Here is a 112,152-nt window from a genome sequence, read left to right as displayed (position 1 = left end):
GGCGGCCTGCACGGCGTCGGATCGTCGGTCGTGAACGCGCTGTCGAGCCGCCTCGAGGTCGAGGTCAAGCGTCAGGGTCACGTGTGGCGGCAGTCCTACCGCGACGGCGGGGTGCCGCAGGCCCCGCTGGCCAAGGGGGAAGAGAGCAGCCAGACCGGCACCACCATCACCTTCTGGCCGGACGACACGATCTTCGACACGATCGACTTCGACTACGACACCCTGCGCACCCGCTTCCAGCAGATGGCGTTCCTCAACAAGGGGCTGCGCATCGACCTGCGCGACGAGCGGGCCGAAGAGGTCATCGACGATGTCGACGCGGTGGATGCCGAGCCGCAGGCCCGCCACGACAGCTTCCTCTACGAGCGCGGGCTGGTGGACTACGTGGAGTACCTGAACAAGGTCCGCCACGCCGACATCGTCAACGACGAGATCATCGAGGTGGAGTCCGAGGACACCGACCGCAAGATCGCCATGGAGATGGCGATGCAGTGGACCACGAGCTACACCGAGAACGTCTTCACCTTCGCCAACACCATCAACACCCACGAGGGCGGGACCCACGAAGAGGGCTTCCGTGCCGCGCTCACGGCCCTGGTGAACCGCTACGCGCGGGCGAACAACCTCCTCAAAGAGAAGGAGGACAACCTCACCGGCGAGGACATCCGCGAGGGTCTGACCGCCGTCATCTCGGTGAAGCTGTCCGAACCGCAGTTCGAGGGCCAGACCAAGACGAAGCTGGGCAACACCGAGGCCAAAGCGTTCGTGCAGAAGGTGGTCGGCGACCAGCTCGGCGACTGGTTCGACCGCAACCCCGCCCAGGCCAAGAACGTCATCCGCAAGGCGATCGACGCCGCCACGGCCCGCCTGGCCGCCCGCAAGGCGCGCGAGACGGCTCGCCGCAAGAGCGTCTTCGAGTCCGCGGCGATGCCCGACAAGCTCAAGGACTGCACCAGCAAGGACCCCTCGATCAGCGAGATCTTCCTCGTCGAGGGCGACTCGGCCGGCGGCTCGGCGGTGCAGGGTCGCGACCCGCACACGCAGGCGATCTTGGCCCTGCGCGGCAAGATCCTGAACGTCGAGCGCGCGCGGCTCGACAAGGCCCTGGGCAACAAAGAGGTCCAGGCGATGATCCAGGCCTTCGGCACGGGCATCGGCGAGGACTTCGACATCGACAAGGCGCGCTATCACAAGATCGTGCTGATGGCCGATGCCGACGTCGACGGCCAGCACATCACGACGCTGCTGCTGACCCTGCTGTTCCGCTACATGCGCGGGCTGATCGAGGCCGGTTTCGTCTATCTCGCCCAGCCGCCGCTGTACCGCCTGAAGTGGTCGAACTCCCCGCACGAGTACGCCTACAGCGACCGGGAGCGCGACGCGCTGCTGGTCGAGGGGCAGGCGCAGGGCAAGCGCATCCCGAAGGACAACGCGATCCAGCGCTACAAGGGTCTCGGCGAGATGAACGACCACGAGCTGTGGGAGACCACCATGGACCCGCAGTCGCGGACGCTCCGCCAGGTCACCATCGACGACGCGGCGGCCGCCGACGAGATCTTCACCATCCTGATGGGCGAGGACGTCGAGTCCCGCCGCGGATTCATCCAGCGAAACGCCAAGGACGTCCGCTTCCTGGACATCTGATGCTTCGTCTCGGCGGCGTCGCCGCCCCGCTCAGCAACCGGTCCCTGAGCGAGCACGCGAGATGAAGGACCGACAGAAACTGAGAAGACATGGCTGACGAAGAACGCCCCGAACCCGTCCACGAGCACGGCAAGATCGACCAGGTCGATTTGCAGCTCGAGATGCAGCGCAGCTACCTCGACTACGCGATGAGCGTCATCATCGGGCGCGCGCTGCCCGATGTGCGCGACGGCCTCAAGCCGGTGCATCGTCGGGTGCTGTACGGCATGTACGACGGCGGCTTCCGTCCCGACAAGTCCTTCTCGAAGTGCTCGCGCGTCGTCGGCGAGGTGATGGGTCAGTACCACCCGCACGGCGACACCGCCATCTACGACGCCCTCGTGCGCCTGGTCCAGCCGTGGTCCCTGCGCTACCCGCTCGCCCTCGGCCAGGGCAACTTCGGCTCGCCCGGCAACCAGGGCGCGGCCGCCCCGCGATACACCGAGACGAAGATGTCGCAGCTCGCGCTCGAGATGGTGCGCGACATCGAAGAAGAGACCGTCGACTTCCAGGACAACTATGACGGCCAGACGCAGGAGCCGACGGTCCTGCCGGCGCGCTTCCCCAACCTGCTCGTCAACGGCTCGGTCGGCATCGCCGTCGGCATGGCCACCAACATCCCGCCCCACAACCTGCGCGAGGTCGCCTCGGGCGCGCTGTGGGCGCTCGAGAACCCGGATGCCGGCCGGGAAGAGCTCCTCGAGGCGCTCATGGAGCGCATCCCGGGGCCGGACTTCCCCACCGCCGCGCAGATCCTCGGCACCCGCGGCATCAAGGACGCCTACCGCACCGGGCGCGGCTCGATCACGATGCGCGCTGTCGTGGACGTCGAAGAGATCCAGGGCCGCACGTGCCTGGTCATCACCGAGCTGCCGTACCAGGTGAACCCCGACAACGTCGCGATCAAGATCAGCGACCTCGCTCGCGAGGGCAAGATCACCGGCATCGCCGACATCCGCGACGAGACGTCGGGTCGCACGGGTCAGCGTCTGGTCATCGTCCTGAAGCGGGATGCCGTCGCCAAGGTCGTGCTGAACAACCTGTACAAGCACACGCAGCTGCAGGAGAACTTCGGCGCGAACATGCTCGCGATCGTCGACGGCGTGCCGCGGACGCTGCCCCTGGACGGCTTCATCACGCTGTGGATCGACCACCAGGTCGAGGTCATCGTCCGCCGCACCCGCTTCCGCCTGCGCAAGGCCGAAGAGCGCATGCACATCCTGCGCGGGTACCTCAAGGCGCTGGATGCCCTCGACGAGGTGATCGCCCTGATCCGCCGCTCGCCGACGGTGCAGGAGGCCAACGAGGGGCTGCAGCGCCTGCTCGAGATCGACGAGATCCAGGCGCAGGCGATCCTCGACATGCAGCTGCGCCGCCTGGCGGCGCTCGAGCGCCAGAAGATCATCGACGAGGCTACCGAGCTCGAGGCTCGCATCGCGGATTACAAAGACATCCTCGCCGACGCCGCGCGGCAGCGGACGATCATCCGCGACGAGCTCACCGGCATCGTCGACCGCTTCGGCGACGACCGTCGCACCCAGATCCTGCCCGGCTTCGACGGCGACATGTCGATGGAGGACCTCATCCCCGAAGAGGAGATGGTGGTCACCGTCACGCGGGACGGCTACATCAAGCGCACGCGCAGCGACAACTACCGCTCGCAGCACCGCGGCGGCAAGGGCGTGAAGGGCGCGCAGTTGCGCGCCGACGACGTCGTCGAGCACTTCTTCGTCACGACCACCCACCACTGGCTGCTGTACTTCACCACCAAGGGCCGGGTGTACCGGACGAAGGCGTACGAGGTCCCCGAGGCCGGCCGCGACGCCAAGGGCCAGCACGTGGCGAACCTGCTCGCGCTCCAGCCGGACGAGGAGATCGCCCAGATCCTCGACATCCGCGACTACTCCGTCGCCACCTACCTGGTCCTCGCCACACGCGGCGGACTGGTGAAGAAGACGCGACTCACCGAGTACGACACCAACCGCCAGGGCGGGGTCATCGCCATCCGGCTGCGCGAGGGCGACGAGGTCGTCAGCGCGATGCTCGTGGACGAGGGCGACGAGATCCTGCTCATCAGCCGCCTGGGCATGTCGTTGCGCTTCACCGCCACCGACGAGGCGCTGCGTCCGATGGGGCGGTCGACCGAGGGCGTGAAGGGCATGTCCTTCCGTGACCGCGACAGCCTGCTGTCGGCCTCGGTCGCCCACGACGACGGATTCGTGTTCGTGGTCACCGAGGGCGGGTACGCCAAGCGCACCGAGGTGTCGCAGTACCGCACCCAGAGCCGCGGCGGTCTGGGCATCAAGGTGGCCCGTCTGAACGAGGATCGGGGCAGCCTGGCGGGCGGTCTCATCGTCTCGGAGGACGACGAGGTCCTTGTGGTTCTTGCCAGCGGCAAGGTGGTACGCTCTGCCGTGGCCGAGGTGCCTGCCAAGGGTCGCGACACGATGGGTGTCCTGTTCGCCCGCGCCGGCGAAGACGACCGCATCATCGCGATCGCGCGCAACGGCGAACGGCGCCTCGCCGAGACAGCGGAGTCGGATGAATCCGCCCCCGACACCGCTCCCCCGACCAGCGAAGAGAGTACTGACGCATGAGCACGGTAGCCGACAAGCTCGCGAAGAAGTCCAGCAGCAAGACCAGCGCCAAGCAGGTCCGCCTGCGCCTGGTGTACGTCGACTTCTGGTCGGCCGTGAAGTTGTCGTTCCTCGCCGCGATCGCGATCGCGATCGTGACGGTCGTCTCGCTCGTGATGATCTACCTGGTCGTCCAGACCACCGGGCTCATCTCGCAGGCCGACGACTTCCTCGGCAGCTTCTCGGACGGCAGCCTGCTGCTGTCGCAGTTCATCAGCTTCCCGCAGGTGCTGGCCTTCTCGGCGATCGTCGCGATCCTGAACCTCATCGTGATCACCGTGCTCGGCGCGGTCGTCGCGGGGATCTACAACCTCGCGGTGAAGGTGACCGGGGGCCTGCTGGTCGGCTTCACCTCGAACTGATCGGATGCCGCGGCCGCGGCATCCGTCACGCCACGGTCGTCCCGAGCAGGGTGCCGATCACCCACGTCACCGCCAGCGCCAGCGCGCCGCCGATCACGAGACGGATGACCGCGCGCGCCACCGGGGCACCGCCCAGCCGCGCCGAGATGGTGCCCGTCCCGGCGAGGGCGAGGAGCACCGCGACGAACGTCACCGGCACGCGCCAGTCGGGCGGCGGCAGCAGGATGGCGAGAAGCGGCAGGAGCGCCCCGAGCGTGAACGCGATCGCCGACGACAGCGCGGCGTGCCAGGGGTTCACGAGTGCGTCGCGGTCGATGTGCAGTTCGACCTCGAGGTGCGCGGCGAGGGCGTCGTGCGCGGTGAGCTCGACGGCGACCTGGTGCGCGGTGGCGTCGCTGAGTCCGCGCTGACGGTAGAGGTCGGCGAGCTCCTCGAGCTCCTGCTCCGGCATCTCGCGCAGTTCGCGCTCTTCTTTGGCGATCAGCGCGCGCTCCGAATCGCGCTGGCTCGAGACCGACACGTATTCGCCGAGCGCCATCGAGATCGCACCGCCGACCACGCCGGCGACGCCGGCGGTCAGCAGCGGCCCGACCGCCGTGGTGGCGCCCGCCACGCCGACGACCAGGGCGGCGACCGAGACGATGCCGTCGTTGGCACCCAGCACGCCGGCGCGCAGCCAGTTCAGCCGCTGATGTGTGCCCCCCGCGTGCGGTTCGGCGTCGTGCGTGGCGTCGCTCATGCGCACAGTCAACCACCGGCATCCGCCGCTCGTCGTCGATTCGTGAAATCGCGGCGAGTCCGGTAAAGTCTTGGAGGTTGCAGGCGCCCGGCGCCTTCAGCAGACGGGGCTATAGCTCAGGCGGTTAGAGCGCTTCACTGATAATGAAGAGGTCCCAGGTTCAAGTCCTGGTAGCCCCACTCCTTCGCCCCGGGGCCTTAGCTCAGTTGGTAGAGCGCCTGCTTTGCAAGCAGGATGTCAGGAGTTCGAATCTCCTAGGCTCCACAGTCCATTAGTCCCCTGGTCAGACGGCATTTTCAGCCACCGGACCGGGGGACTTCTCCGTTGCCAGGATGGCCGCGCATGCCATCCCCGTGCCACTATGCGCTATCAGCCGCCTCGCGAGGGTCTTGGTAGGGGCGCGCAAAGAACAGCGCGAGTTTCGTCCGGAAAGCATCGCGAGCGGTGTCCTCCATCACGTACTTTCGGTTGGCTGCGAGCAGTTCGACACCGACGTCTGCTTTTGCGACCGTCACCAGGGCGCTTAGATCAACGACTGCCGCGCGTTCCTCGCCGCCGCCAGCGAGGAGAAGGGGGAAAAGGTTCACGTAGTCGATCCGCTCAGACACGTCCCCGGAAGCCATGATTTGGTTGTAGGCAGTGCTGCCGATGGATGCTGGCACCTTAATGAGCGGGGCCACAATGATTCCGGTACGCGACCGAGGGTTCTCCACGTCGCAGTCGTGAGAGCAGATTGCCACGGCAACTGAGCCTGTCAACTCATCCCATTGGAGTGCCTTGTGCGGCGGGATCACGAAGTGGGTGAGGACGCCCTGGGGGTCTGCCTGGGTGCTGCTCGCGGAGAGATTCCAAAGTGGAAGCCCCTTGATGAAGCAAATGTCACCCTGACGAAGGCTTTCGCCTTCCACCGGAGCACGAAGCGTCACTTGCCTTACTCGTCGTCGTCCATGATGAAGGAGTGTCGCTCCTGCACGGGCATCGCGAATACGGCTTCGAGCCATGCAGTCGGCACCGGCTCACTCGCGGCAGAGTCGAACAGATAGTCGGCGGGATCCAAAGCGGCAGGGTCTGTCAGATTCTCTGACAGCCAGCCCCGGACGAGGTCTTCCACTGCACGGTTGATGCTCGCAGTGGATACGCCGAGCGGGTCCGCAGGCCTGACGAAGTAGCCGTAACTGGAGCCGCTAGGGACTGTCAGCAATTCGGACAAGAACGACCCTGGAAAGGCGGCTCCGTTCGTGAGCCAGCGCGGCACCCGGACTTCTTCGACGGGACGGTCGTTCCAGTCCGCCTTCGTCTTGCTCGCGGAGTCACCTGCATAGAGGCTGGTCACAAGTTCACCATGCTGTTCTGTCGGTCCATCGCATCACCAATGGTGCGAACGTGGTTCAGCGAGTGCGGCAGTTCGGCCATCGCCGCGACAATCTGATCCGGGCTGGAGATGTCGAAGTGAAAATTGAAGTCCAGGAGGGCGTCACCATCGGCGCTGGTATTGAGAGAGGCGCGCGCCTTCGTCTCGGCGCCGAGCCGGAATCCGAAGGCAAGGTCCACGTCTGTGGGTGCCACACCGACTAGCGCTTCGATGCTGGCCAGGTTACTGAAATGGGACGCAAGCGCTTTTTTGGATTCGGCACCGCCGGGGATGGCCCACTGAGCATTGTGGCCAACGGCGGTCACGGTCCGTCGCCCCACGTACTCCAGGAATGTTCCGACCATCTCAGAGACACCCTCAGCCTGTCTCGCTAGGTCATCGGGCGTCTTGACGCGGACCTCAAATCGGTCCGGAAGCGCCTGCATGGCAACGAGATTATTCTCTGCCTGCATCGCCACCGGAAGCCTCAACGTCTCGTTGAGAGCGCGGTGACGGTACTGGAAGTCCGTGGTCTTGATGGTCTGGACTGGGAAGTTCTCTCCAACCAACACCACGGAGAAGTTGACGAGCGCCATCCGCTCCCCTCCGATTCCCCGTTGCCTACAGTGTGTCACAGTGTCACGCGAGTGATGCTCGCCGCGCTTACGAATGTGCTTCGAGTGCTCCGTGCGCGTGATGGGTGCGACGGGGGTTGAGAGAGAGCACGTCGATTCGTTCCGCGATCACCGCATTTCGCTCCTCCGCCGCGTGTTGGTAGATGAGTGACGCGCGTGCCGTGCGGTGGCCTGCACGCGCCATGAGTTCGCGCGTCGTCGCCCCCGCCTGCGCCGCCATTGTCAGGCCCGCGTGGCGCACGTCGTGCACGTGGAACTGTCCGAGCCCGACCTTTCGAGCCGCCCTCCTCCACGCCTGCCCCAGCGCATGATTCGTGATTTCGTGGAACGACAGGAGGAGGCCCGCCAGCAACTCCTCGTTGTTCGCCTTCGTCTTCGGTGGGCCTCACCCTTCTTCACCAGGCCGACCGCGACGCGTACGAACTCCTCCTAGATGGGGATGCGCTCGCCGCCCCTGGCCCCACGTCGGGTGCAATCCCTCGCCTCGTGAGCGCCCTTGCGGAGGAGCGCGTCCCGGTGTGACCACCGAACCCCCCACCACCACCGAGGGGCGGGCCTGGCCGACATGGCTGGCCCGCCTCTCCTTGCTGACGTACGTTCCGCGAGCCCACGTTGCAGCATGCAAGAGGACAGCACTCGGCTTCGGCGCGCCTCGGTAGGCTCGGCGCGTGATCCTGACTACAGCCGCGGAGCGAACAGCGGCCATCGATCCGACCCTGCTCGCATTCCTCACCATCTTCGGTGCAGTGGGGGTCACCACCATCGCTGGTGCAGTCCTCGCAATCTGGCAGTCGAAGCGTGACCACGATCGGTGGGTGAGGGAGCGCCGGTACGAGGGGCTGACGCGTATCCTCGCCCTCGCTGACCGGTACGCCCGACACCGGGAGGAGGGCACGGAGATGATGAAGCGCTCCAACGAACTCCATGCGGCACATGCGGCGGGGGATGCATCCGCAGCGGAGGCGCTCACCGACCTCGGTGAGGAGATGGGCCGGAACCTCGAACAGGTGCGGCCCATTCAGGAGGAACTGGGTGACGTGGCGGCGACCCTCGAAATCATCGGCCCGAACGACGTGCTGGAGGCGCTCAACGCCTACACCGACACGTTCCCCGAAGAGGATGCCGAGGCGACGGAGCGCGCGAAGGACGCGTTCGTGATCGCGGCTCGCAAGGCGCTTCGGATCAAGGCATAGCGGCCTCTGCGGAGAGCCCCGTGGAGGGCGGCTGGGCGGTCGCGTGCTCGCCCCTCAGCGGTGGGCGGCAGTCTGCTCGTGAGGGCTCTCGTTCGTGCCAGAGTCGTGCCACTACGGGACTGTACGTGCCAGAAATCGGCTGTACGAGGTTGCACGAACAGAGGCCCGGAACCGCGCCGTTCAGCGGGAGTCCGGGCCTCCGAGTGGAGCGGTGCGCCTGCTTTGCAAGCAGGATGTCAGGAGTTCGAATCTCCTAGGCTCCACACTTCTTTCCTAGAGCTCCTGCGAGATGTCGGCCACGGTCGCCTCGAAGGATGCGATCAGGTCGTCGGCCTCGACAAACAGGCTGTAGCCGTGCGCGCCGGCGCCCATCGCGATGCGCTTGCCGACGATGCGCTCATCGGCGTACACCGGCCAGTCGTGGGTGCTGCCGAGCGGCACGATCGTCCCGCGCTCGTAGCCGGTGGCCGCCAGCGCGAGCTCGGGCTCGGGCAGCCGCAGCTTGTTGACCCCCACGAGCGCGCGCAGCTTGGGCCACGAGATCGCGCGATCGCCGGGGATCAGCGCGAACAGATAGGTGTCGTCGCTCCGCTTGACCACGAGGGTCTTGACGATGCCGGCCGGCTCGATGCCGAGCAGAGCCGCCGCCTCGGGAAGACTTCTGGCGGCGGGACGCTCTCGCGTCTCGATCGCCAATCCCCGGGCGGCGGCTGCGTCGGTGACCCGCTGGAGCGGATCAGGCATCCGGTGCGCGAAGCGGGTCGTCCGCGACCCACAGCTCGTCGTCGGCGCGGAGCGTCTGCCAGGCGGCGTAGAGGACGCCGGCTGCGGCGGCGAGGCCGAGGATCAGCGCGATCACGCCGCCCGCCGACGGGCCCGAGCGCTCGGGCACCGTGTGCAGGCGCTGTCCGATGCGCTTGGAGGCGTCCTTGGAGTACTTGTCGGCCTTCTTGGCGTACTTGCCGGCGTCGGGCATGACGAAGCCCTTGCCCTTGGCCAGCCGGGCGCGGGTGTCGTTGGCGGCGTCCCACACCGACAGCGCGCCGCCCACGACGGCGCCGGCGGTCGGGACGACCTTGTCGGCGAGCACGTGCTTCGAGAAGGCGACGCTGCGGTCGACGTAGGGGGCGGCGTACTTCTCGTAGCCGGCCTGCACCTGCGGGCCGAGGTCTTCACGACCGTAGGTGCCCAGCTGACGCCCCGCCTCGCGTGCCACCGCCGCCGCTTCGCCGACCAGGATCTGCTGCGACTCCCACAGGTTGTTGGCCTGCTTCTGCAGCTTCCGGAGTTGCTTCTTGCGCTTGCGGCCGATGCTCACAATGCCCTCCCAGGGTGTGGGGATGTCGGAAACCCCATCTTGCCAGACGAGGTCTGTGGCGGGAGGGGTTGCGACGAAACCTGGAACAATGTATCCATGCCCACTCACACCGCTGTCGCGACGTTCCACACCAACCACGGCGACATCGTCGTCAACCTCTTCGGCGACCACGCCCCCCGCACCGTGCAGAACTTCATCGGGCTGGCCGACGGCTCCGGCTCGTGGACCCACCCCGCCACGGGCAAGCCCGGCGAGGGTCCGCTCTACAAGGACGTCATCTTCCACCGCATCATCTCGGGCTTCATGATCCAGGGCGGCGACCCCCTCGGTCAGGGCACCGGTGGTCCCGGCTACAACTTCAACGACGAGATCCACCCCGAGCTCACCTTCACCGAGCCCTACAAGCTGGCCATGGCCAACGCGGGCCTGCGCCGCAACGCCATCACCGGTCAGCCCGAGGGAACCAACGGCTCGCAGTTCTTCATCACCGTCCCCGGTCAGGGCGGTCGCGGGCCGGAGTGGCTGCAGGGCAAGCACACCATCTTCGGCGAGGTCGCCGACGACGCCTCCAAGGCGGTCGTCGACGCGATCAGCAACGTCCCCACCGCTGCGGGCGACCGCCCGCTCGAGCCGGTCGTGATCGAGTCCATCGACATCGCCGCGGTCTGATCGGACCCGTCGAGGCGTGACCACCGACGACTTCCGCTCCAACCGCGAGAACTTCTGCTACCGGCATCCGGACCGGCAGAGCTTCGTGCTCTGCCAGCGCTGCCTGCGCACCATCTGCCCGGAGTGCCAGACGCCGGCAGCCGTCGGGGTCATCTGCCCCGAGTGCCTGCAGAACCAGCAGAAGTCGCGCTCCACAGCGCAGCGGAAGGCGGAGCGCCGGTGGTCGCGCCCGCGCGTTCTCAGCGCGGACGCCGGACGGCCGATGGTCACCTACGCGATCATCGCGCTCACGGCGTTCGCGTTCCTGGTCGGACTCGTCCCCGGGGCCGGGTCGGTCGTCCGTGAGTACCTGCTGTACTGGGCGCCCTACCTCTATCCGGATCTGACCGGCTCGTTCCAGGTGTGGCGGCTCGTGACGGTCGCCCTCGTGCACGACGGGTTCTGGCACCTCGGCCTGAACATGCTGGCGCTGTGGCTGCTCGGCCGCAGCCTCGAGCCGCTCCTCGGCCGGTGGCGCTTCTTGACGCTGTACCTCGTCGGCTGTCTCGGCGGCTCGGTCGCCGTCACACTCCTGTCGTTCACGACCCCCGTCGTCGGGGCCTCGGGCGCGATCTTCGCCCTCTTCGGTGCGTTGCTGGTCATCGGCCGCCACCTCGGGGCGAACATCACCGGCATCGCCATCATCCTGGGGATCAACCTGGTGATCGGCTTCATCCCCGGCTTCAACATCTCGTGGCAGGCCCATCTCGGCGGCCTGATCGCCGGCGCGGCGGTCGGCTTCATCTACGCGCGCACGCGCTCGGTCAGACGCCAGCGGATGCAGATCCCGCTGCTGGCCGTGCTCATCGTGGTGCTCCTCGGCCTGATGCTCCTGCCCCCGGCGTACGTCTACTGACAGGAATTACACACGTGTGATTCATCCCCATATGTGGATGAACCTGTGGATAACTTCCCCGTCGGGAACCGTCACAGCACGAAGAAGCGCAGGCCCCCGAGGGGACCTGCGCTTCGCTGTCGACGAGGAGTGCGGGGCTATCGCCACCGGGTGGTCATGAGGAAGCCGATGAAGGCGATGCCGAAGCCGATCACGAGGTTCCACGCCTCGATGCCGGGGATGGGGAACTGCATCCCGCTGAGGTAGAACACCAGGACCCATACGAGCCCGACGAGCATGAGACCGATCATGATGGGCTTGAACCACACCGGGTTCGGGGCCGCTTCGCCCTCTGCGCGCTCTACGAGGTCGTCGTCGTTGCCTGCTCTCGCCATGCCGACCAGTCTAACGTCCGGCATGCAGGCGACACGCCCTGGTTAGACTCCCCCTGTGTCCGCCACCACCGCCCGCCGCAGGGGATCCCGGCCCCGCCACCGGGTGTCGGTGGTCAGCGTGTTCGGCGAGCTGCTGGTCACCGCCGGAGTGCTCGTGCTGCTGTACGCCGGATGGCAGCTGTGGGCGTTCGACCTCATCTACGGCGTGCGGAACAACGCCGTCGGCAACGAGCTCAGCCAGTCGTGGTCGGCCGCGCCGGCCCCGACTCCGCCGGCGGGCGACGAGCCCGCGCCCGAGCCCGAGCAGGTCGAGCCTGTCGTCATGGCCGAGCCCGAGGGCACCGAGGACTTCGCCGTCATGCACATCCCCCGCTTCGGGCGCGACTACGCCGTCGTGGTCGCCGGCGGCACCACCCGTGAGGGGACCCTGGATCGCGGGCGCATCGGCCACTACCCGGGCTCGAAGATGCCCGGCGAGGTCGGCAACTTCGCCGTCGCCGCCCACCGCACCACGTACGGGGCGCCGTTCAACCGGATCGCGGAGCTGCGCGTCGGCGACCCGATCGTGGTCGAGACCGAGGACGGGTGGTACACCTACCGGTTCCGCACCCTCGAGTACGTCACGCCGAGCGAGGTCGAGGTGCTCCTCCCCGTCCCGCAGCAGCCGGATGTCCCCGAGGGGATGCGCTATCTCACGATGACCAGCTGCAGCCCGATGTACTCCCTGGCCGAGCGGATCGTCGCCTACAGCGTCTTCGACGTCTTCACTCCGCGGTCCGCCGGGCCGCCGGCATCCCTCGCCGTCGAAGGGAGCGCGTGATGTACGCCGCCCTGTGGCGCGCCCTGCCCGGCCCCTGGTGGGCACGCCTGCTCATCCTGCTCGTCCTGGTCGCGGCGGTGCTGTACGCGCTGACGTTCTACGTGTTCCCGTGGGTGAGCGAGTACGTCAACCCGCAAGAGGTCACCGTCCAGTGAGTCCGGCGCCGATCCTGGTGGTCGACAATCACGACAGCTTCGTCCACACGCTCGTCGGCTACCTGCACGAGCTGGGCGCCGAGACCGACATGTTCGAGGCGGACGCCATCGTCGATCCGGATGCCGTCGTGGCGGGCCGCGCGGGCGTGCTGGTGTCGCCCGGCCCGGGTGCTCCCGCCGACGCGGGGGCGTCCGTCGAGATCGTGCGGGCGGCCGCGCGGTCCCGGACGCCGCTTCTCGGCGTGTGCCTGGGGCATCAGGCGATCGCCGAGGCCTTCGGGGCCCGCGTCGACCACGCCCCCGAGCTGATGCACGGCATCACCTCTCCCGTGCACCACGACGGGTCGGCGCTGTACGACGCCCTGCCCGATCCCTTCACCGCCACCCGCTACCACTCCCTGGCCGTCGTGCCCGAGAGCGTGCCCGACGACCTGGTCGTCACCGCCCGGACGGACGGCGGCGTCATCATGGGGCTCGCGCACCGCGACCTGCCGATCGTCGGCGTGCAGTTCCACCCCGAAAGCGTGCTCACCGAGTTCGGACACCGCCTGCTGGGCAACTGGCTGGCGACGGCGGGCTATCCGGATGCTGCGGGCCGGGGCTCGCAGCTGCATGCCCGGCGCTGAGCTCCCGGGCGGTCCTATTCGCCGGTGCAGTAGGTGAGAGTGATCGTCGAGCGCACCGGCACGTCGCCCGGGGCGAGCGACTGGGCGGTGACGACGGGCGGCTCGGCGGCGGGGCACGCGGGATCCTCCGACGTCGCGACCTCGAGCCCGCGGTCCTCGAGCTCGCGCTGGGCGGCGTCGACGGTGTAGCCCCGCACGTCGTTGATGGTCACCCGACCCGAGGCGACCACGAGGTTCACCGTCGTGCCCACCGGGACGGACACCCCGGGGTTCTGGTCGCTCGAGATGACCGTGCCCTCGGTCAGCCGGGGGTCGTTCTGGGTGGTGACGATGCCGAGCGAGAGGCCGGCATCCGAGATCGCCTTCTCGGCCGCGTCCTGCCCGAGACCCTCGAGGGCGGGAACGGTCGCCATCTCCTGACCCTCCGAGACGTACACACGCACCTGCTGCCCGGGGTTGACGGACTCCCCCGCCTCGGGATCGGTGCGGATGACGTTGCCGGCGGCGACGTCGGTGTTCGCCTCGTCGATGCGGAACGCCACGAGGTCCTCGTCGCCGAGCTCGGTCGTCGCGCGCTCGTACGTCATCCCGCTCACGTCCGGCACGATGCGTGCGATGCTCGGGACTTCGGCGCGCGGCTGGATGGAGATCACCCAGAACAGCATCGACACCAGCAGCACGGCCAGCAGGGCGACGCCCGTCCAGATCCACGCCACGGGCGGGCCGGGCTGCGTGCGCTTCATGGTCGTGTCGGCGCTCAGCTGGCGCAGCGACCGGGCGGTCTCGGCGGCCTGGCGCGGGTTCGGGCCGTAGAGCTCGCTCGTGAGCGCCCCGAGCTGGCGCTTCGTGGGCTGCTTGCCGTCGATGGCGGCATCCAGCGCCTCGCGGAAGCTGGCGGCGTTCTGGTAGCGCTGGAACGGGTCCTTCGCCATGGCGCGCAGCGCGACGGCATCCATCGCCCGTGGCACGGTCTCGTCGACCTCGGAGGGCGCGAGCGGCGCCTCGCTGACGTGCTGGTACGCGACGGCGACCGGGGACTCCCCACGGAAGGGCGGCCGGCCCGCGAGGAGCTCGTACAGCACCACGCCGGTGGAGTACAGATCGGCGCGCGCGTCGACCGGCTCGCCCTTGGCCTGCTCGGGAGAGAAGTACGCCGCGGTGCCGAGGATCGCGGTGGTCTCGGCGACGGTCGAGGAGCTGTCCGACACCGCGCGTGCGATGCCGAAGTCCATCACCTTCACCTGGCCGGCGGGAGTGACCATGACGTTGCCGGGCTTGATGTCGCGGTGGACGACGCCGGCACGGTGCGAGTACTCGAGGGCCTCGAGGATGCCGTCGACGTACCGCGCCGCATCCTCGACCGGCACCGGGCCCTCGGCGATGATGTCCTTGAGCAGCCGGCCCTGCACGAGCTCCATCACGATGAACGGCACGGCGCGGACGGCACCGCCCGGCAGCGTCTCGGAATCCTCGCCCGCGTCGTACACCCGGACGATCGTGGGGTGGGACATGCGCGATGCGGCCTGGGCCTCGAGCCGGAAGCGGGTGCGGAAGGCGTTGTCGCCGGCGAGCTCGCGGTCGAGGACCTTGATGGCGACCTCGCGGCCGAGGGTCAGGTCGTAGCCGCGGAAGACCTGGGCCATCCCGCCCCGGCCGATCGGCTCATCGATCCGGTAGCGGCCGGCGAGGACGCGTGGCTCAGCAGTCACGAACACCCCCTCCACGGCACAACAGCCAGACTATCCGAGCGACGGCGGAGTCCGACGCCGACGCGGATCAGGGGTTGATGACCCCGCCCACTCCGCCGTTGCCGTTGCCGCCTTCGTCCCCGTTGCCGCTGCCGGTGTCGGTCGGGGCGGCCTCGATGGTCGCGGTCGACTCCGGCGAGGCCGGCGACGTGCGGTTGCCCGAGGGGCCTCCGGAGCACGTGACGGTGTACGACACGCGAACCTGTCCGGTGGCGTCGGCCGGCACCGTCAGCTGCGCGGTGCGGTCGTTGGCGCCGAACGACGACGTCGTGCTGCCGTTGGGGAACGTGCCGTTGACGGCGGTGAAGTTGTAAGAGCTCGGCGATCCCTCGCCCGAGGGGCACGCGTACTGCGACCAGGTGACGGTGATCGCTCCGCCGGGAGGCGTCGTCGACGGCGTCAGCGTCGCGGCCGACGGCGCCTCGAGCGCGACCTGCGCGCCGTAGAACGTCAGCTGGATCGTCGTCCCGACGGGGACGCGGCCGGTCGGATCCACCTCGTACACGAGGTTCTGGTCGGCCTCGGTGGGCGCGGCGTTGCCTTCGACGCAGCTGGCGACCAGGTCGTTGTCCTCGACGATGACGCGGGCCTCGTCGCACGTGCGTCCGGTCAGGTCCAGGGAGCGGACGTCCACGCGCTCCTCGGCGGGCTCGGTCTGCGTCGGCGTCGGGGTCGGCGTCGCCCGGGTCGAGGTCGGCGTGGGCGTCGGCGTGCTCGCCGGGTCGTCGCCCTGGTTGGCCAGGAGCGCCCAGATCGTGCCGCCGAGGATCAGCAGCAGCAGCAGGATGAGCGCGATGAGCGGCCACGTCCAGGGGCTGCGCTTCTTCTTCTCGGGCTCGTCCTCGACCGTCTGGGTGACCGCCGTCGAGACGACGGCTGCGCCGCCGGGCAGCAGCTGAGTGGCCGCGGCGGTGCCCCCGGCTGCGGTCAGCAGCTGGGTCGCCTCGTCGTCGATGACCTGACCGCCGGCGACGGCGGGGACCGCGGCGGCCGCGGCGGTCATGTCGCCGCGGCGCAGCGCGGTGGCGGCGCGGGCGACGGCGGCGGTCGAGGCCGGCCGGTCGTCGGGCTTCTTGGCGATCATCGCCATGACCAGGTTCTGCACCGGCACGGCCACGGTCGGGGGCAGCGGCGGCGGGGCGTCGTTGATCTGTGCCATCGCGATGGCGACCTGCGACTCGCCCGTGAAGGGGCGCTTGCCGGCGAGGGACTCGTAGGCGACGATGCCGAGCGAGTAGATGTCGGTGGCGGGGGATGCCGGGTGCCCCGACGCCTGCTCCGGCGACAGGTACTGCACCGTCCCCATGACCTGACCGGTCGCGGTGAGCGGAACCTGGTCGGCGATGCGGGCGATGCCGAAATCGGTGATCTTGACCCGGCCGTCGGGCGTGATCAGCAGGTTGCCGGGCTTGATGTCGCGGTGGACGAGTCCGGCGGCGTGAGCGGCCTGCAGGGCGGACGAGGTCTGGGCGACGATGTCGAGCGTCTTGTCGGTCGACAGCGCGCCGTCTCGCTCGAGGATCGTCGAGAGGGCCTCGCCGGGGACGAGTTCCATCACCAGGAACGCGCTGCCGTTCTCTTCGCCGTAGTCGAAGACGCTCGCGATGCCCTCGTGGTTGACGAGCGCGGCGTGACGCGCCTCGGCACGGAACCGCTCCAGGAACCCCGGATCGCCCATGTACTCGTCTTTGAGGATCTTGATGGCGACGGTGCGTCCGATGACGTGATCGGTCGCCTCCCACACCTCACCCATGCCGCCGATCGCGATGCGCGATTCCAGCTCGTAGCGGCCGCCGAAGGTCACTCCCTGCGTCGGTCTCATCTGCCCAGCACCGCCTCCATGACCTTCTTCGCGATCGGCGCGGCGATGGTGTCACCGCTGCCCGACTGTCCCTGACCTCCGCCGCCTTCCACCACTACGGCGACGGCGACGTCGGGATCCTCCGCCGGGGCGAAACCGGTGAACCACAGGGTGTACGGGTCGTCCGATCCGTTCTCTGCGGTCCCGGTCTTTCCGGCCACCTCGACGCCGTCTATTCTTGCACCCGCCGCCGCACCGTCACGGACATTGGCGACCATCATCTCGACCATCTGCGCCGCGATGTCCTCTTCGAGCGCTCGCCCGAACTCGACGTCGTCGAAGGTCTGCTGCACCGAGAGGTCCGGACCGATCACCTGGTCCACCATGCGTGGCGTCATCACCATTCCGCCGTTGGCGATCCCGGCCGAGACCATCGCCATCTGCAGCGGCGTCGCAGTCACCTGGCCCTGGCCGAAGCCGCTCAGCGCGGTCTGCGCGTCGTCCAGCCCCGTGGGGTAGCTGGACGGGGTCGAAGCCTGCGGCACGTCGAACGACAGATTGAACCCGTACTTCTCGGCCTCTTCGCGGATCGCCGTGTCGCCGAGCTTCACGGCGAGCTCTGCGAACGGGATGTTGCAGCTCAGCCGCAGGGCGTCGGCGATCGTGACCTCCTCGCCCCGTCCGCACGCACCGCCGCTGGCGTTGTAGACCACCGAACTCGACTGTGGCAACGTGTACGAGGCCGGGTTCGGGAGCGTGGAGTCGGGCGTGTACTCCCCCGAGGCGAGGGCAGCCGACGCGACCACGAGCTTGAAGGTCGACCCGGGCGGGTTCAGGTCTCCGGCGATGGCGCGGTTCGACAGCGGCTTGCCCGGATCGGCCAGCAGCTCCTCGTAGCGCGAGTTCACTTCGGCGGTGTCGTGCGCGGCCAGCAGGTTCGTGTCGTAGGACGGCCTGGACACCATGGCCAGGATGCGGCCCGTCGACGGCTCGATCGCGACGACCGCGCCCTCGAGGTTGCCGAGCGCCTCGTACGCCGCGCGCTGCACGCCCGCATCCAGCGACAGCTCGACGTTCGACCCGCGCGGCGGCTGGCCGGTGAAGATCCGCTCCAGCCGGGTGAGGAACTGCGAGTCCGACCGCCCGCTCAGCTCCATGTTCATCGACTGCTCCAGGCCCGTCGCCGCGCCGAGAGCCGGGTTGATGTAGCCGGTGACGGGAGCCCACATGCCGGCATCCGTGTACTGGCGCTGCCAGCTGTAGACGTCATCCGAGGCCACCGACGACGCGATCGCGTCACCGCTGACGATGATCGAGCCGCGCTGCACCTCGTACGAGTCGTACAGCGCACGCGTGTTGGCGGGGTTGTCGGCCAGATCGTCCGCGAGGACCACCTGGATGATGCTCGTCGAGGCGAACAGGGCCAGGAACATCATCAGCATGATGATGCTCAGGCGCCGGAGCTCTTTCGTCACTAGCCGATCACCACCCGGGGGCGGCTGCGGACGGCATCCGAGATGCGCAGCAGGAGCGCCACGATGATCCAGTTGGCGATGAGCGAGGACCCGCCCGCCGCCAGGAACGGCGTCGTAAGACCGGTGAGCGGGATGACCCGCGTCACGCCGCCGACCATGATGAACACCTGTAGGGCGATCGTGAAGGACAGCCCCGTCGCCAGCAGCTTGCCGAAGTCATCCTGGCCGGCGAGGCCGATGCGGATGCCCCGGCTGGTGAACACCATGTACAGCGCGAGGATCGCGAACAGCCCCACGAGGCCGAGCTCCTCACCGAGCGCCGGGAAGATGTAGTCGCTCTCGGACACCGGGGTCAGGTACGGCCGTCCCTGCCCGAGGCCCGTGCCCAGCAGCCCGCCCTGGGCGAGTCCGAAGATGCCCTGCACGAGCTGGAAGCTGCTGTTGTCCATGAGCGCGGGGTTGAAGGCGTCGAGCCAGTTGTTGAAGCGGCCCTGCACGTACGGCAGCACGCGCGAGGCCAGCAGAGCACCGCCCGCGGCCAGCACCACGCCGAGCAGGACCCAACTCGTCTTCCCTGTGGCGACGTAGAGCATCGCGACGAACATCCCGAAGATCAGCAGTCCCGTGCCGAGGTCCCGCTGCATGACGATGATGCCGAGCGAGACGAGCCAGATGACCAGGAGCGGTCCGAGCTCGCGGGCGCGAGGCCACGTCATGAAGAGGAACCGCGTCCCCACCGACGTCAGCGACTCGCGCGTGCGGACGAGGTAGCCGGCGAAGAACACCGCCAGGGCGAGCTTCGCGAGTTCGCCGGGCTGGAACGTGAAGAAGCCGACATCCACCCATACGTCGGCGTTGCCGCCGCCGCTGAGGCCCGGGATGATCGGCAGGATCAGCAGCAGGATTCCGGCGAAGCCGAAGATGTACGTGTAGCGGAAGAGCACGCGATAGTTGCGCAGCAGGAGCACCACGACGATGGCGAGGACGAGGGCGATCGCCGCCCACGCCAGCTGCCGCACTGAGAAGGCCTCCCAGCCGTGGCGGTCGCGCGCGAGGTCGATCCGGTAGATCATCGCGATGCCGAGTCCCGTCAGCAGCGTGGCGATGGGGACGACGAACGGGTCGGCGGCCCGCGCCCGCAGCCGCAGCACGATGTGCAGTGCGAGGATCAGCGCTGTCGGCGCCGCACAGTAAGCGACGAAGGTCCAGTCGATCGCCTCGAGCTCGCCCAGCTGGACGAGCACCAGCGCTCCGGCATTGAGGGCGAAGGCGAACAGCAGCAGGCCCAGTTCGCGGTTGCGCTGGGTCTGCGGGACGCGGATGCGCTTGAGGGCGCGGATCACCGCGGTGTCCGCGGACAGCTGGTCGGTGGCGGGGGCGGCCATCAGTCACCTCCGGAGACGGCTCGTAGACGGTCGACGACGGATCGGGCGTCCGCCAGTGAAGAGGCGTTGATCGTGCGCTCGACCGTGGCGCGGGTGAAGGGCGACAGATCGTCAAGCGCGATGTCGGTGTCCTCCTGCACGGTCGACAGCGAGAACGGCCCGATGTTCTGCTGGATGCCGCGGTAGATCACCACGGAATCCTCGTCGGCGCCGACGAAGTAGCGGGTCTGGGTGAACTGGTACACCCCGAACGCTCCAGCGGCGAGGATCGCGAGCACCAGGACGAGGCCCGCGATCCAGCCCCAGCGGCGGCGGCGGGCGCGACGCCGGTCCTCTTCGATGAGCTCTTCGAGGTACTCCGCGGCGGGTTCGAAGTGCGTGGGCTCGTTGGCGGCCTGCAGGTTCGGGTGCAGCCAGCTCGGACGCCCGGGGCGCGCGGCGGGCACGTCGATGCCGTCGGGGTTGGATGCCGACCCGACGATCGTCGGAGTACCCGAGAACACCGGATGCATGCCGCCGACGTCGACGATCACGATGGTGACGTTATCGGGCGCTCCCCCGTCCAGTGCCTGCTTGAGCAGGCTGTCGGCGGTGCGGCCGGGCGCGAGCCCCTGGGCGAGCGCCTTCGCCGTGTGCGCGTCGTCGACGACGCCCGACAAGCCGTCCGAGCACAGCAGCCAGCGGTCGCCGGGCTGGGTGGGCATGATGAACGTGTCGACCTCGGGGTCGTCGTCCATGTCGCCGAGCACGCGCATGAGGACCGAGCGGCGCGGGTGGAACCGCGCCTCTTCGGGGGTGATCCGACCCGAGTCCACCAGCCGCTGCACGAAGGTGTGGTCGGTGGTGATCTGGGTCAGCGCGTCGTCGCGGTAGAGGTAGATGCGCGAGTCGCCGATGTGCGCGATGACGGCGTACTCGTCGACCATGAGCAGGGCGCTCACCGTTGTCCCCATGCCGGCGAGTTCGGGACGGCGGTGGACGGTGTCGATCAGGTCGGCGGCGGTGTCGGTGATCGCTTCGCGCAGGATGCGTTCGGCCGCCGACGTGGAGTCGTACGGGGTGTCGATGCGGGCCAGGCGCGAGATAGCGATGCTCGAGGCGACGTCACCGCCCGCGTGCCCGCCCATGCCGTCGGCGACCACGAACAGGTTCGATCCGGCATAGCCGGAGTCCTGGTTGTTGGAGCGCACCTTGCCGGTGTGCGAGATCGCCGCGCTCGAGCCCTGGAAGACCATGGAGAAGGGGTCCGCCCGTCTACTTCCGCAGCTCGAACGTCGTGGCGCCGACCTTGATGGGCGCGCCGACGCGCACCGGCACCGGCGTCGACACGCGCTGACCGTCGTGCCACGTGCCGTTGGTCGAATCCAGGTCCTGGATCATCCACTGGTCGCCCCACAGCAGCAGCCGGGCGTGGTGGCTCGAGGTGTAGTCGTCGCGCACCACCAGGCCCGACTCGCTGGAGCGCCCGATGGTGAGCGGTTCCGTGCCGAGGGGCAACTCCAGTCCGGTCTTGGGACCCGAGGTGATGACGATCCGCGACACGGCATCGACGGTGGCCTTGCCGCCGGCGCCGGCGGAGGGCGCCGCGCGCGGCGCGGGCGGGGTCTGCGGGCGGGCCGCGGTCTGGCCGGCGGGCGCCGCGGCGGCGGGCGCGGCATCCGGCATCTTGCGGACCTTCACCCCGAACAGGTCGGCGCGCAGCGAGTACACCACCGCGAAGACGAAGAACCACAGCAGCAGCAGGAAGCCGATGCGCAGCAGCAGGAAGGTCAGCTCGCTCATGCCAGCGGCCCCTGCTCGCGGACGTCGTACGCGCGGGTCGCGTCGCCGGGCAGCGGCGGCTTCGGCGGTGTCGCCTGGGCTATCACGCGGAACACGATATCGGTGCGGCCGATCGTGACGGTGGAATCCGGTGCGAGGGGCGCCTCGGTGACCGGGCGGCCGTCGAGCTTGGTGCCGTTGGTGGACTGCATGTCGCGGACCATCGCGCGCTCGCCGTCCCACAGGATCTCGACGTGCCGGCGGCTGGTGCCGGAGTCGGCGATCGTGATGTCGGCGTCGCTCCCCCGCCCGATGACGGTGCGGGACTTGACGAGCGGATGCCGCGTCCCGCCGATGTCGACCACGCCCCGCCACGCGACCCTGCCCGTCGCCGACGAGCTGTCGACGTGCAGGGTGCCGGTCGCCAGCGAGTCATCGCGCCGAAGGTCGATCGTCACGGGACCCGCGAACGTGTACCCCTGCGCCTTGGCGTGTCTGTGGACGAGGGTGTCGAGCTCCTCGCGCAGGGCGCTGCCCAAAGCGGACATCTTCTCGTCGTCGGCGGGGGCGAGGTTCACGGTGAAGGCGTGCGGCGCGAGGATGCGGTCGCGGCTCACCACGGCGGCCTTCTTGTCGAGCTCGCTGCGCAGGGCGGAGGCGATCTCGACAGGCTGGATGCCGCTGCGGAAGGTCTTCGCGAACGCGCTGTTCACTGCGCGCTCGAGACCTTTCTCGAAGCTGTCAAGTAGTCCCACGGGGCTCCTCGGAGGGCTGGGCCGGTCGCTACATGCTAGTTGCACTGGCTGGACGGGTCGTGGACTGCGCGCGGCGGAGGGTGGATCGGGGGCCCGCGACCGGCGTGATACGATCGGGAGGTTGAGTTCGCGGCACCCCGGTGAAGCGACTCGCGCGAGTGGCGGAATAGGCAGACGCGCTGGCTTCAGGTGCCAGTGCCCGAAAGGGCGTGGGGGTTCAACTCCCCCCTCGCGCACAGAGGTGAAGGGCTCCCGGAAGGGGGCCCTTCACTGGTTCCGGGCTCAGATCCCGTCGAGCGACGGCGTGAGCGTGAACACGACCTCTTCGACGTCGCGCTTTACTCCGGGCGCGTAGGAGACGTTGCGCGAGACCTCGGTGAACCCGTTGTGCCGCAGCACCGCGATGGAGCCGGCGTTGTGGGCTGCGGCGCGAGCGAACAGCGGGCGGATCGGCTCCCGTGCGACGAGCTGGCGCAGCGCCTCGGTCGCGATGCCGCGGCCGCGCGCGTGCCGCGCGATCCAGAAGGTGACCTCGCGGTCGTCGCCGACGTCGAATGCGGCGATCGTGCCGGCGAAACCGCCGTCCTCGGTCACCACCCAGTGCGAGACGCCCGCGGTGTCGCGATGCTTCTGCATCCACGCGTCGAACGACGCGCGGTCGTCGGGATCCTCGGCGGTGAAGGCCGCGACCTCGATGGCCTCACGGTCGCGCATCATCTCGAAGACGGCGTCGACGTCGTCGTCGTCCAGGGGTCGCAGCTCGATGTGTCCCACGCGACCCACCCTCTCACGACGGTACGACGACGTGGTTGATGTCTCGAAGAAGCAGTTCGACCGCGGGGCCGTCGCGGTCCGAGACCGCCTGGCGGAGCGTTCGGTAGCGCTCCGTCCGCACCTCTGTCGGCTCCACCGGCGGCGCCCACGCCTGCAGGTTGCGCTGCAGCGCGAGGCCCGCCTCGCGCATGATCGTGACGAACACCAGGTTGCCGGTCGCACGGATCAGCAGCTGGTAGAACGCCACCGTGGCGCCGAGGATCGCCAGGGCGTCATCGCGTGCGGATCCCTCGATGAGGGCATCCACGCCGGCGACCAGATCGACCAGCTGCTCGTCGGTGCAGCGAGGCAGCGCCAGGAGGGCGGCATCCCCCGCGACGAACGTGATGAACTCCATGGTGTCCTCGTTCGCCCGCGGATGCAGCTCGCTGACGCGCGTGTAGCGGTTGGCCGCGACCTCCACCAGACCCACGCGCTCCAGCCGCTGCAGCGCCTCGCGGACGGGCGTGCGGGACACCCCCAGACGGGTGGCCAGCTCCACGTCGCGGAGCCGGTCTCCGGGGCGGAGCGTTCCGCGGATGATCGCCTCGCCGAGGATCGCGTAGACGTCGTCGCCGAGCGCCTTACCCTCTCGTGGGATGAGCGGCGTGAAGTCTTCGGGAGCGACCATGGCGCGATAAGTGTAGACCCCCGGGCCAACCCTCGCCGACGGTCCGGTATATCGGTACAGTGTGAGGGTCACGTTCCACGTGACGTATCCGGGGGGATCCGTCGACGTCCGGGCTTCGAGCAGTGCGCTCAGCCCGGGCGTTCGATGGCGGCATCCGTTCGCAACGTTTTCGTCACCATCGCGCAGATCCCGTCGATCCGTATGCACCCGTTTCGTTAGCGTGGAATCGATCCCGCGCGGTCGGCGCGGGGCGCGAGCGAGAAACGGCGATTGATGAGCACGCAGGGCACGGTCAAGTGGTTCAACTCGGAGAAGGGCTTCGGCTTCATCGCTCCCGATGAAGGCGGCCAGGACGTCTTCGCCCACTACACCGCCATCCAGTCGAGCGGCTACCGCTCGCTCGAAGAGAACCAGCGCGTGGAGTTCGAGATCGCGCAGGGCCCCAAGGGCCTGCAGGCCGAGAACATCCGCCCGATCTGATCCGGCGTCAGTCCCCGGCTTGCCCGGGGCGCAGGGCGCTGAAGTCCGCGAGGGCCTTGGCGTCCTCGGCATCGCGCAGCGCGCGGCGCGCGGCGTCGAGGGCCTCGACGGGGTCCTGGGCCTGACGCGCGGCCGCCAGCTCTCCCTCGGCCGAGAGCAGTCGCGAGCGAGCTTCGGCGCCGGCACGGGCGTGAGTGATGGCCGCCTCGGCGCGTGCCACCGCCGCCCGCGCCGAGGCGAGCGTTCCCGGCAGAGCGGTGCGCGCCCCGCGAAGACGCTGCTGCGCCGTGCTGGCGTCGCCGAGCGCCATGTCCAGGCCATCCCGCACGCGGGCGATCCGATCGATGGCGTGCGTGGGCCTGCGAGCCGCCGTCGGCTCGAGCTCATCCAGCTCGGCGCTCAGGCGGCGCACCTCGTCGCCTAGACGGTCGGCCTGCGCCGGCGGCACGTGCGAGCGCACGACGGTGGCCTGTCGCAGTGCAGCGCGCGCGGCGGCGAATTCCCCGTCCAGCGCCTGCGCCGCCTGCACCACCAGCCGGTGGGACTCCTCGAGGGTCCGCGCGTCGGACTCCGCCTGGCGAAGCGCGCGCTGCGCTTCGGCGAGCTCGGCCAGCACCGACCGCGTGGGGTCGGCGGCATGAGTGCGCGCGACCTCGAGCATGCGCTCGGCGGTCGCGGCCTCGTCCACGGCCGCACGCGCCGAGCGAGCGGCATCCGCCCACTCGCGTTCGTCGAAGCGGGCCGACAGATCCGCGATGAGGGCGGCCGGGTCGCCCATTTCGGCCCGCAGGTGCGCCAGGCGCTCACCGGCGGCGGCGACCTGCTGCGCGGCCGAGACATTAGCGCTCACCCAGTCGGCGTGCTCCTGCCGCGCGGCCGCGATGCCGGCGAGGGCCTGCCGCACGCGTCGCTCGATGCGGGCCGAGCCCCGTCGGACGTCGGCGGGCAGGAGTCCGGTCTCGCCCAGCGCGGCGTACTCCGCGAAGGACTCGTCGCGGACGTGCTGCGCGGTCAGCCGGGCGCGGCGGAGGGATGCCGGTGCGGTGCCGCCGTAGAGGGCGCCGGACAGTCCGACCTCGAGGTCGAGCTCGGTGACGGCGTCGTCGAGCCGGACGAGCTCGGCTCCGGCGGTGGAGCGGATGCGGTCGGCGTGGGCTCGCGCGCGTGCCGAGCGTCGCGCGCGCCGGACCGCCCACACGAGGATGAGGACGGCGAGGGCCGTTCCCCCGAAGACGACGACGGCGGGGATGAGCCAGCCGAGCAGATCGCCGCCGGCGGTCTCAGTCACCGGCATCCTCGAACATCAACAGGGCCCGCAGCTGGTCGACCGTGTCCACGGCCGCCTGGGCGCCGTCTGCCTCGTGCGGCCAGCTGAAGCCCCAGCGGACGAAGACGACCGGGACGCCGTGGACAGCGCCGCCCTCGACGTCGTGGTGGCGGTCGCCGACGAGCACCGGCCGCGACGTGTCGACCCCCGCGGCCTCGAGCCGGCGCAGGGCCTCTTCGACGATGTCGGCCTTCGCGCTGAGCGTCCGCTCGTCCGACGTCGCCCCGACGATCGCCGTCAGCGCCGGCGACAGGTCGAAGTGGTCCATCAGGGCCGCGACCTGGATCTCGGGCTTCGAGCTCGCCGTCGCCTGGGGGATGCCGGCGGCGGCGAGATCCGTGATCAGTTCGCCGATGCCGTCGAACAGGCGCGCGCCGGTGGTGTAGCCGTCCGCCTTGCCGAGCGTCCGGTAGAACCGGACCGCCTCGGCCGATTCGTCGGGGGTCATGCCCACGTTGTCCTGGAACGATTCGAACATCGGCGGGCCGATCCAGTGCACGAGCTCCTCGCGCGTCGGACGTGGCTTGCCGAAGTGCTCGAGGGTGACCGTCAGGCGCCGAAGGATGCCGTCGGAGGCATCGACCACCGTTCCATCGACATCCCACAGGATGCAGGTCCAGGGCGAGCGCATCGGCATGCCCTTACGCTACCCGGCCACGCGCTCAGAACAGCCGCGGTGCGCCCGACTCGATCCCCTTCATGCCCTCGTAGTCGAGGGTCACGCAGCGGATGCCGCGATCGGCGGCCAGCACCTTCGCCTGCGGCTTGATCTCCTGCGCGGCGAAGACGCCGGTGACCGGCGCCAGGTGCGGGTCGCGGCCGAGCAGCTCGAGGTAGCGGGTGAGCTGCTCGACGCCGTCGATGTCGCCGCGGCGCTTGACCTCGACGGCGATCGTGCCGCCGGTCTCGTCGCGCAGCAGCAGGTCGACGGGACCGATCGCCGTCGGGAACTCCCGCCGCACGAGCGTCAGGCCGTCGCCGATGACATCGACCTGCTCGGCGAGCAGCCGCTGCAGATCGGCCTCGACCCCGTCCTTCTGCAGTCCCGGGTCCACGCCGAGTTCGTGGGAGGTGTCGTGCAGCACCTCGTAGATGCGCACGAGCAGCGCGTCGCCGGTCTTGGCATGGGTGACCCGCCAGTGCTCGAGGACTCCCGCGGCGGCGGACTCGGCATCCGGGATCTCGACGTCGAGCCGGCAGGGCGGACTCATCCAGTTCAGCGGCTTGTACGAGCCGCCGTCGGAGTGCACCAGCAGGCTGCCGTCGCCCTTGTGGACGAGCAGCCGCGTCGCGAGCGGAAGGTGCGCGGTGAGACGGCCGGTGTAGTCGACCGAGCAGCGGGCGATGACGAGACGCACCCGAAGAGCCTAGCCCGCCCGCTCCCCCGCCCTCCCCTCGTTCCATTGCCACCAGATCACGTGATCTGCACGAGATCACCCGGTATTCGCCGTCAACAGCGGGTGATCTCGTACGCATCACGTGATCTGGTGAGGATGGGAGGTCGGGGGTGGGGGCGGCGAAGTGAAAGGCGAGGGGGGATGCCGGCGGGGCGGCGGGCGGGAGGTCAGGGGCGGCCGGCGCCGACCGTCGAGCCCGCGAGGGGGCGGGCGGCCGACGACGCCAGGCCCGACGCGATCGCGAGACCGACCAGGACGTAGAGGGTGTTCAGCAGCCCGATCTGCTCGCTGATGAAGCCCAGGATGGGCGGACCGCACAGGAACGAGATGTACCCGATCGTCGCCGCCGCGCTCACGCGGGCGGCCGCCTTGGCCGGGTCGTCCGCCGCGGCCGACATCCCGAGCGGGAAGCCGAGCGAGGTCCCCGCGCCCCACAGCGCCGCGCCGACGAAGACCAGCGGAAGGCTCGGCGCGAGGATGAACAGCAGCAGCCCGGCCGCCGAGGCCGCCGACAGCACGCGCAGGGTCGCCACGCGTCCGAAACGGTCGACGAGCGGCCCGCCGAACACGCGCACGACGGTCATGCTCACCGAGAACACGGTGAGGCCCAGCGCCCCCACCGCCTGGTCGGCGCCGTGGCCCTCGACCATCCCGAGGGCGAGCCAGTCGTTCGCCCCGCCTTCGGCGAAGGCCATGCCCAGCATGATGACGCCGAGCGCGTACGTGCGCGGTTCGCGCCAGGCCGACAGGGCGATGTGCAGGCGCTCGCGCCAGTGGGGGGCGTCGCCGGTGGCGGCGGTGTCGCCGGTGAACTCCCGCTCGGGGACGTTGGCGTGCGCGACGAACGCGATGACCGCGATCGCGACGGCCATCACGGCGGTGTGCGCGAGGACGTCGACGTCCCAGCCGGCGGCGATGGCCCCGATCCCCGCGCCGATGACGGTGCCGAAGCTGAAGAAGGCGTGGAACAGCGGCAGGATCGTCTTGCCCGACTGCTTCTCGATCGCCGCGCCCTCGACGTTCATCATGACGTCGACGGCGCCGTTGCCGAGGCCGAACAGCACCAGACCCAGGACGACGACGACGAACGACTGCGCGACGTCGGTCCCGACGCCGATGAGGGCGACGCCGGCGGCGAAGACGATCATCGACGCCCGCATGCCGGCTCGCGCGCCGAAGCGGGCGAGGATGACGTTGGCCAACGACAGCCCGGCGATCGATGCGATCCCCGCGCCGAGCAGCATCAGCCCGATCTGGATGTTGTCGACGCCGAGCGAGATCTTGATCGCGGGCACGCGAGAGGCCCAGGTCGCGATGCTGAGTCCGCTCGCGAGGAAGATCGCGAACACGGCCGTGCGCCAGCGCACGAGCTGCGACCTCATCAGTTCCAGTTCCATGCCGTCAGGGTACATCGAATCGTTTCGGCCGCCGAATCGATTCGATAAACGGATGCCGGCGGGCTAGCATCCCCGCATGGGCACCAGCCGCCGAGCCACCATTGCCGACGTCGCACGTCGCGCCGGCGTCTCGCCGTCGACGGCATCCGTGGTCTTCAGCGGCAAGACCCCCGTGTCCGAGGCCACCCGCAGCCGCGTCCGCCAGGCGGCCGAGGAGCTCGGCTACACCGGCCCCGACCCGCGCGCGGCGTCACTGCGGACCGGACGCTCCGGCATCGTCGGCGTCGTGTTCGAGGAGCACCTCGGCACGGTGTTCCTGGACCCGGTGAAGACCCTCATGATGGACGGCCTGGCCGACGCGATGACCCCCGTGGGGGCGGGCCTGCTGCTGCTGCGCGACCACGACCCGGTCGGCACCGGGCCCACGCTCATGACCGCACCCATCGACGCCGCCGTGCTCGTCGGATGCAGCGGGCTGCTGCGCGAGTCCCTCGACACCGTCAAGGCTCGCGGCATCCCGGTCGTGGTCCTCGAGGGGGATGCCGGGGGAGACGTCCCGCGGATCGTGCTGGACAACCGCGAGGCCCAGCGTCAGGCGGCCAGCCACCTGCGCTCGCTCGGGCACTCGCGCGTCGCGGTCGTCGCGCTGCCGGCGCGTTCGGGCTGGCAGGCGGGATGGCTGCCCGACGACGCGGACGTGACGATCGACGTGACACGCGAGCGGCTGGCCGGCGCCCGCGACGTCTTCCCGGACGCGCGCGCCTACGCCGCCGCCGGCAGCTTCATCGACGAGGGGCTCGCCGCCGGTCGCATCGTGCTCGGCGAGCCGGATCCAGATGAGCGCCCGACCGCGGTCATCGCGCAGAGCGACCTGCTGGCGGCCGGGGTCATCCGTGCGGCCGAGGAGCTCGGACTCCGCGTCCCCGAGGACGTCAGCGTGACCGGCTTCGACGGCATCGTCGTCGACGGGCTCGCGCCGTACGAGCTCACGACCCTCGTCCAGCCCGCGACCGACAAGGGCCGCGCGGCGGGGCGGATCGTCGCGGCCATGCTCGACGGGCACGACGCGGCGTCGATCTCGTTCACCTGCATGTTCCGTGAGGGAAATACGACCGCTCCGCCCGCCGCCGGGCCGCCTCCCGCCCGCTAGACTGGGCGCCACACGACCTATCGCCCGAGCCGCGTACCCGCGCCGACGACTCCCGAGGAGGCCGCATGCTCCTCGTCCTCGGCGCGTTCGGAATCCTCCCGCTCCTGCTGCCGTGGCTCGTGAGGCGCGTCGGCTCGTGGGCCTTCGCGATCGCCGCGCTCCTGCCGGCCGCCGCGTTCGTCCACACGGTCGCGCTGTCGCCCCTGGTTCTCGCCGGAAACATTCCATTCGAGGCATTCGACTGGATCCCGCCGCTCGGCATCGAACTGTCGATGCGCATGGACGTGCTCTCGTGGGTGATGACGCTCATCGTCACGGGCGTCGGCGCCCTCGTCCTGCTCTACTGCCGGTGGTACTTCGCCGACGGCGGTGAGGGGCTCGGCCAGTTCTCGGCGGTGCTGCTCGCGTTCGCCGGTGCCATGTACGGGCTCGTCCTCACCGACGATCTGGTCGTGCTGGTGATGTTCTGGGAGATGACCAGCGTCCTGTCCTACCTGCTGATCGGGTACTACAACCGCCGCGCCGCGAGCCGCCGCGCCGCGCTGCAGGCGCTGCTGGTGACGACCCTCGGCGGCCTCGTGATGCTCATCGGCGTGGTGCTGCTCGTGGTCGAGTCCGGCACCTCGAGCATCTCGACGATCCTCGCCGAGGCGCCGACCGGCGCCGTCGTCAACGCCGCCCTCGTCCTGCTGCTCGTCGGCGCGCTCAGCAAGTCCGCGATCTTCCCGTTCCACTTCTGGCTGCCGGGCGCGATGACGGCGCCCACGCCCGTGAGCGCCTACCTGCACGCCGCGGCGATGGTGAAGGCCGGCGTCTACCTCATCGCGCGGCTCGCGCCGGTGTTCGCCCTGGCGCCGTCGTGGCGGCCGATCGTGATCGCCCTGGGCGTCTTCACGATGCTCCTCGGCGGCTTCCAGGCCCTGCGCGAGACCGACCTCAAGCGCCTGCTCGCCTTCGGCACGGTCAGCCAGCTGGGCTTCCTGACGGTCGTCCTCGGCTACGGCACGCGCGACGCCGCGCTCGCGGGACTCGCGCTCCTCATCGGCCACGCGCTGTTCAAGTCGGCCCTCTTCCTCATCGTCGGCATCATCGACCACCAGGTCTCGACCCGCGACCTGCGTGAGCTCAGCGGTCTGGGCCGGCGCACACCGGTCATGGCGACGGCGGCGGCGCTCGCGGTCGCCTCGATGGCGGGGATCATCCCCACGCTCGGCTTCGTGGCGAAAGAGGGCGCGCTCGCGGCGCTCATCGACGAGGCGGTCGGCGGATCGGCGTGGGCGTGGGTCGCCCTGGTGGGGGTGTCGGCGGGGTCCGCGCTGACCGTGGCCTACGGCATCCGCTTCGTGTGGGGCGCGTTCTGGGCGAAGCGGGATGCCGACGGTGCGGCCCGCCCCGCGACCGAGTGGCCCGCGCCGACCCTCGGGTTCGTCGCCGTCCCCGCCCTGCTCGCGCTTCTCGGGGTCGTCGCCGGCCTCGTCTCGCCGTGGATCGGGATGGGCCTGCAAGGCTATGCCGACGCCGCGCCGGACTCCTCGCCGGGCGTCCCCGCGCCGGAGTATCCCGCCTACCTCGCGCTGTGGCACGGCTGGGAGCCCGCGCTGTGGATCTCGATCGGAACCCTCGTGGTGGGCGCGCTGCTGTTCGCCGTCACCGCGCGGCGGGATCTCTCCCGCCGCCGGCTGCCCTTCACCGCGCCGGACGTCTACAACCTCGCGCTGCGCGGCGTCGCCCGGCTGTCGGTGGCCACCACGACGGTCACCCAGCGCGGATCCCTGCCGGTCTACGTCGGCACGATCTTCGTCGTCCTCGTCGCCGCCGAGGGGACCGCCCTGGTGATGGGCGGCCAGCTCACGAGCGCGCTCGACACCTTCTGGTCGCCGATGCAGCTGCTCGCCGCCCCGATCATGATCGCCGCCGGCATGATCGCCGTCCGCGCGCGCAAGCGCTACACCGGCGTCGTGCTGGTGTCGGTGACGGGTCTGGGGATGGTGCTGCTGTTCGCCACGAGCGGCGCCCCCGACCTCGCCGTCACGCAGATCATGATCGAGACAGTGACCCTGGTCGCCTTCGCGCTGGTGCTCCGCCGCATCCCCTCGCGGCTGGGAGAGCACAACTCCTCGGTGTGGCCGGTCGGCCGGGCGATCCTGGGAGCGGCGGTGGGCCTCACGATGGCCGGCGTCGCCCTTGTCGCCACCTCGGCGCGCGTTCATCCGCCGGTGTCGACGGACTTCACCGACCTGGGGTACGAGCTCGGACACGGTCGCAACACCGTCAACGTCGCGCTGGTCGACCTCCGCGGGTGGGACACCATGGGCGAGCTTTCGGTGCTGGTGCTCGCCGCGACCGGCGTCGCCTCGCTGGTGTTCATCACCCACCGTGCCGACACGCTGTCGCAGTTGACCGCACCGATCGATCTCGGCGACCGCCGTGATCGCCGGCCGCTGGTCGAGACCGAGGCCGGCCCCCGTCGGCGCGGCGAGGCGTCCGGCAGCACCCGCACCGCGTGGCTGCTGGGGGGTCAGCGGGTGCGTCCCGAGAACCGGTCCATCATCCTCGAGGTCATCGTGCGGATCCTCTTCCACATGATCATCGTCGTCTCGCTGTACCTGCTGTTCGCCGGGCACAACCTGCCCGGCGGCGGCTTCGCCGGGGGACTGGTGGCCGGTATGGCGCTCGTGATGCGGTACGTCGCCGGCGGCCGCTACGAGCTGGGGGTGGCCGCGCCGACCGACGCCGGCCGCCTGCTGGGGATCGGCATGACGATCGCCGTCGGCTGCGCCATCGTGCCGCTGTTCTTCGGCGTCGCGCCGCTGACCAGCTGGTTCTTCGAGCTCGAGGCGCCTGTCATCGGCCACATCGAGTTCGTCACCACGACGCTGTTCGACATCGGGGTGTACCTCGTGGTCATCGGCCTGGTGCTCGACGTCCTGCGCAGCCTCGGCGCCGAGGTCGACCGGCAGGCGGCAGAGCAGCGGATGCCGGGGGTGAGCGCCTGATGCCCGTCTCGCTCGTCCTCATCGCCGTGATGGCGGTGCTCTTCGCATGCGGTGTGTACGCCATGCTCGAGCGGAGCCTGACGCGCGTGCTCATCGGATTCCTGCTGCTGGGGAACGCGGCGAACCTGCTGCTGCTGATCTCGATGGGCGCGCCGGGGATCGCTCCGTTCTACGGTGCGGGCGACCCGGCCGAGATGTCCGACCCGCTGCCGCAGGCGCTGACCCTGACGGCGATCGTGATCACCTTCGCCATCTCGGCCTTCCTCCTCGCCCTCATCTACCGGTCGTGGCAGCTCGGCCAGGCCGACACCGTCACCGACGACGAGGCCGACATCGCCGTCCGCGAGCGCGGCGCCCACGCCGAGGACTCCATCGTGGACGCCATCTCGGACGAGGACGACGACGCCACCAGCGACTTCGTCGACATCTCGACCGCGCCGATCACGATCCTCGGCAGCCGGGACCTCGCGGCGATCCGCGACGACGCCCCCACCGACCAGCGCGACGACGAGGGGGAGAGATGACCGCCATCGCCCCCGCGCTCGTCCCGCTGCTGGTGACCCTGCCGCTTCTCGGCGCCGCCATCGCCCTCATCGCCGGGCGCCACCGCCGCACGCAGGTGGCCGTCTCGGTCATCACCCTGACGCTCGTGTGCATCATCGCCGCCACGCTGCTCGTCGTCGTGGACGTCGGGAACGAGGCCATCGCGGTGTCGGTGGGCGGCTGGCCGATCCCGACCGGGATCATCCTGTACGTCGACCGGCTGGCGGCGCTGCTGGTCATGGTCTCGAGTGTCGTGCTGCTCGCCGTCCTGCTCTTCTCGGTGGGCCAGGGCGCCGCCGACAACGACGACGACACCCCGGTGTCGATCTTCCACCCCTCGTACCTGATCCTGGCCGCCGGCATCTTCAACGCCTTCATCGCCGGCGACCTGTTCAACCTGTACGTCGGTTTCGAGATCCTGCTCGTGGCCTCCTACGTCCTCATCACCCTCGGATCGACCGAGTCCCGCATCCGCACGGGCGTCGTCTACGTCGTGGTCTCGCTGGTGTCCTCGATCCTCTTCCTGTCGGCGATCGCGATGATCTACAGCGCCCTGGGCACCGTGAACATCGTCCAGATCTCGGAGCGGATGGGCGATCTGCCGCAAGAGACCCAGCTGGTGCTGCACCTCATGCTGCTGCTGGCATTCGCGATCAAGGCCGCCATCTTCCCGCTGTCCTTCTGGCTGCCCGACAGCTACCCGACCGCGCCGGCGCCGGTCACCGCGGTGTTCGCGGGCCTGCTGACCAAGGTCGGCGTGTACGCGATCATCCGCACCGAGACCGAGCTCTTCCTCGACAACGACGTCAACGTCCTGCTGCTCGTCGCCGCTCTCGCCACCATGGTGGTGGGAGTCCTGGGCGCGCTCGCGCAGGCGGAGCTCAAACGCATCCTGTCGTTCACGCTCGTCAGCCACATCGGCTACATGATCTTCGGGCTCGCGGTGGCGACACCCGCAGCGATCGGCGCGACGATCTACTACACGGTCCACCACATCATCGTGCAGACCACCCTCTTCCTCGCGGTGGGCCTGGTGGAGCGCCGGGCCGGATCGACCTCGATCCTGCGGGTCAAGGGCCTCATGCGGGCGGCGCCGGTGATCGCGGTGCTGTACTTCATCCCGGCGGTGAACCTGGGGGGCCTTCCGCCCTTCTCGGGCTTCATCGGCAAGTTCGCCATGTTCGACGCGGCGGCCCAGGTGGGCACGCCGCTCATGATCGTGCTCATCGTGGCGGGCATCGTGACGAGTCTGCTGACCCTCTATGCGCTGATGCGGGCCTGGAACCTGTCGTTCTGGCGCGAAGAGGACGATTCCGCCGAGACCGAGGCGCGCATCTCGTACCTCGGCGCGAGCCCGGACGCCGCGGTCGAGACCGCGCGGCGCACCACCCCCAGGGTCATGACCGCTGCGACGGCCGGGATGGTCGGCTTCACCGTCGCCCTGACGGTGTTCGCCGGCCCGCTCTACGACATCTGCACGCGCATCGGCGACGCCCTGCTGCAGCCGGTGACCATCGAGCAGCTCGAGCAGCAGCACCAGATCAGCACCGGCGGCGACGAGAAGAGCGAGGAGGCGCCGTGACCGCTCCCGACGACGCCACCGCGCAGCCGGGCTGGCGCGGCACCCTCCGCCACGTCTGGCGGCAGCTTCCGTTCTTCGTGTGGCTGGTGGCGCTGTGGATGCTGCTGTGGGGTCAGTTCACGCTGCTCGCCTTCGTCACCGGCGTCGTCGCCGCCGTCGTCGTCACGCGGTCTTTCCGCCTGCCGCCGGTGGAGCTGTCGGGCCGGCTCAACCTCTGGTACGGGCTGATCTTCGTCGTGACGTTCCTCGCCGCGCTCGTTCGCGGATCCCTCATCGTCGCGTGGCAGGTCATCGACCCGCGCCGGTACCCGGGAACGGCGATCGTGGCGGTGCCGCTGCGCACCGACGACGACCTCATCATGACGCACACCGCGATCACCGCGTCGCTGATCCCCGGTTCGTTCGTCGTCGAGACCGACCGTGATCGCCGCATCCTGTATCTGCACGTTCTGGGCGTCGACGACCCTAAGGACGCCGAGCTGCACCGGAGGTCCGTCCAGGGGTGGGAGGCCCGCATCGTGCGCGCAGTGGGATCGGCCGAGCAGCTCGAGATCATCCGCCGGGCGAAGATCGACGCTCCGCAGCAGGGGAGGGAGGCCAAGTGACCGCGCTCCTCGTCATCGCCTACGTCGTCTTCGCCGTGGCCGCGCTGCTCACCCTGTGGCGGATCGTCGTCGGGCCGTCGATCCTGGACCGGGCCGTCGCCAGCGACGTCCTGCTCACCGAGGTCGTGTGCCTGCTGGGTGCCGAGATGGCCATCAACAACCACACCCGCTCACTGCCGGCCATGCTCGTCATCGCCGCCGTCGGCGTCTTCGGGTCGATCGCGATCGCCCGCTTCGTCGCCAGAAGGGACACGCCGGACTCATGAGCGAGATCCTCGACATCGTCGCGCTGGTCCTGATCCTCGCGGGGTCGCTGCTGTGCCTCACCGCCGCGATCGGACTGCTGCGATTCCGCGACGTGACGACCCGGCTCCACGCCGCCACGAAGCCGCAGGTGCTGGGGCTGCTCCTGATCTGCGTGGCCGTCGCGCTGTCGCTCGAGAGCTGGGCGGTCGTGGCGTTCCTCATGCCGGTGATGCTCATCCAGCTGGCGACGGCTCCGCTGTCGGCGCACATGGTCGGGCGCCAGGCCTACCGCAACGGAACGTTCGACGCGACCGACCTGGTCGTCGACGAGCTGGCCGGGTCCCAGCAGACGCCGCCCGCCGCGGGCGGCTGATCCGGCCGTACGGTCAGTCGGTGCCGAGATCGAACGCCGACGCCTCGTTCGCTGCATCCGTCGCGTCTGCGAGTGTTTCGTCGTAGCCCTCGACCCGCTCGGTGATCTCGCCCGCTCCGCCGCTTTCGAGCGTGCCCACGAGCTCGGCGGTCGCCCCGCCGATGATGCCCGCTGCGGCGTAGTGCTCCAGGCGTGCGCGCGAGTCGGCGATGTCGAGGTTGCGCATCGTCAGCTGGCCGATCCGGTCGACGGGCCCGAAGGCGGCATCCCCGACCCGCTCCATCGAGAGCTTCTCGGGGGCGTACGACAGCCCCGGGGCGGTCGTGTCGAGGATCGTGTAGTCCTCGCCGCGGCGCAGGCGCAGGGTCACGGTGCCGCTGATCGTCGAGCCGACCCACTTCTGGATCGACTCGCGCAGCATGAGCGACTGCGGCTCGAGCCAGCGTCCCTCGTACATCAGGCGCCCGAGCCGCCGGCCCTGCTCGTGATAGGTCGCGAGGGTGTCCTCGTTCAGGATGCCGTTGACCAGGCGCTCGTACGCGATGAAGAGCAGCGCCATGCCCGGCGCCTCGTAGATCCCGCGGGACTTGGCCTCGATGATGCGGTTCTCGATCTGGTCGCTCATGCCCAGACCGTGCCGGCCGCCGATGCGGTTGGCCTCGAACACCAGCTGCACCGGGTCGGAGTACTCCACGCCGTTGAGGGCGACCGGGCGTCCGGCTTCGAACGTCACCGAGACGTCCTCGGCGGCGATCTCGACGGCGGGATCCCAGAAGCGGACGCCCATGATCGGCTCCACCGTCTCGAGCGAGACGTCGAGGTGCTCGAGAGTCTTCGCCTCGTGGGTGGCGCCCCAGATGTTCGCGTCGGTGGAGTAGGCCTTCTCGGCCGAGTCGCGATACGGGAAGCCGTGGGCGACCAGCCACTCGCTCATCTCCTGCCGGCCGCCGAGCTCCGAGACGAAGTCGGCGTCGAGCCACGGCTTGTAGATGCGCAGGGCGGGGTTGGCCAGCAGGCCGTAGCGGTAGAACCGCTCGATGTCGTTGCCCTTGTAGGTCGAGCCGTCGCCCCAGATGTCGACGCCGTCCTCCTTCATGGCGCGGACGAGGAGGGTGCCCGTGACGGCACGGCCGATCGGCGTGGTGTTGAAGTAGGTGCGACCGCCGGAGCGGATGTGGAACGCGCCGCACGCCAGGGCGCCGAAGCCCTCTTCGACGAGCGCGGTCTTGCAGTCGATGAGCCGCGACACCTCGGCGCCGTACTCGAGCGCCCGGCCGGGGATCGCCTCGATGTCGTCCTCGTCCGGCTGGCCGAGGTCGCCGGTGTACGTGCAGGGGACCGCGCCCTTGTCGCGCATCCACGCCACCGCGACGGAGGTGTCAAGACCCCCCGAGAAGGCGATGCCGACGCGCTCGCCGACGGGCAGGGACTGGAGGACCTTCGACATGGCGTCCAGTTTAGTGAGCGGCATCCGTCGTCTGTGACGGAGCCCGCGCGGGGAGAGGTCCTCTGCACGGCATATGTGGAAAAGTGTGTCTATGGCACTTCACGTCAACGCCGACAACTTCGTGCGCGCCGAGACCGAGCGCATGTTCGGCGACATTCAGCGGGATGCCGGCGGCGTGGGGGTGTTCCGGCACAACCGTGAGCCCGCCGCGATCGACGAGCAGACGGTGGTCCGGCTCAATCGCGACACCCTCTACAGCTTCGCCATCGTCGATCTGGCGGGGACTGCCGCCCTGACGATCCCCGAGCACGGCGACCGCTACGTGTCCGTCATGATCGTGGACGGCGAGCACTACGTGCGCGCGGTGCTGCACGAACCCGGCCGGTACGACCTGGCAGAGATCGCCCCCGGATCGCGCTACGTGCTGGTGGCCGTGCGCACCCTCGTCGACGCCTCGGACCCGGCGGACGTCGCCGAGGTCAACGCCCTGCAGGACCAGTTCGAACTCGAGGCCGAGTCCACCGAGCCCTTCGAGGCGCCGGAGTACGACACGGCGTCGCTGGATGCCACCCGCCAGGCCCTGCTGAACCTCGCGGCCGGCCTGCGCGCCTTCGACCGGACGTTCGGCGGCCCCGACGAGGTCGACCCGGTGCGGCACCTCATCGGCACGGCGGCCGGCTGGGGCGGCCTGCCCCTGAGCGAGGCGTCCTACCTGGGCGTCTCTCCGGGGCTGCCGGTGGGGCACTACGAGCTGACGATGCGCGACGTCCCCGTCGACGCGTTCTGGTCGGTGTCGGTGTACGACGCGCGGGGGCACTTCGTGCCCAACGACGAGGGCCGGTACAGCGTCAACAGCATCACCGGCGTGCCGGACGAGGACGGTGCGATCACCGTCCGCTTCACGCCGGCCGGCGAGGCGACCGGGCCGAACGACATCCCGGTGCCCGAGGGGTGGAACTACCTGCTGCGGCTGTATCGCCCGCGGCCGGAGTTCCTCGAAGGGCGCTGGGAGGTGCCCGACCTGGTGCGGCTGGCCGGCCCGGCCCCCGAGGCGGCAGACGCCGAGGCGGCGGAGCAGGGGGAGCCCGAGGACGAGCCGGGCGAGGGTGAGCCGATCGGGGGCGAGCACGTCGGGGGCGAGCACGTCGAGGGTGAGCCGATCGGGGGCGAGCACGTCGAGGGCGAGCACGTCGAGGGCGAGCCGGTCGAGGACGAGCCGGTCGAGGGCGAGCCGGTCGAGGACGAGCCGGTCGAGGACGAGCTGCCGCAGCCTCCATCGGCCGACGACGAATGGGCCGAACGCGAGCCCGACGAGGTCGAGCCCGACGCGTCGGCAGGGGACGACGCCGAGCCGGTCGAGGACGAGCCGGTGTACGTCGTCGACGACGGCGTCGAGCCGGTGACCGCCGAGGTCGTCGTGGAACCCGCCGAGAGCGAGCACGAGCACGAGCGGGAGCCCTCTGAGGGCGAGCACCACGAGCACCAGGAGCGCTGATCCGCGGGGCCGCGGGACGGCATCGATAGGATGGGGTGTAACCGTCCGATAAACGGGGGAGAGCCATGCCAGGCATCGTGATCGTCGGCGTCCAGTGGGGAGACGAGGGCAAGGGCAAGGCCACCGACCTGCTCGGCGACCGCACCGACTGGGTCGTGAAGTTCAACGGCGGCAACAACGCCGGCCACACCGTCGTGATCGGCGACGAGAAGTACGCCCTTCACCTGCTGCCCTCGGGCATCCTCTCGCCGGGCGTCAACGCCGTCATCGGCAACGGCGTCGTGATCGACCTCGAGGTCCTCTTCGCCGAGCTCGAGGCCCTCAACGCCCGCGGGGTGGACACCTCCCGCCTGCGCGTGAGCGCCAACGCCCACATCATCACGCAGTACCACCGCACCCTCGACAAGGTCACCGAGCGCTTCCTGGGCAAGCGGCAGATCGGCACGACCGGCCGCGGCATCGGCCCGGCGTATGCCGACAAGATAAACCGTGTCGGCATCCGGGTGCAGGACCTGTTCGACGAGAACATCCTGCGTCAGAAGGTCGACGGCGCCCTCGAGCAGAAGAACCACCTGCTGGTGAAGGTCTTCAACCGCCGCTCCATCACGTGCGACGAGATCGTCGACGACCTGCTGTCGTACGCCGAGCGGCTGCGGCCGATGGTCACCGACACCGGCCTGCTGCTGACCGAGGCGCTCGACAACGGCGACGTCGTGGTGTTCGAGGGCGGTCAGGCCACGATGCTCGACGTCGACCACGGCACCTACCCGTTCGTCACGTCCTCGTCGGCGACCGCCGGCGGCGCGTCGACCGGCTCGGGCGTCGGCCCGAACCGTCTGGACCGCATCGTCGGGATCGTGAAGGCCTACACCACGCGGGTCGGCTCGGGCCCCTTCCCGACCGAGCTCTTCGACGAGAAGGGAGAGTGGCTGCGCTCGCGGGGCTTCGAGTTCGGCACCACGACCGGCCGGCCGCGCCGCGTCGGCTGGTACGACGCCCCCATTACGCGCTACGCCACCCGCATCAACGGCATCACCGACCTGGTGCTGACGAAGCTCGACATCCTCACCGGCCTCGAGCAGATCCCGGTGTGCGTCGCCTACGACGTCGAGGGCACGCGGTTCGACGAGGTGCCGGTCAACCAGACCGACTTCCACCACGCCACCCCGATCCTCGAGAACTTCTCCGGGTGGAGCGAGGACATCTCGGGTGCACGCACCTTCGAGGACCTGCCGGCGGCCGCGCAGGACTACGTCCTCGCGCTCGAGAAGCTCAGCGGCACCCGCATCTCGGTCATCGGCGTGGGCCCCGCCCGCGACGCCGTGATCGTGCGCCACGACCTCGTGGACTGACGTGCGCCTGCTCGTGGGCGGCTACTCCGCCGACATGGACGGGCATGCCGAGGGCATCGGCGCACTGCGGGCCGGCGCGGCGGACGAGCCGTCCGCCGGCGGAACCCTCGCCTACGCCGGGACGCTGGCCGCTGCCGCATCGCCGTCGTGGATCACCCGGCATCCGGCCCTCGACGTCGTCTACGCCGCGCTCGAGAAGCGGGGCGAGGTGCAGGCCTTCCGCCGGACCGGCGAGGAGGCGTACGAGCCCCTCGGCGCCCCGGTCCCCGCGGGCGAGGCGGTGTGCCACGTCGCCGTGGCCCCCGACGGTCGTTCGCTCCTCGCGGCGTGCTGGGGCGACGGTCGTGTGGTCCGCATCGCGCTCGCCGCCGACGGCACCCTGTCGCAGCCGTCGGTCGCACCGACCTCTGAGGACCCGCACCCGGCGGCATCCTTCGGCGAACCGCGCCCGTCGCGGGCGCACCAGGCGCGGTTCCTGGACCGCGGCCTGGTCGCGACGACCGACCTGGGCCACGATGCGGTCCGGCTGTGGCGTACGGATGCCGCCGGCCTGACCCCGCATCAGAGCGTCGCGCTGCCGGCGGGGAGCGGCCCGCGCCACATGGTGTGGCACCCGAGCGGTCACCTCTACGTCGTCACCGAGCTCTCGGGCGAGGTGTTCGCGCTCGCTCCCGAGCGGACCGGCCGCTGGCGGATCGTCGCCGGTCTTCCGCTCGGAGCGATGCCCGGCGACACCGGCGCCGAGCTCGCGGTGTCGCGGGACGGCGAGACGCTGTACGCAGGACTGCGCGGCAGCAACACGCTCGCGGCGGTGCGCGTGCGCGGCGACGGGTCGCAGCTGCATCCCGTCGCTCTCGTCGAGGCCGGTGTCGACTGGCCGCGCCACCACCTCGTCATCCGGGACACGCTGCTGGTGGCGGGGCAGCGCTCGGACGACGTCGTGTCGATGACCCTGGACCCCCGCACCGGCGTGCCCGGCCGGGTGCGCTCGCGCACGTCGGCGCCCTCGCCCACCTGCCTCGTGCCGCTCGCCTGAGGCCGCGCATGACGAACCCGGCGCCTCGCGGATTCCTGTCGCGGTGGATCCTCGTCGTGGCGGCGGCCGAGACCCTCGGCTTCGCCGTGCCGGCGACGATCGGGGTGCTCGGGCAGGACCGCCCGTGGCTCGTCCCGGCGCTGCTGGCCGCCGGCGCGCTCGAGGGGGCGGTGCTGGGCGCCGCACAGGCATCGGTCCTCCATCCCGTGCTGCCGGCGCTGTCGCGCGCGCGGTGGATCGTGCTCACCGCGGTGGCCGCTGTCGTCGCCTACGCCCTCGGGATGCTGCCCTCGTCCACTTCGGAGTGGTGGACGACGTGGCCGCCCGCGCTGCAGGTTCTCGCCCTCGGCCCGGTGGGGATCGCCTTGCTGCTCTCGATCGGCGCCGCGCAGTGGCTGGAGCTGCGCCGCCGGATCCGCCGCGCGGGGTGGTGGATCGCCGGCACCGCGCTCAGCTGGCTGGCAGGGCTCGGCGTCTTCTTCGCGGTGGCCACGCCGCTGTGGCACGAGGGCCAGGTGGTCGGCTGGACGATCGCGATCGGACTCGTCGCCGGCCTGCTGATGGCCGCGGCCATGGCCGCGGTGACGGGCGTCACCATGCTGCGGCTGCTCCGGCGCGAGCACCCGGAGCCCGCTCAGACCTTGGCGTCCTGACGGGGGATCACGACCTGCCGGATGATCAGCAGGATCGAGGCGGTCACGGGGATGGCGACGAGGGCGCCCAGCAGGCCCAGCAGCGTGCCGCCGACCAGGGCGCCGATGACCACGAGCGACCCGGGGACCGACACCGCGCGGTTCATCACGCGAGGAGTGAACACGTATGCCTCGATCTGCATGTAGCCGAGGTAGGCCACGGCGAAGATCAGCGCAGACAGCGGATCGACGAACAGCGCGAACGTCGAGCCGATGATCCAGAACAGCACCGGGCCGACCAGCGGGATGATCGTGATGAGGAACGCCGTGACCGCCATCAGCGCGGGGAAGGGCAGGCCGAGGATCAGCTGCAGCACGAGGGTGAACAGGGCGTTGAAGAAGGCCAGCAGCACCATCCCCATCAGGTAGCCGCCGATGGAGTCGGTGATCTGCTCCGTCATGTCCGCGAGCATGGCCCGGCTGCGCGCGGGGGACAGACGGTAGAGCGACTGCTTCATCGACGGCAGCGTCGCGATGAAGTACAGCGTCAGCACGATGACGATGACCACGCTCGAGATGCCGGTGGCGATGCCGACGCCCACCTGCAGGACGCCGCCGCCGATCGCGGCGATGTTCGCCGGATCCGTCAGGAACGCCTGGACGTCGTCGAGGATCGTGCCCACACTGTCGCCGAACGTGCTCTCGAGCCCCAGGAAGAGGTCCGTGCGCATGAACGACGAGATGGTCTGCGGCAGGTCGTCGATGAAGCCCGCAACCTGGCGGACGACCGTCGGGACCACGAGCAGGACCGCGCCGACGAGCACGACGGCGAACCCGGCGAAGACGGTCACGATCGCCCACGTGCGCGCCATGCCGCGACGCTCGAGCAGGCGCACGACCGGGTCCAGGCCGAGGGCGGCGAACAGGGCGAAGAAGATGTAGATGAGGACCGTCGACAGGCTGCTGAGCGCGAAGCCGAGCACCAGCGCGGCGAGGGCGCCGAGCGTGACGGTGAACCCGACGCCGAACGGCTGGGACAGTCCGGTCCAGACGAACCTCGCGCCGTGCCGTGCGGCGGGTGTCGGTGCGGCGGCAACAGGTGGCGGGGGCGAGCCGTCGGTCATGGAGCACACTCTAGGGCCGCGCGCGTGGGGTGCGGGGGCCCCGGCGCGGTATCGTCGTCGGCGTGGAGGACGCCATGACCGAGACCGCATCGCAGCCCGAGTCGTCGGCGGACGCCGACGAGACCCTCGCGACGCTGCGCCGGCTGCGCAGCAGCATCGACAACGTCGACGCCGCGCTGGTGTACCTGCTGGCCGAGCGATTCAAGTGCACGAAGCAGGTCGGCAGGCTGAAGGCCGAGCACGGCCTCGCGCCGTCCGATCCCGTCCGCGAGGAGCAGCAGATCGCGCGACTGCGGCGCCTGGCCGAGGACGCGGATCTGGATCCCGCGTTCGCCGAGAAGTGGTTCAACTTCGTCGTCGCCGAGGTCATCCGCCACCACACGGCCGCCGCCGACGAGCGCTGAGCCGCCCCGCCGCGGGCGCGAATCGATTTGCTCCCCGGCGAGATTTCTCGCTACGGTCGTCTGCGGGCGAAAGCGCCCGAACGACCAGTCCGCGGTTGCGGCGGGTGCGTGGTCCCCGAGGGATCCCCGCGCCGCGAGCGTATGGTCGGTGGTCTGGACAGCGCACCCGATGCGCGCTGTCGGCTGTGCCGCCGCGCGACCCGCGCGGGTCCGGCGCCGATGACCGCCACCCGGGCGTAACCGATGCTGAGCGCGGTTGCCGCGCTGCCGAGGTGAGCACACATGACCGTCGTCCCTGCGCTTCAAGCGCGCAATCTGTACAAGGTCTTCGGGCGCAGCCCGAAGGACGCCGTGCGCCGGCTGAAGGCCGGCGGCACCCGCACCGAGGTCGCCGACGCCGGCACCGCAGCCGTCATCGATGCGAGCTTCACCGTGGAGCGGGGCGAGATCTTCGTCATCATGGGGCTGTCGGGATCGGGCAAGTCCACGCTCATCCGCATGCTCAACGGTCTGCACGACACCACGTCGGGTGACATCACCGTGCAGGGCGAGCCGATCACAGGCATCTCGCCCTCGCGGCTGCGCCAGACCCGGCGCGAGCGGGTGTCGATGGTGTTCCAGCACTTCGCGCTGCTGCCGCACCGCACCGTCGCCGCCAACGTCGCCTACCCGCTGGAGCTCCGCGGCGTCGGCAAGGCCGAGCGCCTGGCGAAGGCCGAAGAGATCCTCGCGCTCGTGGGGCTCGAGGGCTGGGGCGATAAGCTGCCGGCCGCGCTCTCGGGCGGCATGCAGCAGCGGGTCGGGATCGCGCGCGCCCTCGCCGCCGACACCGACATCCTGCTGATGGACGAGGCGTTCAGCGCTCTCGACCCCCTCATCCGCCGTGAGATGCAGGAGCAGCTGCTCGAGCTGCAGCAGAAGCTGCAGAAGACCATCGTCTTCATCACCCACGACCTCAACGAGGCCATGTTCCTCGGCGACCGGATCGCCGTCATGCGCGACGGCCGCATCGTCCAGATCGGCACCCCCGAGGACATCCTGACCGACCCCGCCAACGACTACGTCGAGCAGTTCGTGCAGGACGTCGATCGCGCGCGCGTGCTCACCGCGGCCAACGTCATGGAGCGCCCGCGCCCGGTCGTCGCCGACTCGGCCGGTCCTCGCGTGGCCCTCAAGCAGATGCGCGACTCCTTCATGTCGGCGACGTACGTCGTCGGACGCGACCGCCGGCTGCTCGGAGTCGTCACCGACCGCGACGCCGTCAAGCTCGTGCGTGCGGGCGGCACGTCCCTCACCTCGATCCTCAAGCCCGCGCCGCAGGCCGTCGGCCAGGACGAGGTCCTCATGAACCTGTTCGTCCCGGCCGTGGAGTCGCCGCTGCCGCTGGCGGTCACCGACGCCGACGGTCGCCTTGTGGGCGTCATCCCGCGCATCACGCTGCTGGCCGCGCTCGGCCCCGGCCCCGGCGCCACCGAAGAGATCATGATCCCGCTCCAGCCGATGCCGCAGGCGGCGATCGACGAAGTGCTGAGCGAGGGGGCGGATGCGGTCGGCTCCGCTCCGCGCGAGGATGAGGGGGTGCCCGCGTGAACGGCATCCGCATCCCCGTCGGCGAGTGGGTCGCCGACGCGGTCGACTGGGTCCGCGACAACCTCGATGGCCTGCTGGACCTGATCGCCTTCGTGGTCCGCTTCCTGGTCGAGGGGCTCACGGGCGTCCTGATGGGGTCGCCGATCGCCGTCGTCGTGCTCGTCGCCGCTCTCATCGGCTGGTTCGTGCGTTCGTGGCAGCTCGCGATCGGCACCGCGGTGTCCTTCCTGCTCATCGTCGCGATGAACCAGTGGGTCACGGCGCTGCAGACGCTCTCTCTCGTCCTCGTGGCCGCGGCGCTGGCGGTGGCGATCTCGATCCCGCTCGGCATCTGGTCGGCCCGCAACGCCACCGTCCGCGCGGTCCTCAAGCCCGTGCTCGACTTCATGCAGACGATGCCGGCCTTCGTCTACCTCATCCCGGCGATCTTCTTCTTCAGCATCGGCGTGGTCCCCGGCGTCGTCTCGACGGTCATCTTCGCGCTGCCCCCTGGCGTGCGCCTCACCGAGCTCGGCATCCGCGGTGTGGACTCCGAGACGGTCGAGGCCGGCCACGCCTTCGGCGCGAAGCCGGGTCAGATCCTGCGGGGCATCCAGCTGCCGCTGGCGATGCCCACGATCATGGCCGGCGTGAACCAGGTCATCATGCTGGCCCTGTCGATGGCGGTCGTCGCCGGCATCGTCGGCGCCGACGGCCTGGGCAAGGAGGTCGTCGCGGCGATCTCGACCGTGAACCTCGCGAAGGGCTTCGAGGCCGGCCTCAGCGTCGTCATCCTCGCGGTCTTCCTCGACCGCGTGACGGCGGCACTGGGCGATCCTGCGCAGCACCCCTCGTCGCTGCGGCAGCTGATCGCGCGTCGCCGCGCCGCCGCGCGGCGGGCGTCGCTCACCACCGCCGCGTGACACCGGCATCCCACCCATACGGAACGCACCGATAGATACGGAAGGCAGCACATGAACACCCGACACCTGCTCACCACCCTCGCCCTCGGCGCCACCGCGTCGCTCGTCCTGGCCGGCTGCGCCTCGGGCAACGACCTCGCCTCGGGCGGCTCCGCCCCGGACGCCGAGGCCGCCTCGGGCGACAAGGGCCCCATCACCCTCGGCTTCCTGCCGTCGTGGACCGATGGCCTCAGCACCGCGTACCTCATCGAGAACCAGCTCGAGAAGCTCGGCTACACCGTCGAGATGCAGACGCTCACCGAGGCCGGCCCGCTGTACACCGGTCTCGCGCAGGGCGACGTCGACATGTACCCGTCGGCGTGGCCCGAGCTCACCCACGCGTCCTACATGGACCAGTACGGCGACGACATCGAGGACCTCGGGACGTACTACGACAACGCGCGGCTGACCATCGCCGTGCCCGACTACGTCGACATCGAGTCCATCGAGGATCTCAAGGGCAACGCCGACCGCTTCGGCGGCAAGATCGTCGGCATCGAGCCGGGCGCCGGCCTCACCGGCGTCACGCAGGACTCGATGATCCCCGCCTATGACCTGGGCGGCGAGTACGAGCTGGTCACATCGTCGACCGCGGCGATGCTCACCGAGCTCGACAAGGCGATCGCCGCCGAGGACGACATCGTGGTGACCTCGTGGCGGCCGTTCTGGGCGAACGACGCCTACGGCCTGCGCGACCTCGAGGACCCCAAGGGCGCCATGGGCGAGCCCGAGGGTCTGCACTTCCTCGGCACGGGCGACTTCTCGGAGCGCTACCCGGATGCCGCCGAGCTCGTCGCCGGCATCCAGCTCGACGACGAGGAGTACGCCTCGCTCGAGGACATGGTCGTCAACGAGTACGGCGAGGGCCGCGAGGCCGAGGCCGTCGAGGCGTGGCTTGAGGCCAACCCCGACGCGTTCGAGACCATCATCGCGGACTGAGTCACCCGCCCGGACGCGACGTGCGCGCCGGCACCGGCCAGACCCCTCGGGGAGGCGGTGCCGGCGCCGTCGTCTGCGCGGGTGGCGGTGACTGGGGCGGTGGCGGTGACTGGGGCGGCCGTGACTGGGCCGGCGGTGACGCCGTCGGCGGCGCGGCGCTGCGCGCGGCATCCCACGCGTGACGCTCGGCGACGGTGAACGCGGCCTCGAGCCGGCCGACGGCGTCGCGGTACGAGAGGAATTGCTGCGGCGAGATCCGCGCGCGCGGGGAATCCGGCCGGTGCTGCCGGGCGACCTGCTGCGCCGAGAGGAACGCGATCGTCGACGGATGCCGGGCGTCGCTCATCTGCGGGAAGGCGATGAGCTTCGCCACATCCGTCTCGTACTCCAGCCACCTCGCCGTGACGGCGTCGTGGCGGGCGAACAGGCGCGCGAGCGGCAGCTGGGCGGCATCGACGACCGCGCGCATGCGGGTGCGCGCGGCCCGCACGCCGGTGCGCTTGGCCCGCAGCGTCAGCGCCGCCGCCCGCTGGGCCAGTCGCGCGGTCTGCAGCTCGCGGCGGGCGTCGTCGATGGACGGGATGCCGGGGGCACCGCTGCCGCGGAGGGCCTGCGCCGTCTGCAGCCGCGCCCGCGCGGTGCGCTCCTCGGCGCGGGCCGTGAGCAGCTCGGAGTGGGCGGCGACGACCTCGTGCCGCGCCGCGTCGAGCTCGAGCCGGCGGGCTCGGCGGCCGCGCGCCGTGACGGCGCCGTAGCCCGCCGCGGTCAGGCCCGCACCGGCGGGCAGGACCCATCCCCAGGCGGCGAGCAGCTCGAACCAGAGGTCCACCCGGCCATGCTAACCCGGTGCGCGGACCGCCCGGCAGGTCAGCCGAACAGCAGCGCCACCACCGTCGCGCCCCCGCCGACGAGGATGAGCGAGACGATGACCACCCACGCGACGATCTTCATCCGCCGCTGGCGGGCGTCGCTGTACACGGCGTAGTCGTCGTCGTCGCTCATGGGCTCCAGTGTAGGCGGGGCGTCGCGCGGCGGATCAGACGGCGGGGGCGGCGGCGGGTTCGGTGATCGTCGGTCCGAACACGGCCGGCAGCGTCGCCGTCGAGCGCTCGCGCAGTTCGGCGACGGGGACGGTGAACAGTCCCTGCACCTCGAGCACGGACGGCTCGCCCTCGGCGGCGTCGGTCACGCCGATCCGCAGCACCGGGTAGCCCCGGCCCTCGCACAGGCCGCGGAACTTCACGTCGTCCTCGCGCGGCACGCTGACGATGACGCGGCCCGTCGACTCCGAGAACAGCGCGGTCGCGGCATCCACCCCGTCGCGCTCCATGAGCTCGTCGAGCCACACGCGCGCGCCGACGCCGAAGCGCATGACGGCCTCGGCGAGAGACTGCGCGAGCCCTCCCGCCGACAGGTCGTGCGCGCTCGAGACGAGCGCCTGCTGGCCGGCGGCGTGCAGCAGCTCGGCCAGGCGCTTCTCACCGGCGAGGTCGACCGCCGGCGGACGGCCGCCCAGGTGGCCGTGGATGGTGCCGGCCCACTGGGAGCCGTCGAGTTCTTCGGCGGTCGTGCCGAGCAGGTAGATGTTCTCGCCGGCGTCCTGCCACCCCGACGGGATGCGGCGGGCGACGTCGTCGATGATGCCCAGGATGCCGACGACCGGCGTCGGGAAGATCGGCTGGTCCCCGGTCTGGTTGTAGAACGAGACGTTGCCGCCGGTGACCGGCACGCCGATCTCGAGGCAGCCGTCGGACAGGCCCTCGACGGCCTGCGAGAACTGCCACATGACCTCGGGGTTCTCGGGGCTGCCGAAGTTGAGGCAGTCGGTGACGGCGGTGGGGACGGCGCCGGTCACGGCGACGTTGCGGTAGGCCTCGGCCAGGGCCAGCTGCGCGCCGGCGTACGGGTCGAGCTGGCAGTAGCGGCCGTTGCAGTCGGTGGCGATCGCGAAGCCCAGGCCCGACTCCTCGTCGACGCGGATCATGCCCGCATCGTCGGGGAACGACAGGGCGGTGTTGCCCATCACGTAGAAGTCGTACTGGTTGGTGATCCACGACGTGTCGGCGAGGTTGGGGCTGGCCACGAGCGTCAGGAACTGCTCGCGCAGCGCCTCGCCGCCCTCGGGGCGGGGGAGCGAGGCGGCGGTGTTCTCGCGCAGCGCGTCGATCCACGTGGGGTAGGCGACGGGCCGCTCGTAGACCGGGCCGTCGACGGCGACCGTGGCCGGGTCGACGTTGACGATCTCTTCGCCGTGCCAGAAGATCTGCAGGCGGCCGTCGCCGGTGACCTCGCCGAGGACGCTCGTCTCGACGTCCCACTTGGCGGTGACGGCGAGGAACGCGTCGAGCTTCTCGGGCGCGACGATCGCCATCATGCGCTCCTGGCTCTCGCTCATCAGGATCTCTTCGGGCGTGAGCGACGGGTCGCGCAGCAGCACGTTCTCGAGGTCGACGCGCATGCCCGACCCGCCGTTGGCGGCCAGCTCGCTCGTCGCGCACGAGATGCCGGCGGCACCGAGGTCCTGGATCGCCTCGACGAGCTCGCCGCGGTAGAGCTCCAGGCAGCACTCGATGAGCACCTTCTCGGCGAACGGGTCGCCCACCTGCACGGCGGGGCGCTTGGTCGGGCCGCCGTCGGCGAAGGTGTCCGAGGCCAGGATCGACGCGCCGCCGATTCCGTCGCCGCCGGTGCGGGCGCCGAAGAGCACGACCTTGTTGCCCGCGCCCGAGGCGTTGGCGAGCTTGAGGTCCTCGTGGCGCAGGACGCCGACCGCGAGGGCGTTGACCAGCGGATTGCCCTGGTAGACCGCGTCGAACACGGTCTCGCCGCCGATATTGGGCAGGCCCAGGCAGTTGCCGTAGAACGAGATGCCGCTCACCACGCCGTGGACCACGCGCGCGGTGTCGGGGTTGTCGATGGCGCCGAAGCGCAGCTGGTCCATGACGGCGACCGGGCGGGCGCCCATCGAGATGATGTCGCGGACGATGCCGCCGACGCCGGTCGCGGCGCCCTGGAAGGGCTCGATGTAGCTGGGGTGGTTGTGCGACTCGACCTTGAAGGTCACCGCCCAGCCCTCGCCGATGTCGACGACGCCGGCGTTCTGGCCCATGCCGACCATGAGCCGTTCCTTCATCTCGGCCGAGACCTTCTGCCCGAACTGGCGCAGGTAGATCTTCGAGGACTTGTAGGAGCAGTGCTCGCTCCACATCACCGAGTACATCGCCAGCTCGCCGCTGGTGGGGCGGCGGCCGAGGATCGTGCGGATCTCGTCGTACTCCTCGGGCTTGAGCCCGAGAGCGCCGTACGGCTGCTCCTTGTCGGGGGTGGCTGCGGCGTTCTCGACGGTGTCGGCGGCGGGGCGCGCGGACTGGTCGGGGGAAGTGGTCATGCGGCTGAGCTCCAGAAAATCGCGGGCGCCGGACGCCCTCAGTCTAGTTGCGCGACGGATCGGCGTTACGGGCGGGTCTTTCCGTCACGGCTGGCGGCCGATCACATCGACGGCGAAGGTGCCGGATGCCGCGGCGAGGCGACGGTCGTTCGTCCACAGCGCTGTGCATTCCGCGAGTTCGGCGGCGGCCAGGTGCAGGGCGTCCACCGTCCGCAGCCCCGGGTTCGCCGCGCGCAGCTCGGCCGCGCGCAGATAGGCATCGAGATCGATGTCGACGCGGGTGCAGGCCTCGAACCACGTCGCGTACCTGTCGAGCAGCGCCTTGTCCTCGCGTCGAAGCGGGGCCACGAGGGTCTCGTGGACCACGAGTGCACTGATCGCGAGCCTCTCGCCGGCCGCCGCGAGTGCTCGCCGCGCACGCCGGCCGAGAACGCCGTCGTCCTCGGTGGCATAGATGACGATGCAGGAGTCGAGGTAGATCACCCCCCGGCCTCGCGGAGCTCGCGGATGCCGGCCTCGATCTCGTCGGTCGTCCGACGGTTCCCCGTGGGCAGCGGATGAGCCGCCAGCCAGTCGACGATGTCCTTGCCCGACGACACGCGGCGGTCGCGATCGATCGGGACGATCCGCGCCACCGGTCTGCCGCGCCGCATGATCACCGCTTCTTCGGCACCCGATTCGACGGCGGCGATGATGCGCGACAGATTGTTGCGCGCCTCGAGGATGTTGTACTCGGCCACAAGCGCATTCTAGCCAGGTTCGTGGCTAGGATGCCTGCACTTCTTCCCGACAGAGGTCCTCTTGACGGATGCCGGTCGCCGGCGTAACGTGCAACCAAATGGTTGTACAAACGAGGCTCAGCGATGAACAGATCGACCGCGTGTTCCACGCGCTCGCCGCATTTACGCGGCGGGACATCCTGCGGCGAACGATCGAGGGCGAGCACTCCGTATCGGCGCTCGCTCGCGACTACGACATGTCGTTCGCCGCGGTGCAGAAGCACGTGGCGGTGCTCGAAGCCGCCGGCCTCATCATCAAGCGCGCCGAGGGACGCGAGCGGCTCGTCCGCGCCGACCCCGCGATGATCGCGCGCGCCCGGGCGCTGCTCGCCCGCTTCGAAGACCTGTGGCGAGCCCGCATCGACCGCCTCGACGCCCTGCTGTCCGAGGACGCCTCCCCCGGCCCCACGCCGACACCGACCCCTGAGCAAGGAGAGTGACATGCCTGTCACCGACGTCACCACCGACCCCGAGAACCTCACCATGACGCTGACCGCCGAGGTCGCGGCATCCGTCGATCGCCTGTGGGAGGCCTTCACCGACCCGCGTCAGCTCGAGCGGTTCTGGGGACCCCCCGGGTACCCCGCGACCTTCACCGAGTTCGACCTGACCGTCGGCGGACGCGCGCGGTACCGGATGACGAGCCCGAAGGGCGAGGAGTTCCACGGCGTGTGGGAGTTCCTCGAGATCGACGGGCCGCGCTCGTTCACCGCGCTCGACTCGTTCGCGAACGCCGCCGGTGAGGTCGTCGCCGACCTGCCCACCTCGCGCATGGTGTTCGTCTTCGAGCCCACCGAGACCGGTGCGCGGCTGCGCAACACCACCTACTTCGACTCCGCCGAGGCGCTCGAGCAGGTCGTGGCGATGGGCGCCGTCGAGGGCTCGACGCTCGCGATGAACCAGCTCGACAAGGTGCTCGCCGGGCTGCGCGCATACGCCGCCGGCAAGGGCACGCAGACCGAGCTGCTCGACGACACCCACGTGCGCATCACGCGGCTCATCGAGGGAACGCGCGACCTCGTGTGGCGCGCGCACCACGAGCCCGAGCTGCTGCAGCAGTGGCTGCTCGGACCCGACGGCTGGCGGATGTCGGCGTGCGAGGTCGCCCCCGTCGTCGGCGGCCGCTACCGCTACGCGTGGGAGCCGGTCGGCGACACCGAGGGCGAGGCGTTCGGGTTCGACGGCGAGACGCTGCTCATCGACGCGCCCCGGCGCTCCGTGACCACCGAGCACATGACCGGCACCGACTTCCCCTCGACGCTCAATGACCTGACGCTCGAAGAAGAGGACGGCGCGACCCTCATCACCCTGGTCATCGAATACCCCGACAAGGCCACGCGCGACATGGTGCTCGCCACCGGCATGACCGAGGGCATGGAGGCCAGCTACGCCCGCCTGGAGCGCACGCTCGTCGCGGCCTGAGGGCGCGGCATCGGTCGGTGTGGCTCTGCATGACGACGGATGCCGCCTACACGCGCCTACGATGGGCGCGTGGACTTCTCCTTCGCCTTCACGCCCGACCTGATCGCGGTCTTCCTCACGCTCTTCGTCCTCGAGGTGGTCCTCGGCGTCGACAACGTCATCTTCATCTCGATCCTCGCCTCGAAGCTGCCGAAGGAGCAGCAGGCGAAGGCCCGCAACCTCGGCCTCACGCTCGCGATGCTCATGCGCGTGCTGCTGGTGCTGTTCGCCGGCTGGATCATCACGCTGAAAGAGGACGTGGTCGAGCTGTTCGGCCTGGGCTTCTCGTGGAAGGACTTCATCCTCATCGCGGGTGGCCTCTTCCTGATCTACAAGGCGACCACCGAGATCCACCACAAGCTCGAGGGCGCCGAAGAGGAGCACGGCACCGGCGGCGGCAAGGCCATCACGTTCGGGTCGGTGATCGCGCAGATCCTCGTGCTCGACCTGGTGTTCTCGCTGGACTCGGTCATCACCGCCGTCGGCATGACCGACAACCTGGTCGTCATCATCACGGTCGTCGTGCTGTCGTTCGGCATCATGCTCTTCGCGGCGCGCTTCATCTTCGCGTTCGTCAACAACCACCCGACGGTGAAGATGCTGGCGCTGGCGTTCCTGCTGCTGATCGGGGCGTTCCTGGTGGCCGAGGGCTTCGGCTTCCACATCGAGAAGGCCTTCATCTACGGCCCCATGGCGTTCGCCATCTTCGTCGAGTCGCTCAACCTGCTGTACTCCTCGCGCAAGGCCAAGCGCGAGCACAAGCGCCGCCAGGCCGTGCGCCTGCGCCCGCAGTATCCCGACGTCGACGAGTCGGTCGCCGTGGCCGCGGCCCTCTCGCGCGACCCCTCCGCCGGCTCGGTGGGGCTGTCGCGCCGGCCGGTCTCGGGGTCCGCTCCCGGCTCGGACGAGCGCGCCGGCCTCGGCTGAGGCCCGTCCTCCGCTCGCCGTCGGCGACGGGAGGGGATGTCGCCCAGGGGAGTACGGATCCAGCGGATTCGGTCCGCCCGTCGCCGACACTCCTCCGCTGCCCGACGCCGGGCCGAGGAGATCCCGAAGACGACCCCCGGATGCCGCTGCGCGACGTCGGGCGGAGGAGACCTCCAGCAGACCCCGAAAAGACCCCGGATGCCGGTGCTAGCCCACGATCGGACGCTCGTTGGGCAGCGTGAACAGCGTCTGGCGCTGGCGCACCGCGAGGGCGGCGGCGAGACCGATGGGGCCGATGCGTCCGGCGAGCATGAGGACCGAGAGCACGTACTTGCCGAAGGGGTCGAGTTCGGCCGACAGGCCCACGGACAGCCCGCACGTGGCGAAGGCCGAGATCACCTCGAACAGGATGCGGTCCAGCGGGGCGTCGCTGACGAGGGTGATGAGGGTGGTGGCGCCGAGGACCAGGGTCGCGCCGAGGAAGGTGACGCTGATGGCCACGCGCAGCAGGCCGTTGGGGATCGTGCGCGAGGCGGCGGTGATGTCGCGCGTGCCGCGCGCCTCGGCGACGATCGCGAGGAACAGCACCGCGAGCGTGGTCACCTTGATGCCGCCGGCCGTCGAGGCCGAGCCGCCGCCGACGAACATCAGGGCGTCGCTGGCGAGCAGGGTCGTCGAGGTCGAGGCGGCGGTGTCGGTGATGTTGAACCCGCCCGAGCGCATCATGGTCGAGGCGAACAGGCCGTGGAAGATCTTCTCGGCGGGGGTCATGTCGCCGATCGTGGCGGGGTTCGACCATTCGAAGAGGGTCCACGCGAACGCGCCGACGATCAGCAGCAGTGTCGTGGTCAGCAGGGTGAGCTTGGTGTGCAGGGTCCACCGCGAGGCGTGCCATCGCGCGTTGATCAGGGTCAGGAAGACCGGGAACCCGAAGCTGCCGACGAACACGCCGACCATGATCGGGACGAGGATCCACAGGTTCCCGTCGAAGAGGGTGAGCCCGCCGACGTGGCTGACGAAACCGGCGTTGTTGAAGGACGACACGGCGTAGAACAGGCCGTGCCACAGGCCCGGACCCCACCCCTCGAGCACGATGAACGACGGCGCGAGCAGCACCATGAGCACGCCCTGGATCGTGAGGGTCGTGAGCACGACGACCCGCAGCAGGCTGCGCACCTCGCCGAGTTCGGGCGCGCCGATGTTCTGCTGGGCGAAGACCCTGCCGCCCAGTCCCAGCTGACGGGTGACGGCGCGGGCCAGCAGCAGCGCGAGGGTGACGATGCCGAGTCCGCCGACCTCGATGGCGACGAGGATGACGACCATCCCGAACGGCGACCACGACTGCGCAGTGTCGAGGGTGGTGAGCCCGGTCACCGTGATCGCCGACACCGCGGTGAACACCGCGTCCTCCCACGCCGCCGCGCGGCCGTCGGCCGACGCGATCGGCAGCCTCAGCAGCACCGAGAAGAACAGGGCCGCCAGGACGAAGACGGCCACGGACGCGCGCGCGGGCGAGCGCCGGATCAGGTCGCCGACCGCACGGCCGACGCGCCGGGGCCACGACAGCGCGACGAGCGCGTCAGTCTCGCGCATGCGCCGGAACCTCACGTGACGTCCACTCGACCCGCCTCACCGACCTGGCGCCCAAGATACCCGTGCCGGCACCGAATCCCGCGACGTCAGGCGCGCGCCAGGGCGTCCTCGAGCGCGACCCACGCCAGCATCGCGCACTTCACGCGGGCCGAGAACTTCGACACCCCCGAAAGCGCGGCCGCGTCGGCGTAGGTCTCTTCGTCGAGCGGGATCTTGCCGCGCGAGCGCAGCGCCTCGCGGAAGCCGTCGATCAGCGCGCCCACCTCGGCGCGGGTGAGTCCCTCGTCGCCGCCGTCCTCTTCGAGCAGCGACACGAGCATCGACGCCGAGGCCTGCGAGATCGAGCAGCCGGCGCCCTCCCACGTGACGTCGCGCACGCGGTCGCCGTCCACGCGCACCCGCAGGGTGATCTCGTCGCCGCAGATCGGGTTCTTCTGGTGCGAGGTGGCGGTCGCCCCCTCTTCGGGGGCGAGCCCCTTGCCCTTCGGGCGCTTGGAGTGGTCGAGGATCAGCTCCTGGTACAGCGATTCGAGGCTCACGAGGCAACTCCGAAGAACGAGCGGATGCCGGCGGCCGCGTCCAGGAACGCATCGACGTCATCGGGGGTGTTGTAGAGGGCGGCGCTCGCGCGCACCGACGCGGTCATGCCGAAGCGCCGGTGCAGCGGCTGTGCGCAGTGGTGTCCGACGCGGACGGCGATGCCGCGGGAGTCCAGGAACTGGCCGGCGTCGTGGGCGTGGACGCCCTCGACCTCGAACGCGGACAGCGCGACGCGCTCGGCGTCCTCGGCGTCGCCCAGCAGGCGGATCCCGGGGATCCGGCGGAGCCCCTCGCGCATGCGGGCCTCGAGGCGCGTCTCGTGCGCGTGCACCGCCGGCATCCCGACCCGCTCCAGGTAGCGGACCGCCTCGGCGAGAGCGACGGCCTGCGACACCGGCTGCGTGCCGGCCTCGAACTTCTGCGGGGGCGGCAGGTAGTCGGCCTCGTCGAGGGTGACGGTGGTGATCATCGACCCGCCGGTGAGGAAGGGCGGCAGCGCCTCGAGCACCTCGGACCGGCCGTACAGGCCGCCGATCGCGTACGGGCCGAGCATCTTGTGCCCCGAGAACACCGCGACGTCGACGCCGAGGGCGGCGAGGTCGAGGGGCAGGTGCGGCGCGGACTGGCACGCGTCCATGACGCTCAGCGCACCGGCATCCTTCGCCATCGTCACGAGGGTCGCGACGGGGTTGACGATGCCGAGGACGTTCGACACTTGCGGGAAGGCGACGACGCGCGTGCGCTCGCCGATGAGGTCGCGGGCCGTGTCCAAGTCGAGCGTGCCGTCGTCGTGGACGGGGATGTGGCGCAGCACGGCGCCGGTGCGGGCGGCGAGCTCCTGCCACGGGATGAGGTTGGCGTGGTGCTCGGACTCGGTGATGACGATCTCGTCGCCGGCGCGCAGCGCGTACGGCGAGCTGGCGGGCGCGCCCCGGCCGTGCGAGGCGTTGCCGAGGGCGTAGGCGACGAGGTTGATGCCCGCCGTCGCGCCGCTCGTCCACACCAGCTGCTCGGGCTGCGCGCCGACGAAGGCCGCGACCGTCTCTCGCGCGTCCTCGAAGGCGTCGGTCGCCTCGGCGGCCAGCGTGTGCGCGCCGCGGTGGACGGCCGCGTTGGTGCGGGTGAGGAAGGCGACCTCGGCGTCGATGACGGCCTGCGGCTTCTGGCTGGTGGCGGCGGAGTCGAGGTAGACGAGCGGATGCCCGTTGACGCTCTGGCCGAGCAGGGGGAAGTCCGCGCGCAGCGCGGCCGCATCGAGCTCGGGCGCGTCGATGTTCGCGGGGGCGGGGGAGACGGGGGTCACCCCTCAAGGCTACGCCGGGTCTCGCCCACCGGCGGCGGGGTGACGGTCAGCCCAGGAACTCTCGCGCGGCCACGACGATGTTCTGCACGCCGTTGTCGAGGGTCGGCTGCAGCACCGGCGCGAAGAAGGGGGAGTGGTTGGTGGGGACGTCGCGCTCGATGGTGCCGCCCCGCTGCGCCTCGGCGTACAGGTGCGGGTCGATGCCGCCCCAGAACCAGTACACCAGCGGGGCGCCGGACTCGCGCGCGAACCACGAGACGTCCTCGCTGCCGGTGAACATGCCCGGGTCGACGACGGCGTCCTCGCCGAAGTGGCGCGAGAAGGCGGCGCGCAGGCGGTCGGTCGCCTCGACGTCGTTGATCGTCGGCGGCAGCGAGTGGTCGACGGTGATGACCGGCTCGGCCTCTGCTCCGGATGCCGCGGCCTCTGCCCGCACGATCCGCTCGACCTTCTGCATCACCCGTCCGCGTGCCTCGTCGTCGGGGTAGCGAAGGCTCAGTTCGAGCACCGCCTCGGCGGGGATGATGTTGTTCTTCAGTCCCGCGTGGATGGAACCGACGGTGACGACGGCCACATCGCGGGGGTCGACCTCGCGCGAGACGATCGTCTGCAGGCGCATCACGGTGGCGGCGGCCATCACGACCGGGTCGATGGTGGAGTGGGGGCGCGAGCCGTGGCCGCCGCGGCCGTGCAGCACCACCCGCAGTCCGTCGGAGGCGGCCATCTGCGTGCCGCTTCGGACGCCGATCGTTCCCGCCGGCAGCGGCGTGACGTGCTGGCCGAGGACGACGTCCGGCTTCGGGTAGCGCTCGAGCACGCCGTCGGCGATCATCGCCTGCGCGCCGGCGCCGTACTCCTCGGCGGGCTGGAAGACCGCGACGATCGTGCCCTTCCACTCGCCGCGGGTGGCATGCAGCTGCTCGAGCGCGCCGATCATCGCGGCGACGTGCATGTCGTGCCCGCACGCGTGCATGACGGGGACGTCGGCGCCGGCGGGGTCGATGCCGCGCGCGGTGCTGGCGTAGGGCAGGCCGGTGCGCTCCTCCACGGGCAGGCCGTCGGTGTCGGCGCGCAGCCACACGACGGGGCCCTCGCCCGAGCGGATGATCGCGGCGACGCCGGTCTTGCCGATGCCCTCTTCGAACTCGATGCCGAGCTCGGTGAGCTTCGCGGCGATCACGCCGGCCGTGCGCGTCTCGCGGAACGACAGCTCGGGGTGGCGGTGCAGATCGATGTACAGGGCGTCGAGGTCGATCGTCATGGACTCGAGCCTACGCCGCCCCGGCGAAGCGGCTCCGCGGGGTCCCGTGTCGCGGGTTCACTCGTGGCGGCGCGCGGTGGAACCCCGCACCACCAGGTCGTACGGCAGCCGGCCGGGGGCGGTCTGCTCGGCACCGGGGGGCTGCTCCAGCAGCTCGAGGATCGCCTCGGCTGCCCGCTCGCCCTGCGCGAGGGGGAACTGGTCGACGGTGGTCAGCCGGAAGAATTCGCCCAGCTCGTGCCCGTCGATGCCGACCACCGAGAGATCCTCGGGCACGCGGTAGCCGAGTTCGCGGGCGGCCAGCAGGGCCCCGATCGCCATCTCGTCGGATGCGGCGAACACCGCCGTCGGGCGCTCGCCGGGCCGGCCCAGCAGCTGCTTGGCGGCGCGGAACCCGCCCTCGATGGTGAAGTCGGCCGGTTCGTACAGCGCCGGGTGCACCGGAATGCCGGCATCCGCCAGCGCCTGCTCGAAGCCCTGACGCCGCTGGGTGGGGACGTGGAAGTCGACGTCGAACTCGGGGCTGGCGCCGATGTGGGCGATGTCGCGGTGGCCGAGGGCGACGAGGTGCTCGGTGGCCAGGCGTGCGACGGCGACGTCGTCGACGGTGAGGGTGGCCAGCCCCGGGTTCGGTCCGCCGATCGCGATCACTGGCAGGTCGAGCTCGCGCAGCCGCTCGATCTCGTCCGCGCCGAGCTCGAGCGAGATCGCGATCACGCCGTCCACGCGCTGGCGGCGCAGGAACGTCTCGAAGATGCGGTGGCGGGCGTCGCGGTCGGCGGTGAGGTTGTACAGCGTGATGTCGTAGCCCTGGCGCATGAGCGCGTTGGCGATGCCGCTGAGCACCGTGCTGAAGAACCAGCGGTCCAGGAACGGCACCAGCACCCCGATGTTGCGGGTGCGGCCCGACGCCAGGCTCGACGCGGACGCCGACACGACGTACCCGAGCGAGCGCGCGGCGGCCTCGACGCGGGCGCGCGTCGTCGCCGAGACGTGCCCGCGCCCGCTCAGCGCGCGCGAGACCGTCGCCGTCGAGACGCCCGCCTTGCGGGCGACTTCATCGATGCTGACCACGTCGTCACCATGTCCTCTCGACCCGGGCCGACGGCCCGGGACCCTGATTCAGCCCTGCGTCATCCAGACCGTCGTGTCGGCGGGCAGCTCGTCCCCGAGGGTGGGGCCACTGGCGACGATGACGCCGCCCTCGGGGAGCGCCACCGGCTCGGTGCCGGTGTTGGCGATGACCGTCACTACGCCGTTGCGGAAGGCGAGCACGCCGGGACCGAAGCCGTCGAGCCACTCGATCGATCCGCTGCCGAGGCCGTGCGCGCGGCGGGTGGCCAGCAGCGCGCGGTACAGCGACAGGGTCGAGGCGGGGTCGTCGACCTGCACCTCGCGCGCCAGGCGCGCCCACTCCGCGGGCTGCGGCAGCCACGAGGCGCCGGTGTCGTTGAAGCCGTAGGCGGGGCCGGACGCGGTCCACGGGAGCGGCACGCGGCAGCCGTCGCGGCCGTAGCGCTCGCCGTTCGTGCGGAACCACGTCGGGTCCTGGCGGGCGTCGCCGGGGATGTCGATGACCTCGGGAAGACCGAGCTCCTCGCCCTGGTACAGGTAGGCCGAGCCCGGCAGCGCGAGCATGACGGCCGTCGCGGCGCGCGCGCGGCGCAGGCCCACGTCGGCGATCGGCTTGCCGGGGGAGTCCGGGCCGATGCCGTGACCCTGCGGATTCTCGGCGGTCAGCGCCAGGCGCGAGGCGTGGCGGACGACGTCGTGGTTGGACAGCACCCACGTGCTCGGCGCACCCACCGCGCCGAAGGCGGCCAGCGACTCGTCGACGACGGCGCGCAGGGCCTCGGCATCCCACGCGGTCTCGAGGTAGGGGAAGTTGAAGGCCTGGTGCATCTCGTCGGGCCGCACCCAGCGCGCGGTCTCTTCCGGCGTCGGACGCCACGCCTCGGCGCACAGCGCGCGGTCGCCGGCGTACTCGGCGAGCAGCTTGTGCCAGTCGCGGTACACCTCGTGCACGCCGTCCTGGCCCCAGTAGGGCACACCCTCTTCTTCGCCGCCCATCGACCCGGCCTCGGGGTCGGGGGTGTAGTCGGGCAGGCCCTCGGCCTTGATCAGGCCGTGGGCGACGTCGACGCGGAAGCCGTCGACACCGCGGTCCAGCCAGAAGCGCAGGACGCGGCGCATCTCTTCGCGCACCTCTTCGTTGGACCAGTCGAAGTCGGGCTGCGTCGAGTCGAACAGGTGCAGGTACCACTGGCCGGGGGTGCCGTCGGCCTCGACGATGCGGGTCCAGGCCGGGCCGCCGAAGATCGACTCCCAGTTGTTGGGGGGCAGCTCGCCCGCCGTGCCCTTGCCGTCGCGGAACATGTAGCGCGCGCGCTCGGGGCTGCCGGGCTCGGCAGCCAGCGCCTGCTGGAACCACACGTGCTGGTCCGACGAGTGGTTGGGGACGAGGTCGACGATGATCCGGATGCCGCGGCCGTGGGCGCCCTCGAGCATGTCGTCGAAGTCGGCCAGGGTGCCGAACAGCGGGTCGACGTCGCAGTAGTCCGAGACGTCGTAGCCGGCGTCCTTCTGGGGCGAGCGCATGAACGGGCTCAGCCAGATCGCGTCGACGCCGAGCTCGGCCAGGTCGTCGAGATGGGCGGTGATGCCGGGCAGGTCGCCGATCCCGTCGCCCGAGGCGTCCGCGAAGGAGCGGGGGTAGATCTGGTAGATGACGGCGGTGCGCCACCATTCGGCGCCCGGGGCGGAGGGGAGCGCGCCGGCGCGGAGTACGGTGTCGGTCGAAGGCATTGGGACAGGATACTGCAAGCGCTTGCATATTCCCTGATCCGTCATCGCACCGACCGCCCCGGCCCCGCGGGACTAGGGTGGGCGCGTGCCTGCCGACGCCCTCACCCGAGCCGAGTCGCTGATCCGGACGATCCCCGACTACCCCGAGCCCGGCATCCTCTTCCGCGACATCACTCCGCTGCTGGCCGACGCCGGCGCCCTGCGTGAGGTCGTGGCCGCCCTCACCGACCCGTTCGAGGGCCGCTTCGACGTCGTCGCCGGAATCGAGGCGCGCGGGTTCCTGCTCGCCGGGGCGATCGCGGTGGCCTCGGGGGTGGGGCTGGTCCCGATCCGCAAGGCGGGCAAGCTGCCCCGGCCGGCGGCATCCGTCTCGTACGCGCTGGAGTACGGCACCGCCACCATCGAGGCCCACGACGACCTCGCGCCCGGCTCACGCGTGCTGCTGGTGGACGACGTGCTCGCCACCGGCGGCACTCTCATCGCCGCCCACGAGCTGATGGCGCGGCTGGGCGCCGAGGTCGTCGGCACGTCCGTGCTGATGGAGCTGTCCGGGCTCGGCGGCCGCGAGGCCGTGGGCGACGTGCACGCGGTGTTCCGGACCGGCTGATGAGCCTGCTGCACGACTACGCGGCGTCGCTCGCCCGGGAGCCGCTGTCGTTCGGCGGCGAAGCGCCGGCGCGCTTCGACGAGGTCGTCGCACCCGGCGGGACGCTGCGCCCGGCGTGGAAGGGCCTGGCCGCGGCGAGCGTCGGCCTAACCGCCGGCGAGGTCGCGCGCATCGACGCCGAGATCGCCCGGACCCTCGCCGACGACGGCGTGACCTACGGGCACCCGACCGCCGGTCCGCGGCCCTGGCGACTGGACCCCCTGCCGCTCGTGCTGGACTCCGCGACGTGGTCGCGGCTCGAGGTCGGGCTCGCGCAGCGCGCCGAGCTGCTGAGCGCCGTCATGGCCGACGTCTACGGGCCGCAGCGGCTGCTGTCCGAGGGCATCGTGCCCGCGGCCGCCGTCGTCGCCCATCCCGGCTTCGTCCGCGCCGTCGCCCGGCAGTCCGTCACCGCGCCGCACACGCTGCTGACCTCTGCCACCGACCTCGGACGCGACGATGCGGGTGAATGGCGGGTGCTCGCCGACCGCGTGCAGGCGCCGTCGGGCCTCGGGTACGCGATGGAGAACCGGCTGGTCCTCTCGCGCATGCTGCCCGACCTCTACGCCGACGCGGACCTGCACCGCCTGGAGCCGTACTTCGCGGTCCTCCGCGACGCGCTGCTGCAGCGCGCGCCCACCGGCGACCCCGACCCGCGCGTGGTGGTGCTCTCGCCCGGCACGCACTCCGAGACGGCGTACGACCAGGCCTTCATCGCCAACACGCTCGGCTTCCCCCTCGTGCAGGGCAGCGACCTCGTGGTCAGCGACGGGTACGTGTGGATCAAGCCCGCCCGCTGGCCGCGCACCGCGCCCGTGGACCGCGTCGACGTGATCCTGCGCCGCGTGGACTCGATGTGGTGCGACCCGCTCGAGCTGCGCGGCGACTCGCAGCTGGGGGTGGCCGGTCTCGTCGAGGCGGTGCGGCGCGGCCGTGTCCACGTCGTCAACGGCCTTGGCGCGGGAGTCCTCGAGAACCCGGCCCTGCTGCCGTATCTCGCCGCCGTCTGCGAGCGCCTGCTCGGCGAGCAGCTGCGCCTGCCGTCGGCGCCGGCGTGGTGGTGCGGCGACCCCGACGGACTCGACCTCGTCCTCGAGCGGCTGCGCCGCTCGCCCGAGACGATCATGGTGCGCACCCTCGACGGCGCCGCCGCGGTCGCGGACGACCTCGAGGCCGCCGTCCGCCGTCACCCGTACCGCTACGTCGGCATCGACCGGCTGCCGCTGTCGCAGGCGCCGGTCTGGAGCGGCGACGCCGCGGCCTCGCATCCCCTCGTCCTGCGCGCGTTCACGGTGCGGTTCGGGCCGGCCTACCGCACGCTCGCGGGCGGCATCGCGACGGCGCGGGCCCTGGACGGCACGCCTCTCACGAAGGACGTGTGGGTGCTCAAGGCCGACCCGGATGAGCCGGATCAGGGTCTCGCCGCCCCGCCGCCGATGACGATGATCCCGTCGATCCCGGCCTTCGCGCCGCGCGCCCTCGAGGACATGTTCTGGGCGGGACGCTACGCCGAGCGCGCCGAGGATCTGCTCCGCCTCGTGCTGGCCACGCAGGCCCACCTCGAACGGCGTCGCAGCAGAGCGGCGGATGCCGGCCCCGTGCTGTTCGGGGTGCTGCGGCTGCTCGCCGGCCACCGCTTCGACGCGTCCGACGCCGAGCTGCGCTCGCTGCTCATCGACGCGACCCGCGCCGGCAGTGCGGCGCATGCCCTCGCCGGCATGCGCGAGGCGCTCGAGGGCGTGCGCGACCAGCTGTCGGGCGACACCTGGCGGGTCTTCGCGATCGCCGACCGCGCGATGGCGGCCGTGCGGACGACCACGCACTCCCCGCAGCTCGGCGAATCCGCCGGTCGCATGCTCAGCGGCGTGCTGTCGCTGCACGGCGTGACCTCGAACATGATCCGCGACCCCGGCTGGCACATGATCCAGGCGGGCCGCTATCTGGAGCGCGCCGCGCAGCTGTGCACGCTGCTGTCGGCCACGACGCGCTCGCACGCGCCGGCCACCGACCGCGAGGTGCTGGACGGCGTCCTGCTGGCCGCCGAGAGCCTCGTCACCCACCGCCGCCGGTACCGCGGCTACGGCCGCACCCGCAGCGTGCTCGAGCTGCTGCTGCGGGACCCCGACAACCCGCGCTCGCTGGTGTTCTCGCTCGAGCACCTGCGGCAGCACCTGGCCGCGATGCCCGATTCCACCGGCTCGACGCGTCCCGAGCGGCTGCAGCACGAACTGGCCGAGCGCGTCGGCGCGATCGACATCACCGCGCTCGCGGCCGAGACCGAGGGCCGTCGCGACGCGCTCGCCGAGTTCCTGGCCGAGACCGCCGCCGGCATCCGTCAGCTGTCCGACGCCATCGCCGACGTGCATTTCGCCGGCGGTCCGCCCGCGATCCAGCTGTCCTCGCTGGCGCTCATCGAAGAGATCGGGCGAGCATGAGATACCGGCTCTCGCACCGCACCGAGTACCTGTACGACAAGCCCGTGCGCAACAGCCTGGGCGTGCACCACCTGCGTCCGCGCGAGCTGGCGTGGCAGAGCGTGGGCACCCACACGGTGTCGATCGACCCGGGGCCGGCCGATCACGCGCCCGACATCGACTACTACGGCAACTCGGTGACCTACTTCCACGTCACCGAACCGCACACGCGCCTCGTGATCGATTCGGTCAGCGACGTCACGGCCGAGCGGCCCGTCTACGACGACGACGCGCTGGCGGCGCCGTGGGAGAGCGCGAGGCCGCTCGCCGATCCCTCCGCGCCGGGCGCGTGGGAGGCGACGGAGTTCGCCCTGGAGTCCCCGCGCGTCGCGCACATCCCAGAGGCGGCCGAGTACGGCGCCGTGTCGCTGCGGCCCGGGCGCCCGATCGGCGAGGCGATGACCGACCTCATGCAGCGCATCCACCGCGACTTCGACTACGACACCAAGGCGACCACGGTCACCAGCACGGTGGCGGATGCCATGTCCAAGCGCGCCGGCGTATGCCAGGACTTCGCGCACGTGGCGCTGGCATGCCTGCGCAGCCACGGCGTCGCGGCCCGCTACGTCAGCGGATACCTGGCGACGCAGCCGCCGCCCGGCAAGGAGCGGGTCGTCGGCGCGGACGCGTCGCACGCGTGGCTGGCGGTGTGGGTCCCGGCATCCGGTCAATGGCTCGCCATCGACCCCACCAACGACCAGTGGGCAAACGAGCGGTACATCACCGTGGCGTGGGGCCGGGACTACGGCGACGTCTCGCCGGTGCGCGGCATCATCTGGTCGAAGTCGAAGACGTCGACGCTGCGGGTGTCGGTCGACGTCGCGCCCGCCGACTGAGCCCTGCCACCGCGGGGTCACACGAACGCGGGCAGGTCCGTCCATGCCGCGGGAGCGGGGGCGGCGCCGTCGCGGGTGACGGTGCCCTCGATGAGGCCGTACGGCCGGTCGGCGGCGTAGAAGACCTCGTTGGGGTTGTCCAGGCCGAACGGCGACAGGTCGTAGGCGAAGTGGTGCTTGTTCGGCATCGCGAAGCGCACCTCGGCGATCTCGGGGCGGGCCTGGATCGCGGCGCGGCCCATCTCGAAGAGCGTCTGCTGCAGGGCGAGGGAGTGCACCGACGCGAAGGTCTCGAGCAGGGCCTGCAGCACCCCGGCGTAGAGGCCGTTGTAGTCGACGCCGGCGTCGACGGCCTCGGGCAGCAGCCGCCACCGGCCCGTCACCGACGTGGCCATGATGCGATCGTCGGTCTCGGCGAGCGTGGTGTAGCGATCGCGGGGAAAGCTGTGGAACTCCGACCCGGTCGACTTCAGCACCGTCAGGTCCTTCACGCCGCCGATCACGTGGGTGGTGCCGTCGATCGCCTGGACCGCCGCCAGCCTGGTGCCGTGCCCGCCCCTCACGAAGGCGTGGTCGTGGTCCGCCCCCGAGGTGACGATGCGCTCCCACGCGTACTGCTCGGCCTGCCACAGCCCGCCGTCGATCCAGTCGAAGCGGCCGGTGAAGTGCCGCGCGAGCGCAAGCAGATACTCCTCGGGCGAGGCGATCCCCACCTCTTTGGCGAAGGCGAAGGCGGTGTTCTTCTGCGTGTCGGTGGCGACCACCAGGGCGTTGTCGCCCGTGAGGTACGCGTCGGCGAGGGCGGCGCTTCGCAGCTGGGAGGTCACGTTGAGGTCGACGATCTCGTGGCGCGGGGTGTCGCGGTAGATCCGCACGATGCGGTTCTCGGCCTTGCCGTACTTGTTGGCGCCCAGGCTCACGGATACGTCGGTCATGGATCAGCTCCCTCGATAGGTGGAATAGGCGAACGGGCTCAGCAGCAGCGGCACGTGCAGGTGAGGCTCGGCGGCGACGGTGAAGGTCACGATCACGGCGGGGTAGAACGACTCGATGCCGCGCGCGGCGAAGTACGCGCCGGTGGCGAAGGTGAGCGTGTAGACGCCCGGGTCCAGTCGCTGCGGGCCCAGTGCGGCGCGCCCGTCGGCGCCGGTGGCCTGCTCGGCGAGCGGGGTGACCGTCCCGTCGTCGCGCACATGCGACAGCACGATCGAGACGGATGCTGCGGGCAGGCCCGTCGCGGCGTCGAGGACGTGGGTGGTGAGGTGGCTCGTCATGGCCTCATCCTGCCGTTACGCTCGCGCGCAGGCGCAGCAGGGCGATCTCGGCGAGCTGGCCGGTCGCCTCTGCGGCCTCGGCCGAGGGGTCGTTGCCGAGGCGCCGTTCCAGCTCGCCCAGCATCTGCTCCGGGGTGCGGCCGGCGGCGCGGATGAGGAAGACGCGCCCGAAGCGCTGCTCGTACGCGCGGTTGCCCGCCGCCATCCGCGCGGCGACGTCGGCCGCGGCATCCGTCATGCCCGCCTGCTCGCGCCGGGATGCCGCTGCCTCGGCCGAGCCGCCCCGCGGCGGCTCCCCGATGCGGGGGTGATGGGCCAGCGCCGCCTCGAGGTCGTCGCGACTCCAGCGGCCCGCGAGCAACGCGGCGGTCTCGGCCAGCTCGTCGACCGAGGCGTACGGGCGGTCGGCGACGACGCGCGCCACCCAGGACGGCACGGCCGCCCACACCGCGACGTGCTGACGGGCGGCCTCGGCGTCGAGTGCGTTGAAGTCCGCGAGGTCCATGATCCTCCGGGGGGTCAGCGGGTGGGGACGGCGTGGACGAGGTCGGAGATCTCGCGCTTGTACTCGTTGAAGGCGGGGCTCGTGACGTCGCGTTCGCCCGGCAGGTCGATCCCGACCACGCGGCTGACACGACCGGGGACGCCCTGCGAGGGGCCACCGGTCATCACGACGACGCGATCGGCGAGGAACACGGCCTCTTCGATGGAGTGGGTGATGAAGAGCACCGTCATGCTCGTCTCGCGGTGCAGGCGTCCAAGCTCGACCTGCAGGTCCGAGCGTGTGAGCGCATCCAGTGCGCCGAACGGCTCGTCCATCAGCAGCACACGCGGCTCGTTGGCGAGGACCCGCGCGATGGCCACCCGCTGCTGCATCCCACCCGACAGCTCTCCCGGGTAGACGTCCGCGAACCGGGTGAGCCCGACGGTGTCGATGAAGCCGTCCACGAGCTCGGCCACCCGCGCCCTCGGCTCGCGTCGGCGGCGCGGCCCGTAGGCGACGTTCTCACGGACCGTGAGCCACGGGAACAGGCCGTAGTCCTGGAAGACGACGCCGCGGTCCGGACCCGGCCCCGAAACGGCGCGGCCGCCGACCGTGACGCGGCCGCTCGTGGGCGTCTCGAAACCCGCGACGACGCGCAGCACGGTGCTCTTGCCGCAGCCCGAGGCGCCGACGACGGCGACGAACTCACCCGAGGCGATGGACAGATCGACGTCGGCGACGGCCTGCACGCCCGCCCCCTCCGGTCCGTAGCGCTTGCCGAGGCGCTCGAGGACGACGTCTGCGGGCGAGTGGTCGCTCATGGGGACGATGCTCCTGTTCCTGGTCATCGGATGGTCATCGCACCAGCGGACGGCCGCGCGTGAAGAGGCGGAACGCGCCGAGGAGCAGGCGATCCGACAGATAGCCGGCGAGGCCGATGACGATCATGCCGACGACGACCATGTCCGTGCGCACGACGTCACGGGCCAGGATGATGGCCGAACCGAGACCCACGCTGACGCCTACGCTCTCGCCGAGGACGAGGACGACCCATGCGATGCCGAGGCCGACCCGCAGGCCGTTGAGGATCGCCGGCGCCGAGGCGGGGGCCACGATCTGGGTGAGGATGTGGCCTGGCCGCGCGCCCAGCATCCGTCCCGCCTCGATGAGCCGCGGGGGCACCTGCTTCGAGCCGCTGATGGCCCCGAGGACGATCGGGAAGAACGCCGACAGGGCGACGAGGAAGATCGTGGCCTGGTCGCCCCAGCCGATGAGCAGGCCGACCAGCGGCACCCACGCGGTGGCGGGGATGGGACGGAAGAGGTTGATGAACGGATCGAACAGGGAATCCATCGTGTAGTAGCGGCCCATCAGGATGCCGAGCGGGATCGCGATCGCGGCGGCGATGGCGAAGCCGATGAGCACCCGGAGCGACGACGCCCCCAGGTTGAGCCACAGATCCCCCGAGAAGGCGTCATCCCGGATGCCGCCGAGGGCGTAGTCGGCTAGGGAGAGCACGACGTCGCCCGGCGCGGGCAGGAACCCCATCCGGATCCCGACGACGGGGATCTGCCAGGCCTGGTCGCGTCCGACCTGCCACAGCGCGAGGAACACCAGCGGCACCGGCAGCCCCAGCAGGACGCGCCGCGTCAGGACGCGGCGGTCGGTCCGCCGCGCGGACGTGCGCGGCGCCGTCTGCGTCGCCGCTCGTGCGGAAGGGCGGGCGGATTCCGCGGACGTCGCGGTGCGGGGCGGGGAGGTCACGGGGCGAACGACGTGTCGGCGAGCGTCTCGGCGTCGGGGACCTCGGCGATGAGCCCCATGTCGGCCATCGCGCCGGCAAGCGCCTCGAGCTGACCGATGTACTCCTCGGAGAGGTCCGAGCGGAGCCAGAAATTCTCGAGCGCCGAGGTGAACACGGCCTCATCGCCGCCGAACTCGGCGACCATTCCGGGCAGCCACTCCTCGATGTTGTCGGACATGTAGGCGGTCGTGGCCGCGTGGGTGTCGACGACCTTCTGGACCAGTTCCGGGTCGTCCGCGACCAGCGCGCCGGTCGTGATCAGCCCCAGGTTCACGCGCCCGATGTCGGTGGAGTAGGGGTCGAGCACCTGTGTGCCGCCGGCGGACTCCGCGATCGACACGCCGATCTCGACGCCCATGAACGCATCGAGGTCGCCCGCGGCGAAGGCGGAGGCCATCTCGGGCACCGGGATGACGGCCAGGTCGAAGTCCTCCGGCGACAGCCCGGCGTCTTCGATGAGCAGACGCAGCGCAACCTCCTGCGCCGACCCCTGGACGATGCCGATGCGCCCGCCGACCAGTTCGTCCAGCGAGGTCTGACCGCGGCCGATGAAGCCGGATCCCCCGTCGGCGGCGCTGGCGACGACTGTCAGGTCTCGGCCCTGCGCGATCGACGAGATGGTCGGGGTCACCCCCGAGATGGCGAAGTCGATCGATCCGGACGCCAGGGCGTCCGAGAGCGCGGGCGTGGTGTCGAGGGTGACCACGTCGAACTCCACGCCGTCGACCGCGTGATCCTCGTACAGGAACGGCTGGTAGAAGTGCGGCTGTCCGCGCAGCGTGCCGATCGTGACGGTGACGGTGTCGTCGGTCTCGTCGCCGGCCTCCGCGCCGCATCCGGCGAGGGCGACGGCGCTCAGGACGAGCGCGGCGGCGGTGGCGAGTCGGAAGCGGGGTGCGGTCATGAGGGGACTCCTGGGTCGGATCCGGTGTGCGACGTGGCTCGGGGTGGCGGCTGCCGGCGGGACTGGCCTCATTCAAGACCGGTCGTTCGCGCCGGATGTGACCTCTGTGTAACGACTGCGTTAAGTACCGGCTTAAGGGCGACCGCACCTACGATGGCGGCAGGTCCTCAGGAGGAGACATGACACGGACAGCGCTGCCCGCCATGATCGGGGCGCGCCTGCGCGGCATCCGTCTGGAATCCGGACGATCGCTGGCCTCGGTGGCCCAGCAGCTCGGCATCTCGTCGAGCGCGCTCTCGCAGATCGAGACGGGGGCGATGCAGCCGTCGGTGGCCCGCCTCATCGAGCTGGTGGGCGTGCTGGGGGTCCCGGTCTCGGCGATCTTCGACGAGTCGACGGCCCCCGCTCCCCGGCCCGAGGCGGCGGCGGATCACGTCAGCGAGCCGCTCGAGGGCGTGCTGGTGTCGCAGTCCGATGACGGCGGGGCGGCCCATCTCGGCCTCGGTGTGACGTATCGCCGCTTGTCGCCGGCGGCCCTGCCGGGCGTGGAGTGGTTCGAGTCGACGTATCCGCCGGGCTCCTCGTCGAGCGAGGACGGCGCCATGCTGGTCCACTCCGGCTATGAGAGCGGCCACGTGGTGCGCGGCGAACTCGCCTTCGAGTTCGCCGACGGCGTGGTGCGACTGGGCGCCGGCGGGTCGCTGTCGTTCGCGGCGAGCCGCCCGCACCGCATCGTCAACGACTCCGGCGAGACCGCCGTGGCCCTCTGGCTCACGCTGAGCACCCCCGAACGTTAAGTCCCGACTTAACGAGGCCGTTACACGAGGGAAACGGCGCCGATTCGGGCGCTCCCTACCTTCGGGGGCATGACTTCGACCCTGCCCACCGTCGGCCACGCCGCTGCTGCCGGCTCCGACCGGCATCCGTCCCTCCACAACGACGACCTCGCCCCCCTGGCTCCCGGCCAGCGGCGCTGGGGCCCATTCGCGATCTTCAACGTCTGGACCAACGACGTCCAGAGCCTCGCCGGCTACACGCTGGCCGCGGGCCTGTTCGTCACGGCCGGCATCAACGGCTGGTGGGTCTTCGCGGCCGTCATCCTGGCCGGATTCTTCGTCAACTGGCTCGTCAACCTCACCGGCCGGCCCAGCGTCCGGTACGGCATCCCCTACGCCGTCATGGCGCGCTCGAGCATGGGCGTGCGGGGCGCGCAGTTCCCCGCCCTCATCCGCGGGATCGTCGCGATGTTCTGGTACGGCGCCCAGACGTACTTCGCCTCGACCGCCGTCTCGATGGCGCTGAACGCGGTCTTCGGCACCCCCGACCTGCCCGCCTTCCTCGGCATGGACGCGATCGACTGGGCGGCCTACGTCTTCGTCGCCGCGCTCCAGGTCGTGCTGTTCATCGGCGGCATCGCCTGGATCGAGCGGTTCCTCAACGTCGCCGGCCCGGCCGTGTACGCCGTCATGGTGATCCTGCTGGTGGTGATCTGGATGCAGGCGGGGGACCGTCTGCTGCCGGCGGTCGGCTCGCTGTTCGCCAACGACGACAAGGTCGGCGTCGACGCGGTGCTCGCCTTCGTGGGCGTGATCGGCACGATGATCGCGTACTTCTCGGCCGTCGTCATCAACTTCGGCGACTTCGCCCGCTTCTCCCGCAGCGAGTCGTCCATGAAGCGCGGCAACCTGCTGGGGCTGCCCGTCAGCCTGACGTTCTTCACCTTCCTGTCGCTGTTCATCACGGCGGGGGCGTACATCGTGCTGCAGGGCGGCGAGGGCGAGCCGCTCACCAACCCGGCCGAGATCGTCGGGCTCGTCGGCAACGTCTTCCTCACGATCGTCGCGGCGGTGACCTTCGTCGTCGCCACGATCGGCATCAACCTCGTCGCCAACTTCATCCCGCCGGCGTACGACCTGTCCAACCTGGCGCCCCAGCGCATCAGCTTCCGCACCGGCGGCTACATCACCGCCGCCCTGGGGTTCGTCGTGGGCGCGCTGTGGGTGGCGACCATCAGCCGGATCGGCCTGCCCGCGTTCGTCGACACCCTGGGCGCCATCCTCTCGCCGCTCTACGGTGTGCTCGTAGCCGACTACTACCTCATCCAGCGTCGCCGGCTGAAGATCGCCGACCTGTACTCGATGGACCCCGCCGGCCGCTACCACTACCAGAGGGGCTGGAACCTGCGCGCGATCGGCGTGGTCGCCGTCGCCGCCGTGTTCTCGATCGCCGCCGTGTGGGTTCCGGCGCTGCAGGCGCTCAGCGGCTTCGCGTGGGTGATCGGCGCGCTCCTGGGCGCCGTGCTCTACACCGCCGCGATGTGGAACCTGCGCGCCCCCGCCCCGGCCGGCGCGGACGCCTGATGGCCCTGCGCCAGGTGTTCCGGGCCGCGCGGGCCTGGATCGACGGCGGCTTCCGTGCCGCGGGAGTCGTGGTCGAGGACGGCGCGATCGCCGACGTCGTCCCGGTCGGCGCCCGGGTCGCCGGTGCGTCGGCCGTGCTCGTTCCCGACGACGGCGTCCTGCTGCCGGGCCTGGTGGACTCCCACGTCCACGTCAACGAGCCGGGCCGCACCGAGTGGGAGGGATTCCGCTCGGCGACCCTCGCCGCCGCGGCCGGCGGCGTGACGACGATCGTCGACATGCCGCTGAACGCCATCCCGCCGACGACCACCCCCGACGCGCTCGCGATCAAGCGGGCCGCCGCCGGGCCGGCATCCCATGTCGACGTGGGCTTCTGGGGCGGCGCGGTGCCCGAGAACATCGGGATGCTGGCGCCCCTGCACGCCGCGGGCGTGTACGGCTTCAAGTGCTTCCTGTCCCCGTCCGGCGTCGACGAGTTCGGCCACCTCGACAGGGCCCAGCTCGCCGCGGCCATGGAAGAGGTCGCCGCGCTCGACTCGCGCCTGATCGTGCACGCCGAGGATCCCGGCCTGCTGCGGGAGCACGGTCCCCTCGGTCGCGCCTACGACGCCTTCCTCGCCTCACGCCCGGCGGCCAGCGAGGCCTCGGCGATCGCCGCGGTCATCGACGAGGCGCGCCGCACGGGCGCCCGCGCCCACATCCTGCACCTCAGCGACGCCGGGTCGCTGGACGCCCTCCGCGCGGCCCGCGCCGACGGCATCCGGATCACCGTCGAGACCTGCCCGCACTACCTGACGATCGCCGCCGAAGAGATCCCCGACGGTGCGGCGGAGTTCAAGTGCTGCCCGCCGATCCGCGAGTCGGCGAACCGGGATCGGCTGTGGCAGGGCGTGCTCGACGGCACGATCGACGCCATCGTGAGCGACCACTCGCCCTCGACGATCGACCTCAAGCGCACCGCCGACGGCGACTTCGGACTGGCCTGGGGCGGCATCTCGGGCCTGCAGGTCGGACTCTCGGCCGTGTGGACCGAGGCCCGGGCGCGCGGCATCCCTCTCGAGTCGGTACTGCCGCTGTACACCACCGGACCGGCGCGGGTCGCGGGCCTGCACGGGGCGGGCGAGATCGCCGTGGGCGCGCCGGCCCACCTGACCGTCTTCGGCCCCGACGACGCGTACGCCGTCGAGGCGGGTCGGCTGCTGCACAAGAACCCGATCACCGCCTACGATCACCGCACGCTCACCGGCCGGGTACGGCGCACGTGGCTGCGGGGACGCAGCGTCTTCGACGTCACCGAGGGCGGCGCGGGCCAGGCGCCGCACTTCCGGTCCGCGCCCGGCGGCCGGCTGCTCCCGGCGCGCAGCGGAGTGCCGGCGGGGGCGGGACGATGAGATCCGGAGGAGCCATGACGACGACGATCCTGCAGCCGGGACGCGGTGAGATCGCGGGCGACCACTACCTGCCCGCCACGCCCGCGACGGTGCTGTGGGGGCGACTGCCCTGCGAGCGGGATGCCGCCGTCCTCGAGATCCGCGCGGGTGAGACGGTCACGATCGACACCGTCAGCCATGAAGGCGTGCTCGAAGACCAGGGCAAGGACCCGCTCGCCTACTTCACCGGCCACGGGGTGCCGGCCGAGCACGTGCTCGAGGACGCCGTCGAGATCGCGCGGACGCTGTCGCGGGACCCCGCCGCGGACGGTCCGCACGTGGTGACCGGACCGATCAGGGTCGCCGGAGCGGCACCGGGGGATCTGCTGCGCATCACCGTGGTGCGCCTCGAGCCGCGCGTGCCGTACGGCGTCATCTCGAACCGGCACGGCAAGGGCGCCCTCGCCGGCGAACTGCCCCGCGGCGAGGGAAACGTCAGCGTGTTCACTCCCGTCGCCGAGCGCGCCGGGAGGCTCGTCGGCACCCTGCCGGTCGTGGCGGGCGGGCCGCACGTGGTGGAGTTCCCCCTCGCGCCGTTCCTCGGCACGATGGGGGTCGCCGTCGCCGGCCCCGACCGCCCCCACTCCGTGCCGCCGGGACCCCACGGCGGCAACATCGACATCAACCTGCTCACCGAGGGTGCGGAGCTGTACCTGCCCGTCCAGGTCGAGGGCGCGCTGGCCTACGTCGGCGACCCCCACTTCGCCCAGGGCGACGGCGAGGTCGCCCTGACCGCGCTCGAGGCGTCGCTGCGCGCGACGCTCCGCTTCGACGTCGTGCCGCGCGACGAGGCGCTCGCCGCGTTCGGCGAGGTGCTCGGCCCGCTCGCGCGCGCCGGGGGCTACCTCGTCCCCACGGGCCTCGACCCCGACCTCGACGAGGCGATGCGCGCGTGCGTCCGCAACGCCATCGCCCTGCTCCGTGCCCGCTGGGGACTCGACGAGCACCTCGCCTACGCCTACCTCAGCGCGGCGACGGACTTCGACATCTCGCAGGTCGTCGACATCGTGTGCGGCGTGCACGCGCGCATCCGCGAGGCCGACTTCGAGGGGGTCGACCGTGCCTGACCAGGGGGCGCCGGATGCCGGCATCCGGGGATCTTCGGCTGTTCCGCCCGAGCTGCTCGAGGCGTTCACGGCCTACGAGGCCGCGCTCATGGCCGACGACCTCGCCGTCCTCGACGCCTCGTTCGCGCCGGGCCCCGCGACCCTCCGCGGCGACGGGGAGGGGCTGCGGGTCGGGCACGATGCGATCGCGGCGTTCCGCGGGGCGCGGGGCGGAGTGCCGCCGCGGCGGATCGAGCGGATCGAGTTCCGGGAGCTCGGTCCGGATGCGGCGCTGCTGGTCTCGGTCTCGCGCTACGCCGCCGGCGGCACCGGCCTGCAGACCCAGGTATGGCAGCGGCTGGCGGGCCGGTGGGTCATCACCGCCGCCCATGTCACGCCGCGGGCGCAGGCGTTGGACCGGCGGGTCTGGCGGAGCGTCGGCGACCCGCTCTTCCAGGGCGCGTGGAAGGGTCCGCTGGCCGGGCTGACCGTGGCCGTCAAGGACGTCTTCGCGCTGAAGGGGTACCGCATCGGCGCGGGGAATCCCGCCTACCTCGAGGGTGCGCGCCCCGAGGCCGTCACCGCCGCGGCCGTGTCGGACCTGCTGCGCGGCGGCGCATCCGTGCGGGGGATCGCCCGCACGGACGAGTTCGCGTACTCGATCGCCGGCGACAACGTGCACTACGGCACGCCGCCCAACGGCGCCGTGCCCGGCGCGCTGCCGGGGGGATCCTCCAGCGGCCCGGCGTCGGCGGTCGCGACCGGGCAGGCCGAGGTGGCGCTGGCCACCGACACCGCCGGGTCGGTGCGGGTGCCGGCGTCGTACCAGGGACTGTGGGGACTGCGCACCACCCACGACCTCGTGCCGCGGCAGGGGATGCTGCCCCTCGCCCAGACCTTCGACACCGTCGGCTGGCTCGCGCGCGACGGCGACACGCTGCAGCGGGTGGCGGACTGGTGCCTGAGCTACAGCGGGTCGGAGTCGACCGAGCACGCCCTGGGGGCATCGGATTCGCAGCTGCCGTGGCGGTTCGCGGTGCCCCGCGAGGCGCTGGAGCACGTCGAGCCGGCCACGCGCGCGGCGTTCGAGGCGCTGTGCGCGCGGCTGGCGGCGGCCGGGGCGGTGCTCGAGCACGCCTCGCTGGGCGATCTCGACGACTACCTCGACGCGTTCCGCACAGTGCAGGGAGCCGAGGCGTGGCGCAACAACGGCGAATGGGTGCGTGCGCACCCGGGCGCCGTGGGGCCGGCCGTCGCCGAGCGCTTGCGGACCGCCGCCGCGGTGACCGCCGCCGCCGAGGACGCCGCCCGGGCCCGGCTGGCCGAGCTGGGTGCGCACGTGGCGGGAGTCGTGGCGGACGCGGTGCTGCTGCTGCCCACCGTCCCGGGGCCCGCGCCCCTCGTCACGAGCGACGCCGCGCGGATCGACGCGACGCGCGCCGCGACCCTCCGCCTCACCGCGCCGGCGGCCGTGGCCGGCCTCCCGGCCCTATCCGTCCCGCTCCTGCAGGTCGCGGCGCAGACCGGTCCCGCTCCCGTCGGAGTGTCGCTCGTCTCGCGCGCCGGAACCGACATCGCCCTCGTCCGCCAGGGCCGACGCCTCGCCCGTGCCCTCGCATGACCCCCACCCCCGGCATCCCCCGCCATGCTTCGTCCCCCGCCGCCGGCATCCGTCGCCGTACCCCCGCCTCCACCTCGCACAGATCACGTGATGCGTACGAGATCACCCGTTGCGGACCGCGAATAGCGGGTGATCTCGTACCGATCACGTGATCCGTACACGCTCGCGCGACCCGCACACACGCTCACGCGACCCGCATCCGAACACACCCGCACGCGAACACGCACGACACGACCGGAACCACCTGGAGAAACATGACCGAGCACTTCGGACAGATCGACCCGCCGCCGCGCCTGCTGATGGGCCCGGGGCCCATCTCGGCGTACCCGAGCGTGCTGCGGGCGATGTCGGCTCCGCTCGTCGGGCAGTTTGACCCCTTCATGACCGCGACGATGGCCGAGACCCAGCAGCTCTACCGCGACGTGTGGGCCACCGCCAACGACGCGACGCTCCTCGTCGACGGCACCAGCCGCGCGGGCATCGAGGCGGCGATCGTCTCGCTCGTCCGCCCGGGCGACCGCGTCCTCGTGCCGATCTTCGGCCGCTTCGGGCATCTGCTGGCCGAGATCGCCGAACGCGCCCTCGCCGAGGTGCACACGATCGAGGTGCCGTGGGGGCAGGTGTTTCCGGTGTCGGCGATCGAGCAGGCCATCCGGCGCGTGCGTCCTCACCTCGTCGCGCTCGTCCAGGGCGACACGTCGACGACCATGCTGCAGCCCCTCGACGAGATCGGCGCGCTGTGCGCGGCGCACGGCGCGCTGTTCTACACCGACGCCACCGCCTCGCTCGGCGGCAACCCGTTCGAGGCCGACGCGTGGGGGCTGGATGCCGCGACCGCGGGCCTGCAGAAGTGCCTCGGCGGCCCGTCGGGATCGGCCCCGCTCACGCTCTCGCCGCGCGCCGTCGACGTCGTCCGCTCCCGCGCGCGCGTCGAGGCCGGCATCCGGGAGCCCGGTGACCCCGAGGCGGCGGACTTCGTCCGCTCGAACTACTTCGACCTCGGCATGATCCTCGACTACTGGGGCCCGCGCCGCCTGAACCACCACACCGAGGCGACCTCCATGCTCTACGGGGCGCGCGAGTGCGCGCGGCTGCTGCTGAGTGAGGGTCGGGATGCCGTCATCCGGCGCCACCGCGTCGCCGGCGCCGCGATGCTCGCGGGGGTGCAGGGGCTCGGCCTCGAGGTCTTCGGCGACGTCGCGCACAAGATGACGAACGTCGTGGCCGTCGAGATCCCCGAGGGAGTCGCCGGCGACGCCGCCCGGCAGGCGATGCTCGAGGACTTCGGGATCGAGATCGGCACCTCCTTCGGCCCCCTGCACGGACGCGTGTGGCGCATCGGCACGATGGGCTACAACGCCCGCAAGGATGCAGTGCTGACCACGCTCGCCGCCCTGGAGTCGGTGCTGCGCCGCTTCGGCGCCCGCGTCGCACCCGGGGGCGGGGTGGATGCCGCAACCGACATCTATCGGGACGCCTGACGTGACGGCATCCCATCTCGCCGTCGATCGGGACGCACTGCAGGCCGCGGCACGCCGGGTGATGACGCGCTGCGACGAGCTCGCGCGGGTCTCGTCGGATGCCGCGGCGATCGAGCGGGTCTACCTCTCGCCCGAGCATGCCCGTGTCAATCGCCTCGCCGCCGAGTGGATGCGCGAGGTCGGGATGACCACGCGCACGGATGCCGCGGGCAACCAGGTCGGCAGGATCGGTCCCGCCGATGCCCCCGCGCTGATGCTCGGCTCGCATCTGGACACGGTGCCCGACGCGGGCCGCTACGACGGCATCGTCGGCGTGCTCATGGCGCTCGAGGTCGTGCGGCTGCTGCGCCGACCGGAGGACCCGGCCTGGCCGCTGCCGTTCGCGGTCGAGGTGGTCGCCTTCTCGGACGAGGAGGGGACGCGATTCGGCAAGGCGCTGCTCGGTTCCTCGGCGGTCGCGGGCGCGTGGGAGGACGAGTGGTGGTCCCTCACGGACGCCGACGGCACGAGCGTGCGCGAGGCGTTCCTGGAGTTCGGACTCGACCCCGGACGGGTGCACGAGGCGGCGCGCCGGCCGGACGAGCTCATCGGATACCTCGAGGCGCATATCGAGCAGGGTCCCGAATTGGACGAGTATGGCGAGTCCCTCGCGGTGGTCTCGTCGATCGCCAGCGCGCGACGTTTCCAGCTCGTCATCGAGGGCGAAGCACGCCACGCGGGCGGCACGCCGTACGACCGCCGTCGCGACGCGCTGCTGGGCGCGTCCGAGGCGGCCCTCGCCGTCGAGCGCATATGCCGGGCCGAGCATCACATCATCGGCACGGTCGGTCAGCTCGAGGCGTACCCCGGCGCGGTGAACGTCGTCCCCGGTGAGGCGCATCTGTCGCTCGACCTGCGCGGCGAGTTCGACGGGCATCGCGACCGGGTGTGGCAGTCGATCGAGCGGGACCTCGACGAGATCATGAGTCGCCGCGGGCTGCGCTGGTCGGCGAGCGAGATCCACGCGGCACCCGCGGTCTTCTGCGACCCGCTGCTGCAGGACGTCGTGCGCGCCGGCATCCGCGCCTCCCTGCCCGCGCGCGCAGAGGACCCCCCGGTCATCTTCAGCCGCGCGGGGCACGACGCCATGGCGCTCGGGGCGATCACCGCGGTCGGGATGCTGTTCCTGCGCAACCCCGACGGCATCAGCCACCACCCCGACGAGGCGGTGTCGGCCGGCGACGTCGCCCGCGGCATCCGGGCCCTCGCCGAAGCCGTGCTGCTGCGCGCCGCCGAGCCCCGCCCCTGACCCGCGGCGCCCCCGGCGGTCAGCGGGCGGGCGCGACCATGCCCATGCGGGCAAGCACCACGTTCTCGACGGTCTGCACCAGGTTGTACAGCAGCAGGGTGACCAGCGTGATCAGCGCGACCGACGCCCACAGGTCGTCGAAGCGGGCGGATGCCGTGAACTTCACGATCATGCCGCCGATGCCCGTTCCGGTGGACAGCCATTCCGCCAGCAGCGCGCCGGTGACCGCACCCGGCACCGACACCCGTGCGGCGGCGAAGAGCGAGGGGAGCGCGCCGGGCACGCTGACCTTGCGCAGCTGGGTCGCGCGGCCGCCGCCGTATACGTGCACGAGATCCAGGCTCTCTTTCGATGCGCGGCTCAGCCCGAACAGCACCGACGCCAGCGCGGGGAAGAGCACGACGATCGTGCCGATCACGGCGACCGAGGCGGGGGTCCCGCGGCCGGTGATCAGGATGATCACGGGGGCGATGGCCACGAGCGGAACCGAGCGCAGCAGCAGTGCCAGCGGCATGACCCCCGCCTCGACCGAGCGCGACAGCGAGAACACCACCGCGAGGACCGTGGCCACCAGCATCCCGACGACGAACCCGACGGCCGCGTCGGCCAGCGTCTGACCGAGGAGTGGGAGGAGGGTCGCGCGGTTCTCGCCGGCGTCCTCGGCGGTGACGAGGAAGTCCCACACCTGGACCGGTCCTTTCGCCACGTACGGCGAGATGCCGGTGAGGCTCACCACGGCCCACCAGAGGCCGATGATGATGACGAGGGTCAGCGCGGCGTTGGCGAGGGATCGACCGGCGGCCCTGCCCATGGCCCCGATCATGCGCGCGTCCTTCCCGACACCCAGGGCGTCACGAGCCGTGCGATGAGGCCGACCAGCGCGTAGCCGATCAGGGCGACGAGCGCCGACAGCAGGAACACCGCCCACACGCGCGTGGAGTCGAGGTCTCCTTGCAGCTTGATGAGGGTGATCCCGACGCCCCGGTCGATCCCGCCCATGTACTCCCCGAGGACGGCGCCGAGGAACGCCGAGGGCACGGCGATCTGCAGGGCGTTGAGGATCGCCGGCAGGGCGGCGACCAGTCGCACCTTGCGAAGCGCCGTGAAGCGCGACCCGCCGTAGACGTGCACGACGTCCAGGCTCGACCGGTCCGCCGCTTTGAAGCCCAGCAGGGCCCCGACCACCGTGGTGAAGAACACCGCCAGCGCCGCGAGGAAGACGGCGGTCGCGCTGGGATCGCCCGGCCGCTTGGCCCCGCCGAGCACGACGATCGCGATGCCGCCGACGGCGACGACCGGCAGGCAGTAGCTGACCACCGCGATCTGGGTCACCACCGTCTCGATGCGTGGGAAGAGCAGAACGGATGCCGCGAGCACGAGCGCGGCGGCATTGCCCCAGCCGTAGCCGATGAGGGCCTCGGCGATCGTCACCTGGAACACGCTCCAGTACGGCGCCAGGCCGTCGGTGCCGAGGGTCTGCAGCACCGCGAGCGGCGACGGGACCGGCGTGAAGGTCGTCCCCGGCGGCGGCTGGAACACCGTCGCCGAGAACGCCCACCACGCCAGGACGAGCGCGGTCGCGCCGATGAGGGCGGCCAGCCAGCCGGGGATGCGCGCGCGGGCCATCAGGCCTCCGCGGCCGCGCGGCCGTCCGAGCCGAACAGCAGCTCGGAGGCCCGGTCCACCAGCGCGTGGAACTCGGGGGTGCGCATCATCTCGGGGGTCCGGGGCCGGGGCAGGTCGACCTCGATGATCTCTTTCACGCGTCCCGGTCGCGGGCTCATCACCGCGACCCGGTCCGACAGGAAGATGGCCTCGGCGATGCCGTGGGTGACCAGCAGCGTCGTCGCCGGCTTCTCGGTCCAGATCCGCAGCAGCTCGAGGTTGAGGTTCTGGCGGGTCATGTCATCGAGCGCGCCGAACGGCTCGTCCAGCAGCAGCACCGAGGGCTTGAGGGCCAGCGCCCGCGCGATCGAGACGCGCTGGCGCATGCCGCCGGACAGCTGCGCGGGCTTGGCCTTCTCGAACCCGGTGAGCCCCACGAGCGCCACGAGCTCGTCGATGTAGGCCTTGTCGGGCTTGCGGCCGGCGATCTCGAAGACCAGCCGGATGTTGGTCATGACGCTGCGCCACGGCAGCAGCGCGTGGTCCTGGAACGCGATCCCGAGCTCGCTCGCCCGCCGCAGCTGGGCGGGGGTCTTCCCGTCGACCAACACGTCGCCGGTGGTGGGCTTGTCGAGGTCGGCGAGGATCCGCAGGATCGTGGACTTGCCGCAGCCCGAGGGCCCCAGCAGCGCCAGGAACGATCCCTGATCGGTGTGCAGATGGGTGTCCTGCAGCGCGGTCACGGTTCTGCCGCGACCGGTGGCGAACGTCTTGCTCAGGCCGGAGATGTGGATGCCGGTGCCGCCGCCCTGCGAGAGGGCGGCGGACCCGGCATCCGTCGTGATGTCGGTGCTCATGAGTCCCTACGGGAGGTAGTCCTTGAGCTCGGGCATCTCGGCGTAGATCTCGTCGATGATCGTCGTGTCGAACAGCTCGTCCACCGACACCTCCCAGCCGGCGGCGGCGAGGGAGTCGACGGTCTGCTGCTTGAGCTCGTCCGAGATCGTGAACAGTCCGTTCGCCTCGGTCTCGTCGGTGGAGATGAGCAGCTTGGTCGCCTCAAGGCCGAGCCCGGTCTTCTCGGGGTCGAGCGCGCCGAAGACCGCTTCGAGGCCGTCCTCGGACTCGGCCGCGGCGGCGTTGTAATACTTCTCGACGAGGGCGACGGTGTCTTCGGTGGTCTCGCCGAAGACGTCGGTCCAGCCCTTGATCTCGGCGATGAGGAACGCCTTCAGCAGCTCGGGGTTCTCGGCGAGGTACTGGTCGGTGACGCTGAAGGTCTCGGCGACGTAGGGCACGCCGTTGTCGGCGTACGACAGGTTGGTGATGTCGTAGCCGGCGAGCTCGACCGTGAGGGCCTCGTTGGTGAGGTAGGCCATGAAGCCGTCGACCTCGCCGTTCATGAGCGGGGTGGGGTCGAAGTCGACCGGTACGACCGTGACCTCGCTCTCGTCGATGCCGTTGGCGTTGAGCAGGGCCGCGAACACGCTCGCGTTGGAGTCCTGCACGCCGATGGTCTTGCCGATGAGGTCCTCGGGCGTGGCGATGTCGCCGCCGTCGGCGAGCGAGAGGATCGTGAACGGGTTCTTCTGGAACGTCGCTCCGATGATCTTCAGCGGCGCGTCCTGCTCGGCGATCGCGGCGCCGATCGAGGCGGCGTCGCTGAGCGCGACCTGCACCGAGCCGGACAGCAGCTTGGCCACACCGGTGTCCGGGCCCGAGATGCCGATCACCTCGTCGAAGCCCGCCTCGTCGTAGTACCCGTTCTCGTAGGCGTAGAACTCGCCGGCGAACTCCTCGTTCTTGATCCACGAGTACTGGACGCTGATCTCGCCGTACGAAGCGGCGTCGCCCTCGTCGGCCGAGCCGGGTGCGGTGTCGCTGGACGCGCAGCCGCCGAGGACGAGCGCGGATGCGGCGACGACCGCGGCGATCGCGCCCAGACGCGCACGCCGCAGGAAGGTGCTGTGAGTTGCCATCGGGTGGGCCCCCTTGTGAAGTGTCCCCGTGGAATGTCCCGGGAAGTCGGTGAACGGCCCGACGCTAGTCCCGGCAGGTTTCCGCCCCGGGCGCATCGTGTTTCCACGGTGTGACGGGGGCGAGGCGACTCTCGCGCCCGGCGTTCAGTCGGGGTCGGCGAGACCCTGCGCCACGCGCCACACCCGCTCGCGGGTGAACGGCTGGCGGAAGGGGCGGCGCCCGAGCGCGCGGGCGATCGCGTTGCCGATCGCGGGGGCGACGGGGTTGTACGGCGACTCGCTCATCGACTTCGCCCCGAACGGTCCGAGCGCGTCGTGGGTGTCGGCGAAGTACACCTCGGTGTCGGGGACGTCGGCGGACTGCGGCACGCGGTACAGCCGGAAGACGGGGTTGGAGACCGCGCCGCGCTCGTCGACCAGAACCTCTTCGTAGAGCGCGCTGCCGAGGGCCTGCGCCGCCCCGCCCTCGATCTGCCCGCGGCACTGCGCGGGGTTGATGACGAAGCCGGCGTCGGCGGCCTGCACCGACTGCAGCACCCGCACGGATCCGGTCTCGCGCTCGACGGCGACCCGGACGGCGTGGACGTTGAAGGCCAGGCTCCGCCGTTCCGCGCCCTCCTGCCCGTGTGCGGTGAGTCCTTCGGCCGTGGCCTCCGGCGCGGCGGCGACGATCTCTCCCCACCCGACGAGCCGGCCCGCGACCCGCACACCGTCGGGGGTCATCTCGGCGGCGTCGGCGACCCCGCCCGCGATCGCGGCGGCGAGCGACAGCATCCGCTCGCGAAGCGCCTCGCACGCGACGGTGAGCGCCTTGCCGGCGACGACCGTGCCGGCCGAGGCGAACGCGCCGGTGTCGTGCGGCACCGCGTCGGTGTCGGCCGACCGCACGATCACACGATCACCGGATGCCGCGAGCACCGTCGCGGCGATCTGCCGGTGCACGGTCGAGGTGCCGTTGCCGAACTCGGCGGTGCCGACGGCGAGGGCGAACGTGCCGTCGGGGCGGAGCGTGGCCGAGGCGTTCGAGAAGTGGCCGCCGGGCGCGGCGCCCGCGATGAGCGACAGGGCCATCCCCTCGCCGGTGAGCCATCCGGCAGGAGCGGTCACGCCGTTGCCGCGGCGGAGGGCCTGCTCGGCGAGGTCGAGGCACTGGTCCAGGCCGTACGAGCCCCACGTCAGGTCGGGCTCGGGGTGGTCGTCGACGGTCAGCAGCGGATCGCCTTCGCGGACGGCGTTGCGGCGGCGCAGCTCGAACGGGTCGATGCCGAGCCGCTCGGCGAGCATGTCCATCGCCGACTCGACCCCGAGGATCACCTGCCCCAGGCCGTACCCGCGGAAGGCGCCCGAGGGCACCGTGTTGGTGTACACCGCCTCGGCGTCCACCCGCGTGACGGGGCAGCGGTAGACGTTGATCGACTCGGCGACGCTGTGGAAGAGCACCCCGATGCCGTGGTTGCCGTACGCGCCGGTGTTGCTGAGGACATCGATCTTCATCGCCGTCAGGATGCCGTCGGCGCCGGCACCCAGGCTCACCGCCACCCGGAACGGGTGGCGCACCGACGCGCGGCGGAACTCGTCCGTCCGCGAGAACTCGTACGCCACCGGCCGACCGGTGCGCAGCACGGCGAGGGCGACGAGGTCTTCGGCGAAGATCTCCTGCTTGCTGCCGAACCCGCCGCCCAGGCGCGCGGCGAAGACCCGCACGCGGTCGCGGGGCAGGTCGAATAGGTGCGCGAGCTCGTCGCGCGTGAGGAAGGGCACCTGGGTGCTCGCGCGGATGACGAGGCGGCCGTCGTCGTCGAGCCAGCCGATCGCGCCGTGGGTCTCGAGCTGCGCGTGCGCGACACGGCCCGTCCGCCAGGTGCCCGTGACCGACACGGCGCTCGCCGCGAGGGCGGCGTCGGGGTCGCCGCCGCGGCCGGCGTGCAGGCTCGCGACGGTGTTGCGCGAGGCGTCGGCGACGCGGTCGTCCGCGGTGCGGCCCGGATGCAGCAGCGGAGCCCCCGGCATCCGTGCCTCTTCGGGGTCGAACACCGCCGGCAGCGGCTCGTAGCGGACCTCGATGAGGGCGAGGGCGGCGTCGGCGATCTCGGCGGTCTCGGCGACGACGGCCGCCACCCGCTGCCCGACGAACCGCACGACGTCGTCGAGCACGCGGGTGTCGTCGGGGTCGTCGGTGCGGTGCTCGTGCCGGGCGGTCGAGAAGCGGGTGAGCGGCGCGTCGTGATGGGTGAGGACCGCGACGACGCCCGGCAGCGCCCGGGCGGCGGCGGTGTCGATCGCGGCGATGCGGGCGTGGGCGTGCGGCGACCCCAGCACCCGCAGGACGAGCGCGCCGGCGGCCTCGGGGGCGTCGAACGTGAAGGGCTCCAGGCCCTGCACGATCCGCCGCGCGGGCGCCGGCGACACCGAGCCGCCCACGCCCTGCTCGGCTGCCGGTCGCGTCTCGCGCACGGGGCCGAGCACCGATGTCCGGATGGCTTCGCGGATCGGCCGGTACCCGGTGCAGCGGCACAGGTTGCCCTTGATCCGCCGGTCGAGGTCGTCGAGGTCGTCGGCGGTGAACGTGGATGCCGTGACGCTGAGCCCCGGCGTGCAGAACCCGCACTGGAAGCCGAAGCCGTCGATGAGCGCCTGCTGCACGGGGTGCAGGTCCTCACCCGGGGCGAGCCCCGCCGCGGTCGTGACCCGTGCGCCGTCGACGCGCTGCGCGGGGATGATGCAGGAGTGCACGGGCGTGCCGTCCAGCAGCACCGAGCACGCCCCGCAGTCGCCGGCGTCGCACCCCTTCTTGACCTCGGTGTGCCCGTGCTCGCGCAGCAGGGTCCGCAGGCACTGGCCCGGCCGCGGGTCGACCTCGAGAGGCTCGCCGTTGACGTCGAGTCTCATGCGGCGGCTTCCTCGGCGAGTTCCCGGCGGATGCGCTCGGCCAGCACGACGCTCACGCCGCGGCGCCAGTCCGCCGCCCCGAGCGAGTCGGTGAAGTACCCGGATGCCGCGCCCACCGCCTCGGCGAGCGGCACGGCGTCGGGCAGGCCGGCGAAGCGGAGCACGACGGGGCGTTCGACGGCGGCGGTCAGGCCGAACACCGCCGCGCCGTCGGGGTCGACGCGGCCGGTGACGACCGCGCCGGAGCGGCCGAGCTCGGCGAGGGCGATCTTGCGCAGCGCCGCGCGGGCGCGCAGGGCGTGGGCCGGCAGGCGGATGGCGCGCAGCACCTCACCCGCAGCCAGCGCGTTCTCGGCGTTGCCGGTGACGAATTCCGACACCGGCATGTCGACCGTCCCGCCGAAGGGCGTCCAGATCTCGGCGATGCCGTCCAGGGCGACGGCGAACGACGTCATGGAGCCCGCCGGGAAGGCGCGGCACAGGTTGCCCCCGACGGTCGCCGTGCCCCAGATCTTGTACGAGGCGAGCAGGGCGTTGGCGGCATCCGGGATCATCGACACGGCATGCCAGTCCGTCGGCACCGCCTCGGCCCCCCGGCCCTCTGCCCACTCCCGCAGGGTCTGGATCGTGCAGGTCGCCCCGATCCGCAGGCCGTCGGCGGTGATCTCGAGGTCGGGCCACCCGAGCGTCGTCAGGTCGACGAACCCCGTGGTGCCGGGCAGCGGCTCGCTCATCAGCCACGTGCCGCCGGCGAGGAACACCTCGCCCGGGGCCAGGTCGAGGTCTTCGCGCGTGCGGGCGCGGCGGAAGCGGGTGACGCTCGTGATGTCCATGCCGTCAGAGCCTCTCGGCCAGTTCGCGAGACGCCGCGGCCACATCGCGCGCGAGCAGCGCCTCGTCGGCGGTCGTGAGCGCACCGTCCGCCACGACGGCGCGGCCGCCGACGAACAGCCGCTTCAGCGGGGGCAGCGCCCCGAGCCCGAGGGCCGCGACCGGGTCGAGGATGCCGGCGTGCTCGACCCCGTCGACCCGCCACACGGCGATGTCGGCGAGCTTGCCCACCTCGAGCGAGCCGAGCTCCTCGTGGCGGCCGAGTACGCGGGCGCCGCCCATGGTCCCCATGCGCAGGCCGTCGCGCACGCTCATCGAGTCCGAGCCGGTGCGCAGCCGGTTCATCAGCACCGCCTGCCTCACCTCGACGCCCAGCTGCCCCGATTCGTTGGATGCCGCGCCGTCGACGCCGAGCGCGACCGGGACCCCGGCGTCGAGCATCGCGCGCACCGGCGCGATCCCGGCCGCGAGCCGCGCGTTGGACGAGGGGCAGTGGGCGACGCCGGTTCCGGTCGCGGCGTAGCGGGCGATCGCCGGGTCGTCCAGGTGCACGGCGTGCGCCATCCACACGTCGTCGCCGAGCCACCCCAGCTCCTCGAGGTACTGCGTGGGCGTGCGGCCCATATGTTCCAGGCAGTATGCGTCCTCTTCGACGGTCTCGGACGCATGGGTGTGCAGGCGCACGTCGAGCGCGCGCGCGAGGACCGCCGCCTCGCGCAGCAGGTCGGCGGTCACCGAGAACGGCGAGCACGGCGCGATGGCGACGCGCACCATCGCGTCGCGGGACGGGTCGTGCCAGCGCTCGACCGCGGCCTGCGAGGCGGCGAGGGCAGCCTCGGTCGTCTCGACGGCGAAGTCCGGCGGCAGTCCACCCTGCGAGGCGCCGAGGTCCATGGACCCGCGCGTGGCGTGCAGGCGCACCCCGACCGTGGCGGCCGATTCGACGAGGGCGCCGACGATGTCGCCCGACCCCTTCGGGAAGATGTAGTGGTGGTCGCCGACGGTCGTGCAGCCCGAGCGGGCGAGCACGGCCATCGCAGCGGCCGCCCCGGCCCCGGTCAGCCGCGCGTCGATCTGCGACCACAGCGGATAGAGCGAGGTCAGCCAGTCGAACAGGATCGAGTCCTGCGCGTACCCGCGCGTGAGCCACTGGTACAGGTGGTGGTGCGTGTTGATCAGGCCGGGGGTGACCAGGCAGCCGCGCGCGTCGACGACCTCAGCGCCCTCCCGCAGCGCGGCGGGGGCGGGGCCTGCGCCGACCGCGACGATCGCTCCGTCCTCGATCACCACATGGCCGCCGTCGAACTCGGTGCCGTGGGCGTCCACGGTGGCGACGTAGCCGTTCTCGATGAGGGTTCGGGTCACGCGGGCTCTCCTGCGGGCGAGGGGGACGGAAGCGGCATGGCGCAGGACGGGGGTGCCGGGATGCCGGCATCCGGCCCCTCGCCGAAGGCGTGACGGGCGCCGCGCTCGGGGGTCGCTCCGTCGCGGCGGTGGAGGGCCCCGGTGCGCTCGCGAAGGGGCAGGCCGGAGCCGCCGTGGCGCGAGGCGACGATCTCGGCGAGCACCGACAGCGCCGTCTCGGCGGGGGCGGAGCCGGCGAGGTCCAGGCCGAGGGGGGAGTGCAGGCGCGCGAGGTCCACGTCGTCGACGCCCGCCTCGCGCAGCAGCGCGGCGCGGTGGGCGACCGTGCGGCGCGCGCCCATCGCGCCGACGAACCCGATCGGCATCGCCAGCGCCTGGCGGAGCGCGGGGATGTCGAGGCGCTCGTCATGGGTGAGCACGCACACGGCGGTCCGCGCGTCGACGGCGTCATGGGCGAGAGCGGCGAGGTATTCGTGCGGCAGCGCCACGACGAGCTCGTCGGCGTCGGGGAAGCGCGCGGGGGTGACGAGCGTCTGCCACGCGTCGCACACCGTGACCGCGAAGCCCGCGGCGGCCCCGACGCGGCAGAGCGCCGCGGCGTGCTCGCCGGCGCCCAGGATGATCAGGCGCGGGCGCGGCGCGTGCGAGAGCAGCAGCACCGGCTGCCCGCGGTACGCGTCCGCCAGCAGTGCGTCGTCGCGGACGGCGATGACGCGGGCGACGACGGCCGCTGCGGCTGCATCGAGCTGCGCGGTCAGATCGTCGAGGGCGACAGGGGTGCCGGCATCCGCCCCCGTCGCGATCAGCGCGAGCGTGCACGCGCGGTCGACGGCCGCGCGCTCGAGGGCGTCGGCGACGAGCGCGTCGTCGGGGTCGATCCGGTACGCCAGCACGTCTACCTCGCCGCCGCACGCGAGTCCCGCCGCGAACGCCTGGTCGTCGCTGAAGCCGAACCGGCTGCGCTTGGCGACCCCCGTCGCCAGCGCGGAGTGGGCCAGGACGATCGCGTCGCTCTCGACGCAGCCGCCCGAGATCGAGCCGATGACTGCGCCGTCGGCGGTGACCGCCATCGTGGCGCCGACCCCGCGGGGGGCGCTGCGGGCGACGCCGGTGACCGTCACCGCCGCGACCGGAACCCCGGCGCGCAGCAGGGGCAGCAGGTCGCGGGCCAACTCGAGCACGCACTCACGCTAACCCCCCGATGTTTCCGGCGCACTACGCCGCCGACGGGCGCCCGAGGCACTAGGGTGACGGCCATGCGCGCGTGCGGACTGGTCCTCGCCGCGGGCGCCGGCACCCGCTACGGCGGGCCGAAGGGCCTCGCCCGCACAGGCGACGACGATCCGTGGGTCGCGCGGGCGGTGCGGATGCTGCGGTCCGCCGGCTGCGCCGACGTGCGGGTCGCCGTCGGAGCCCGGGCCGAAGACGTCGCCGCGCTCGTCCCCGCCGGCGCCGAGACCGTGGCCGTGGCCGACTGGGCGGAGGGTCTCGGCGCGACCCTGCGCGCGGGGCTCGCCGCGGTGCCGGACGATGCGGACGTCGTCGTGATCACCCCCGTCGACACCCCGGACGCGCCGGCGACGGCGGTCGCGCGCATCCTCGCCGCGGCCGCGCGCGACCCGCGCCACGCGCTCGTGCAGGCCGTGTACCGGGGACGCCCCGGCCACCCCGTGGCGATCGGCCGTGCCCACGCCGGACCCCTCGCCGCCGCGGCATCCCACGATCGCGGGGCGCGGCCCTACCTCGTCGCGCACGGGGTCGTCGAGGTCGAGTGCGCCGACCTGTGGCCGGGTGAGGACGTGGACACCCGCGGCTGAGGCCGCGGCTCCCTGCCCCTCTTGCGGGCTTCTCCTCCGTTCGCCGACGGCCGGCGGAGGAGATGTCGCCGAGGGGAGGGCCGAACCGCGGATTCCGGACCTCCCTTGCCCGACATCCCCTCCCCTCGCCGACGGTGAGCGGAGGACCGGGGCGCGCGGCGCGGGATCTGCGAGCGGATGCCGGTGCCCGCTGCGAGATCCACGGGTCGGATGCCGGCCCGCGGCAGACCGCGGCTCAGCCGCCGATGACGACGTTGAGGGGCGGCTCTCCGGCCCGCATCCGCTCGATCTGCTGCCGCACGAGGCGCGCGATGCGCGGCCGCATCGCCGACGAGGCGCCGCCGACGTGCGGGGCGATGAGGGCTCCGTCGAGGCTCCACAGCGGGTGGTCGGCGGGCAGCGGCTCGGGGTCGGTGACATCCAGTGCGGCTCGCACGCGGCCGCGGCGCAGGTGGTCGACGAGGGCGTCGGTGTCGATGAGCGACCCGCGGCCGACGTTGACCACGAGCGCGCAGTCGGGAAGCGCCGACAGGAACGCGTCGTCGACGATGTGCCGCGTGGACGCGCCGCCGGGAAGCGACACGATGACGATCTCGGCATCGCCCAGCAGCCCGGGCAGCTCGTCGACGCCGTGCACCGGCATCCCGTCTTCGTCACGCGCGCGGGACGCGACCGCCGTCAGCTCGACCTCGAAGGGCGCCAGGCGCGCGGCGATGGCCTTGCCCACGCCGCCGTAGCCGAGCAGCAGCACGCGGCGGTCGGCGAGGCTCTCGGCGAATTCCGGTGCCCAGCGGCCCTCGGTCTGCGCGCGCACGAACGCGGGCAGGCGCCGCTGCGCGGCGAGCGTCAGGGCGACGGCGAGCTCGGCGGTGGAGGTCTCGTGCACCGAGGCGGCGTTGGCGAAGACGTGTCCGGCGGGCAGGTGCTGCTCGATGCCCTCGTACCCGATCGACTGGCTCTGCACGAGCCGGGTGCGCACCCCCTCGAGCCGGGGCAGCACGACGCTCGCGCTCATATACGGCGGTACGACGATGTCGATCTGATCGCGCGGGGCGGGCCCGTCCATCGCCCATTCGATGACCTCGACGTCGTCGGGCAGGCCCGTCAGATCGGCGGCGAGCTGCGCGCGGGGAACGGACACGACGAGAGAGCGGATGCCGGTGGTCACCGTTCCACGCTACCCGCGCCTCCGCGCTCGTGTCGGCGCGCTGACCCCAGCCGTCGCCTACGTGGCGCTACGCTCGCCCCGACGACACCGGTCGGGCATCAGGAGGGGTCATGCAGGTTCCCGAGATCAACTACTGGGCGGTCATCCTCGCGACGTTGTCGACCATGGTCGTCGGCACGCTCTGGTACTCGCCGAAGGTGTTCGGCACCCGCTGGGCGACGCTGGCGAAGGTCGACATGGACCGGCCCGGCGCGACGGCCCTGTGGCCGATCATCACCACCGTGATCGTGAGCTTCATCTCGGCGTGGGTGCTCGCCGGCTCGACGTTCATCGCCTGGCACTTCTACGGCGGCGGCTACCTGCTCGCCGCGCTCGGGACGGCGGTGATCCTGTGGGCGGGCTTCACCGCGGCCCGCATCATCACTCACGACGCCTTCGAGGGCCGACCGACGACCCTGACCGTGCTGAACATCGCGCACGAGGTCGTGACGGTCGTGGTGATGGCGCTCATCATCGGCCTGTGGCCGCCCGCCGGAACGGTCTGATCCGAACGGTGCCGCTCAGGCCGCGGCGCCGACGACCGCGGCGACGGCCGCGGTGAAGAAGCTCAGTCCGTCCACTCCCGAGCGCGTGGCCGCGGGGGTGTCGGGGCCGAAGCCCGCCTCGACAGCGTGCTCGGGGTGCGGCATGAGGCCCACGACGTTGCCGGCCTCGTTGGTGAGCCCGGCGATGTCGTCCAGCGATCCGTTGGGGTTCACGCCGACGTAGCGGAAGGCCACCAGGCCCTCGCCCTCGACGCGCTCGAGCGTCTCGGCGCTGCAGATGTAGCCGCCGTCGGCGTTCTTCAGCGGGATGACGATCTCCTGCCCCCGCTTGAACCGGTTCGTCCACGCCGTGTCCGCGTTCTCGACCCGCAGGCGCTGGTCGCGGCGGATGAACTGCTGGTGGGCGTTGCGGATGAGGCCGCCCGGCAGCAGGTGCGCCTCGACCAGCATCTGGAAGCCGTTGCAGATTCCGAGGATCGGCATGCCCTTGGCCGCGGCATCCTTCACCTCGCTCATGATCGGCGCGAGGGCGGCGATCGCTCCGGCGCGCAGGTAGTCGCCGTAGCTGAAGCCGCCGGGCAGCACGAGGGCGTCGACGCCCTCGAGGTCGTGCGACCCGTGCCACAGCGCGACCGGCTCGGCCCCGGCCAGCCGGATCGCGCGCTGGGCGTCGCGGTCGTCGAGCGAGCCGGGGAAGGTGATGACGCCGACGCGGACGGTCACTCGACCACCTCGACGCCCACGACGTCCTCGATGACCGAGTTCGACAGGATCTCGTCGGCGACCTTGCGCGCCGAGGCGAGAACGGCCTCGTCGACCTCGCCCTCGACGGTGAGCTCGAAGCGCTTGCCGATCCGCACTGCCGAGAAGTCCTGGATGCCCAGGCGCGAGAGGGCCCCCGAGACCGCTTTGCCCTGGGGGTCCAGCAGCTCGGCCTTGGGCATGACGTCGACGACGATGGTGGGCATGACGAGCTCCAGATATCGCGGGCAGGGTCGGCCCAAGTCTACGTGGCGGGCTCCGGCGCCGTAGTCGTGTGTCGTGACACAACCGTGATGGATGCCGTGGGAGCGCTCCCTTGACAGTGTCCACGCGGATCACGTACCTTGTCTCCAGGCCGTGAGAGCGCTCCCAAGCTTGACGGCGAACCCGAGTACCCTTCCGTTACACACACAAAGGAGTGACAGTGAAATCACGTGCCTTCCGTCGGAGCGCCGCGGCCGTCGCCGCATTCTCCGCCACCGCGATCGTCCTCGCCGGCTGCTCGAACGCCGGCAGCGGGGGCGAGGGTTCCGCCGACGGCGACATCACGCTGACGGTGGCGACCTTCAACGACTTCGGCTACACCGACGAGCTCTTCCAGGAGTACATGGACGAGAACCCGAACGTCACGATCGTCCACAACCGCGCCGCCGAGTCCGGCGATGCGCGCGCCAACTACTTCCAGAAGCTCGGCAAGGGCGGCCTGGCCGACATCGAAGCCGTCGAGATCGACTGGTTCGCCGAGGCGATGCAGTACTCCGACCTGCTGGCCGAGGCTCCCGACAGCGTCAAGGGCCGCTGGCTCGACTGGAAGGAAGCGGCCGCCACCGACGCCGACGGCCGTCTGGTCGGCTTCGGCACCGACATCGGCCCGCAGGCCATCTGCTACCGCGCCGACCTGTTCGAGGCCGCCGGCCTGCCCAGCGACCGCGAGGGCGTGGCCGAGCTGTTCGACGGCGACTGGGAGAACTACCTCGATGTCGCCGACCAGTACCGCGAGGCCACCGGCAAGCCGATGATCGACTCGGCCAACTCGGTGCTCCAGGGCATCTTCAACCAGATCGAGTACACCTACACCGAAGAGGACGGCACCGTCATCGCCACCTCGAACCCCGAGGTCCAGGACGCCTACAACCTCGTCATCGAGCGCGCCGTCCCCAACTCGGCCTACTCGGGCCAGTGGTCCGACGACTGGTTCGCCTCGATGGCCAACGGCGAGTTCGCCACGATGCTCTGCCCCGGCTGGATGCTGGGCGTCATCTCGGGCACCGCGCCCGAGGTCACCGGGTGGGACATCGCCGATGTCTTCCCCAACGGCGGCGGCAACTGGGGCGGGTCGTACCTGACCGTGCCGGCGGACGGTGAGAACGTCGAGGCGGCTCTCGAGCTCGCCGACTGGCTGACCGCTCCCGAGCAGCAGATGAAGGCGTTCGCGAACGCCGGCACCTTCCCGAGCCAGCTCGACGCCCTCGAGAGCGAAGAGCTCAACAGCGCCACCAACGAGTACTTCAACGACGCGCCCACCGGTGAGATCCTCTCGAGCCGTGCCGCCGCGGTGTCGGTCACGCCCTACAAGGACGCCGACTACTTCAAGTACCACGACGCGCTGCAGAACGCCGTGAACCGCGTGTTCGACGGTCTCGCGGACCCCGAGTCCTCGTGGAACACCTGGGTCTCCGAGGTCGAGGCCTTCTGATCCGACGGCGGGTGCGGGCCCCCGGGTCCGCACCCGCCTCATCCCCCCACCGACCGGAGACCACCGTGACCGCCACCGAAACGCGCCCGTCAGCCAGCCCGGCGCCGTCGACGAAGACGGCGCGCCCCGTCCGCGTCCTCTCGTTCAGCCAGCGGCTGAGCAAGTGGGACCTGAAGTTCTCGCCCTACCTCTACATCTCGCCGTTCTTCATCATGTTCGCGATCGTGGGGCTGTTCCCCATCGTGTTCACGGCGATCATCTCGTTCCAGGAATGGGACCTCGTCCGCAACTCCGGTGAGTTCGTCGGCGTGGACCAGTACAGCTGGATCCTCGCGAACCCGCAGTTCTGGACCGCGCTTCGCAACACCTTCAGCATCTTCCTGCTCTCGAGTGTCCCGCAGCTGATCGCGGCGATCATCATCGCCGCCCTGCTGGACCGCAACATCCGCGCCAAGACGTTCTGGCGGATGAGCGTACTGATCCCCTTCGTCATGGCCCCCGTGGCCGTCGCCCTCATCTTCAGCAACATGTTCGGCGACAACTTCGGCCTGGTGAACAACCTGCTGCGCGACTGGTTCGGCTTCACGATCCCGTGGCACAAGGACCCGTTCTGGAGCCATGTCGCCATCGCCACGATGGTGAACTTCCGCTGGACCGGCTACAACACCCTGATCCTGCTCGCCGCCATGCAGGCGATCCCGCGCGACTACTACGAGGCCGCGACCGTGGACGGCGCCGGAGCGGTGCGCCAGTTCTTCAGCATCACCGTGCCGTCCCTCAAAGCCACGCTGATCTTCGTCATCATCACCTCGACGATCGGCGGGCTGCAGATCTTCGACGAGCCGCGCATGTTCGACAACACCGGCGAGGGCGGCCCCGCCCAGCAGTGGCTGACGATCACGCTGTTCCTCTACAACATCGGCTGGGGCGAGTCGAACTTCGGCCGCGCAGCAGCGCTGGCCTGGATCCTCTTCGTCATCATCCTGATCATCGGCCTGATCAATCTGCTCGTCACGCGGTCCCTCGTGCGCGACGAAGGCCCCCGAACTCCCAAGCCCGGCAGGAAGGCACGACGCTCATGAGCACGTCCACCGCACCGCGCCAGACCGCACGGCCCGCGCGCACCCGCACCCGCACCACGCGCATCAAGGGCCAGCGCGCCGGCTTCTGGGTCTACGCCGGGCTCGCCGTCGTCCTCGTCGGCTCGGTCTTCCCGTTCTACTGGTCGTTCCTCATCGGCTCGGGGGATGCCTCGACCATCAACGACCCCGACATGTCGTGGCTGCCCGGCGGGAACTTCCTCGCCAACGCCGCCTCGGTCCTCAACGACCCGGCCGTCAACTTCTGGCGGGCGCTGTGGAACTCGATCTTCAGCTCCGCGGTCATCGCGATCTCGGTCGTCGCCTTCTCGACCCTCGCCGGGTGGGCGTTCGCGAAGCTCCGCTTCCGCGGCTCCGGACCGCTCCTGGTGTTCGTGGTGGCGACGATGGCCGTCCCGATGCAGCTCGGCGTCGTGCCGCTCTACATCCTGTTCAGCGACCTCGGCTGGACCGGCAACATCGGCGCGATCATCATCCCCGCCCTCACCAGCGCGTTCGGCGTGTTCTGGATGACGCAGTACCTGCGCCAGGCGGTGCCGGACGAGCTCATCGAGGCCGCGCGCGTCGACGGGGCGAACTCCTTCCGCACCTTTACCACCATCGGGCTCGTCGCCGCCCGCCCGGCGGCGGCGATGCTGGGACTGTTCACCTTCGTCACGGCCTGGAACAACTTCTTCTGGCCGTTCATCGTGCTCGACCGCCGCGACCCCACCCTGCCGGTGGCGCTGTCGCTGCTGCAGTCGAACTACTTCGTGGACTACTCCGTGGTGCTGGCCGGCGTGCTGCTGGCCACCATCCCGCTGCTGATCCTGTTCGTCTTCGCCGGCAAGCAGCTGGTCAGCGGGATCATGGCCGGCGCGGTCAAGGGATGACCCCCGGCGCCCCCGCGTCCTCGACGACCTCCTTCACCCCCAGGACAGAGATGCTCATCACGCCCAGCCAGAAGCTGCAGACCCAGGCCGCCCCCGACACCCGCGCGTTCCCCCCGAACTTCCTGTTCGGGGCGGCCACCGCCGCCTTCCAGATCGAGGGCGCGGCGCTCGAGGACGGGCGCCGGGACTCGATCTGGGACGCGTTCTGCCGCGTGCCGGACGCCGTGATCAACGCCGACAACGGCGACGTCGCGTGCGACCACTACCACCGGTATCGCGACGACGTGGCGCTCATGAAGGACATGGGGCTGCAGACGTATCGCTTCTCGACCTCGTGGGCCCGCGTGCGCCCGGACGGCGGCCCCGTCAACCAGGCCGGGGTGGACTTCTACCGACGTCTGGTCGACGAGCTGCTGGATGCCGGCATCCTGCCGTGGCTGACGCTGTATCACTGGGACCTGCCGCAGGCGCTTCAGGATGCCGGCGGGTGGGCGAACCGCGACACCGCCGAGCAGTTCACCGAGTACGCGATGTCGATGCACGACGCCCTGGGCGACCGGGTGAGCGTGTGGACGACCCTCAACGAGCCGTGGTGCTCGTCGTTCCTCAGCTACACCGCCGGCGTCCACGCCCCCGGCCACTACAGCGTGGAAGAGGGTCTGCTGGCCTCGCACCACCTGATGCTCGGGCACGGTCAGGTCATCCGCGAGCTGCGCCGCCGCGACTCGTCGCTGAACCTCGGCATCACCCTCAACCTCACCGTCGCCGACGCGGTCGACCCGGCCGATGCCGCCGACCGCGACGCCGCGCGTCGTATCGACGGGCAGTTCAACCGCTGGTTCCTCGACCCCATCTTCCGCGGCGAGTACCCCGCCGACATCGTCGAAGACATCCGGAAGGTGGATGCCGGCGCCGCCGGCGCGTTCGAGCAGGCGGTGCGCCCCGGCGACCTCGAGGCGATCTCGACGCCCATCGACTCCCTCGGGGTGAACTACTACCACGGCGAGTTCGTCGGCGGGCACGCGCCCGCGGTGCCGCCGGTTCCCGGCGAGGCGCCCACCGCCCGCCCCGGGCGGTCGCCCTTCCCCTCGCACGACGGCATCTTCTGGCACGACCGCGGCCTGCCCCGCACGCCCATGCAGTGGGAGGTGCAGCCCGAAGGCCTCACGCGCCTGCTCGGCCGGGTGTGGAAGGAGTACGCCCAGCCCGCGGAGACCGTGCTGTACGTCACCGAAAACGGCGCGGCGTACGACGACGAGCCGGTCGTCGAGGACGGCGAAGTGCGCGTGCACGACGCTGAGCGCGTCGCGTTCGTCCGTGCGCACCTGGGTGCCATCCTCGATGCGCAGGATGCCGGCGTCGACGTGCGCGGCTACTTCTACTGGTCGCTGCTGGACAACTTCGAATGGGCGTGGGGCTATGAGAAGCGGTTCGGCATCGTCCGGGTCGACTACGACACCCAGGAGCGCACCGTCAAGGATTCCGGTCTGGAGTATCGCCGCGTCATCTCGCGTCGCTCGCTCGACGGGTGAGGACGGCGGCCGTAGCGTAGGTATCCGATGATCACCGACACGATTCGCGCGAGCGTCACCATCGAGCAGGTGGCGGCGGCCGCCGGCGTCTCCCGCTCCACGGTGTCCCGTGTGGTCAACGGCTCGACCGCCGTCAGCCCCGAGGCCCTGGAGTCCGTGCGGCGCGCCATCGCCGACCTCAACTACGTGCCGAACCGTGCGGCGAGGTCGCTGGCGAGCCGCCAGACGCACGCGATCGCCCTCGTCGTGCCCGAGGACACCACGCGGTTCTTCGGCGACCCGTTCTTCGCGGCGATCGTCTCGGGGATCAATGCCGGGCTCGGCCGCACCGACTACGTCCTCAACCTGTTCATCGCCAGCGATGACCCGGGCGACAAGACCACGAGCTACCTGCGTTCCGGGGCCGTGGACGGCGCCATCGTCGTCTCGCATCACACCAGCGACACCTTCATCGAGCGCATCGCCGACGTCCTGCCGGTCGTCTACGGCGGTCGCCCGGTCCGCGCCCGGGACGAGGACTACTACGTCGACGTCGACAACGTGCTCGGCGGCCGCGAGGCCACCGAGTACCTGATCGAGCGCGGCTTCACCCGGATCGCCACGATCACCGGGCCGGCCGACATGCCCGCCGCCATCGACCGGCTCGACGGCTTCCGCGCCGCGCTCGCCGCCGCGGACCTCGAGCCCGTGGCGATCGAGGACGGCAACTTCACCGCCGACGGCGGCGCGAGCGCGATGCGCCGCATCCTGGCGAGCGGCGAGCGGCCCGACGCGATCTTCGTCGCCAGCGACCTGATGGCGCGGGGCGTCCTGGTCACGCTCGGCGCGGCCGGCATCCGCGTGCCCGAGGACATCGCGATCATCGGCTTCGACGACTCGCCCGTCGCCACCACCGTCACTCCGCGACTGACCACCATGCGGCAGCCCTCGCTGACGCAGGGCGAGACGATGGCGAAGGTCCTCGTCGACCTGCTCGCCGGGCGCAAGCCGAAGCACGCGACGATCCTCGACACCGAGCTGATCGTCCGCGACAGTGCTTGATACGACAGTGCTTGATACGACAGTGCTTGATACGACGGCGCCTGTTCAGACGAGCGCCTGACATCGACGGATGCCGGGGGCACCAGCATCCGTCGACATCACCGCCGCGTCAGTGACGCGGGCCGTCCTCGGGGTCGCCGCCGAGCGGACCCACCGCGGGGATCGGACCGCCGTCGTCGGCTCCGGTCTGCCGCCACCTCGCGACGGCGTTGCCCAGGTGGTAGATGACCAGCGCCGCGGCGGACCCGAGGACGATCGCGCCGAGCTCGAACTGTCCCCACTGCATGGTGAACCCGGCGATCGCGATGACGAGCGCCACGGCGCCGGTGTACTGGTTGACGGGGCGTGAGAAGTCCACGCGGTTGTCGACCCAGATCTTGATGCCGATGATGCCGATCAGGCCGTAGAGCGCCGTCGTGACGCCGCCGAGGACGCCGGCGGGGATGGAGTTGAACAGCGCGCCGACCTTGGGCGACAGCGCCAGCAGGATCGCGACGGCGCCGGCGACCCAATACGCCGCCGTGGAGTACACGCGCGTGGCGGCCATGACGCCGATGTTCTCGCCGTACGTCGTGGTGCCCGACCCGCCGAAGAAGCCGGCGAGGGTCGTGGCCGCGCCGTCGGCGATCAGTGCGCGCCCGGTGTAGCGGTTGACCGACGCGTCGGTCATCGTCGCGACCCCGCGCACGTGCCCGACGTTCTCGGCGATGAGCACGAGCACGACCGGCAGGAACATCGCGATGACCGACCACGTGCCGGGCGAGGCGAAGTCGGCCACCTGGAACTCCGGCAGGCCGACCCAGGCCGCCTCGCCGACGGCGGTGAAGTCGACATCGCCCACCAGCAGCGCGACGACGTACCCGACGATCACGCCGAGGAAGATCGAGATGCGGCCGAGGAAGCCGCGGAACAGCACGCTGAACAGGATCACCGACGCCAGCGTGATCGTCGCGACGACGGGCGACTGCTCGAAGTTCGACCACGCGACCGGTGCGAGGTTGAAGCCGATGAGGGCCACGATCGAGCCCGCGACGACCGGGGGCATCAGGCGGTCGATCCAGCCGAGCCCGGCGAACTGCACCACGAAGCCGACCGCGGCCAGCAGCACGCCGACGGCGACGATGCCCGCGAGGGCGGACCCCATCCCCGCGGATGCCGTCGCCGCCGTCACCGGGGCGATGAACGCGAACGACGACCCCAGGTAGCTGGGCAGGCGGTTGCGTGTGATCAGCAGGAACAGCAGCGTCCCGATGCCCGAGAACAGCAGCGTCGTCGCCACCGGGAAGCCGGTGAGCACCGGCACGAGGAAGGTCGCCCCGAACATCGCGATGACGTGCTGGGCGCCGATGGCGATCGTGGCGGGCCAGTTCAGCCGCTCGTCGGGGCGGACGACCTGACCGCGTTCGACGGTCCGGCCGTTGCCGTGCAGGGTCCACAGGGGCATGCGCGCTCCTTGCGCTCGAAGGGCCGGGCCGCGCGTCGCGGCCCGGGGAATCGGGGGGTTCAGTCGACGGTGAGCCGGTCGATCAGCTCGCGGTAGCGGGCGGCGGTGCGCTCGACGATGTCGGCGGGCAGGGCGGGGGGCGTCCCCTGCTTGTCCCAGTTCGCCGCCAGCCAGTCGCGGACGATCTGCTTGTCGAAGCTCGCCATGCGCTCGGCGGGGGTCTGGCCGGTCGCCCAGCGGGCGGCATCCCAGTACCGCGACGAGTCGCTGGTGAGCACCTCGTCGGCGAGGGTCATGACGCCCGCGTCGTCGAGGCCGAATTCGAACTTCGTGTCGGCGAGGATCAGGCCGTGCCCCTCGGCGACGCGGGCCGCGCGGGCGTAGATCTCCAGCGACAGGTCGCGCAGCAGGGTCGCGCGCTCGGCGCCGACGAGCTCGATCGACTGCTCGAACGTGATGTTCTCGTCGTGCTCGCCGAGCGGCGCCTTGTAGGCCGGGGTGTAGATGGGCTCGGGCAGCCGGTCGCCGTCGCCGAGGCCCGACGGAAGCGCGATGCCGCACACAGTCCCGTGCTCGCGGTACTCCACCCATCCGGAGCCCGTGAGGTAGCCGCGCACCACGCACTCGATCGGCTGCATGTCCAGGCGCCGCACGAGCATCGCGCGGTCCGCCACGGCGGCGGGCGGCCGGCCGCCCGGCACGAGATGGTTCGGGATGCCGTGGCCGCCGTCCCCGCCCGCGAGCTGGTCGAACCACCACATGCTCAGACGCGTCAGCAGGGCGCCCTTGCCGGGGATGCCGGGCTCGAGCACATGGTCGAATGCGCTCACGCGGTCGCTCGCCACCACCAGCATCCCGTCGCCGTCGGCGGAGCCGTCGACGGGCTCGTACAGGTCGCGGACCTTGCCGGAATAGACGTGCCGCCAGCCGGGCAGCTCGAGCGGGGAGGCGGGGGGAGCGGATGCCGTCACCCGGCCATTATCGCGCCCGGGCGGCCCGCGCCCGTCACACACGTGTGGCCGGGCGGCGGCGTGGGCCAAGATGGGCGCATGAGCCGCATCCATGTCCGTGATTTCCACGGCGACGACCTCGACGAAGTGGTCCGGCTGTGGGGCGAGAGCACGCGCGACCCCGATGCCGTGGTGTACTCCCTGGCCGAGGTCATCGCGTCTTGCCACGAGGACCACGCCGTCGTCGCCACCGCCGACGAGCGACTCGTCGGGGTCATCGTCGGCCGCGCCGCGCACGCCCAGGGCTGGATCGTGTTCTTCGCCGTCTCACCCGACGCCGACGCCGAGCACGTCGGCGCCTCGCTGCTGGACGCCATCGAGCGTCGCATGGCGCCGCTGGGTCTGGCGAAGCTGTCGATCCTGGTCGCCGAGGATGACTCGCCCCTGGGCGCCCTCACCGTCAACGGCTTCGAGCAGCCGCATCCGCTTCGCTATCTCGAACGACGGATGCCGGTGCAGCGGCGCGAGGTGGATCTGCTGAAGGAGCTCGGCGGCCGCATCCTGCCCCGGCATCTGTGGGAGAACGTCAGCGGCATGAGCGAAGAGAAGCGCCTGCTCGAGGAGCGCCTGGTCACCCCGCTCGCCCGTCCCGACCTCGCCGACCGGTTCGGGGTCGTGCCGCCGAAGGCCGTCATGCTCTTCGGCCCGCCCGGAACCGGCAAGACCACGTTCGCCAAGGCCGTGGCCTCGCGCCTGGACTGGCCGTTCGTCGAGCTGTTCCCCTCGCGCCTCGCCGACGCCGGCGGCGGACTCGCCGGCGCGCTGCGCCAGACCTTCGACGTGATCGGAGACCTCGAGCACGCGGTGGTGTTCATCGACGAGGTCGAAGAGATCGCGTCGCGGCGCCGCGGCGACCCGCCCTCGCCCACGCAGGGCGTCACCAACGAGCTGCTGAAGCTCGTGGCGGAGTTCCGCGAGACCGAGGGACGCCTGCTGATCTGCGCGACCAACTTCGTGCGGGCGCTGGATGCCGCGTTCCTGCGTCACGGCAGGTTCGACTACGTGCTGCCGATCGGGCTGCCCGACGCCGCCGCGCGCCGCGCGATCTGGCTGCGGTACGTCCCGCCCGAGGTCGCGGACCGGATCGACCTGGATTCCCTCGTCGCCGCGAGCGACGGCCTCACCCCCGCCGACATCGAGTACGCCACGCGGCGCGCGTCGCAGCAGGCGCTCGCGCAGGCCCTGCGCGGCGACCACGACGCCCAGGCCGCCGAGGAGCTCACGACCGAGCGCTACCGCGACGCCCTGGGCGCCACGCGCGCCACCGTGTCGGACGAGGCGGTCCAGGACTTCCTGGTCGACATCGAGTCCTTCGCCCGGCTGTAGTCCGGCGCCCAGGGGATGTCGGGGAAGGGAGTACGGGATCGGGGGTTTCGGTCCTCCCACGGACGACATCCCCTCCCGTCGCCGTCGGCGGGCGGAGGATGACCCGGATGCCGGTGGCCCGGGCGGTCCGCCGCGGGTCGGGCGTCAGCGCTCGACGACGCGCGCGGCGATGTCGGTGCGGTGCTGGCCGCCCTCGAGGCCGATGTGCGACAGCGCGCGATAGGTGCGCTCCCGCGCCTCGGCGAAGGTCGTGCCGAGCCCGACGACGTTGAGGACGCGGCCACCCGTCGCCACCAGCTGCCCGTCCTGCTCCGCGGTGGCCGCGTGGGCCAGGTGGACGCCCTCGACGGCGGCAGCGGCATCCAGCCCCGACAGCGGCCGCCCTGTGATCGGGGTCGACGGGTATCCCTCGCTCGCGAGCACCACCGTCACTGCGACGGCCTCGGCGAAGGCGGGGCGCTCGCGGTCCTCGAGGTGGCCCGAGGCGGCCGCGAGGAGCAGCTCCGACAGCGGGTCCACGAGCCGCGGCAGCACCACCTGCGTCTCGGGGTCGCCGAAGCGGGCGTTGAACTCGATGACCTTGACGCCCGACGGGGTGAGGATGAGGCCGGCGTAGAGCAGTCCGATGAAGGGCGTGCCCTCGGCATCCAGCTGACGGATGACGGGCTGGGCGACCTCGCGCGTGACGAGGTCGACGAAGGCGTCCTCGCCGCCGAACTTCTCGAGCAGCCACGGCAGCGGCGAGTAGGCGCCCATGCCGCCGGTGTTGGGGCCGGAGTCGCCGTCGCCCAGGCGCTTGAAGTCCTGCGCGGGGCTGAGGGGCAGCACGCGGTCGCCGTCGGACAGGAAGAACAGCGACACCTCGGGGCCGGACAGGAACTCCTCGATGAGCACGGGCCCCGCCGGCAGGTACTGCTCGCCGTGCGCGATCGCCGCGGCGCGGTCGTCGGTGACGATGACGCCCTTGCCGGCGGCGAGCCCGTCGGCCTTGACGACGTACGGCGACCCGAGGTCGTCGAGGGCGGCTTCGAGCTCGTCGCGGGTGCGGGCGCGGACGGCGCGGCCGGTGGGAACCCCGGCGGCCTCCATGATGCGCTTCGCGAACGCCTTGGACCCTTCGAGCTGCGCGGCGGCCTTGCCCGGACCGAACACCGGGATGCCGCGCCCGCGCAGCGCGTCGGCGACACCCGCGACGAGGGGTGCCTCGGGGCCGATGACGACCAGGTCGACGTTCTCGGTGTTGGCGAAGGTGGTGACGGCGACCGGATCGTTCATGTCCAGGTCGACGAGCGTCGCGTCGCGCCCGATCCCGGCGTTGCCGGGAGCGGCGAGGATCACGTGCCCGGCCTCTTCCGAGCGCAGGGCGAGGATGATGGCGTGCTCTCGCGCGCCCGAGCCGAGGACCAGGATCTTCACCCTGCCCAGCCTAGCGAGGCGCGCTCCCGCGTACCGTGGGTGCATGCCCGCTCGCAGGATCCTGGTCGACGACGGCCGCGCCGCGCTCGCCGCCGTGCGGGGCGCCGCCGAGCCCGCTCGCACCGACCTCGCCACGGCCGTGCGGTATCTGCTGCAGCTGCTCGCCGAGAAGGCGCCGGGTCGCAGCGTCGAGGTGCGCGTGCCGCCCTTCGGGGCCGTGCAGGTGATCGAGGGTCCGCGCCACACGCGCGGCACGCCCCCGAACGTCGTCGAGACCGACCCCGCCACGTGGATCGCGCTCGCCCTCGGCGATGAGAAGTGGGCGGATGCTGCATCCGCCGGTCGCATCCTCGCGTCGGGCACCCGAGCCGACGTCTCGCACCTGCTGCCGCTGCGCCCCTGATTCGCCCGCGAATCCCCGCCGCGGCCGCCCTGCGCGGTGGGACAATTGCCCCATGGCAGGCGTACGCAGTGCCGCGGCCGGCGGGCCCGATCCCTCGGAGCACGACCACATCGTCGATGACGAGGTGGTCTCGGTCGTCGTGCGGCGCTCGCCGAGGTACGGGCGCTTCCTGCTGCTGGGCATCGTCTCGGGCCTGGTGGTGGCAGGCATCCTGACCGCCATCGCGGCGGCGACCGGCGACCCGGGCGGACCGCTCAGCACCGGGGCGTCGGGCTTCTTGCGCGTCTTCGGCGCGCTCGCCGCGGTGTGCGTCGGGGCTGGGCTGTTCCTGTTCGGGATGCTGGCGATCGTGCTGGACCGCATGATCGGGCGCCGGCAGCGCGCCGAGATCGCCGAGCGGGCAACGGTGCTCACCGACGACCTGACCTCACCGGTCAGCGACGACCCGCCGCGCTGGGTCGACGAGCAGGCCGACCGCTGATCGCCGGTGGTCAGTGCTGAGCGCCGCGGTGCCCGGCGGCGCCGGGCCGTACGCGCGCGGGGATAATGGACGGCATGACCGTCAACCCCGGTGACCGGCGCGAGCGCGTGAGCGTGCGCCGTGCGCCCAAGATCTCGGTGTTCCTCGTCGCCGGCGCGGGCGTCGGCATCCTCGCCGCCCTCATCCTGACCTTCGCGTTCGCCGGCTCCACCGAGGCGAGCCCGAACACGGGCCTGGAGTACACCCCGGGGCAGGTCTTCGGGTTCCTCGCGCTGATCGGCATCGCCGTCGGACTCGCTGCCGGCGCCGCGGTCGCCCTCGTCTTCGACCGTCTTTCGCGCCGCAAGACGCGTGAGGTCACCGTCGAGCACGCCTCGATCCAGATCGACGAGTGATCCTCACGCCAGCTCGGCGATGATCGGGTGGATCGCGGCGTCGAAGGCCGCGATGTCACCCCGCAGCCCGTCGGTGACGGCGACCGTGAGGGAGCCGATCCACCACACCCCGCGCTGCGTCAGCGGCAGCACCTGGACGTTGAGTTCGAAGGAGTGCGCGCGCCGCCCCACCTGCCGTTCGTGCTCGGCGATCGCGCTGGCGTACGCGCGATAGGCGACGCCGGAGCCGGCATCCCGGACATAACGGGCGTGCGCCGACTGGGCGAACGCGACCGCCTCGGACGCGTGGGGCTCGATCGCCGCCCGCAGCAGGTCCGAGCCCTCGATGGGCAGGGCGACCATCGTCTCGAAGCCGTCGACGAGGTCCAGCGGCACCGGCGACGGGTGCGCCTGCGGCTCCACCGTCATCGCCCAGTACTCGCGCCACTGCCGCTCGAGCAGGTCGTGGTCCTCGTCGCGGGGGGCGTCGACCGCGCGCGGCGGGATCCCCCGCAGCAGCGGAAGCTCGTCGGGGGACCGGATGCCGAGCACCTGCCGCAGATAGAGCGCGACCAGCACCGGCTGACCCGCGTCCTCGCGGATCAGCCATTCCGGGGTTCCGGCGCCCGCCATGCCGCAATTGTAGGTGGCAGGCGGCGTCCGGCGACCGCTCCTCCCCAGCGTCGTGTCGGCGGCGGGTCCTCCCCAGTCCGCGGAGTGGGCGCGTTCGCGCGGTCCTCGCCCGACACGATGAGCGGATGCCGGACCTCACGCCCCTGCAGAAGCGGATCGCCGCCCTCGTGACCGCCGTGGCCGACGCGGGCGGGGTGGCCCGCGCCGCGACCCTGTGCGAGGGCGGGCACTCGGAGCGGACGATCGCCGCCGCCGTGCTCACGGGTCGTGTCCAACGGATCCGGAGGCGGTGGATCGCGACGGCGGATGCGGACGCAGCCCTCGTCGCCGTCGCGCGGGCTGGCGTGCTCCTCACGTGCGTGACCCAGGCGAAGCGGCTGGCGCTGTGGGATCCCGCCGCCGACACGTCGTGGCATGTGGCGGCGCCGCCGCACGCCGGGCGGGTCGCGGTGCCGAAGGGCACGCACGTGCACCGCGCGGCACCGGTGGTGGCCCGGCCGCCCGGCGATCTGGTCGATCCGATCGAGAACGTCCTCGCGCGGATCGCGGAGTGCCGGCCGCACGAAGAGGCGCTGACGATCTGGGAGTCCGCGCTGAACAAGAAGCTCGTCGAGCGGCGTACGCTCGCGCGCCTCGACCTCTCGCCGCGCGCTCGCGCCGTGCTCGAGGTGGCGACCCCGTGGTCGGATTCCGGACTCGAGACGATCGTCGTCCCGCGGCTGCGCTGGCTGGGGGTGCGGATCCTTCCGCAGGTCTGGATCGACGGCCACCGCGTGGACTTCCTCATCGGCGAGCGCCTCGCGCTGCAGATCGACGGCGGCCACCACGTCGGCGCCCAGCGGGACGAGGACAACCGCCACGATGCGGCCCTCATGCTCGCGGGATATCACGTGATCCGTGTCGGGTACCGCCAGGTCGTCGACGACTGGCCCGCCGTGCAGCACCTCATCATGGTCGCGGTGGCCGAGGGTCTGCACCTCGCGCCCGTGGCCTGACCGCCGCAGCCACCGGCCCGCGCCGGGCCACCGGCATCCGTCATGCCCACCTCCCCCTCCGCGTCCTCCCGTCGCCGTCGGGCAGGGGAGGGGATGTCGGGCAAGGGAGGACCGGATCCGCCGAATCCGTCCGCGTTTCGGCGACATCCCCTCCCCTCGGCGACGGCGAGCGGAGGATCGCGCGCCCGCAGGCCATCCCACGGCCAAGACAAGAACGGATGCCGCGAACCCCGCCTTCCGCAACCCCGGCGAAGGCGCGACCCGCCGGCCGGTAGGCTGTCCGGGTGGGATCCCCATCAGAAACTCCTGCGAACCCCTATGCCGCGGCCGGGGTGGACACCGCCGCCGGCGACCTCGCCGTCGAGCTGATGAAGTCCGCCGTGCGGCGCACGCATGGCCCCGAGGTGCTCGGGGGAGTGGGCGGCTTCGCCGGGCTCTTCGATGCCACGGCCCTGCGTGCGTACACGAAGCCCCTGCTGGCCACCAGCACCGACGGCGTGGGCACGAAGGTCGCGATAGCGCAGGCGATCGACAAGCACGACACGATCGGGCAGGACCTCGTCGGCATGGTGGTCGACGACATCGTCGTGGTGGGGGCGAAGCCGCTCTTCATGACGGACTACATCGCGTGCGGCAAGGTCTTCCCGCAGCGCATCGCCGACATCGTGCGCGGCATCGCCGAGGGCTGCGCCGCGACCGGCACCGCCCTCGTCGGCGGCGAGACCGCCGAGCACCCGGGGCTCCTGGGCATCAACGACTACGACGTCGCGGGCGCCGCCACCGGCGTCGTCGAGGCCGACAAGGTGCTGGGCGCCGAGCGTGTTCGCGCAGGCGACGTCGTGCTCGCCCTCGCCTCGAGCGGCCTGCACGCCAACGGCTACTCGCTCGTGCGCCACATCATCGCCGGCGCCGGGGTCTCTTACGGCAGCCGCGCCGCCGACCTCGGCACGACGTGGGGCGAAGCGCTCCTCGAGCCGACCCGCCTGTACACCAGTCCGCTCCTGCAGCTGGTCGCCGACACCGGTGACGCCGTCCACGCCCTCAGCCATGTCACCGGCGGCGGCATCGCCGCGAACCTCGCGCGCGTGCTCCCGCAGGGCTCGTGGGTCGAGGTCGACCGCTCGACGTGGTCGCCCGCGCCCGTCTTCCGGGTCCTCGCCGACCTCGGCGGGATCGACCTCGGCGCCACCGAGGGCACATGGAACCTCGGCATCGGGTTCCTCGCCGTGGTGGATGCCGCAACGGCCGAGGCCGCGGCATCCGCTCTCTCGGCAGCGGGCATCGAGACCTGGCAGGTCGGCGTGGTGCGGGACGGCGCGCTGCCCGAGGGCGAGTTCGAACAGGGCGCCAAGGGCGTCGACGGCGGGGCGGTCCGCCTGGTCGGTTCCTATCAAGACGGAGCGAAGTAACACCACATGTGCGGAATCGTCGGGATGGTGGGGCGCGGCTCCGTCAACCAGGAGATCTACGACTCCCTGCTGCTGCTGCAGCATCGCGGCCAGGACTCGACCGGCATGGCCACGGCCGAGCCGAGCGGGGTCTTCCACGTCCACAAGGCGAAGGGGCAGGTCCGCGAGGCCTTCCGCACCCGCGACATGCGGGCCCTGCTGGGCAACCTCGGCCTCGGTCACGTCCGGTACGCGACCAAGGGCACGGCGTCCAGCGAAGAAGAGGCGCAGCCGTTCTACGTCAACGCGCCGTACGGCATCGTGCTGGTGCACAACGGCAACCTCACCAACACGCGTGAGCTGACCGAAGAGCTCTTCACGAAGGACCGCCGGCACCTGAACACCAGCTCCGACACCGAGCTGCTGGTGAACGTGCTCGCCAACGAGCTGCAGACCGTCATCTCGGGCCCCCAGCTGGACCCCGACCAGATCTTCGACGCCGTCACCCGCGTGCACGAGCGCGTCGAGGGGTCGTATGCGGCGATCGCCCTGATCGCCGGCTACGGTCTGCTGGCCTTCCGCGATCCATTCGGCATCCGCCCGCTCATCCTCGGCACGCGCCGCAACGACGACGGCAGCTACGAGTGGGTCGTCACGAGCGAGTCGCTGGTGCTCGAGAACGGCGAGTTCGAGGTCGTCCGCGACGTCGACCCGGGCGAGGCGGTGTTCGTCGACCTCGACGGCAACCTGCACACCCGGCAGTGCGCGACCGATCCGAAGCTCGTGCCGTGCGCGTTCGAGTACGTCTACCTCGCCCGCCCGGACTCGATCATGAACGGCATCTCGGTCTACGAGGCGCGGCTGCGGATGGGCGAGCGCCTGGCCGACACCATCGCGAAGTACACACCCAAGGGCACGATCGACGTCGTGATGCCCATCCCGGACTCCTCGCGGCCCGCGGCCATGCAGGTCGCGCGCAAGCTGGGCATCGAGTACCGCGAGGGCTTCTACAAGAACCGCTACGTCGGCCGGACGTTCATCATGCCCGGTCAGGCGATCCGCAAGAAGAGCGTGCGCCAGAAGCTCAACGCGATGTCGAGCGAGTTCAAGGGCAAGAACGTGCTGCTGATCGACGACTCGATCGTCCGTGGCACGACCTCGAAAGAGATCATCCAGATGGCGCGGGATGCCGGGGCGAAGAGCGTCACGTTCGCGTCGGCGGCTCCGCCCGTGAGGTACCCGCACGTGTACGGCATCAACATGCCCTCGCGGCACGAACTCGTCGCCCACGGCCGGACGATCCCCGAGATCGCCGAGGAGCTCGGCGCCGACTACATGGTCTACCAGGAGGTCGAGGACCTGAAGGCCGCGATCCTCGAGGGTTCGGACGTGACGGACCTCGACATGAGCTGCTTCGACGGCCGGTATGTCACCGGCACCGTCACCGAGGAGTACCTCGCGTGGGTCGAGGGCTCGCAGGAGAGCTGAGCGCCCTGCAGCGCTAGAGTGAGGCCGGAGTGCCGGGAAGCCTGGTCGGCGATGTCATCGACGACGGGAGGCTTCTTGCGAGTCCTGATCACCACGTTCGGCACGCGAGGCGATGTCGACCCGTACGCCGCCCTCGCCCATCGTCCCGTTCCTGGCGCGGGATCTTCCGCCGCGCCTTAACCAGCTGACGTACGAGTTCAACCGCTTCACGGCGGTCGCCTACGGCGGGGCTGCCATCCGGCAGGAGGACGGCACCGGCGAGGCCGTCCGCGTCCTCGAGCGAATCGGGGCTGGCGTCACAGCCCCTCGTGGAACTCCTCGATGAGGCTGTCGACGACGGCGGTCATCGCGCCGTTCTGATCGGACCCGGCGGCCTCGGCGCCGGCAGCGACCGCGCGCTGACGGGTCGCAGACGTGCCGGCGCTCGCGATGGCCACCACCCGCTCCACCTCGTCGCGGCAGCCGAGAGCCTCGGAGTCCTCGGCGACGAGCTCCACCAGCTCCTCCATCAGCTGCGGGAACGGCGTGATCGTGCTCGCGCCGAAGTCGATGAGGCCCTCGGCGACGCCGTAGCGCTGCGCACGCCAGCGGTTCTCGCCGATGAGGAAGCGGTCGTACACCCGCCATCGCTGGTTCTGCGCGCGCAGTCGCCACAGCATCCGCATGAGCGACTGCGTGACGGCCGCGAAGCTGACCGCGTCCTCGAGGCGGGGTGAGACGTCCATGATGCGCGTCTCAAGCGTGGGGTAGGAGTGCGAGGGGCGGATGTCCCACCAGATCTTCGACGAGTCCTCGATGATGCCGAGGTCGGTCAGCACCGCCACCGACCGCTCGTACTCCGCCCAGCTGACGTACTCCGGCGGCAGGCCCGTGCGCGGCAGGTTGTCGAACACCGAGATGCGGTACGACGCAAGGCCCGTGTCCTCGCCCTGCCAGAACGGCGACGAGGTCGACAGAGCGAGCAGGTGCGGCAGGAAATACGTCATCTGCGGCATGAGGTCGGCGCGCAGCGCGTTGTCACCGAGCCCCACGTGCACGTGGTTCCCGCAGATCAGCAGGCGCCGGGCCACGCCGGCGAGGTCGCGCTCGAGCCCGTGATAGCGCTCCTTGTCGGTGTGGTGGGCCTGCTTCCAGTCCGCGAACGGGTGGCACGCCGCCGCGATCGGCGAGAGCCCGTGGCGGGCGGCGTGCTCCGAGACCGCCGCGCGCAGCCGGCGCAGCTCGTCGCGGGCCTCGCTGGCGCCCGCGCACACGCGCGTGCCGATCTCGACCTGGCATTGCTTGTACTCCGGGCTGACCTGCTGCTGCAGCTCGACGCGCAGACCGTCGAGGAACCCCTCCGGCGCGACCGCGAGAGCCCGGGACTCGCGGTCGACGAGCAGGTACTCCTCTTCGATCCCGATGGTGAAGGCGGGTCGGTCCATGGGGCTCCCTCCGGCGCTCTGCCTCCATCGTGGCCGACGCGCGGGGTGTGCGGACCCAGGCACGCGGGGCCGGATTCCCAGCCGTCTCGCGATACATCGTGTTAGTTTCGCGACCATGAGCACCGCACCCGAGCCCGGCCCGGGGCACCTCGAATCGGTCATCCGGGCCGAGATCGTCGAGGCCGAGCGTCCTGATCGACCCATCATGCGGATGCTGCGCCGCGTGCGGCAGTGGATCTCGCGGTACCCGCGGCTCGAGGGGCTCTACCGCGCCGCCGTCGGCGTGACCGGCGGCTTCCTCACCGTCGCCGGCCTCATCCTCGTTCCGCTGCCGGGGCCGGGCTGGCTCGTCGTCTTCCTCGGCCTCGCGGTCCTCGGGACCGAGTTCGGCTGGGCGCGGCGGATCGCCTCGTGGCTCAAGCGCACGCTCGACCGGTTCTGGACCTGGTGGCGCGCCCGGCGCGCACGAAAGGCCGCCGCGAATGCGGCGGCCCGATGACGGAGAGTTCGGCGGGTCAGGCCCGCTCTAGCTCATCCTCGTCTTCGTCTTCGTACTGATCTGCCCACTTGTCGACCAGCGCGTCGTCACCCGTCGGGTGTCCGAGTTCGCGCTCGAGCGCCGCGTAGTTCACGCTGTACGTGTCGTACTTCAGTTCGCGGGCGATCTTGGTGTGCTTCGCCTTCTGACGGCCACGCCCCATGCGAGACCCCCTCTTTTCACCAGTCGCGGGCTGCGTGCGGGGGAATTCCGCTTCTGACAACCCGGGCAATCACATAATCCGGCTGCGCCGGGAAGAGTAGCATTCACAATACCACGGTGCTTCGGCGCCCCGCGGGGAAGCCGGGCCAAGGCACGACGACGAAGGGGCGAGCGCACATGGCGGATGAGGCATACGGAGTCGACCGGGTGGTCGACAGCGACGCAGCCACGCACGGGGCGGTGATCGCGGGGATCATTCCCGGCCAGTCACCGCGCGTGCTGAAGGAAGCGGCCCGCTATGCCTCGCTGCTCAAGGCGCCGTTGCTCGTCGTGCACGTCGACGTCACCCGCTTCGTCACCTATGAGGACCCCGACGGCTACGTCCACTCCGCGCCCATCGACATCGACATCTCGGCCGGCGAGACCGATCTGGTCGAAGTCCGGCGCGCGGCGGCGGCGGTCCTCGAGGGCCACCCGCTCGAATGGAGCGTGCAGCAGCTGGTCGGCGACCCGGCGCTGGCCATGAAGCACCTCGCCGAGAAGATCGACGCCAAGCTGCTCGTCGTCGGCACGCGCAAGCGGGGGATCGGCGAGTCGATCCGCGAGTTCTTCACCGGCTCGGTCGCCGCGCGGCTCGCGCATCGCCAGGGCCGGCCCATCCTCGTCGTCCCCCTGGGCGAGCCCGTGGCGGACGACGAGGACATCTGGCCGGCCTGATCAGCGTCCGATCCCGCGCGTGAGGTCGGCCGCGATGCGGTCGAGCTCGCTCACCAGATCGTCGATGGTGGATGCCGCGACGTCACCGCCGCGCGCGACGTGCGTGCGAAGGGTGGTGCGCACCCGCGCGCGGAAATCGTTGACCGCCTGATCGGCGCGATGCAGCTGCTCGCGGCTGCGCACGCGCGGGTCGTCGCCCGCACTCTCGCGCGGGGGCGCCACGGTCTCTTCGCGGCTGGCGGCGGCGAGGTCGGCGCGCAGGCTGCGCATCGCCTCACGCACGCTGCCGCGGACCTCGTCCGCGATCAGGCGCACCGAGTCGGCCAGACCCGCCTGGATGTCCTCGAGCTCACCGGCCCGGGCGGCGACCTCGGCGCGGCCGGCATCCGTGATCTCGTAGACGGTCTTGCGCCCGTCGACGGTCTTGGTGACCAGCCCCTCCTCCTCGAGCTTCGCGAGGCGGGGGTACACCGTGCCGGCGCTCGGAGTGTACGTGCCCCCCGTGCGGTCGGACAGCGCCTGGATGATGTCGTAGCCGTGGCGCGGCGCCTCGTCGAGCAGATTC

112 protein-coding genes and 4 tRNA genes (2 of these 116 cut by a window edge) are annotated in these 112,152 nt (G+C 71.1%); 58 read left to right on the top strand and 58 right to left on the bottom strand.

The features are described 5' to 3' along the window. The 3 genes from gyrB to ACYVF4_RS07330 form a co-directional block, all read left to right on the top strand. Positions 1-1,644, top strand: partial view of a DNA topoisomerase (ATP-hydrolyzing) subunit B gene (gene gyrB, locus ACYVF4_RS07340; RefSeq protein WP_460721271.1) — the 3' portion only. Its footprint begins 390 nt before the window's first position; 1,644 of the gene's 2,034 nt are visible here — the last part of the coding sequence; its start codon lies off the left edge, out of view; the stop codon is at positions 1,642-1,644. 89 nt (positions 1,645-1,733) lie between these two features. Beyond that, on the top strand, positions 1,734-4,280 hold the full coding sequence (gene gyrA, locus ACYVF4_RS07335; protein WP_460721269.1) for a DNA gyrase subunit A: 2,547 nt from the start codon (positions 1,734-1,736) through the stop codon (positions 4,278-4,280). Then, complete coding sequence (locus tag ACYVF4_RS07330) at positions 4,277-4,681, top strand: DUF3566 domain-containing protein (protein ID WP_460721267.1); 405 nt, start codon at positions 4,277-4,279, stop codon at positions 4,679-4,681. Before gyrA ends, ACYVF4_RS07330 begins: the two co-directional genes overlap by 4 nt. A 25-nt stretch (positions 4,682-4,706) precedes the next feature. Here ACYVF4_RS07330 and ACYVF4_RS07325 read toward each other — a convergent pair whose 3' ends face one another. Further along, complete coding sequence (locus ACYVF4_RS07325; RefSeq protein WP_460721265.1) at positions 4,707-5,420, bottom strand: VIT1/CCC1 transporter family protein; 714 nt, start codon at positions 5,418-5,420, stop codon at positions 4,707-4,709. 105 nt (positions 5,421-5,525) lie between these two features. Here ACYVF4_RS07325 and ACYVF4_RS07320 point away from each other — a divergent pair. Together ACYVF4_RS07320 and ACYVF4_RS07315 are read left to right on the top strand one after the other, a co-directional pair. Beyond that, positions 5,526-5,599 (top strand) — tRNA-Ile (locus ACYVF4_RS07320). Between the two features lie 12 nt (positions 5,600-5,611). After that, a tRNA-Ala gene (locus ACYVF4_RS07315) sits at positions 5,612-5,684 on the top strand. Positions 5,685-5,779: 95 nt separating this feature from the next. On the opposite strand, the gene ACYVF4_RS07310 is transcribed toward ACYVF4_RS07315, so the two are convergent. The 4 genes from ACYVF4_RS07310 to ACYVF4_RS07295 form a co-directional block, all read right to left on the bottom strand. After that, positions 5,780-6,346, bottom strand: coding sequence for a hypothetical protein (locus tag ACYVF4_RS07310; protein WP_460721264.1), 567 nt, complete (start codon positions 6,344-6,346; stop codon positions 5,780-5,782). A gap of 5 nt (positions 6,347-6,351) precedes the next feature. Further along, entirely contained in the window at positions 6,352-6,753 is a 402-nt protein-coding gene (locus ACYVF4_RS07305; protein WP_460721262.1) for a hypothetical protein, read from the bottom strand. Next, positions 6,750-7,367, bottom strand: a complete 618-nt coding sequence (locus tag ACYVF4_RS07300) for a hypothetical protein (RefSeq protein WP_460721260.1) — start codon at positions 7,365-7,367, stop codon at positions 6,750-6,752. The genes ACYVF4_RS07305 and ACYVF4_RS07300 overlap by 4 nt, the downstream gene beginning before the upstream one ends. A 67-nt stretch (positions 7,368-7,434) precedes the next feature. Then, a complete protein-coding gene (locus ACYVF4_RS07295) occupies positions 7,435-7,758 on the bottom strand; it encodes a tyrosine-type recombinase/integrase (RefSeq protein WP_460721258.1) in 324 nt (107 codons plus the stop codon). 316 nt (positions 7,759-8,074) lie between these two features. Here ACYVF4_RS07295 and ACYVF4_RS07290 point away from each other — a divergent pair, with 316 nt between their 5' ends. Together ACYVF4_RS07290 and ACYVF4_RS07285 are read left to right on the top strand one after the other, a co-directional pair. Next, positions 8,075-8,599 carry a hypothetical protein gene (locus tag ACYVF4_RS07290; RefSeq protein WP_460721256.1) on the top strand — a complete coding sequence of 175 codons (525 nt, stop codon included), beginning with the start codon at positions 8,075-8,077 and terminating at the stop codon, positions 8,597-8,599. 202 nt (positions 8,600-8,801) lie between these two features. Beyond that, positions 8,802-8,862: transfer RNA gene (locus ACYVF4_RS07285), tRNA-Ala, on the top strand. Between the two features lie 10 nt (positions 8,863-8,872). Here the strand turns inward: ACYVF4_RS07285 and ACYVF4_RS07280 are convergent. Together ACYVF4_RS07280 and ACYVF4_RS07275 are read right to left on the bottom strand one after the other, a co-directional pair. Further along, entirely contained in the window at positions 8,873-9,343 is a 471-nt protein-coding gene (locus ACYVF4_RS07280; protein ID WP_460721254.1) for an aminoacyl-tRNA deacylase, read from the bottom strand. Further along, the gene (locus ACYVF4_RS07275) at positions 9,336-9,917 is read right to left on the bottom strand and encodes a DNA helicase (protein WP_460721252.1); all 582 of its coding nucleotides are present in this window, start codon (positions 9,915-9,917) and stop codon (positions 9,336-9,338) included. Before ACYVF4_RS07275 ends, ACYVF4_RS07280 begins: the two co-directional genes overlap by 8 nt. A gap of 96 nt (positions 9,918-10,013) precedes the next feature. Between ACYVF4_RS07275 and ACYVF4_RS07270 the strand changes: the two genes are divergently transcribed. Together ACYVF4_RS07270 and ACYVF4_RS07265 are read left to right on the top strand one after the other, a co-directional pair. Beyond that, positions 10,014-10,586, top strand: coding sequence for a peptidylprolyl isomerase (locus ACYVF4_RS07270; RefSeq protein WP_460721250.1), 573 nt, complete (start codon positions 10,014-10,016; stop codon positions 10,584-10,586). Positions 10,587-10,602: 16 nt separating this feature from the next. After that, positions 10,603-11,481: a rhomboid family intramembrane serine protease gene (locus ACYVF4_RS07265; RefSeq protein ID WP_460721247.1), complete on the top strand. Its 879-nt coding sequence runs from the start codon at positions 10,603-10,605 to the stop codon at positions 11,479-11,481. Between the two features lie 137 nt (positions 11,482-11,618). Here the strand turns inward: ACYVF4_RS07265 and ACYVF4_RS07260 are convergent, their stop codons facing one another. After that, a complete protein-coding gene (locus tag ACYVF4_RS07260; RefSeq protein WP_460721245.1) occupies positions 11,619-11,855 on the bottom strand; it encodes a cell division protein CrgA in 237 nt (78 codons plus the stop codon). Positions 11,856-11,910: 55 nt separating this feature from the next. Here ACYVF4_RS07260 and ACYVF4_RS07255 point away from each other — a divergent pair, with 55 nt between their 5' ends. From ACYVF4_RS07255 to ACYVF4_RS07245, 3 genes are read left to right on the top strand one after another with little or no spacing between them, the layout of a single operon-like run. Then, entirely contained in the window at positions 11,911-12,675 is a 765-nt protein-coding gene (locus tag ACYVF4_RS07255) for a class E sortase (protein ID WP_460721243.1), read from the top strand. Next, positions 12,672-12,830 carry a hypothetical protein gene (locus ACYVF4_RS07250; protein ID WP_460723149.1) on the top strand — a complete coding sequence of 53 codons (159 nt, stop codon included), beginning with the start codon at positions 12,672-12,674 and terminating at the stop codon, positions 12,828-12,830. The genes ACYVF4_RS07255 and ACYVF4_RS07250 overlap by 4 nt, the downstream gene beginning before the upstream one ends. Continuing rightward, complete coding sequence (locus ACYVF4_RS07245) at positions 12,827-13,456, top strand: anthranilate synthase component II (protein ID WP_460721241.1); 630 nt, start codon at positions 12,827-12,829, stop codon at positions 13,454-13,456. Before ACYVF4_RS07250 ends, ACYVF4_RS07245 begins: the two co-directional genes overlap by 4 nt. A gap of 14 nt (positions 13,457-13,470) precedes the next feature. Here ACYVF4_RS07245 and pknB read toward each other — a convergent pair whose 3' ends face one another. The 7 genes from pknB to ACYVF4_RS07210 all read right to left on the bottom strand — a co-directional run bounded on the left by pknB (position 13,471) and on the right by ACYVF4_RS07210 (position 22,381). Then, positions 13,471-15,165 carry a Stk1 family PASTA domain-containing Ser/Thr kinase gene (pknB, locus tag ACYVF4_RS07240; protein WP_460721239.1) on the bottom strand — a complete coding sequence of 565 codons (1,695 nt, stop codon included), beginning with the start codon at positions 15,163-15,165 and terminating at the stop codon, positions 13,471-13,473. A 67-nt stretch (positions 15,166-15,232) separates the two neighbouring features. Beyond that, positions 15,233-17,026, bottom strand: coding sequence for a serine/threonine protein kinase (locus ACYVF4_RS07235; protein WP_460721237.1), 1,794 nt, complete (start codon positions 17,024-17,026; stop codon positions 15,233-15,235). Then, positions 17,023-18,480, bottom strand: a complete 1,458-nt coding sequence (locus ACYVF4_RS07230; protein ID WP_460721235.1) for a peptidoglycan D,D-transpeptidase FtsI family protein — start codon at positions 18,478-18,480, stop codon at positions 17,023-17,025. The genes ACYVF4_RS07235 and ACYVF4_RS07230 overlap by 4 nt, the downstream gene beginning before the upstream one ends. Continuing rightward, positions 18,480-19,865, bottom strand: a complete 1,386-nt coding sequence (locus ACYVF4_RS07225; protein WP_460721233.1) for an FtsW/RodA/SpoVE family cell cycle protein — start codon at positions 19,863-19,865, stop codon at positions 18,480-18,482. Before ACYVF4_RS07225 ends, ACYVF4_RS07230 begins: the two co-directional genes overlap by 1 nt. Further along, entirely contained in the window at positions 19,865-21,100 is a 1,236-nt protein-coding gene (locus ACYVF4_RS07220) for a PP2C family protein-serine/threonine phosphatase (protein ID WP_460721231.1), read from the bottom strand. The genes ACYVF4_RS07225 and ACYVF4_RS07220 overlap by 1 nt, the downstream gene beginning before the upstream one ends. A 19-nt stretch (positions 21,101-21,119) precedes the next feature. After that, positions 21,120-21,647, bottom strand: a complete 528-nt coding sequence (locus tag ACYVF4_RS07215; protein WP_460721229.1) for an FHA domain-containing protein FhaB/FipA — start codon at positions 21,645-21,647, stop codon at positions 21,120-21,122. Beyond that, positions 21,644-22,381 (bottom strand): FhaA domain-containing protein, encoded by a 738-nt coding sequence (locus ACYVF4_RS07210; protein WP_460721227.1) that lies wholly within the window; start codon positions 22,379-22,381, stop codon positions 21,644-21,646. Before ACYVF4_RS07210 ends, ACYVF4_RS07215 begins: the two co-directional genes overlap by 4 nt. A 152-nt stretch (positions 22,382-22,533) precedes the next feature. On the opposite strand from ACYVF4_RS07210, the gene ACYVF4_RS07205 reads away from it, so the two are divergent. After that, positions 22,534-22,617, top strand: a tRNA-Leu gene (locus ACYVF4_RS07205). Positions 22,618-22,663: 46 nt separating this feature from the next. Here ACYVF4_RS07205 and ACYVF4_RS07200 read toward each other — a convergent pair. Continuing rightward, positions 22,664-23,155: a GNAT family N-acetyltransferase gene (locus ACYVF4_RS07200; RefSeq protein WP_460721225.1), complete on the bottom strand. Its 492-nt coding sequence runs from the start codon at positions 23,153-23,155 to the stop codon at positions 22,664-22,666. Positions 23,156-23,168: 13 nt separating this feature from the next. After that, positions 23,169-23,825: a GntR family transcriptional regulator gene (locus tag ACYVF4_RS07195; RefSeq protein ID WP_460721223.1), complete on the bottom strand. Its 657-nt coding sequence runs from the start codon at positions 23,823-23,825 to the stop codon at positions 23,169-23,171. A 273-nt stretch (positions 23,826-24,098) separates the two neighbouring features. Here ACYVF4_RS07195 and ACYVF4_RS07190 point away from each other — a divergent pair, with 273 nt between their 5' ends. Beyond that, a complete protein-coding gene (locus tag ACYVF4_RS07190; RefSeq protein ID WP_460721221.1) occupies positions 24,099-24,305 on the top strand; it encodes a cold-shock protein in 207 nt (68 codons plus the stop codon). A 7-nt stretch (positions 24,306-24,312) separates the two neighbouring features. On the opposite strand, the gene ACYVF4_RS07185 is transcribed toward ACYVF4_RS07190, so the two are convergent. The 4 genes from ACYVF4_RS07185 to ACYVF4_RS07170 all read right to left on the bottom strand — a co-directional run bounded on the left by ACYVF4_RS07185 (position 24,313) and on the right by ACYVF4_RS07170 (position 28,426). Beyond that, positions 24,313-25,599, bottom strand: coding sequence for a hypothetical protein (locus ACYVF4_RS07185; RefSeq protein ID WP_460721219.1), 1,287 nt, complete (start codon positions 25,597-25,599; stop codon positions 24,313-24,315). Continuing rightward, positions 25,586-26,269: an HAD hydrolase-like protein gene (locus ACYVF4_RS07180; RefSeq protein ID WP_460721217.1), complete on the bottom strand. Its 684-nt coding sequence runs from the start codon at positions 26,267-26,269 to the stop codon at positions 25,586-25,588. Before ACYVF4_RS07180 ends, ACYVF4_RS07185 begins: the two co-directional genes overlap by 14 nt. 25 nt (positions 26,270-26,294) lie before the next feature. Beyond that, a complete protein-coding gene (gene nucS, locus ACYVF4_RS07175) occupies positions 26,295-26,990 on the bottom strand; it encodes an endonuclease NucS (RefSeq protein WP_460721215.1) in 696 nt (231 codons plus the stop codon). 206 nt (positions 26,991-27,196) lie between these two features. Further along, complete coding sequence (locus ACYVF4_RS07170; protein ID WP_460721213.1) at positions 27,197-28,426, bottom strand: MFS transporter; 1,230 nt, start codon at positions 28,424-28,426, stop codon at positions 27,197-27,199. Between the two features lie 76 nt (positions 28,427-28,502). Here ACYVF4_RS07170 and ACYVF4_RS07165 point away from each other — a divergent pair, with 76 nt between their 5' ends. The 7 genes from ACYVF4_RS07165 (at position 28,503) to mnhG (ending at position 35,921) form a co-directional block, all read left to right on the top strand. Beyond that, complete coding sequence (locus ACYVF4_RS07165) at positions 28,503-29,576, top strand: LacI family DNA-binding transcriptional regulator (RefSeq protein WP_460721211.1); 1,074 nt, start codon at positions 28,503-28,505, stop codon at positions 29,574-29,576. A gap of 65 nt (positions 29,577-29,641) precedes the next feature. Continuing rightward, entirely contained in the window at positions 29,642-32,572 is a 2,931-nt protein-coding gene (locus ACYVF4_RS07160; protein ID WP_460721209.1) for a Na+/H+ antiporter subunit A, read from the top strand. Further along, entirely contained in the window at positions 32,572-33,096 is a 525-nt protein-coding gene (locus ACYVF4_RS07155; protein ID WP_460721207.1) for a Na(+)/H(+) antiporter subunit C, read from the top strand. Before ACYVF4_RS07160 ends, ACYVF4_RS07155 begins: the two co-directional genes overlap by 1 nt. Further along, on the top strand, positions 33,093-34,697 hold the full coding sequence (locus ACYVF4_RS07150; RefSeq protein ID WP_460721205.1) for a Na+/H+ antiporter subunit D: 1,605 nt from the start codon (positions 33,093-33,095) through the stop codon (positions 34,695-34,697). Before ACYVF4_RS07155 ends, ACYVF4_RS07150 begins: the two co-directional genes overlap by 4 nt. Further along, positions 34,694-35,302, top strand: a complete 609-nt coding sequence (locus ACYVF4_RS07145) for a Na+/H+ antiporter subunit E (protein WP_460721204.1) — start codon at positions 34,694-34,696, stop codon at positions 35,300-35,302. Before ACYVF4_RS07150 ends, ACYVF4_RS07145 begins: the two co-directional genes overlap by 4 nt. Next, positions 35,299-35,568: a monovalent cation/H+ antiporter complex subunit F gene (locus ACYVF4_RS07140; RefSeq protein ID WP_460721202.1), complete on the top strand. Its 270-nt coding sequence runs from the start codon at positions 35,299-35,301 to the stop codon at positions 35,566-35,568. Before ACYVF4_RS07145 ends, ACYVF4_RS07140 begins: the two co-directional genes overlap by 4 nt. After that, a complete protein-coding gene (mnhG, locus tag ACYVF4_RS07135; protein WP_460721200.1) occupies positions 35,565-35,921 on the top strand; it encodes a monovalent cation/H(+) antiporter subunit G in 357 nt (118 codons plus the stop codon). The genes ACYVF4_RS07140 and mnhG overlap by 4 nt, the downstream gene beginning before the upstream one ends. Before the next feature lie 13 nt (positions 35,922-35,934). Here the strand turns inward: mnhG and argG are convergent, their stop codons facing one another. Continuing rightward, complete coding sequence (gene argG, locus ACYVF4_RS07130) at positions 35,935-37,368, bottom strand: argininosuccinate synthase (RefSeq protein ID WP_460721198.1); 1,434 nt, start codon at positions 37,366-37,368, stop codon at positions 35,935-35,937. Between the two features lie 91 nt (positions 37,369-37,459). Between argG and ACYVF4_RS07125 the strand changes: the two genes are divergently transcribed. The 4 genes from ACYVF4_RS07125 to ACYVF4_RS07110 all read left to right on the top strand — a co-directional run bounded on the left by ACYVF4_RS07125 (position 37,460) and on the right by ACYVF4_RS07110 (position 41,904). Next, positions 37,460-38,863, top strand: a complete 1,404-nt coding sequence (locus tag ACYVF4_RS07125; RefSeq protein WP_460721196.1) for a DUF1214 domain-containing protein — start codon at positions 37,460-37,462, stop codon at positions 38,861-38,863. Positions 38,864-38,928: 65 nt separating this feature from the next. Beyond that, on the top strand, positions 38,929-40,215 hold the full coding sequence (locus ACYVF4_RS07120; RefSeq protein WP_460721195.1) for an adenylosuccinate synthase: 1,287 nt from the start codon (positions 38,929-38,931) through the stop codon (positions 40,213-40,215). Position 40,216: 1 nt separating this feature from the next. Then, positions 40,217-41,251: a lactonase family protein gene (locus ACYVF4_RS07115; protein ID WP_460721193.1), complete on the top strand. Its 1,035-nt coding sequence runs from the start codon at positions 40,217-40,219 to the stop codon at positions 41,249-41,251. An 8-nt stretch (positions 41,252-41,259) separates the two neighbouring features. After that, positions 41,260-41,904, top strand: a complete 645-nt coding sequence (locus ACYVF4_RS07110) for a hypothetical protein (RefSeq protein ID WP_460721191.1) — start codon at positions 41,260-41,262, stop codon at positions 41,902-41,904. Here ACYVF4_RS07110 and ACYVF4_RS07105 read toward each other — a convergent pair. After that, positions 41,886-43,007: an AI-2E family transporter gene (locus ACYVF4_RS07105; RefSeq protein WP_460721189.1), complete on the bottom strand. Its 1,122-nt coding sequence runs from the start codon at positions 43,005-43,007 to the stop codon at positions 41,886-41,888. The two genes, ACYVF4_RS07110 and ACYVF4_RS07105, sit on opposite strands and share 19 nt — an antisense overlap. A gap of 74 nt (positions 43,008-43,081) precedes the next feature. On the opposite strand from ACYVF4_RS07105, the gene ACYVF4_RS07100 reads away from it, so the two are divergent. The 4 genes from ACYVF4_RS07100 (at position 43,082) to ACYVF4_RS07085 (ending at position 46,881) form a co-directional block, all read left to right on the top strand. Then, positions 43,082-43,411 carry a chorismate mutase gene (locus ACYVF4_RS07100; RefSeq protein WP_460721187.1) on the top strand — a complete coding sequence of 110 codons (330 nt, stop codon included), beginning with the start codon at positions 43,082-43,084 and terminating at the stop codon, positions 43,409-43,411. A 282-nt stretch (positions 43,412-43,693) separates the two neighbouring features. Continuing rightward, positions 43,694-45,001 (top strand): quaternary amine ABC transporter ATP-binding protein, encoded by a 1,308-nt coding sequence (locus ACYVF4_RS07095; RefSeq protein WP_460721185.1) that lies wholly within the window; start codon positions 43,694-43,696, stop codon positions 44,999-45,001. Beyond that, entirely contained in the window at positions 44,998-45,903 is a 906-nt protein-coding gene (locus ACYVF4_RS07090) for an ABC transporter permease (protein ID WP_460721183.1), read from the top strand. Before ACYVF4_RS07095 ends, ACYVF4_RS07090 begins: the two co-directional genes overlap by 4 nt. 51 nt (positions 45,904-45,954) lie before the next feature. Continuing rightward, a complete protein-coding gene (locus tag ACYVF4_RS07085) occupies positions 45,955-46,881 on the top strand; it encodes a glycine betaine ABC transporter substrate-binding protein (RefSeq protein ID WP_460721181.1) in 927 nt (308 codons plus the stop codon). A 1-nt stretch (position 46,882) separates the two neighbouring features. Here ACYVF4_RS07085 and ACYVF4_RS07080 read toward each other — a convergent pair whose 3' ends face one another. The 5 genes from ACYVF4_RS07080 to ACYVF4_RS07060 all read right to left on the bottom strand — a co-directional run bounded on the left by ACYVF4_RS07080 (position 46,883) and on the right by ACYVF4_RS07060 (position 51,009). Further along, positions 46,883-47,710: a hypothetical protein gene (locus ACYVF4_RS07080; RefSeq protein WP_460721179.1), complete on the bottom strand. Its 828-nt coding sequence runs from the start codon at positions 47,708-47,710 to the stop codon at positions 46,883-46,885. Positions 47,711-47,748: 38 nt separating this feature from the next. Beyond that, positions 47,749-47,883, bottom strand: coding sequence for a hypothetical protein (locus tag ACYVF4_RS07075; RefSeq protein ID WP_460721178.1), 135 nt, complete (start codon positions 47,881-47,883; stop codon positions 47,749-47,751). 34 nt (positions 47,884-47,917) lie between these two features. Continuing rightward, positions 47,918-50,269 (bottom strand): phosphoribosylformylglycinamidine synthase subunit PurL, encoded by a 2,352-nt coding sequence (purL, locus tag ACYVF4_RS07070; protein ID WP_460721176.1) that lies wholly within the window; start codon positions 50,267-50,269, stop codon positions 47,918-47,920. Positions 50,270-50,353: 84 nt separating this feature from the next. After that, on the bottom strand, positions 50,354-50,752 hold the full coding sequence (locus ACYVF4_RS07065) for a type II toxin-antitoxin system VapC family toxin (protein WP_460721174.1): 399 nt from the start codon (positions 50,750-50,752) through the stop codon (positions 50,354-50,356). Further along, entirely contained in the window at positions 50,749-51,009 is a 261-nt protein-coding gene (locus ACYVF4_RS07060; protein ID WP_460721172.1) for a type II toxin-antitoxin system Phd/YefM family antitoxin, read from the bottom strand. Before ACYVF4_RS07060 ends, ACYVF4_RS07065 begins: the two co-directional genes overlap by 4 nt. Before the next feature lie 98 nt (positions 51,010-51,107). On the opposite strand from ACYVF4_RS07060, the gene ACYVF4_RS07055 reads away from it, so the two are divergent. The 3 genes from ACYVF4_RS07055 to ACYVF4_RS07045 all read left to right on the top strand — a co-directional run bounded on the left by ACYVF4_RS07055 (position 51,108) and on the right by ACYVF4_RS07045 (position 53,436). Further along, complete coding sequence (locus ACYVF4_RS07055) at positions 51,108-51,488, top strand: ArsR/SmtB family transcription factor (RefSeq protein ID WP_460721170.1); 381 nt, start codon at positions 51,108-51,110, stop codon at positions 51,486-51,488. Position 51,489: 1 nt separating this feature from the next. Continuing rightward, positions 51,490-52,470, top strand: coding sequence for an SRPBCC family protein (locus tag ACYVF4_RS07050; protein WP_460721168.1), 981 nt, complete (start codon positions 51,490-51,492; stop codon positions 52,468-52,470). 69 nt (positions 52,471-52,539) lie between these two features. Continuing rightward, the gene (locus tag ACYVF4_RS07045; RefSeq protein ID WP_460721167.1) at positions 52,540-53,436 is read left to right on the top strand and encodes a TerC family protein; all 897 of its coding nucleotides are present in this window, start codon (positions 52,540-52,542) and stop codon (positions 53,434-53,436) included. A gap of 207 nt (positions 53,437-53,643) precedes the next feature. On the opposite strand, the gene ACYVF4_RS07040 is transcribed toward ACYVF4_RS07045, so the two are convergent. From ACYVF4_RS07040 to ACYVF4_RS07015, 6 genes are all read right to left on the bottom strand, one after another. Continuing rightward, positions 53,644-55,029: a TrkH family potassium uptake protein gene (locus ACYVF4_RS07040; protein ID WP_460721165.1), complete on the bottom strand. Its 1,386-nt coding sequence runs from the start codon at positions 55,027-55,029 to the stop codon at positions 53,644-53,646. Between the two features lie 86 nt (positions 55,030-55,115). Then, positions 55,116-55,568 carry a Fe-S cluster assembly sulfur transfer protein SufU gene (sufU, locus tag ACYVF4_RS07035; protein WP_460721163.1) on the bottom strand — a complete coding sequence of 151 codons (453 nt, stop codon included), beginning with the start codon at positions 55,566-55,568 and terminating at the stop codon, positions 55,116-55,118. Further along, on the bottom strand, positions 55,565-56,872 hold the full coding sequence (locus ACYVF4_RS07030; protein WP_460721161.1) for a SufS family cysteine desulfurase: 1,308 nt from the start codon (positions 56,870-56,872) through the stop codon (positions 55,565-55,567). Before ACYVF4_RS07030 ends, sufU begins: the two co-directional genes overlap by 4 nt. A 46-nt stretch (positions 56,873-56,918) precedes the next feature. Continuing rightward, positions 56,919-58,133 carry an amidohydrolase gene (locus ACYVF4_RS07025; RefSeq protein WP_460721159.1) on the bottom strand — a complete coding sequence of 405 codons (1,215 nt, stop codon included), beginning with the start codon at positions 58,131-58,133 and terminating at the stop codon, positions 56,919-56,921. Between the two features lie 57 nt (positions 58,134-58,190). Next, positions 58,191-59,207, bottom strand: a complete 1,017-nt coding sequence (locus tag ACYVF4_RS07020) for a LacI family DNA-binding transcriptional regulator (protein ID WP_460721157.1) — start codon at positions 59,205-59,207, stop codon at positions 58,191-58,193. A 48-nt stretch (positions 59,208-59,255) separates the two neighbouring features. Then, positions 59,256-60,938, bottom strand: coding sequence for a glycoside hydrolase family 13 protein (locus ACYVF4_RS07015; RefSeq protein WP_460721155.1), 1,683 nt, complete (start codon positions 60,936-60,938; stop codon positions 59,256-59,258). 85 nt (positions 60,939-61,023) lie between these two features. Between ACYVF4_RS07015 and ACYVF4_RS07010 the strand changes: the two genes are divergently transcribed. The 3 genes from ACYVF4_RS07010 to ACYVF4_RS07000 are packed head-to-tail and all read left to right on the top strand — an operon-like array spanning position 61,024 to position 64,894. Continuing rightward, complete coding sequence (locus ACYVF4_RS07010; RefSeq protein WP_460721153.1) at positions 61,024-61,545, top strand: adenine phosphoribosyltransferase; 522 nt, start codon at positions 61,024-61,026, stop codon at positions 61,543-61,545. After that, positions 61,545-64,019, top strand: coding sequence for a circularly permuted type 2 ATP-grasp protein (locus ACYVF4_RS07005; protein WP_460721151.1), 2,475 nt, complete (start codon positions 61,545-61,547; stop codon positions 64,017-64,019). The genes ACYVF4_RS07010 and ACYVF4_RS07005 overlap by 1 nt, the downstream gene beginning before the upstream one ends. Further along, entirely contained in the window at positions 64,016-64,894 is an 879-nt protein-coding gene (locus tag ACYVF4_RS07000) for a transglutaminase N-terminal domain-containing protein (RefSeq protein WP_460721149.1), read from the top strand. Before ACYVF4_RS07005 ends, ACYVF4_RS07000 begins: the two co-directional genes overlap by 4 nt. Before the next feature lie 17 nt (positions 64,895-64,911). On the opposite strand, the gene pucL is transcribed toward ACYVF4_RS07000, so the two are convergent. Genes pucL through ACYVF4_RS06970 form a run of 6 tightly spaced genes read right to left on the bottom strand, consistent with a single transcriptional unit; the run spans position 64,912 to position 69,360 of the window. Further along, positions 64,912-65,829, bottom strand: coding sequence for a factor-independent urate hydroxylase (gene pucL / locus ACYVF4_RS06995; protein ID WP_460721147.1), 918 nt, complete (start codon positions 65,827-65,829; stop codon positions 64,912-64,914). 3 nt (positions 65,830-65,832) lie between these two features. Continuing rightward, positions 65,833-66,168, bottom strand: coding sequence for a hydroxyisourate hydrolase (gene uraH / locus ACYVF4_RS06990; protein ID WP_460721145.1), 336 nt, complete (start codon positions 66,166-66,168; stop codon positions 65,833-65,835). Between the two features lie 4 nt (positions 66,169-66,172). Beyond that, positions 66,173-66,673 carry a 2-oxo-4-hydroxy-4-carboxy-5-ureidoimidazoline decarboxylase gene (gene uraD, locus ACYVF4_RS06985; RefSeq protein WP_460721143.1) on the bottom strand — a complete coding sequence of 167 codons (501 nt, stop codon included), beginning with the start codon at positions 66,671-66,673 and terminating at the stop codon, positions 66,173-66,175. A gap of 14 nt (positions 66,674-66,687) precedes the next feature. Beyond that, positions 66,688-67,473, bottom strand: coding sequence for an ABC transporter ATP-binding protein (locus tag ACYVF4_RS06980; protein WP_460721141.1), 786 nt, complete (start codon positions 67,471-67,473; stop codon positions 66,688-66,690). Between the two features lie 34 nt (positions 67,474-67,507). After that, positions 67,508-68,416 carry an ABC transporter permease gene (locus ACYVF4_RS06975; protein WP_460721139.1) on the bottom strand — a complete coding sequence of 303 codons (909 nt, stop codon included), beginning with the start codon at positions 68,414-68,416 and terminating at the stop codon, positions 67,508-67,510. Continuing rightward, positions 68,413-69,360, bottom strand: a complete 948-nt coding sequence (locus ACYVF4_RS06970; RefSeq protein ID WP_460721137.1) for an ABC transporter substrate-binding protein — start codon at positions 69,358-69,360, stop codon at positions 68,413-68,415. Before ACYVF4_RS06970 ends, ACYVF4_RS06975 begins: the two co-directional genes overlap by 4 nt. A 179-nt stretch (positions 69,361-69,539) precedes the next feature. Here ACYVF4_RS06970 and ACYVF4_RS06965 point away from each other — a divergent pair, with 179 nt between their 5' ends. From ACYVF4_RS06965 to ACYVF4_RS06935, 7 genes are all read left to right on the top strand, one after another. Continuing rightward, positions 69,540-70,157 (top strand): helix-turn-helix domain-containing protein, encoded by a 618-nt coding sequence (locus ACYVF4_RS06965; protein ID WP_460721136.1) that lies wholly within the window; start codon positions 69,540-69,542, stop codon positions 70,155-70,157. 69 nt (positions 70,158-70,226) lie between these two features. Further along, positions 70,227-71,720, top strand: a complete 1,494-nt coding sequence (locus tag ACYVF4_RS06960; RefSeq protein WP_460721134.1) for an NCS1 family nucleobase:cation symporter-1 — start codon at positions 70,227-70,229, stop codon at positions 71,718-71,720. Next, complete coding sequence (gene allB / locus ACYVF4_RS06955; protein ID WP_460721132.1) at positions 71,720-73,111, top strand: allantoinase AllB; 1,392 nt, start codon at positions 71,720-71,722, stop codon at positions 73,109-73,111. Before ACYVF4_RS06960 ends, allB begins: the two co-directional genes overlap by 1 nt. Positions 73,112-73,125: 14 nt before the next feature. Further along, positions 73,126-74,217, top strand: coding sequence for an acetamidase/formamidase family protein (locus tag ACYVF4_RS06950; protein WP_460721130.1), 1,092 nt, complete (start codon positions 73,126-73,128; stop codon positions 74,215-74,217). Beyond that, complete coding sequence (locus ACYVF4_RS06945; RefSeq protein WP_460721128.1) at positions 74,210-75,817, top strand: AtzH-like domain-containing protein; 1,608 nt, start codon at positions 74,210-74,212, stop codon at positions 75,815-75,817. Before ACYVF4_RS06950 ends, ACYVF4_RS06945 begins: the two co-directional genes overlap by 8 nt. Positions 75,818-76,071: 254 nt before the next feature. Continuing rightward, a complete protein-coding gene (locus tag ACYVF4_RS06940; RefSeq protein WP_460721126.1) occupies positions 76,072-77,298 on the top strand; it encodes a pyridoxal-phosphate-dependent aminotransferase family protein in 1,227 nt (408 codons plus the stop codon). Position 77,299: 1 nt separating this feature from the next. Then, complete coding sequence (locus ACYVF4_RS06935; RefSeq protein WP_460721124.1) at positions 77,300-78,586, top strand: allantoate amidohydrolase; 1,287 nt, start codon at positions 77,300-77,302, stop codon at positions 78,584-78,586. 19 nt (positions 78,587-78,605) lie between these two features. Here ACYVF4_RS06935 and ACYVF4_RS06930 read toward each other — a convergent pair whose 3' ends face one another. The 8 genes from ACYVF4_RS06930 to ACYVF4_RS06895 form a co-directional block, all read right to left on the bottom strand. Next, positions 78,606-79,409 carry an ABC transporter permease gene (locus ACYVF4_RS06930; protein WP_460721122.1) on the bottom strand — a complete coding sequence of 268 codons (804 nt, stop codon included), beginning with the start codon at positions 79,407-79,409 and terminating at the stop codon, positions 78,606-78,608. Next, a complete protein-coding gene (locus tag ACYVF4_RS06925) occupies positions 79,406-80,212 on the bottom strand; it encodes an ABC transporter permease (protein WP_460721120.1) in 807 nt (268 codons plus the stop codon). The genes ACYVF4_RS06930 and ACYVF4_RS06925 overlap by 4 nt, the downstream gene beginning before the upstream one ends. Further along, complete coding sequence (locus ACYVF4_RS06920; RefSeq protein ID WP_460721118.1) at positions 80,212-81,048, bottom strand: ABC transporter ATP-binding protein; 837 nt, start codon at positions 81,046-81,048, stop codon at positions 80,212-80,214. Before ACYVF4_RS06920 ends, ACYVF4_RS06925 begins: the two co-directional genes overlap by 1 nt. Before the next feature lie 6 nt (positions 81,049-81,054). Further along, complete coding sequence (locus tag ACYVF4_RS06915; protein WP_460721116.1) at positions 81,055-82,170, bottom strand: ABC transporter substrate-binding protein; 1,116 nt, start codon at positions 82,168-82,170, stop codon at positions 81,055-81,057. A 144-nt stretch (positions 82,171-82,314) separates the two neighbouring features. Beyond that, complete coding sequence (locus ACYVF4_RS06910) at positions 82,315-85,059, bottom strand: molybdopterin-dependent oxidoreductase (RefSeq protein ID WP_460721114.1); 2,745 nt, start codon at positions 85,057-85,059, stop codon at positions 82,315-82,317. Next, positions 85,056-85,892 (bottom strand): FAD binding domain-containing protein, encoded by an 837-nt coding sequence (locus ACYVF4_RS06905; protein WP_460721112.1) that lies wholly within the window; start codon positions 85,890-85,892, stop codon positions 85,056-85,058. The genes ACYVF4_RS06910 and ACYVF4_RS06905 overlap by 4 nt, the downstream gene beginning before the upstream one ends. Before the next feature lie 4 nt (positions 85,893-85,896). After that, the gene (locus ACYVF4_RS06900) at positions 85,897-87,255 is read right to left on the bottom strand and encodes an 8-oxoguanine deaminase (RefSeq protein ID WP_460721110.1); all 1,359 of its coding nucleotides are present in this window, start codon (positions 87,253-87,255) and stop codon (positions 85,897-85,899) included. Then, positions 87,252-88,436 carry an XdhC family protein gene (locus tag ACYVF4_RS06895; RefSeq protein ID WP_460721108.1) on the bottom strand — a complete coding sequence of 395 codons (1,185 nt, stop codon included), beginning with the start codon at positions 88,434-88,436 and terminating at the stop codon, positions 87,252-87,254. The genes ACYVF4_RS06900 and ACYVF4_RS06895 overlap by 4 nt, the downstream gene beginning before the upstream one ends. A gap of 75 nt (positions 88,437-88,511) precedes the next feature. Here ACYVF4_RS06895 and ACYVF4_RS06890 point away from each other — a divergent pair, with 75 nt between their 5' ends. Then, positions 88,512-89,072, top strand: a complete 561-nt coding sequence (locus ACYVF4_RS06890) for a nucleotidyltransferase family protein (RefSeq protein WP_460721106.1) — start codon at positions 88,512-88,514, stop codon at positions 89,070-89,072. 235 nt (positions 89,073-89,307) lie between these two features. Here ACYVF4_RS06890 and ACYVF4_RS06885 read toward each other — a convergent pair whose 3' ends face one another. Next, entirely contained in the window at positions 89,308-90,240 is a 933-nt protein-coding gene (locus ACYVF4_RS06885) for a 2-hydroxyacid dehydrogenase (RefSeq protein WP_460721104.1), read from the bottom strand. A 110-nt stretch (positions 90,241-90,350) separates the two neighbouring features. Here ACYVF4_RS06885 and ACYVF4_RS06880 point away from each other — a divergent pair, with 110 nt between their 5' ends. Then, complete coding sequence (locus ACYVF4_RS06880; protein ID WP_460721102.1) at positions 90,351-90,785, top strand: DUF1761 domain-containing protein; 435 nt, start codon at positions 90,351-90,353, stop codon at positions 90,783-90,785. A 15-nt stretch (positions 90,786-90,800) separates the two neighbouring features. Here the strand turns inward: ACYVF4_RS06880 and purQ are convergent, their stop codons facing one another. Together purQ and purS are read right to left on the bottom strand one after the other, a co-directional pair. Next, a complete protein-coding gene (purQ, locus tag ACYVF4_RS06875; RefSeq protein ID WP_460721100.1) occupies positions 90,801-91,508 on the bottom strand; it encodes a phosphoribosylformylglycinamidine synthase subunit PurQ in 708 nt (235 codons plus the stop codon). Beyond that, on the bottom strand, positions 91,505-91,753 hold the full coding sequence (purS, locus tag ACYVF4_RS06870; RefSeq protein WP_460721098.1) for a phosphoribosylformylglycinamidine synthase subunit PurS: 249 nt from the start codon (positions 91,751-91,753) through the stop codon (positions 91,505-91,507). The genes purQ and purS overlap by 4 nt, the downstream gene beginning before the upstream one ends. Positions 91,754-91,971: 218 nt before the next feature. Here purS and ACYVF4_RS06865 point away from each other — a divergent pair, with 218 nt between their 5' ends. The 5 genes from ACYVF4_RS06865 (at position 91,972) to ACYVF4_RS06845 (ending at position 97,788) form a co-directional block, all read left to right on the top strand. Next, positions 91,972-93,243 carry an ABC transporter substrate-binding protein gene (locus ACYVF4_RS06865; RefSeq protein ID WP_460721096.1) on the top strand — a complete coding sequence of 424 codons (1,272 nt, stop codon included), beginning with the start codon at positions 91,972-91,974 and terminating at the stop codon, positions 93,241-93,243. Between the two features lie 65 nt (positions 93,244-93,308). Then, complete coding sequence (locus ACYVF4_RS06860; protein WP_460721094.1) at positions 93,309-94,325, top strand: carbohydrate ABC transporter permease; 1,017 nt, start codon at positions 93,309-93,311, stop codon at positions 94,323-94,325. Beyond that, positions 94,322-95,215 (top strand): carbohydrate ABC transporter permease, encoded by an 894-nt coding sequence (locus ACYVF4_RS06855; RefSeq protein ID WP_460721092.1) that lies wholly within the window; start codon positions 94,322-94,324, stop codon positions 95,213-95,215. Before ACYVF4_RS06860 ends, ACYVF4_RS06855 begins: the two co-directional genes overlap by 4 nt. Positions 95,216-95,265: 50 nt before the next feature. After that, positions 95,266-96,747 carry a glycoside hydrolase family 1 protein gene (locus ACYVF4_RS06850; RefSeq protein ID WP_460721090.1) on the top strand — a complete coding sequence of 494 codons (1,482 nt, stop codon included), beginning with the start codon at positions 95,266-95,268 and terminating at the stop codon, positions 96,745-96,747. Positions 96,748-96,774: 27 nt separating this feature from the next. Further along, complete coding sequence (locus tag ACYVF4_RS06845) at positions 96,775-97,788, top strand: LacI family DNA-binding transcriptional regulator (RefSeq protein ID WP_460721088.1); 1,014 nt, start codon at positions 96,775-96,777, stop codon at positions 97,786-97,788. 109 nt (positions 97,789-97,897) lie between these two features. On the opposite strand, the gene ACYVF4_RS06840 is transcribed toward ACYVF4_RS06845, so the two are convergent. Both ACYVF4_RS06840 and ACYVF4_RS06835 read right to left on the bottom strand, forming a co-directional pair. Beyond that, complete coding sequence (locus ACYVF4_RS06840; RefSeq protein WP_460721086.1) at positions 97,898-99,232, bottom strand: uracil-xanthine permease family protein; 1,335 nt, start codon at positions 99,230-99,232, stop codon at positions 97,898-97,900. A 59-nt stretch (positions 99,233-99,291) separates the two neighbouring features. Continuing rightward, positions 99,292-100,203, bottom strand: coding sequence for a phosphoribosylaminoimidazolesuccinocarboxamide synthase (locus ACYVF4_RS06835; RefSeq protein WP_460721084.1), 912 nt, complete (start codon positions 100,201-100,203; stop codon positions 99,292-99,294). Positions 100,204-100,281: 78 nt separating this feature from the next. Here ACYVF4_RS06835 and ACYVF4_RS06830 point away from each other — a divergent pair, with 78 nt between their 5' ends. Then, on the top strand, positions 100,282-101,568 hold the full coding sequence (locus ACYVF4_RS06830; protein ID WP_460721082.1) for an ATP-binding protein: 1,287 nt from the start codon (positions 100,282-100,284) through the stop codon (positions 101,566-101,568). 144 nt (positions 101,569-101,712) lie between these two features. Here the strand turns inward: ACYVF4_RS06830 and purD are convergent, their stop codons facing one another. Then, on the bottom strand, positions 101,713-102,984 hold the full coding sequence (purD, locus tag ACYVF4_RS06825) for a phosphoribosylamine--glycine ligase (protein ID WP_460721080.1): 1,272 nt from the start codon (positions 102,982-102,984) through the stop codon (positions 101,713-101,715). 43 nt (positions 102,985-103,027) lie between these two features. Between purD and ACYVF4_RS06820 the strand changes: the two genes are divergently transcribed. The 3 genes from ACYVF4_RS06820 (at position 103,028) to ACYVF4_RS06810 (ending at position 104,263) form a co-directional block, all read left to right on the top strand. Next, positions 103,028-103,387 (top strand): sterol carrier family protein, encoded by a 360-nt coding sequence (locus ACYVF4_RS06820; protein WP_460721078.1) that lies wholly within the window; start codon positions 103,028-103,030, stop codon positions 103,385-103,387. 52 nt (positions 103,388-103,439) lie between these two features. Beyond that, entirely contained in the window at positions 103,440-103,868 is a 429-nt protein-coding gene (locus tag ACYVF4_RS06815; protein ID WP_460721076.1) for a hypothetical protein, read from the top strand. Between the two features lie 74 nt (positions 103,869-103,942). Further along, positions 103,943-104,263, top strand: coding sequence for a potassium transporter Trk (locus ACYVF4_RS06810; protein WP_460721074.1), 321 nt, complete (start codon positions 103,943-103,945; stop codon positions 104,261-104,263). A 3-nt stretch (positions 104,264-104,266) separates the two neighbouring features. Here the strand turns inward: ACYVF4_RS06810 and ACYVF4_RS06805 are convergent, their stop codons facing one another. Continuing rightward, entirely contained in the window at positions 104,267-104,875 is a 609-nt protein-coding gene (locus tag ACYVF4_RS06805; RefSeq protein ID WP_460721072.1) for a zinc-binding alcohol dehydrogenase, read from the bottom strand. Positions 104,876-105,000: 125 nt separating this feature from the next. Between ACYVF4_RS06805 and ACYVF4_RS06800 the strand changes: the two genes are divergently transcribed. From ACYVF4_RS06800 to purF, 3 genes are all read left to right on the top strand, one after another. Next, the gene (locus ACYVF4_RS06800; RefSeq protein ID WP_460721070.1) at positions 105,001-105,870 is read left to right on the top strand and encodes an endonuclease domain-containing protein; all 870 of its coding nucleotides are present in this window, start codon (positions 105,001-105,003) and stop codon (positions 105,868-105,870) included. Positions 105,871-106,154: 284 nt separating this feature from the next. Further along, positions 106,155-107,279, top strand: coding sequence for a phosphoribosylformylglycinamidine cyclo-ligase (gene purM / locus ACYVF4_RS06795; RefSeq protein ID WP_460721068.1), 1,125 nt, complete (start codon positions 106,155-106,157; stop codon positions 107,277-107,279). 6 nt (positions 107,280-107,285) lie between these two features. Then, positions 107,286-108,746 (top strand): amidophosphoribosyltransferase, encoded by a 1,461-nt coding sequence (purF, locus tag ACYVF4_RS06790; RefSeq protein ID WP_460721066.1) that lies wholly within the window; start codon positions 107,286-107,288, stop codon positions 108,744-108,746. A 296-nt stretch (positions 108,747-109,042) separates the two neighbouring features. On the opposite strand, the gene ACYVF4_RS06785 is transcribed toward purF, so the two are convergent. Next, positions 109,043-110,170: a carboxylate-amine ligase gene (locus tag ACYVF4_RS06785; protein ID WP_460721064.1), complete on the bottom strand. Its 1,128-nt coding sequence runs from the start codon at positions 110,168-110,170 to the stop codon at positions 109,043-109,045. Positions 110,171-110,285: 115 nt separating this feature from the next. Here ACYVF4_RS06785 and ACYVF4_RS06780 point away from each other — a divergent pair, with 115 nt between their 5' ends. Further along, a complete protein-coding gene (locus ACYVF4_RS06780; RefSeq protein WP_460721062.1) occupies positions 110,286-110,669 on the top strand; it encodes a TIGR02611 family protein in 384 nt (127 codons plus the stop codon). Positions 110,670-110,685: 16 nt separating this feature from the next. Here ACYVF4_RS06780 and ACYVF4_RS06775 read toward each other — a convergent pair whose 3' ends face one another. Beyond that, positions 110,686-110,871: a DUF3073 family protein gene (locus tag ACYVF4_RS06775; protein WP_460721060.1), complete on the bottom strand. Its 186-nt coding sequence runs from the start codon at positions 110,869-110,871 to the stop codon at positions 110,686-110,688. A 176-nt stretch (positions 110,872-111,047) separates the two neighbouring features. Here ACYVF4_RS06775 and ACYVF4_RS06770 point away from each other — a divergent pair, with 176 nt between their 5' ends. Beyond that, positions 111,048-111,587, top strand: coding sequence for a universal stress protein (locus ACYVF4_RS06770; protein ID WP_460721058.1), 540 nt, complete (start codon positions 111,048-111,050; stop codon positions 111,585-111,587). Here the strand turns inward: ACYVF4_RS06770 and ACYVF4_RS06765 are convergent, their stop codons facing one another. Beyond that, a protein-coding gene (locus tag ACYVF4_RS06765) for a PadR family transcriptional regulator (protein ID WP_460721056.1) crosses the window boundary here: on the bottom strand, positions 111,588-112,152 show its 3' portion. The gene runs 47 nt beyond the window's last position; only the last 565 of its 612 coding nucleotides appear in the window; its start codon lies off the right edge, out of view; the stop codon is at positions 111,588-111,590. It abuts the gene before it with no gap.

This window comes from Microbacterium aureliae (assembly GCF_054780155.1).
This window is presented reverse-complemented; position numbering and strand designations above follow the sequence as displayed.

Coding starts and splice junctions, on each gene's coding strand:
- gyrA (WP_460721269.1), top strand. CDS start 1,734: ATGGCTGACGAAGAACGCCCCGAACCCGTCCACGAGCACGGCAAGATC.
- ACYVF4_RS07330 (WP_460721267.1), top strand. CDS start 4,277: ATGAGCACGGTAGCCGACAAGCTCGCGAAGAAGTCCAGCAGCAAGACC.
- ACYVF4_RS07325 (WP_460721265.1), bottom strand. CDS start 5,420: ATGAGCGACGCCACGCACGACGCCGAACCGCACGCGGGGGGCACACAT.
- ACYVF4_RS07300 (WP_460721260.1), bottom strand. CDS start 7,367: ATGGCGCTCGTCAACTTCTCCGTGGTGTTGGTTGGAGAGAACTTCCCA.
- ACYVF4_RS07280 (WP_460721254.1), bottom strand. CDS start 9,343: ATGCCTGATCCGCTCCAGCGGGTCACCGACGCAGCCGCCGCCCGGGGA.
- ACYVF4_RS07270 (WP_460721250.1), top strand. CDS start 10,014: ATGCCCACTCACACCGCTGTCGCGACGTTCCACACCAACCACGGCGAC.
- ACYVF4_RS07260 (WP_460721245.1), bottom strand. CDS start 11,855: ATGGCGAGAGCAGGCAACGACGACGACCTCGTAGAGCGCGCAGAGGGC.
- ACYVF4_RS07235 (WP_460721237.1), bottom strand. CDS start 17,026: ATGAGACCGACGCAGGGAGTGACCTTCGGCGGCCGCTACGAGCTGGAA.
- ACYVF4_RS07225 (WP_460721233.1), bottom strand. CDS start 19,865: ATGGCCGCCCCCGCCACCGACCAGCTGTCCGCGGACACCGCGGTGATC.
- ACYVF4_RS07220 (WP_460721231.1), bottom strand. CDS start 21,100: ATGGTCTTCCAGGGCTCGAGCGCGGCGATCTCGCACACCGGCAAGGTG.
- ACYVF4_RS07215 (WP_460721229.1), bottom strand. CDS start 21,647: ATGAGCGAGCTGACCTTCCTGCTGCTGCGCATCGGCTTCCTGCTGCTG.
- ACYVF4_RS07195 (WP_460721223.1), bottom strand. CDS start 23,825: ATGGTCGCTCCCGAAGACTTCACGCCGCTCATCCCACGAGAGGGTAAG.
- ACYVF4_RS07190 (WP_460721221.1), top strand. CDS start 24,099: ATGAGCACGCAGGGCACGGTCAAGTGGTTCAACTCGGAGAAGGGCTTC.
- ACYVF4_RS07185 (WP_460721219.1), bottom strand. CDS start 25,599: ATGCCGGTGACTGAGACCGCCGGCGGCGATCTGCTCGGCTGGCTCATC.
- ACYVF4_RS07180 (WP_460721217.1), bottom strand. CDS start 26,269: ATGCCGATGCGCTCGCCCTGGACCTGCATCCTGTGGGATGTCGATGGA.
- ACYVF4_RS07170 (WP_460721213.1), bottom strand. CDS start 28,426: ATGGAACTGGAACTGATGAGGTCGCAGCTCGTGCGCTGGCGCACGGCC.
- ACYVF4_RS07165 (WP_460721211.1), top strand. CDS start 28,503: ATGGGCACCAGCCGCCGAGCCACCATTGCCGACGTCGCACGTCGCGCC.
- ACYVF4_RS07160 (WP_460721209.1), top strand. CDS start 29,642: ATGCTCCTCGTCCTCGGCGCGTTCGGAATCCTCCCGCTCCTGCTGCCG.
- ACYVF4_RS07155 (WP_460721207.1), top strand. CDS start 32,572: ATGCCCGTCTCGCTCGTCCTCATCGCCGTGATGGCGGTGCTCTTCGCA.
- ACYVF4_RS07150 (WP_460721205.1), top strand. CDS start 33,093: ATGACCGCCATCGCCCCCGCGCTCGTCCCGCTGCTGGTGACCCTGCCG.
- mnhG (WP_460721200.1), top strand. CDS start 35,565: ATGAGCGAGATCCTCGACATCGTCGCGCTGGTCCTGATCCTCGCGGGG.
- argG (WP_460721198.1), bottom strand. CDS start 37,368: ATGTCGAAGGTCCTCCAGTCCCTGCCCGTCGGCGAGCGCGTCGGCATC.
- ACYVF4_RS07125 (WP_460721196.1), top strand. CDS start 37,460: ATGGCACTTCACGTCAACGCCGACAACTTCGTGCGCGCCGAGACCGAG.
- ACYVF4_RS07120 (WP_460721195.1), top strand. CDS start 38,929: ATGCCAGGCATCGTGATCGTCGGCGTCCAGTGGGGAGACGAGGGCAAG.
- ACYVF4_RS07110 (WP_460721191.1), top strand. CDS start 41,260: ATGACGAACCCGGCGCCTCGCGGATTCCTGTCGCGGTGGATCCTCGTC.
- ACYVF4_RS07105 (WP_460721189.1), bottom strand. CDS start 43,007: ATGACCGACGGCTCGCCCCCGCCACCTGTTGCCGCCGCACCGACACCC.
- ACYVF4_RS07100 (WP_460721187.1), top strand. CDS start 43,082: ATGACCGAGACCGCATCGCAGCCCGAGTCGTCGGCGGACGCCGACGAG.
- ACYVF4_RS07095 (WP_460721185.1), top strand. CDS start 43,694: ATGACCGTCGTCCCTGCGCTTCAAGCGCGCAATCTGTACAAGGTCTTC.
- ACYVF4_RS07085 (WP_460721181.1), top strand. CDS start 45,955: ATGAACACCCGACACCTGCTCACCACCCTCGCCCTCGGCGCCACCGCG.
- ACYVF4_RS07075 (WP_460721178.1), bottom strand. CDS start 47,883: ATGAGCGACGACGACGACTACGCCGTGTACAGCGACGCCCGCCAGCGG.
- purL (WP_460721176.1), bottom strand. CDS start 50,269: ATGACCACTTCCCCCGACCAGTCCGCGCGCCCCGCCGCCGACACCGTC.
- ACYVF4_RS07055 (WP_460721170.1), top strand. CDS start 51,108: ATGGTTGTACAAACGAGGCTCAGCGATGAACAGATCGACCGCGTGTTC.
- ACYVF4_RS07050 (WP_460721168.1), top strand. CDS start 51,490: ATGCCTGTCACCGACGTCACCACCGACCCCGAGAACCTCACCATGACG.
- ACYVF4_RS07040 (WP_460721165.1), bottom strand. CDS start 55,029: ATGCGCGAGACTGACGCGCTCGTCGCGCTGTCGTGGCCCCGGCGCGTC.
- ACYVF4_RS07025 (WP_460721159.1), bottom strand. CDS start 58,133: ATGACGATCGACCTCGACGCCCTGTACATCGATCTGCACCGCCACCCC.
- ACYVF4_RS07015 (WP_460721155.1), bottom strand. CDS start 60,938: ATGCCTTCGACCGACACCGTACTCCGCGCCGGCGCGCTCCCCTCCGCC.
- ACYVF4_RS07005 (WP_460721151.1), top strand. CDS start 61,545: ATGAGCCTGCTGCACGACTACGCGGCGTCGCTCGCCCGGGAGCCGCTG.
- ACYVF4_RS07000 (WP_460721149.1), top strand. CDS start 64,016: ATGAGATACCGGCTCTCGCACCGCACCGAGTACCTGTACGACAAGCCC.
- pucL (WP_460721147.1), bottom strand. CDS start 65,829: ATGACCGACGTATCCGTGAGCCTGGGCGCCAACAAGTACGGCAAGGCC.
- uraH (WP_460721145.1), bottom strand. CDS start 66,168: ATGACGAGCCACCTCACCACCCACGTCCTCGACGCCGCGACGGGCCTG.
- uraD (WP_460721143.1), bottom strand. CDS start 66,673: ATGGACCTCGCGGACTTCAACGCACTCGACGCCGAGGCCGCCCGTCAG.
- ACYVF4_RS06980 (WP_460721141.1), bottom strand. CDS start 67,473: ATGAGCGACCACTCGCCCGCAGACGTCGTCCTCGAGCGCCTCGGCAAG.
- ACYVF4_RS06970 (WP_460721137.1), bottom strand. CDS start 69,360: ATGACCGCACCCCGCTTCCGACTCGCCACCGCCGCCGCGCTCGTCCTG.
- ACYVF4_RS06965 (WP_460721136.1), top strand. CDS start 69,540: ATGACACGGACAGCGCTGCCCGCCATGATCGGGGCGCGCCTGCGCGGC.
- ACYVF4_RS06960 (WP_460721134.1), top strand. CDS start 70,227: ATGACTTCGACCCTGCCCACCGTCGGCCACGCCGCTGCTGCCGGCTCC.
- allB (WP_460721132.1), top strand. CDS start 71,720: ATGGCCCTGCGCCAGGTGTTCCGGGCCGCGCGGGCCTGGATCGACGGC.
- ACYVF4_RS06950 (WP_460721130.1), top strand. CDS start 73,126: ATGACGACGACGATCCTGCAGCCGGGACGCGGTGAGATCGCGGGCGAC.
- ACYVF4_RS06940 (WP_460721126.1), top strand. CDS start 76,072: ATGACCGAGCACTTCGGACAGATCGACCCGCCGCCGCGCCTGCTGATG.
- ACYVF4_RS06930 (WP_460721122.1), bottom strand. CDS start 79,409: ATGATCGGGGCCATGGGCAGGGCCGCCGGTCGATCCCTCGCCAACGCC.
- ACYVF4_RS06925 (WP_460721120.1), bottom strand. CDS start 80,212: ATGGCCCGCGCGCGCATCCCCGGCTGGCTGGCCGCCCTCATCGGCGCG.
- ACYVF4_RS06920 (WP_460721118.1), bottom strand. CDS start 81,048: ATGAGCACCGACATCACGACGGATGCCGGGTCCGCCGCCCTCTCGCAG.
- ACYVF4_RS06915 (WP_460721116.1), bottom strand. CDS start 82,170: ATGGCAACTCACAGCACCTTCCTGCGGCGTGCGCGTCTGGGCGCGATC.
- ACYVF4_RS06910 (WP_460721114.1), bottom strand. CDS start 85,059: ATGAGACTCGACGTCAACGGCGAGCCTCTCGAGGTCGACCCGCGGCCG.
- ACYVF4_RS06905 (WP_460721112.1), bottom strand. CDS start 85,892: ATGGACATCACGAGCGTCACCCGCTTCCGCCGCGCCCGCACGCGCGAA.
- ACYVF4_RS06890 (WP_460721106.1), top strand. CDS start 88,512: ATGCGCGCGTGCGGACTGGTCCTCGCCGCGGGCGCCGGCACCCGCTAC.
- ACYVF4_RS06880 (WP_460721102.1), top strand. CDS start 90,351: ATGCAGGTTCCCGAGATCAACTACTGGGCGGTCATCCTCGCGACGTTG.
- purS (WP_460721098.1), bottom strand. CDS start 91,753: ATGCCCACCATCGTCGTCGACGTCATGCCCAAGGCCGAGCTGCTGGAC.
- ACYVF4_RS06855 (WP_460721092.1), top strand. CDS start 94,322: ATGAGCACGTCCACCGCACCGCGCCAGACCGCACGGCCCGCGCGCACC.
- ACYVF4_RS06850 (WP_460721090.1), top strand. CDS start 95,266: ATGCTCATCACGCCCAGCCAGAAGCTGCAGACCCAGGCCGCCCCCGAC.
- ACYVF4_RS06845 (WP_460721088.1), top strand. CDS start 96,775: ATGATCACCGACACGATTCGCGCGAGCGTCACCATCGAGCAGGTGGCG.
- ACYVF4_RS06840 (WP_460721086.1), bottom strand. CDS start 99,232: ATGCCCCTGTGGACCCTGCACGGCAACGGCCGGACCGTCGAACGCGGT.
- ACYVF4_RS06830 (WP_460721082.1), top strand. CDS start 100,282: ATGAGCCGCATCCATGTCCGTGATTTCCACGGCGACGACCTCGACGAA.
- ACYVF4_RS06820 (WP_460721078.1), top strand. CDS start 103,028: ATGCCCGCTCGCAGGATCCTGGTCGACGACGGCCGCGCCGCGCTCGCC.
- ACYVF4_RS06815 (WP_460721076.1), top strand. CDS start 103,440: ATGGCAGGCGTACGCAGTGCCGCGGCCGGCGGGCCCGATCCCTCGGAG.
- ACYVF4_RS06810 (WP_460721074.1), top strand. CDS start 103,943: ATGACCGTCAACCCCGGTGACCGGCGCGAGCGCGTGAGCGTGCGCCGT.
- ACYVF4_RS06805 (WP_460721072.1), bottom strand. CDS start 104,875: ATGGCGGGCGCCGGAACCCCGGAATGGCTGATCCGCGAGGACGCGGGT.
- ACYVF4_RS06800 (WP_460721070.1), top strand. CDS start 105,001: ATGCCGGACCTCACGCCCCTGCAGAAGCGGATCGCCGCCCTCGTGACC.
- purF (WP_460721066.1), top strand. CDS start 107,286: ATGTGCGGAATCGTCGGGATGGTGGGGCGCGGCTCCGTCAACCAGGAG.
- ACYVF4_RS06785 (WP_460721064.1), bottom strand. CDS start 110,170: ATGGACCGACCCGCCTTCACCATCGGGATCGAAGAGGAGTACCTGCTC.
- ACYVF4_RS06780 (WP_460721062.1), top strand. CDS start 110,286: ATGAGCACCGCACCCGAGCCCGGCCCGGGGCACCTCGAATCGGTCATC.
- ACYVF4_RS06775 (WP_460721060.1), bottom strand. CDS start 110,871: ATGGGGCGTGGCCGTCAGAAGGCGAAGCACACCAAGATCGCCCGCGAA.
- ACYVF4_RS06770 (WP_460721058.1), top strand. CDS start 111,048: ATGGCGGATGAGGCATACGGAGTCGACCGGGTGGTCGACAGCGACGCA.